Source organism: Humiphilus diazotrophicus, assembly GCF_059726315.1.
Map to the genome: position 1 here is coordinate 6,498,670 of NZ_AP040870.1, position 115,343 is coordinate 6,614,012.

Genomic DNA, 115,343 nt, shown 5'->3' on the forward strand with positions numbered 1-115,343 from the left:
CCATTGCGGGTGCACCACCTTAACTAGCTTCGCTCGTGAAGGCGGGCACCCGATATCTCTGTAGTTCGGAGTTTCTTCATTTACCGAGCTTGTAAGTGAAAAAATCTTGAACACAATCAGAATCTTAAAGGCGAACTGGCTTTTGCTGTGTGTCAAGCCTGCGCCGGAGCAGCCGACCCGCGATAGATGAAACGGGAGCCCGGATTTCGATGATTGACCATGGCGCTTTGTTCGAAGGATGGCAAAGGGTGAAGGTTGCGGCAATCACGTTTGCATCTCGATAAGTTACGGATAGAGGGTGGAGTCTCGCGTTCTATCTGTTTGTTTTCTCTCCCGTTAGGGAGCGTACGAGAATAGCCCAGGATGAAGCGAAGCGGAATCCTGGGTTGGTCGATAGGAAAAGAAGGCCCGTCCCGGAGGGCCGGGACGAAGCTCCGTCCCTCGTGAATGGTGATCGTAGTCCCCAGTAAGCCCATTGTCTGTTTTGAAATTCCGTCAGATGGTCTTAAGACGGTTTGTGTCGACAAGACACAATGAAATAGCGAAGACCAATAGGTGTGCGTTACTCGGTACTCGTTTCATAGCTGCGAAGCTGGTCTTCGCCCCGGCCCTCCGGGACGGGTATCTTTCTTATGCGACGTTACCCAGGATTCCGCTTGCTTACGCTTCGCTCCGTCCTGGGCTATTTTCGATTTCTCCCTACGGGAGAAAGTCTGGAGGGTACGGACCGGGCAGATCGGTAACACTTTAAACCGGGGACATAGGTAACACTTTTCGTTCGGACATCGAGAGCATGTAAAAAGCAAGAATGCCCTGGAAAGTGAGCGATGTTTTGGACGAAAGGATCCGATTTGTAGTGGATTACGAGCGCGGTTTTCACACGATGGCGGAGCTGTGTGGGGAGTATGGAATAGCGCGCAAGACTGGCTATATCTGGGTACAACGCTATGCCGAGCAAGGAGTGGAGGGGCTGCAGGACCGTCCTCGTGCACCACGGTGGCACCCGAAGCAAACCCCAGAGGAAATAGAAGAAAAGCTGCTGGTCTTGCGTGGACAGCATCCACGCTGGGGACCTAAAAAGCTGCGTGGTTACCTGGAGCAAAGGCAACCGGAGCTGCCGTGGCCTGCACTGAGCACCATAGGGGAGCTATTAAAGCGAGAAGGACTGACGATCCAGCAACGGCGGCGGCGGCACGCTCCCCCATACACGCAACCGATTCAGGAAGCCATTCAACCAAACCGGGTTTGGTGTGCTGACTTCAAGGGATGGTTCCGTACCGGCGATGGAGATCGGATTGATCCGCTGACCCTAACCGATGCTTGCAGTCGGTATCTGTTGCGTTGTCAAACGGTGGAGCGGACCAACACCAAGTATGTGCGAGCTATTTTTGAGGCAGCATTCCGGGAATACGGATTACCGAGGGTTCTGCACACCGACAATGGAGCGCCCTTCGGCAGTTGTGGACTGGCGGGCCTTACTCAGCTCTCCGTGTATTTGATCAAGCTGGGAATTATGCCAGAGCGAAGTCGCCCGGGACATCCCCAGGACAACGGTAGACATGAACGCATGCATCGCACCTTGAAAGCGGAAACAGCCCGCCCACCGGCAGCCAATCGCAGAGCGCAGCAACGCGCCTTTGATCGTTTTCGACAAGAGTACAACGAAGAACGCCCGCATGAAGCACTCGGGCAAAAGACTCCATCTTCCTGTTATCGGGTTTCGGAGCGAGAATATCCACGCCGCCTGCCTGAACCGGAGTACGACAGTAGCTGGCAAGTACGCCGAGTGAAGAGGCAAGGTGATTTTTCCTGGAAACATCAGCCTGTCTATCTGACTTACTCGTTAGCCGGCGAGGACGTAGGTCTGGAACCGATTGACGATCGTTATTGGCTTGTCCACTTTGGCACACTTCCGATCGGTCGCTTTGACAGCTACGACTTGCGTGTACACGCTCTGCCCCGCACACGACGTACGCTGGCGAAAAACTAAGAGCTATGGAAATGACGAGACAGAGGAAGAGTGGAAAAGCAAAAAACAGCTTTTTCACTCTTCCTCTGCCTCTTGGAAATCTCGCCAAATGCGGGCGAGATTCCCCCAATTCCCACAGCTCCGACGGCGGCTGCTATTATCTTCTCGGAAACAATAATCATCAAAGTCCGGACTTGAATGTGTTACCAATCTGCCCGGTTCAATGTGTTACCTATGTCCCCGTTCGCACAGGAGGCTCTACATTGTTCGAGCTGGTAATTGTAGGAAATCCTGAAGATAGCCAGAATCTCAAAGACGAATTAGCTCTTGTTAGCTGTTAGTTCTGCATCGGAGCAGACGACCGATTTCGATATTTCTTATTAGCGTAGGGCTGGTCTTCAGGCTTGCCGAAAGCTCTCTTTTTTTGTGGGGAGTGGAACATTCTCGGTAACAAGTGCTCGCGCAGCCATGCCTCGCGCTACATTTGTTACCGAAAATGTCTATCTACTCTTATAAGAATTGGCTGCGGATGGCCTGAAGGCCATCCCTGACACACAGCCATAAAACAAGCTGAACCACGGGTATTGCCGATCTGACTTCTCTTATTTTTTCTTCCTCTAAATGTAGAAAGTCCGGTTACCAAGACCGCAAGATTTATTTTCTATTTCGAAGATTCATAAATAATCGGAGCCAGAGGAATTTGCTTTTCCTGAAGTAACAGGCGGATACGTTTTGCAATTTCATCTCGTGTGCTTCTGACGTTTTCTATGCCCTGTCCATTTGGATCGGGAAGGGGCCAATCCTGGCGTTCCAGTCCCGGTACATAAGGACACTCTTCTCCGCATCCCATCGTGATTAGCATTTCAGCTCCGGAGGCTAGCTCTGCTGTGAGCTTTTGTGGCTTTGCCTGTGAGAGATCGATGCCTAACTCCTGCATCGCATCGACGACGACCGGATGCACGGCATTTCCCGGTTGTGTGCCTGCCGAGATTGCGCGCGCATAGTTTGGATCTGCAAGCTGATTGAAAAATGCCGCAGACATCTGCGAACGGCCGGCATTGTGAATGCAGGCAAAGATAAAAGTACGCATATAAATCCTCAATCTCGAAGGTTGCTTCGTCTACTTACATCCGCAACGGCTGGTTGCGTTATTCGTATTATCAGAGGAACAGCATGAATCCGGTACATCCGTAATTGCTTCTGTGGCGGTCAGGAAACGTTCTGCTGTTTCGATGACCTTGCGGTGCGGTGCCGATTTTACAGAGAGCCCTACATTGACCGCAGTTCGAATGTCTTCTTTGGAAACGCCGAGTTTCCGGGCTTTATCAAAGTGAAATTTGAAGCAGGGCTCACAATTGGCAGCCATCGCAGCACTGATGGCTGCAAGCTCGATGACCGGCGGTGTCATGAGTCTTAGGTCCGTATTGGTTGTCGCGGAAGAGGAAGCCGATCGGACGTATATCGGATATCCGGAACAGAGGGAGCCTTCGAACTCCGTTGTCGAGCGGATGCCTTCCGGCACCTGATCTGTCGCGATCCGTACATAGCCGCGCCGTTCGGCCCAAGCTCCAATCGTTTTGGTTCTCAGGAATACAGGCTGCTGGCTTGCTTCCTTCTCCGCTTGTTCCATAAGGAGTCTTGCTACTCCACGGCCCTGCGCGGACGAGGTGACCACAAGAGAGCGCAGCACCACGGCTCCCGAGCCTTCTTCTATGGCGATGTGGCCGAGAATCGTCCCGCCTTCTTCAGCAACCCAGCCCTTGGTACGTTCGAGTCCTTTTGAAGGGAGTTCCACAGTTGCCAGCAATGCCCGGACAGACTCCAGATCTTCCGTCTTTCTTTCTCGTATATTCATCGTGCCTCCATTGAAGTACTTCGCTTTGTTGGCGTGACCTCCGTCTCTCGGGGCGATGAGACTTGACCTCTATTTACAGCAAGAAGAGTTGCAACAGGATTTTTCTGCGCCTGGTTTGAGCGCGTAAACCTTCACGCTCGCAGCGTACTTGTTCACGTCGTAGCGCGACAATAAGTCTTCCAATGCTTTATTGGGGTCAGCTGGTGCAGAGCTGCAGCACGAATTCGAGGCGATAGGGAATTGCGAAGAACTATCCATGGCCGGAGAGCAGCAACTCGACTGATTTTTTACCTTGGAATAGGCATTCAGATCCTTGCCGCTATCAACGATCTCTACGTACTGGAATCCGGCCTTTATCAACTCCGTGCGGTAATCTTCGATATGAATAGCTCCCGCAACACAGCCAACATAAGCTGCAATGCTGGAGGAAACCTCTTCCGGCAGATCCGCCTTAAGAGCGATATCGCTGACGGCAAGTCTACCGCCGGGTTTGAGCACCCGGAAGATTTCGCGGAATACTGCTGGCTTATCCGGCGCAAGATTCAGTACACAGTTGCTAATGATGCAATCGACCGAGTTTTCGGGCAGCGGGATCTTGTCGATTGTCGATAGATGAAATTCGACGTTGGTATATCCGCCTGTCTTGGCGTTAGTCTTCGCCCGCTCGACCATCTCCGGAGTCATATCGATGCCGATAGCGCGGCCCTCGGCTCCGACTTTTTGCGAGGCGAGAAAGACGTCCAGTCCACCGCCTGAACCAAGATCTACGACGACCTCTCCCGGTTTGAGGTGGGCAGTTGCGGTTGGATTTCCGCAGGAGAGTCCCATGTTTGCCTCGGCGGGAATAGAGGTCAACTCCTCGGTTGTGTAGCCAAAGGCCTCTGCAACGGCTCTTACTCCTGCATTGTCATTCGATAACGTACTCTCCGCTACTGCTCCGTATTTCGCTTTTACCGTGTCCAGTAACTGCTCTGTCATGGCGCTTTCCTTTCCAGAACATATTCGTTAAGGCGACTATATGCTTGACTGACACATTCGTCAATGCGAATATATATGCATGGGCGGAAAATCGGGATTTGATCTGGAGCAGTTCTTTCAGGCTCTTGGCGATAAGACCAGGCTTCGATTGCTGAATCTGATGGGGGACCGGGAGATCTGTGTGTGCTATTTCGTAGAGATTCTCGGCAGTCCTCAGCCCAAGATCTCGCGCCATCTTGCGTACCTGCGTCGGGCCGGAATAGTGGAGGCGCGGCGGGAGGGGAAGTGGATGCACTATCGCATCGTCATGCCTCCTCATCCGGGTGCCGCTCAGATTCTTCAGCAGACCTTGGCTACCTTAAAGGAAGAAAAGGCCATGCAGGTCGATCGAAATCGGTTGGAGAAGGCTTGCTGTGCTCCGAAAAAGACGCCGACGCTTGAAAGTGCTCCGACGCCTGTCCAGCTTGAACCCTCCTGCTGCGATTAGCTTCGAAGGCTGTTTGCCTGCCCCCTTTGTACCGCCGGACTCCAGGCCGGCTGTCGTGGAGGGTCTCCAGGCCCTCCACCTGGGAAGACGCATATTACCATCAAGCTTCCTGTTCCAACGCTATTCTCCATGTGTGGGCGAGGACGCCCACACGACAGCCGGCCTGGAGTCCGGCGGTACTCTTGACATTGTTCCGAGCTTTCCATTTGCTCATACGTACGTGATGCTGTATACCCATGGCCAGCATTTCTGGGGAAACTCTCGTAATCATCCTGGTATGACCATCCATATACCTTGTCCCGGATAGTGGCCCTTCCGAGGGCATCCCAGCCAGAGTGCCTCCTCATCTGAGCTAGCCGGATCACCAATATTTCGAACCGAAAGAATTCTGAAACACTTTGGGCAATCCGGGGATAAACCCCCTGATGCGCAGTATCTACGCGGTTAATCGCATGGCATTGAGACGATTGCCGCAATGGATGATAATGGACAGTGGTAGGAAGAGACGCGTGGCTACCGAATTTGGTGTCTCTCAACGTTTCCTCTGTTTGACTCGCCTCAGCGGCATTCTGGCTTGAATGATTACCCAGGACTGGAAACTAGATTATGGAGTTATGGTCGGAGTACGAGGGAAGAACGATTGCAGGAAGCTTCCCGCTGAAAAAACTTTTGCAGCCAGAGGGGCGCAGTGCCTTCTTTTCTACTGTCAATAGCAAAGGCGTCCCTACTGTAATACGACTCATCGAGTCTCATTACGACGAAGAAGAGATTCTTGCCCGCTGGCGTGAGGTGGAAGGGCTAAACCATCCCAATTTGCTGAAGCTGGAACAGTATGGCCAGATTGTTCTGGACGATACGCCCGTCGTTTACGCGGTAATGGAACCGGTAGATGCTAATCTCAGCGAGGTTCTTCACCAGCAGCGGTTGACCTTGCCCGATGCAAAGCAGCTGTTCGAAAGCGGCCTGTCGGCTTTATCCGCACTGCATTCGCATGGATTTATCCATGAACATGTTGAAGCTGCCAACGTTTTTGCTGTCGGCGAAGTTGTAAAGTTGCGTAGCGATTGCATTCGGACGATTCCCCAGGAGCAGGATGGCGCTACTTTGAAACGCCACGATTTCCAGGATCTCTCCGTGCTGCTGCTACAGGCGTTGACTCAGCAAAAGACACTGGAGACTGCTGCTCGCAACCTTCCTTTGCCCGCTCCGTTCGACGAGATTATTCGACACGGTATCAGTGGTGTATGGGGAGAGATGGAGCTTACCGCTGCGTTGAAGGCTGTCGATCGTCCGGTTGAGCCTCCAGCGCCGGCTCCTTCACCTGCGCCCGTGGCCGTTCCGGCGCCGTCGCGTTCTGCGGCTGCTCCAGCGCCTGCCGTTTCCGCCAAGCGTCCTTCGGGCCCGGTTGTGGTGAAACAACAGTCGAAATCGATACCTCAATCGCGGCAGATTCGCCGTCCAGTTGAAGACGAAGGCGACGATCAGAGGCCCATGCCAATTCCTCGGTTTGGGGCTGGGCGTCCCGGAACCGGGATGCTAATTTTGATTGGACTGGCGGTGATCTTCGTCTTGTGGTTTGGCTGGCACCAGATGCATGGCGGATCGCCGGATCAGAACAACTCTTCTCAGGTTTCTTCCAACCCTGCGCCCTCGGGCGACAGTAGTGCTCCTAAGCCTTCAGCGGGAACACCCCATGGCTCCTCCTCGAGGCAGCCCGCGGCTCAGCCTGCTCCGGAATCTGCTCCCGCACCGGCTACTGCGGCACCTTCGGGTACGGGCGACTGGCGTGTGGTGGCTTACACCTACAACATGGAGGAGAACGCCAAGAAGAAGTCTGAAACCATCGCCACGAAACATCCTGAGTTACATCCCCAGGTATTTTCTCCCACAGGACATACTCCTTATCTGGTGACGATTGGTGGCGCGATGAGCCGGGATGAAGCTTACGCTTTAGCTAGTAAGGCTCGGCAGCTTGGCATGCCGCGTGACACGTATGCTCAGAATTACACTTCGGCGGGCCGGTAATACCGGATGATTCATCTTTGAGCAAAAGGTGAATTGATATTAGAGGAACGCTCGGATGCCTCATCTTCACTTCTCTTGTGAAGATGAGGCATCCGTTTTCATACTGCCCGGTTGTATTTACGAAGTTCCCTTCCACCGTATCCCAACAGTGGATGAAAGCTCGTTATTTATCGGTACCCATCGAAAAGAGGACTTTAACTTCCGTATTAACTTCCACGGGATTGCCGTTCAGCAGGTAAGGCTGCCAGCGCCAATTCTTGACCGCGTTTAGAGCGGCTATGTCGTAATCATTGCGCAGGCTTTTCCCTACGTGAATACCAACCGGTGTGCCATCCTTCCCGATGGTTACTACGAGGAGCACCATCCCGTCGATCGTGTCATGATTAGCTTTAGCTTCTGCCGGATATACAGGCGTCTCATGGTGCAGAAGCTTTAACTTGTTGTAGTCGACTTTTATTGCATGAGAGGCTGATTGCTGGTCTTGAGGTGTGTTGACATCCATACGCAGTGCTATTGCCGAAGCACAGGCTGCTAAGACAATGAGTGCGCAGGCTGCCAGGACTACTAAGCGCCGGGCTCCTGCTAGTTCTACTCGCTTTCTGGTCAGGCTCATAATTCTCCTTTCAAAATTGTTGGCATCGAAGATTCCAATGGCGTTGAGAGCTGTGATTGGTTGTTGATCGGACATCATCGTCGCCAATCGTAGTAAAGATCGTGCATAACATTCGCGTCCGGAGACAGCTTCCGCTGCCATTGCATCGCATACAAGCTCCCGGGTTTCGGCTATGCGAGCGCGAGTCATCCAAACAAACGGGTGATAAGTCACCGGGAGAGATACAAGGTTATAAAGCAGATTCTTGGCAAAATCCCGACGGCGGATATGCGCAAATTCGTGTGCCAACAGGGCATCCAGCTCTCCCGTGCCTATCCCTTCCAGAAATCGAAAGGGAAGTATCAGGATTGGAGATCTTACTCCGACAGTAATAGGTCCGGGAGCCGTTGGAGAAACTGCAATGTGTGTGGTGTTCGGCAAACCCTGGCTTAGGTAAGCCCATCTCTGCGCCGGTTCTCCTTCCAGGATCACAGGTTCTGCCTGATTCCTGATTGCGCGCGTCTTTACAAATCCCCACACCAATCGGGTGATGAAATAAAGCAAAACAGCAGAATAAGCAATCAGAAACAGCGTCACGATATAAGGCGGAAAGCGAAAGATATTCGTTTCATGGGTGATGATTGGGCCTACGATGACCCTGACTTGGCCTCCCGTTCCAGTGCTACGCGGAAGCAATAGGGACCACAGGGCTTTCCAAGTTGCTCCGGGGTGAGTCTGGCAAGCGGGAAGAATTACTTCGGCCAGCAACGTTGTAACCCAGACACGATGTACAACTTTGGACCCTGCTTTGTCTGCCAGTTTCGCAGCTATCCATGCGGCAAAGAAGATCAGCGGAGCCTGCCAGAGTGAGTTCAACAGGTATTCCAATGTCCATGCTTCGAGAGCTTTCATGCTTCGCCCCCTTCTTCTTCAAGTTGTTTGCTCAGCTCAAGGATTCGTTTGGCATCAATCTGTTTGTTCTTGATGAGGCTCATGACCAGCTCTTCACTTGATCCATTGAACATTCGATTCACGAGATCTAGTACCGCATAACCGGTAGCCTTGGTTTCACTTACAGCCGCGCCGTATTCGTATGCGCGTCCCGATAGCTTCCGCTTCAGTTTGCCTTTGCGACAGAGGATGTTCAGCATCGTTTGCACAGTCGTATAGGCCAAGTCCTGATCGAGGGCGGCCTGTACGTCGACTACCGTGCTCAAGCCTCGCTTCCAGATGACCTGCATGATTTGCAGCTCCAGCTTCGTTAAGGGCGCCTTTTCTCGCGCTGGCATTGGCGCTACCTCCTAAATTGTTAGGAGCATATGCCGCTCTTGCGGCAGTTGTCAACTAACTTTTTAGGAGGTGATGGCAGGGAAATCGGGGGCCTTAACACGTAGTCCATGGCTCATCGAAAAGATTGCCGAGGATGGAGTACCGCCGGACTCCAGGCCGGCTGTCGTGTGGGGGTCCTCGCCCACATAGGCGATGCAGCATGGGAAAAGGGAGGTGTCGTTCTATTCCCCTCATCCCTGGTGGAGGGCCTGGAGACCCTCCACGACAGCCGGCGAGGACGCCGGCGGTACAAAACAAGCTGAACCACGAGACAGCTCATCTCTCTTACTTCTTCTTCCTCTGAATGTAGAAATCCCAGTTATCGGCCTGGAAGGCCTATAACCCAAACGTTAGCCTAGCCCGTCAGGGCTGGGTAGGAGATATGCAGCGATTTCCGAGCGCTGGAGGCGCGATACTCACTCGATAGTTTGAGATCAGGTGCCGCGCCGCTGGCGCTCGGATATGTTGTTGTCTGTCGACCCAGTCCTGACAGACTGGGCTGATGTTTGGTGTCGGCCCTTTGGGCCTATTTATTTCTGCCGTTCATTCTTAGGTATCTGACAATCTGCCCATAACTCCATCTTGAGCCACAACACTGCTTGCTCAAGAGTTAATAGCAGGATCTAGAGCATTTTTCGAATTAGTGTAGACCATTTATACAGAGACGGAACCAAGCCTGAGCATTATCAGGGGAAATAAGCTTGAGAGCGTCGGCTATAGCTTGCTCAAGGGATTCTCTGGTTCTAGCTTTGGCAGCCCGAAGCAGTTGTTTGAGCTTAGCCCAAGCCTTTTCGATCGGATTCAGATCGGGCGAGTAAGGCGGCAGGTATAGCAATTCTGCTCCAGCGGCCTCGATCAGCCTCCGTACGCCGTTGACCTTATGGGAACTCAAGTTGTCCATTACCACCACATCGCCAGCTGTCAGTGCCGGACAGAGTATGTGTTCGACATAGGCTAGGAATATCTCCGCATCGGTAGCGGCTTCGATGGTCATCGTTGCTACCATGCCACGAAAACTCATTGCTCCCAGGATGGTCATGATTTTCCATTGTCCTCCAGGAGTAGATTCGTGTATACGAGTGCCTCCGAGGCAACGGGCATAACGCCTCGTCATCGAAGTTGTCACACCACTCTCGTCAAGGAAGATCAGCCGTTCCAGACTTGTCGCCTGGATCTTGGCGACAAATTCTTGGCGTCGCTGGCGGTTCGCTTCGGTATCGCGTTCACTGGCATAGAGCGACTTTTTTTCAGCCGTAAACCCAGTTTCCGAAGTAGAAACCAAATCCGCCCCAAGCTCAGTTCCACGCTTGCTTCATTGTGCAACTTTGCTTGCACTTCAGCCAACGTTAAATCCGGCTCCGCTTCCACCCACGCTATTACCTGCTTTTGCTCTTTGGCTCCGACGTGTGGTTTTCTCCCGGGACGATGAACAACTCGCTCGGCTTGACCACTATGCTTCCGCTGGCTGGAAACCTTCTTCGCCCAACCTACACTTACTCCAAATAGCTCTGCCAATTCCTCCAGCGTCCCATTCCCATCATCATAGGCTGCTAGGAACTTACGTCGCAGATCATCTTCGTAGGCTTTCGCCATTGCTTTGCTTGTCGCTGAGTTTCGCCATGCTCAGTCTACACTAATTCGAAAAATGCTCTAGCCATAGCTCGGCTACGAACATACAGGTTATCCCTTTTGAGGTCTTCTACTGAAGAGCTTCGGCAGAGACTTCGATCTCCTGATGATGTGTGCTGTCCGGGATATCTAGAGTGCCTAGCAGGATTGGCTTGTTTGACGTCAGGGTTACAACTTCTTCGAGATTTGCCTGGCGGAAGGTCGGAGATTGAGGTGCCCCGGCGGCTGCCTTTTCAGCAATGCTCGATTGTTCGATCTTAGTATGCAGCCGCGTCCCTTCTATAATTGCCTCAATACTTAAGCCTATATCGGTATACTGGACGTCAAAGTGAGAATTGGAGTCGTAGGACTCAGCCTTCTTAAAAATAGGAACTTTGCTACCCAGCTTCAGCGTAGCGTTCTTGTCGCCCGTTACCATGAGCGTGTAATGCTCTGTTTTGATACGTTTGTTGCCTTCTACGTCGCTCAATGAGTAAGTGACTCGATAGACCTTAAGCGGACGATCGAGATCGGCAATTATCTTTTGCGCTTGCTTGATATCTTCGGGAGAACCTTTTACGGAGAGAGCGTTTTGAGCGGAAATGTAATAGATTCGCGCTTGAGGAAGCATGTTACGGAGATCCGTCATGATTTCGTTCGCCCCAGTCCTTTGCGTCAGGTGGGTGATATAGAAGGTCTGATAGCTGGACTCGACGGTTTTTAGATCGGGAGACGGTGTTTCTGCTCCCACGTTCAAGGGAAGCCCTAGTGAGGTGCAAACAACTCCCGTAAAGATTATCTTTGTCCAGAATTTTGTCGCTGTGTCAGTAGCCAGTTTCATGCACACATCGCCTCTCTCGGGCCTTTTTGAGACAGGCCCTTTCATCAAACAGGACGCTGGAAAGAAATTTTCGCTCAAAATAATCTTTGAATAACTTTGAGTCGATAAGTAGGACAAAGATTCCTTAGCTGGCGATTACTGTAGCAAGTTTGGGTAGCCCCCCGAAACGACGCTCTCTGCCATTGAATTCACTTACAGCCATTTCCAGATCCGAGGCATCGAAATCTGGCCACATCCTGTCTGTAAAGAACAATTCTGCATAGGCTGACTCCCACAACAGAAAATCCGAGAGACGCTTTTCTCCACCAGTACGAATCAGTAAATCGACCTCACTGCTCCTTTCATGGAGCACCATTGCAAGTAAGGGGCATAGCTGGTCTGCCGAAAGAAGATCCGATGGTGAAGCGAAGGTCGAAGCTGTGAGGGCTGCTTGAGCTATAGAGGTGCGGGAAGAGTAGTCGACAGCAACTCGAAGATGGAGACTGCGGCATGCTTCGGTTGTCTTCTCCGCATGAACAATCTCACGCAGCAAGGTAGCTGGAATGCGGTCGCGGCGGCCAATCATTTCGAGCCGGACATCGCTTCGCCTGAGTCGTTCTTTCTCGAGACGGAAGAAGGCCCTCAGCAGCCAGAAGATGCTTTGGACTTCTGTATTCGGACGGTTCCAGTTATCGGAGGAGAATGCATATAGAGTCAAACGGCTAATCCCCAAACTTGGAGCGTGCTCAACAACGCGGCGGACTGCGGCAACTCCGGCGCGGTGGCCAGCGGCACGGGGAAGTCCGCGCTGTGTTGCCCAGCGTCCATTGCCATCCATGATGATGGCAACATGCAGATCTTGTTTTGATCTAGGGTTCAAGAGATTTAACCTCGAAAGCTTCATCGTTTTGGGTCTATCTTTCATGGTGCTCATGTGTGAAAGAACCACTCCATTCCATGAGCCGGAAATGAAGGTGAGGCTGACCCCACCTTCATGAATAAGTTCCAATTCCTATGCCGGATACTTCGGAGTAAGCGGAATCGACGACTCTTCTGCTGTATTGGAGCCCGGAAGCGAGCTGTACCAATCGACCTTTCGAGTGAAGTACATAGTTGCCGTTATTGCCAGGAAGCTGGCAATCGCGCCCACCAGCAAGGCATTGTCTTCGAGTTGCAGCAGCAGATAGATCAAGATGTACAGCAAGGAGAAGATTGCCAAAGCGCGGAATGCCTGAGCCTTACTGCTAAATACCCACCCTGCATTTGCCGAGAGCAGTGCAACGGTAGCAGTTCCGGCAAGTAAGAATCCAAAATCGAAGCCGATTCGTTCCGAAAGAGAGAGCAGCAATAGATAAAAGATGATCTGCGCGATTCCTACCAGGATGTATTGAGCTGGGTGAATGCGCTTGCCCGTCATTACTTCGAAGATGAAGTAAGAGAGAAAGACTAATCCCAAAAACAGAGGTACATACTTCAGAGAGCGATTTACGGATTGATAAGGGTCGGCTACTTCGATAAGAGATACTCCAAGAGCCGTTGCACTTAATCCTGAGATAGCGTCGGCTTGACCTTCTGCGCGCACGCCACGCGCAATAAAGGGAACAGACCATTCGGCAGAGAAGCCGTTGTTACTTATGCTGCGGTTGACCGGCAGAAATCCGCCATCGAATCCCGGATTAGCCCAATCCCCCTGTATCTTGAGCTGAGTAGTCTTACCGTAAGCAAGTATCGCAATCCTTTGAGCTCCGGAAAAGCGCAAGGTGGAGGTCACGTTGAATTGCGTATTGGGCTTGGCCAGGTCCGCGACTTTAGCTCCGAAGAGAGTTAGCTTGGTCAACTGGCTCTGATCTCCGCTGGCATCTCCGTTCATGGTTAGGCTTCCGGATGTTTCTGCAGGAACGAAAGTAGTGTTCTTTCCGTTCGTGGACAGAGTGGCATCGGACAATGCTCCGCGAGCATCCGTGACTCCGACGATAATTTCGGCTCGGTTCCAGTCCAACTCTGCGCCTTGCGGAGCTGAGGAGGGAACGCCGGACAGATCGAAGCTTGCATCCATCTTCAAGTCTGCCTGAAATACAGGAACACGGAAGAGAGAGCGCCGTCGTTCTTCTGTCTTCGTTTGAACGTTGGCCGAAGCGTGTGCCGGAAATACCAGATAGGTGCCGTATTTTGCAGAATCATTTGGATTCGACGAGGGAATCCGGTAGGGGATCGCCAGTGTCGGTCCCAGGAAGCTTTGCTGCCCTCCGACATGGCTGCTGACCTCCTTTACAACATCCCTCGCACGAAGGGTTCTTTCTTCAATCAGACCCTCGACAAAGAATGCCGGGATGCTCATCAACAAGGCCAGTCCGCAAACCACGATGAGCTTCATTCCCATGGATCGTGATCGCGACTTGAAGCTCAGGCCCGTTGCTGTTAACGGTAGTTCGTTCATTTAGCTTCCTCCGTGCTGTAAAGTACTTTGCAATGTAAAGTGAATAGGCAAAAAATTTTATGCCCGTGACGGTGACAAATCTCCGAGCAGGTTTGAAGCGCTCTCGTCCGTGGTCCCCTTTGCGGCGTCACGAACAACTTGTTCGAGTGTAGAAAGGTACTCCAGATACCGCTTTCGTCCTGAAGCAGTAATTCGACAGATGGTGAGCGGACGATTGCGATCATGTCCCTTTACGATCTCAATTATTTCTTCTTTTTCGAGCACACTCAGATGCCGACTTAGGTTGCCATCGGTAAGCGCGCATAGTTGTTTCAGGTCGTTGAAAGTTAGTCCTTTGGGATTGGTAATGAGAGAGGTAAGAATGCTGAGCCGCGCACGTTCATGAATCACACGGTCCAGTCCCTCATAGGCAAAGCGGCCTTCGCTGGATGGGGGATTAGATTTCATCTGCACCCTCCTGCGAAGTGAAAAGGAGAATTCCTGCGATGAGCAGTTGCCCTGTGCCACAGGGAATTCCCATTGCCCAGGGAGAGAGTGCATGGGCGTCTCCCAAGGAAAGACAAACGAGTCCGGTTAGTAAGTACCATGCTCCTGCTGCCAGCATAGGCCGAGGCAGAAATCTGCAGGAAGAAAAGACACCCAGGCTAAAGATGACCTGCCATATTCCGGGAAGTATCCACAGTGAAGAGGGAACACAACGTACCAACACAATGGTGATCAAGGCCACGGCGGCAACGGAGGGAAGAAACTGCTCCACAGCCATGTGGATCATCTCGTCGGCCATTCCGGAATGAATGCGATGAGTGCGGGTATACATCTGTGCGCCGATGAGTATTGCCGACAATACTGCAGTTCCAATCCATATCCCCAAATACGTGGAGATGTGAGCCGCTGGATTATGAACCCACAGGGCTTGTGCCCCGGACGCCAGAACCGCAAAGACCCCTGTGCTGGCCAACGTTGCAGGGCCATAGCCACGAAATTCCGTACTGCGGGCCATCTGCCTGCGGATGCTGCTGATGTCACCAAGCGCTTTGTAGAGGTCGTCCATAAGTTCTTTACTTTGCATTGTAAAGTAAACCTGAAATAAACGCTTGTCAATGCTCTTGGAATGTCCTTTCCTAACTACCGGGTATTACAGCGAATTAGGACTCCATTCTCCCTGTTGAAGTTTGCCGGAAGAATGGAGTCGCAGTGGTAGGCAGAATAGGGTATCCGGGAATGGCTATTTTGTCGCTTCGCTCCATTCTTGTTCGCCGCGACTGATGAGCAGCATCCGGTCTTCGGGAAGGACCCAGTGTTGCTTAATTAGCTCATCGACAGCTCTCTTATATCGATTGAGATAGTCTTCACGATTGCGGTAACGCTCAGCTATCGACTTGCGCGGATCTCCGGTTTTCTGGCGTTCCGCATAGGTCTTTGCAAACGGAAGATAAGAGCCGAGGAACGCAACGCGCTGGTCCGGCGCGCCGATGCTTGGATCGCGAAGATTCCAGCCTGTATAGGTTGCGAGTGGAACTGTAATTTCGGGCAGACGCACTCCATCGCGCTCATTGCCGTCCGCGTCTACTTGTGGCACGAGCACAGGGAAAGGCCGTCCTACTTCAGGAGGTTGAATGCTAAGCACCCCTTTATGCCAATTTGGCCCAAAGTCCAGACGGTAGGCTTCGCTTGCTTCGTGTGGCACATTCACTCCGGGAATTTTGGGGAACTTGAATTCTTGCAGCGGCACTAGCGTGTTATCGGCAAGCTTCGGATAGCTGCTGGGAGGCGGTGGCGTATTCTTGCGAACCCAGGCGTCCAGATTCGCGATCATCGCACGCCAGAAGTATCTTGAGGGCAGTGGCGACTGTCGTTCCTGTCCAAGTAGATCTCCCTTGCCTTTGACTGGAGGAAAGGGCCCCGTCGAGTGCTGAAGTCCGGTGAAGTGATAGATCCTGACATTCTCCGATAGAGTCGCATCGTGTTTGCCGTCTGCGCTGACGTGAGTCAGTGCTCCTGCGCGCCCCCAATATTCGTAGGAGGTATTTGAGAAGAAGATCTTTGGCACGACCTTCTCGGCAATGGCATGATCGAGCAGTCCTTTTGTTTCTCCTGTGACAGGGTCTTTCTCCGGCAGATCGGTAAAGGGAAAGATGTCGGTTGGAAAGAAGATTGAGGAGGTAGGCTGCGCATCCCGCGATGGTTGGGCAAAGCGATAGTTGAAGCTTCCTCTGCCTGCGCCTGCGACATGGGCGAGAATGCCATCCAGTGCGATTCTTCCTTCTTCATCGGCATTAAAGCCGTCGTAGAGAAGATTGCGGAGAAAGCGTCCGTCCTGTGAGATGCCTTGTCCGTAAACGCGCTTGACCGGAGTAATGCTGTCGGGAGCATGTTTGGAATAGGACGCAAAATCGCGGATCGCCGCAAAGGCTCCTCCGGCAATAACCGGATCTTCGACGACATAGACATACTCATAGATCTTGCCGGGCTGAAAGCCTCCGTTCAGGTAGAGGAATCGGTCGCTGGGAGTAAGTTTGCCGTCAACCATGTGAGCAAACTGCCATTCGCTGCGCGGGATAACTTTACGTTGTCCATCGCGGGAGCTGCGTACGGTAAGGATGTTGCGAGAATCGTTTGGTGCCGCAACGGGATACTCTCTGCCTCCGATACCTCCCGTAATCAGGTGGCCTAGCGGGATCTCCTGTATTACCTTCGACGGCATCAGATCGCCGCGTAAGAGGCCCGTAATCGTCTTCCCATTTGCTTTTGCGATAGGTGCAGTGAAGTGCAGAGCGTTTGCGCTATTGGCATCCCATTGCCAGCCGAGAGTCACAACGGTAAAGCCATTGCGCAGAAGCCAGGCATCTCCCGGATTATTGGCGATGTCCCAATCTCCGCCATCGATCAGCGGAATAATGCTGGAGTGGCCGCGATTCGGTACTTCGAGGATCATCGAGCCGTTGCCCTTGCTGGCAACTTTGGGGCGGATAGCGATGAAGTCCGATACGAACTCAACCTCTCCATTCTTTAGATTGACAGCGTTTTCCAGGTCGGCGATGTGCCGGTTGTGAGGATTGGAAACCGGAAGCAAGAAGAAGACTTTTCCCGTGATGCGCTCATAGCTTCCCGCCGATCCAAATACTTTTCCCCTGAGAACGTCCACGCGAGAACCTATTTCAACACGGGCAACACGAGCGTTAAGAGGAAGGGTCGAGAATAGAAGGAAGGGAAATAGAAGAACTGCGAGAATTCTGAAGCGCATGAGCGCAGCATAACACTCTACCGTTCTGAGAAGAAGATGACCGTTGTGTCACCCCGCCCTCGTTTTATTCACGAAAGTTGCGGTAGAGAGAAACTCGCTTACGGTAGAGCAAACCTGCGAGTGCCGCAATCTTTAAGACGGCGCAAAGCGCTATCAACTAGAGCCTCTACATCCTCAAGTGGAGAGCAGTCTCCACTCTTCCTCGCATTGTTCATATGTTGCAAAGCATCCTGGAGGGATGCTACCAAAGTAGCCCCGGGTGTAGCGTAGCGAAACCCGGGGTAACGTACAAAACAAACATGCCCGCCCCGGAGGCGGCGGGACGAAATTTTGCCCCATCCAGCGAAGTAAGATTCGTTCCGCCCCATCCGGGGCGGAGGTCTTGTTTGCTTTGCTTTCCCCGGGTTTCGCTACGCTACACCCGGGGCTATTGGCTTGGCATCCCTGACGGGACGCCCTTTGAATAAAGCCTGCAAACTTCCAGAATCTATCGGCTACCGATATTGAAACTTTTGTTCATCCCACCTTAACTCGCTTCGCTCGTGAAGATGGGGCACCCGTGCATCTCTTACAGGGGCAGTTCTTCCGGTTACCGATATCGCCGTATCTCCTATGACCTAATACATCCAGTTGCAATCGCGAGTGAAGTCGGAGGTGGTTGAGCGCTGCCATGTTCCTTGGGATTTCTCTACGAGGAAGATGCCTCCGCTTCCGCAAAAGCCGCCACATTTCTTGATAATCGATATCAGGGCTTTTGTATGTGTCTGATTGAATTCGGGAATGCCGAGAAGACGGACATGCTTTATCTGCCTGTATTTTTCGCAGCGTGCGATATCTTGCCCGTGAGTTTCAAGACAGTTTAAAGCCTGCGCTGTCTCTGCTTGCGGAAGCAAGGTATATCCGGAAGAGACCGCAAATTTTTGTTCCCAACGGTGACTCTGTTTGTTGGCTGCTTCAAAGGCCTCAACCATTGCGCGTTCTTCCGGCGTTGAGGGATTAAGACAACTGCCGTTTACCTGCGGAATATCGGTCTCCGAATTTTCTGCGACGACAAGAGATTCCTGCATCGGCGCTCGATAAAGAACGGAATAGATCTCGTAAGCATCGGCTGGAGCTGTTCCTCCTCCAGGCTGATTCAGGGGGTTGGTGGTTGACAGGTCAGGAGTGCTGACACCGTCCTCAGTCTTAGTTTTGCGATGTGTGATGATCCAGGCCCAGAGCAGGACTCCGATAAGGACCGCGAGAGTGATCCAGAGTCTCAGATTCAGGTTTCCGAAGACGCGCATAGGCAACTCCAGGTTGCAACGCCGTAGTTTATTCCTCTTCGGAGATTTGTAAATAGCGATTCTTCGATGTAGCTGAGACAAATCAATATTGGCCTGGAAGGCCAATTAACCAGACGTCAGCCTAGCCCGTTAGGGCTGGGTAGTAGATATGCAGCGATTTCCGAGCGCTGGAGGCGCGGTACTCACTCGATTGGTTCGAGATCAGGTGCCGCGCCGCTGGCGCTCGGAGATGTTATCGTCTGCCTCCCCAGTCCTGACGGACTGGGCTGACATTTGGTACCGGCCCTTTGGGCCTATTCGTTTCTTCCATTCACTTCGGTAGAGTGCTTGGAGTCGGGTCCCCTTGGGACAATTCTGTCTCTTCAATGTCAATAACAGGACCAAGAAACGAGAGCGGCCCTAGAGCCGCTCTCGTTCCCTTGTTGGTTTGGGTTTTCGTTAAAAGATAAGTCGCAATGAAAGTTGCACTTGTCTCGGGAAGTTCTGTTGTGTACTGCCGATTGTGCCGTAACCTGTCCACGCTCCCGGTGCATTGGGATTGGGCACGCTGGTTACGCGCGAGGGGGCAGTCTCCGGGTTGTCGGTACTTGGACCACCGAAGATTGGGGTATTGGTGAAGTTGAATGCTTCGGCTTTGAACTGCAGCTTCAACTTTTCCTGAAGTGCGAATTTCTTTTCTACTGCAAGGGCTGTTTGTTGTGCCCAAGGCTGTCTTACCTTGGTTTGTGTTCCATCGAAGGTATGGATGAAGTACTCGGGTGCATTGGACCAGCAGCTCTGATCGGAATTGTTCAGATAGCTGCCCCAACCCTTCTGGCTTGGAACCGGATTGTATTTCCCGCAGGTGTAGATATCTCCGTTAGGAAGACCAATCGGAGAACCGGAACGGTTTTGGAAAATCCAGTCGAGTTCCCAGTCGTTCACGATTTGTCCCAGCACGCCATGCGCGTCGGAGAGGAGCGCTGCACCTCTGCCGAAGGGCAGACCATAGAGACCGCTGAACGAGAAGGCCCAGGTAGGAGCATCGTTTCCACTGGCCAGATGATAGGAGGGTGTGTCATCAACCAGCCACTGGGCATCGTTGTTCAGGTATCCGGTAGCTGACATCAGTTTTGCCCAGGTGAAAGAGCCCAGGAAGCTAAGCCCTCTGCTAAAGGCGCCGCTCTTGCTCAGGCGTTTTTCCACCTTCGCGATCATGGAGTTGTAGTTGCTATATCCATCGGCATGGGTATATTCGTACAGATCTCCATTGAAGATTGGATAGGGCGTCATCAGCACTTTTGCCGAGACTGTAGGATTCTGACCCAGACCAACGGTGCTGGGCAGGACCCCATAGAACGGATTAGTGACTTGTTGATCGAGATAGCTTGCATCGGCGAGTCCCTTGTAGACATCGCTTCTTTTCAAGCCATTCAATTGACGCGAGGTTCGCAGTCCTGAAGTATGTGCACCTACATACTCCAGGTCCCCGATAATGCCGTACGGCAGTTGTCCCTGGAATCCGAAGGAGTACTGCTGGGTCAAAGGAATCTTCCGATCGCGTTGATCGATTCCCTGGCCGTCTCCTACGAGGGTCAAGGCGCCCAGAGAGCTTCCGGCGGCAGGCGTATATCCGCTTGGGAACGGTGTGCCGCCGCGGTAGTAGGGAGTTGGCGTTACGCTGTTGTCTGCCGAGGCGTTGTAGTCGGTCGATTGATCCCAGGGCGATGCGCCACCAAGCTCGATACCCACTGCGGTGCCGAGTCCCCAACCGCCGCGCATCACCAGTTTGTCAGAGATTGCGTATGTAGCGCCGATCTTGGGTTGAAGCTTCCCAAAGGTGTTCTTGTACGCGGTTAACTTGCTGCTTGCAAATTGCGCTACACCATAAAGCGTGGTGGCCATGGTGGCTCCGTTGGGAAGTGTCCCGCCGGAAGGAAAGGCAATCTGGCTGGTAAGAGAGTTAACGCAGGTCAGGCAGAGTCCGGCGAGCAGATGATTGTTGCGATCTACCGGCGAGGTTTCTGTGTCCCAGCGCAAGCCAAAGTTGAAGGCGAGATTGTGTCTGATCTTCCAATCGTCCTGAATGTAGAGGCCATAGTACTTGTAGGACTCATAGGTTGAGGACTTGTCTTCAACACTGCCACTCTCCGGATATCCCATGATGAAGTCGGCCACGGAAGAGCCGGTAGAGTTGCTGTTATTCGGATACTGCCAGGAGTATTTGCCTGTGAACTTGAATTTCCCGTTAGGCTGTCCAACGCCATTAACGATGTCGTGGAAGAGCATGAAATCAAATCCATAGTGCAAGTTGTGTCGTCCGATTACCTGTGTAATCGATGGGCTGAGAGCGTAGGTCTCAAACATGGTCGGGTCGGCGGTGTTGCCGATGATCGTGCCGAACCTTCCAGTATCGACCTCCGGAGCCCAAGTGCGGCTGGTAGTTGGGATCTGAGGCATGGTCAGGCCAAGATCTGCCGCCGACAACTTCGATAATCCTGCGGCAACTGCTCCGTCGGGATCGACGTTATAGCTTCTGGTAAAGGAGACGCGGACGTCACCAAAAAGATTGGGATTGAAGGTATGAGTAAGGTCGATGACCTGGCTCAGAGTAGAGCGATAGTTGTTGATGTCGCCACGAATCAATGCTCCGGTTAGGCCGCTTGAGTTACGGTACTCATGTCCGGACCACCAGGCAAAGGTTCCGTTGAGCTTGGTAGCGTCACTGATGTTGTAGTCGACACGAACGATCGGCTGGTTATAACGATAGGTGCTCGATCCCCGGTAGCTGTAGTTGTTCGTGTAACCGGATTGCGTTGGTGCAGGGAATAGGCTCAGGAGTTTCAGGTATTGAGGGGAGACCATAGATGCCGGAATCGTATTATTCGGGAACTGGTCTCTCTCATATTTCTGACATGGACTCTGTCCTGCTACTGCACAGTGAACCTGCGACGGGTTGAAGACTCCCTTTACATTTACCGCTTTCAAGTATCCGCTCAGGTTGACGTTCCCGCTTGAGTCGGGATGCATATCCGAGGTTGGTACGTTTCTGACGACGGAAGAGGGCATCACCTCTCGCCACCCCTCAAAGCTGAAGAAGTAAAAGAGATTCTGCCGATGAGGAAATACCGGGCCGCCGACGGTACCACCGAACTGGTGCTCGTTATGGAAGGACTTCTTGGTATTGGTTTGGTTTAGCTGATAAGTGTTTGCATCCAATACTGAGTTACGCCAGTAATCGAAAGCTGTTCCATGGTAATTGCGTGTGCCGCTCTTCAGTATTGTGTTGACGGTACCTCCGGAATAGCGTCCGTATTGCGCATCGTAGGTATTCGTCATGATCTTGAATTCCTCGATCGCATCGATGCTGGGTGCGATGTACCAGGTTCCGGCTCCTCCTCCATTCTGTTGGGAGACGGGGGCGCCGTTCAGTGAGAACTGGTTATAACTGCCACTCTGTCCATTGATGGAGTAGGCGTTGGATTCGTCCCATCCGCGTGTGCCGGAGTAGCCGCTGGAACCGAATTGCGTTTGAGTAAACTGCGTGCCCGGAGTTAGGGATAGCAGCATATATGCTTGGCGTCCGTTCAGTGGAAGGTTCTCTACCTTCTCCGGGTCCATGACCGTACCGCCCGAGGCGTCGGACGTATTCAGCGAGACTGCATTATCTGTGACGGTGACCGTCTCTGCTGCTCCGCCGACCTGCAGTTTGAAGTTGAGGCTGATCTTTGAAGCGATGTCTACATGGATATCGTTCTTTGTTAATTTGCCGAATCCTTGTGCTTCGGTGGTTATTGTGTAGACGCCGGGTTGGACGAATGGGATTACATATAATCCATCGTTTCCCGTAACTACCTGATATTTCTGCTGCGGTCCCGTTGCGGTTACTGTTGCCTTCGGGACAACTGCTCCTGTCTGATCTGTTACCTGCCCGAGGATTGTGCCTCTGTATTCCTGGGCATATGCCGATGAACCTCCTATTAGTAAGACAACGAGAAGAGACAACAATGGAAGGGCTTTGGGAGTCCTTCTCAGCATACGGATAAAGAACCGTCTCATTTCTGCCTCCAGAATTCGACCGCAGTCCGGAATGGAATTGCGTGGTTACCAAGGCATGCGATCGATGGGGAGACGGTAGGGCTGATCGCGATTCCACGTCGTGAACCGTTATGAAAAAAACATGAAATTACGATGAGAAAATAAGTCGTTTGCTTTCAGAATGCTGGAGCCTGCACGCGCAGAGTGCCGAATGATAACGTTCCTACTTTTGAAGCATTGTAGTTGCAGTGATAAATAATCAAAGCACCGTTCCAGATACCAATTTTCATAATGGAGAGGCTCCTATGATTGCTTCAGAGGAGGCGGGTAGTCGCTATCTTTTCGGTGATTGCAAGCTTGATATAAGTGACCGTTGTCTCACTCGTTCTGGGGTAGAACGGTCCTTGCGCTACCAGAGTTTCCAGGTGCTGGTTTATTTCCTTGAACATCCGGGCAGTCCTATTTCAAAAGATGATTTAATTGCCGCCGTTTGGGATGACACCGCCGTTACGGACAATGCTTTGGCGCAGTGCATCGCCGAGATCCGGCGAGAACTCAATGACGATCCTCGAAATCCGCAATTTATCAAGACCATCCCTAAGGTTGGATACCGATTTATTGCCGATGTTAAGGTGATCCGGACTTCAGTACCTCCTTCCTCTGCAGCGACCCCGAATCCAAAGCGCAAAAGAGAAAAGCTTCAGACATCTCTTCGCTCTGTCATAAAAGGAGACAGGTTCCTGGGCGCTGGTAATGGAAACCCTATCTTCTATAGGGACAATCTCGTCAAGATGAGACGATTGTTCTCAAAACCGCGTTGGGGACTATTGGTCGCTGGTTTCCTGCTGTGCGGTCTTCTGTTCTATGGATACCTGCGCGGATTCCATCGCTCGGGAGAAACTCAGGTTGCCGATTCTTCTGTGCCGAGTGTTCCAACCCTTGCCGTCTTTTCTATTGAGAACGATACCGGGCATTCCGAACTGGATTGGTTGAGGGAAGGTGTTGCTGACATGATTTTGACAGATCTTTCTCATACGGGAAAATGGCAGGTGTTAAGCCGGGAAAAGACTCATGCCTTGCTGAAAGATGGCAAATGGTCCAGGACTGCGGGGTTCGGCAAGATGCTGAATGCGGCCCGCTCAATTCATGCGACAGCCTTCCTTTGTGGGAACGTTTCTATCGTTGGCCAGAAAATTCATCTTCGTTTTGAGGCTCACGATGGCAAGGATGGCCATCTGATTTCAAGCGATGAGGTGACGCTGAACGATCCGTCGCAGATTGTAGCCGGAGCCAATTACCTCGCAACCGGTATTGCTCAGCATCTCGGCTTTGCCGAGGACACTAACGTTTCGTTGGCTGATTCCATGACCAGTAATGTTGAGGCCTATCGCTATTATTCGGTTGGCGTAGAAAAGGCTGAGCAGTTTCAGAATACTCAGGCCATCCAGTATTTTAAGAAGGCGATTGAATTCGATCCTCATTTTGCGATGGCCTTTGCCCGGATCGGTTACTCCTATGCTGTGCGAGATTTCCAATATGAGAAGGGGCGTCAGTATCTGGAGCAAGCTATGCGCCTTTCAGGGCATCTGCCTGAGCTGAATCAGCTCTATATCAAGGCCTGGTATGCGATTGCCCGTTCCGATTACTCTTCAGCAGTTCGCCTTTATGAGCAGATTACGCGTCAGGCTCCAGATGAAACAGAGGCCTATTGCCAGATGGGGCGAGTGCTTCGTGGGCAGGAGCGTCTGGAAGAGGCTGCCAATCTACTACGAAGCGCAATCCAGAAACATCCCAACTCTGGAGACCTGTACAACACTCTGGGGATGATCCTCAGTTCTTTGCGGCAGCTTCCTGAAGCTCTCGATACTTATAGGCAGTACACCGTTCTTGAGCCTCAGAATCCGAATTCTCATGACAGCCTGGGAATGGCTTATCAGCAACTGGGACAATATGAAGCTGCCTTGGCCGAATATGGCAAGGCGCTGAGTCTCGATCCCGAGTTCGAGCCTTCCATCTCGCATCTGGGCGATACCTATTATCAGCAAGGACGGTATGGCGACGCCTCACGTGAGTATCGCCGGTATATTCAAGTCTCGCAGGGCAATGATGCGAAGGCCTTGGGTTATGAAGATCTTGCCACTGTCTATTGGACGATAGGAAAGCAGCAGGAAGCACAGGTGGCTGCAACTGCGGCACTTCGCTATAACCGCAACGCAGCCTGGAGCTCTCTGGTGATTGCGCTGGAGAAGCATCAGCCGGAAAATGCAAATCGTCTGGAGAAGACTCTCTTTGCTAATCTGCCGAATTTCGAACGCGGTTCTCAACATAACTATCGGACAGAGTTCTTCTATCGGGGATATATCGAGCTTAAGAAGGGGAATCGGCAGGAAGCAATTCATCTCTTCAAAACTGCTCTTCAGCATTTTCCGCCTTCGTCAGGCATCGATGCATACGAGGATTGCCTGGCCAATGCTTATCTGGAGCTGGGGAATCTGACTGATGCGGTGGCTGAGTATCAACGTGTTCTAAAGATCAATCCAAATTATCCGCTGGTGTACTTCCACCTGGGCGAGGCGTATGAGAAGTTGCACGATAGCCGAAATGCTTCTGCGGCATACAGGCATTTCCTCCAGGCAAATCCTGCTGCGGACCAGGATAATCCTCAGATAGTAGAAGCAAAGCGCAAAACAGGAGTGCGCGAATCGTAGAAGCTTCTCTGTATCTTCCTGCTCATCGGGATCATCTATTCATGAAGAACTATGGCACGGAAGTTTCCGTTTGTGATGACGAAGTTTGGGCAGCTCTGGCGTCTCGTACGCGAGAGCTATGCTCAACCCCTGGCTGGGGAACAGCATCTCCCTCCCGAAGTCGGCGCAAGCGAAACGGCGCTCACCTTTATTGGGCACTCCTCGTTTCTTATTCAGACAGCTGGCCGAGCTATATTGATCGATCCTGTTTTCGCTACTCGTTTGATATTGTTGCGCAGGCAACGTCTGCCCGGTGTCCGGCTTCGAGATCTTCCGGCTATCGATGCCGTCCTGATTACGCACGCTCATATGGACCATCTGAACCGGCCCTCCTTGCGTGCCATCACACGAGCCATGCGCCGCCGTAAGCTTCCTGCGCCGGTTGCCATTGTCCCGAATGGGGTTCAGGATCTGGTCCGCGATCTTGGTTTCTCGCGCATTCATGAGCTGAAGTGGTGGGAGTCGGTTCAAATCTCCGCTCCTACTGCCGCGTCTGCATCAACACGGCACGCTTCCGCGGAGTCGAACGCTGGGGCGCTCAAGATTACCGCTACTCCCGCCCGACATTGGGGTGCGCGAATGTTCAGCGATACTCATCGTGGCTTTGGCGGATATGTACTTGAGAGTCCGGGTGCTCCGGTCATCTATCACTCTGGCGATACCGCATATTTCAATGGCTTTGCCGAGATTGGCCGTCGGCTCAATCCAGAGATAGCTCTTTTGCCCATCGGAGCATATTTCCCGGATAGTTATCGAAGCGTCCACACCAGTCCGGAAGAGGCGCTGCGGGGCTTCCTGGATTTAGGTTCTCAAGTGATGATCCCTATGCACTACAACACTTTCCGGCTGGGACGTGAACCGATGAACGAGCCTTTACCCCGGCTTCTGGCCGCAGCTACTCGTGCCGGAGTCAAGGAACAGGTTCATCCTCTGACCGAAGGCGAAAGCTGGCTGACGGTCGAAGAGGCAGTCTCGGCACGCTGGTAGCACCCCTTCAATCTCCCTGTCGGAGAATGCCGCTTTCACCCCTCCAAAGCCCAATTCAGGACTTCGATATCAATTGAAGTAATACCTGTAAACAGCTGAATAAATTGATGATGCTGGAAAATGCTAATCGGTAGCCTTCACTAGGTGACCGCTATCACTTTGCACCTAATTCTGCGCCACGTACACTCGCGAACGTGGATATCGATATAACTTTATCGAATGGATTGCCCGATGGGGAGGAGACTTCTCCGTCGATCCCACAGGCAAGCCTGCGACGGCTGCCTCAGTATCACCATTACCTGGTTGAGCTTGAGGCCCAGGGGATCAGGCAAGTCTCATGCAGTCTTATTGGTCGGGATTTGAATTGTGTACCGGTGCAAGTTCGTAAGGATCTGCAGTACACGGGCATTATTGGGAAGCCGAAGACCGGCTACTCGGTCACGGAGCTGATCCAGGCGATTGAAACCTTTCTTGGTTGGAACAACGTCAACGAGGCATTTCTGGTTGGGGCTGGGAATCTTGGAACGGCTCTGCTTGGACACGAGCGTTTTTCGAAGTTCGGGCTGAAAATCGTAGCCGCTTTTGACACCAACCCCGACAAGATAGGCCTGAAGATTCATGACAAGCCGGTGTTGCCGCTCGATAAATTGGGTGATCTTGCCCAGCGGATGAGCATTCATCTGGGAATTATCACGGCTCCATCCGAGGTGGCGCAGCTGGTTGCGGATGAGATGGTGAAATCCGGAATCCTGGCTATCTGGAACTTTGCTCCGGTCCGGTTGAAGGTTCCTGATTTCATCTTTGTTCATAACGAAGATCTGTATTCCTCGCTGGCTTCGCTCTCGTGGAAGCTGGCCCGGCGTTTTCGTGTTCCATTGCAACAGGTCGAAGAGCAGGTTCCTGTTGCTGCGGTAATAGAGTGAGGAATGAGTTGGAAGAGCGGATCGGAAGCGATTCGTAGGACAGGAGGAGATGGTGGCAAGCCAAGAACATGCAGACTTCATCGACGAGAAACAAATTGAAGGCATTCTGGCGTCCCGTTCTCATCCGGAGATAAGCCGGGTTCGTGAGCTGCTGGAGAAGGCGAAAGAACTGCGTGGTCTGTCTTCGGAAGAAATCGCTTACTTGTCGTTCATCGAATCGCCTGAGCTGTTAGCCGAGCTCTTTGCGGCAGCTAAGCAGATCAAAGAAGAGATTTACGGAAACCGACTGGTTCTCTTTGCGCCTCTCTATATAAGCAACCGTTGCTCGAATGAGTGTACTTACTGTGCCTTCCGCGCAACGAATACGGAAGTCAATCGTCGTATCCTGACGCAAGAAGAGATTGCGGAAGAGACCCGCATCCTTATCCGCCAGGGACACAAGCGCGTTTTGATTGTTGCCGGAGAGGCTCTGCCGCAGCAGGGCTTTCAATACATCCTCGACAGCATCAAGACTGTATACGATACGCGGATTGGTACGGGTGAGATTCGCAGAGTCAATGTGAATCTTGCGCCGCAGACAACCGAGTGTTTTCGCCAGTTGAAAGAAGCAGGGATAGGTACCTTTCAGCTCTTCCAGGAAACTTATCACCGTCCCACTTATGCAGCGGTTCATCTGCGTGGCCGTAAACGCGATTACGATTGGCGTGCCACGGCCTTCGATCGTGCCATGGAAGCTGGAATCGACGATGTAGGCATCGGCCTTCTCTTCGGACTCTACGATTGGCGCTTTGAAATTCTGGCGATGATGCAGCACATTCGTCATCTTGAGCAGCGCTTCGGTGTCGGTCCGCATACGATCAGCTTCCCGCGTATGGAACCTGCCATCGGTTCTGAGCTTGCCTCGCGGCCGCCACACGCTGTGAGCGATGCCGATTTCCTGAAGATGATCGCTATCATGCGTCTGGCTGTGCCCTATACGGGGATGATTATGTCGACCCGTGAGACGGCAGAGATCCGGCGCTCTACCTTCGAGGTTGGAATTTCGCAGATATCGGCGGGAAGCCGCACCAATCCAGGCGGCTATAAAAATAGTGAGCAGGAGCGTGAAGGCAGCCAGTTCCAATTAGGCGATCACCGCTCTCTGGAAGAGGTCGTGCGCGATATCGTTTCGCTAGGCTTTACCCCGTCTTTCTGCACGGCTTGCTATCGGACGGGACGCACTGGTCAGGACTTTATGGATCTGGCCAAGCCGGGAGAGATTAAGTATCACTGCCATCCCAATGCGCTTTCCACTTTTCTGGAATATCTCTGCGACTATGGCAGCTCTGAGGCGAAGTCTGCAGGTGAAAAGCTTATCTCCATTGAGTTGGAACATATGGACCGGCAGCAGACTGCCTGCACGCTGCCGATGCTGGATCAGGTTCGTGCAGGGCAACGGGACGTCTTTGTTTAGGAAGGGAAGAGAACTGGAATGCAACGGGCTACTTCGAAAGGGCTTCGGTTACATATTGGTTTCTTTGGGCGCCGCAATGTCGGCAAATCGAGTCTGCTGAATGCCATTACCCGGCAGCAGGTCTCGATTGTGTCGGAGGTGGCCGGAACCACAACCGATCCGGTCGAGAAGCCGATGGAGTTGCTTCCTATCGGTCCGGTTCTCTTTGTCGATACTGCGGGAGTCGACGACGTTGGAGCTCTCGGAGCGCAACGTATCCAGAAGACGCGTCAGGCGATTCAGCGTTCCGATGTCGGAGTGCTCGTGACCGAAGCCGGTGTGTGGGGCGAGTTTGAAGAAAAGCTTCTAGGCGAACTACGCGCCCGCGAGATTCCCGTGCTCGTCGCCTTGAACAAGGCCGATCTGCATCGTCCGTCGAAAGAGCAATTGCATCGTTTGGAAGAGCAAAAGCTTCCTTATGCGGAATTGGTAGCCACCACGGGACAAGGCCTCGATACCTTTCGCTCTCAGCTCTGGGAGGTTGGAACGCCGGATTCTTCCGAATCTCCAGTGATCTTGCGTGATCTGGTCGGCCCCAATGAAACAGCAGTACTGGTAATGCCCATCGATAAGGAAGCGCCCAAGGGACGCATCAAGCAGTTGCAGGTGCAGTCGATTCGCGATCTGCTCGATGGTGAAGCCTCCTGCGTTGTCGTCAAGGATGGAGGGCTCAAAAATGCTCTCGACAATCTCAAGAACCCGCCAAAGCTGGTTGTTACCGACGCGCAGGCCTTTGCTCACGTAGCGCAGGTGACGCCGGAGTCGATACCGCTGACGGCCTTCTCTGTGCTCTTCTCCCGGTTGAAGGGCGATTTGGTAGCACAGTCCCGGGCGGCAGTTGCCCTCGATTCTCTGCAACCCGGCGATAAGGTGCTCATCGCTGAGTCCTGTACCCATCATCCTGTTGAAGACGATATCGGACGTGTGAAGATTCCGCGCTGGTTGGAACAACACGTTGGAGGACCGCTTGAGATCACGACCGTTCAAGGCCATGATTTCCCTGAAGATCTATCGCCCTACAAGATCGTGATTCACTGCGGAGCCTGCATGTGGAATCGCCGCTCGATGCTGAGCCGCATTCACGAATGCGAGCGCCAGGGTGTTCCGATCACTAACTATGGATTGGTTATTGCTTACTGCATCGGAATTCTGGAACGTGCGCTTGAGCCATTTCCTGATGCTCTAGCCGCATACAGAGAGGCGCGCGATGAGCCGCAGGATGTTTCGGGCATGTGCAGCTTGTTTCATCTAGCACAGAGCCGTCCAACTGTTGTCGGATAAGCATCCTCATTTCACGGTACTTCCAGCAAGGCGATCAGGATAACGTGTCGGTACTTTCAAAACTCGATCTACTGCAATGGCTAAAGGAGACAGATCCTTCGCGTCTGCAGGAACTATATGAATGGGCCAACACCATTCGTAAAGAGCGTGTAGGTGATGCTGTGCATCTACGCGGACTGATTGAGATCTCGAGTCATTGCCAACGTCAGTGCATGTACTGCGGCCTCAGGCATGGGAATAGCAGCCTTACCCGCTATCGCATGACAGTTGAAGAGATCCACAATTGTGCACGTGAGGCGGTAAAGCTGGGCTATGGAACGGTCGTTATGCAGGCCGGAGAAGACGATGTGCTCACTGCCGAAGGAATCGCAGAAATTGTGCGGTGGATCAAGCGGGAGACGCCGCTTGCCGTTACGCTCAGTCTTGGCGAACGCAAGCCGGAAGAGCTGCGCTTGTGGAGAGAAGCAGGAGCCGACCGCTATCTTCTTCGCTTCGAGACCTCCGATCCTGCGCTCTTTCGCCTGATTCACCCTCAGCGTTATGCCGGTGCGGTGGGTCGTCTGGAACTCCTACAGTTACTCAAGAGTCTTGGCTATGAAGCCGGAGGCGGCGTGATGGTCGGTATTCCTGGCCAGTCGTATGGAAGTTTGGTAGAGGATATTCTGACCTTCCGCAAGCTTGATCTGGATATGATCGGCATCGGTCCATATATAGCCCATGCGACAACCCCGTTAGGAACGGGCGCTCTACGTCCGGAGATCGCTCACGCAGACCAGGCTCCAAGCTGTGAAGAGATGGTCTATAAGATGGTCGCGCTTACCCGGATCGTTTGTCCCGACGCCAATATTCCCAGCACGACGGCACTGGCCACAATCAACAAAGTCGATGGACGGAAACGTGCGCTGATGGTGGGTGCAAACGTGGTTATGCCTAATCTGACTCCGCAGAAGTATCGCCGCTTATACGAGATCTATCCTGCTAAGGCCTGTATCGAAGAGAGCCCGGCGGATTGTAATCAATGTCTGCGTGGTCAGATCCATTCTCTCGGCCGCTTTGTCGGCCACAGCCAAGGCGCAAGAGGCGCACTCGAACTTCCCATGAACGCCGTATCAGATATGTCACCGCAACTCATAGACTTGCGGACAGATGAGGTGAGCTATGCCCTCTGAGAACAACAATGTGGTCGAGATTGTGGTTTGTCTCGGTAGCTCCTGCTTTGCTCGCGGAAACTCCGAGAATCTGGCCATCCTGAAGAAATATACCCAGAACCACGGGGCCAACACTATCTTGCGTCTCACCGGAAGTCTTTGCCAGGACCAATGCAAACTGGGGCCGAATCTGATGATCGACGGCCAGATTCATCATGGTGTTACTGCGGCAAGGCTGCGTGAACTGCTGCAGCAGATAAGCAAGCCGTCACGGGGGGACAATGGAACGGCTTAACGCAATCTACACCAAACGACGCGAATGCCAGGATTGCCATAAATGTATTCGCGAGTGCCCGGTGAAAGCTATCCGCGTACAGGATACTTACGCCAAGGTCGTGCCCGAGCTGTGTATCATGTGCGGGAACTGCGTTCTGGCTTGTCCTATCAGCGCAAAGCAGGTACGCGATGACCTTCCCGCGGCTAAGGCTCTTCTGGAAAGCGGGCGTAAGGTGGTTGTCTCGCTGGCACCGTCCTTTGCGGCACAGTTTCCCGGCGTGCGTCCTGCGCAGTTGATTCATGCACTAAAGAAGCTAGGCTTTTATGCTGTTTCGGAGACGGCGCTGGGAGCGCAGCAGGTTTCGGCCAGCGTCTATTCCTTGATGCGCAGCGATTCGAAACAGATTTGGATCTCTTCGGCTTGTCCCGTTGTAGTCGATCTGATCGGGAAGTACCATCCCGAGTGTCAGCCGCATGTTTCCAGCATTTTGTCTCCACTGTTAACTCACTGCAAGATACTTCGTGCGCACTACGGCAATGACATTGGCATCGTCTTTATCGGTCCCTGTATTGCAAAGAAGATGGAAGCTGAGCAGCATCCCGAACTCCTTGATGTGGTACTTACCTTCGAAGATCTGGATGGCTGGCTGCTGGAAGAGAATATTCATCTCGATCAGTTGGAGGCCACCGCTGCCGACAACTTCGAGCCGGAGGGAGCCGAAGAAGGTGCTCTCTATCCAATTGAAGGCGGCATGGCACCGGGACTCTCGGTCAAAAATCGACTAAGCAGTTTGGAATTCATGTCCTTCTCGGGATTACAGAACATCGAGCAGGCGTTGATCGGTATCTCCGACTGGAAGCCGGATCACAACATCTTCTTTGAGATGACAGCTTGTGCAGGTTCTTGCGTGAACGGACCAAAGGCCAGGCGGAATACCTCGGTTGCAAGACGCCGCTACGACGTTGTTAGTTACGCAAAACCGGCGGAAGTTCTTCCTCGCAACGTGTCCGTTGAGATAGAAAATCAATATGTAACCACGCCTATTGCTCGTAGCCAATACTCTGAATTGCAGGTACGGGATGCGTTGCGCACGGTAGGAAAGTACTCATCCGACGATGAGCTGAACTGCGGCGGTTGCGGATACGATTCTTGCCGTGACTTCGCCAATGCTCTGATCTCCGGTAATGCCGAACGCATGATGTGTGCCACGTACACCCGTAAACTGGCGCAGAAGAAGGCCAATGCACTCTTGCAACGGATGCCTTCAGCCGTGGTCATCGTGAATGAAGATCTAAATATTATCGAGTGCAACTCCAACTTCACGGATCTTTTCACCGGCGATGTGGAGCCCTCGATTAATCTCGAAGGCAGCGCCTTGAGCGAGGCGATTCCTTTTCACTATCTCTTCCGTCGCGTGCTTGAGACCGGCGAAGATATTGTAGGTCACGATATTCGCTATCAACGTAGCATCCTGAATACGAGCATCTTTACGATTGAGCCGCATTCGGTCGTGGGCGGTATCTTTCAAGACATCACAGAGCCGCAGTTTCAGAAGGAGCAGATCATCGGCCGTGCGCGTGAGGTCATCCAGAAGAACCTGAAGACCGTTCAGCAGATTGCCTATCTACTAGGCGAGAATGCCGCCGATTCGGAGATTATTCTCAACTCCATCGTTAGATCATTCACTCCGGAAGAAGTCGATGAGAATGAAGCAGGGGAGCAGTAGCAGTGCCTGGTCAGGTAGAGAGCTTTATTGAAGTCGATTCCTGCCAGCGGGCGAAAAACGGCCAGCTGATATCCGGAGATATCTTTATCTCGGAGAAGGTACAGCATGAAGGACGCATTGTTTCGGTTCTCTCCGATGGCCTGGGCAGTGGTGTAAAGGCCAGTGTCCTTGCCACGATGACGGCTACTATGGCGCTCAAATTTACCGCCAGTGCTATGGACATTCGACGCTCTGCCGAAATTATTATGGATACGCTGCCTATCTGCAGCGTTCGCAAGGTTAGTTATTCGACCTTTACCATTGTCGATATCGACAATGCTGGCGCGACGCGCATCATCGAACATGGCAATCCTCCCTATCTGTTGATTCGTCCGAACGGTGAACTTTCGGTTCCAAAGACCGACGTGCGCCCGGCACGTTGGCAGGATAGAGTAATCAGCTTTTCTAACTTCGAGGTGCAGCGCGAGGATCGGATTATTTTCTTTTCCGATGGTGTAACGCAGGCCGGAATGGGTGAGTATCGTACTCCCTTAGGCTGGGGCGTAGAGAATGTCGAGAAGTTTGCCCGATTGCAGATTGCCCGCGATCCTCATGTCTCTGCTCGTGAACTTGCACGTCTGCTGGTGGCAAAGGCCGAAGAAGTGGATGGACTGACGGCAAAAGACGATATCACCTGCGGCGTAGTTTACTTCCGCAGTCCGCGTCAGTTGTTAGTGCTGACAGGTGCTCCCTTTAATTTTGCACATGATCGCGATCTCGCAAATCTGGCCGAGCGTACTCCCGGACGTAAGGTTGTCTGTGGCGGTACAACGGCGAACATCATCTCCAGGTTATTGAATCGTCCTATTAAGATCGATGTAAGTCAGCCTCTCGATCCTAAGATTCCTCCATCTGCCAGGATGGAAGGTTTTGAGCTGGTAACCGAGGGTACGTTAACTCTGGGTGAGGTAGCCCGCCTGCTCGAAGAAGGTTTCGCGCCGGAAGATATGCGTCCGAATCCGGCTGTGAGGCTGGCAAAGATGTTGCTAGACAGCGATATTGTAAAATTTGCTGTCGGCACCAGGATTAACGAAGCTCACCAGGATCCCAATATTCCAGTAGAGCTAGATCTGCGTAGGAATATAGTAAAGCGCATCGCCCATCTGTTAGAGAGTAAGTACATGAAGCGGGCACTTATTCAGTACGTGTAAGTGTAATTGTACCGCCGGACTCCAGGCCGGCTGTCGTGTGGGCGTCCTCGCCCACACAGGCGATGCAGCGATTGAATAGGAAATTTCGCATTGATATCCGGCTTCCCGGGTGGAGGGCCTGGAGACCCTCCACGACCGCCGGCCTGGAGACCGGCGGTACAAGATGGTACGAACCGGGTAAGTGGGTAACACCTGCAGTGGAAGAGACAAAATAGCTATGGAAATGATGGGAGTATGCAAAGGGAGGAAAAGAAAACCCCTTTCCCTCCCTTCACACACTCCCTTGGGAATCTCGCCTAAACCTGGCGAAACTCCCCATTTCCACAGCTGCTGCGGCTGTTTTGCTTTGACTTTTATCTCGATGTTAATCTTCAACCTTGGATTGAAAATGTTACTCACATCCCCGGTCTGATCTGTTACTTATTTCCCCGTTCGTACAGTGGGCGTCCTCGCCCACACAGTAAACCCAAGGCCAATTCATCAATCCGGCCCGCTCAGGATTACTTAACACGTACCGAATAGCGCGATCCAATTCGCCTCCATCTCGTATCAGGCGATCATAGTATTCTCTTTCCCAGAAAGTTCCCGTGCGGCCGAGAATACGATTTGCCATTCTGGATGTATAAGATTTCCAGCCTCCCAGGATCTCCGCCAATCCCTGCCCAGGTAGTAAGCGAAAGATCACATGTACATGGTTTGGCATAATGCACCAAGCTATCAGCCGATAGCACTTGCCATCTCTGAATTCCAGTGCCTTCGCCACCAGCTCTGCAACCTGAGGATCTCGCAGATAACAAGCGCCAATGCCGTTGTCGAGATATTCCTCCATTTTCTTTGGACTATATTCGGCAACCAAGGTCTCCTGCCGTGGCGACAGCTTTATCCCCGATTTTTTCATTTCTTCCAGGATTCGCTGGCGCTCTGCGATCTTTGCCAGTGCTTCTGAGGGGAGAGAGTCGTAGAGCCTAAAGGTGACAAAGTAGAGACCTGCTTCTCTTTCCCAATGTGGAAGCCGTCCGCGTTCTCGAATTCGCACTTCTCCGAAACTGGGCTGCGATGCTCCTTGCATTGCGGCTTTTATCTTTTCCGGGATGGACTGGTGTACCTTTGCCATAGCGACTATTTTAGCGTTGTGTGGGCGGGGACGCCCACACAACAGCCGGACTGGAGTCCGGCGGTACAGGGTGCTTGTGAATTAGAATGGGCGTTGGAGAGCGATCTGGAAGATGCCCAAGCAACCTCAGAATTTGAACATACGCGTTACTCAGGCGGCAGAGGCTGCGTTACTTCGTCAGAAATCTGTAAGTGTGATTGATGTCTTTTGTGGGATGCGGTTGTTGCTTCCCACCCATGTGGATTCCTGGAAGAGAGGTCAGATCGGCGTCCTTGAGCAGATGATTCAAGGCAGTCCGGCCAAGATCGCTTCTACTATAGAGATATTTCATCGTTGGGCACAGGATAAGGGACTCAAGCCAAGTGAAGCGCAATATGTGCGCCAGGGACGCTCCGAAGCCATCCCTCTGCAATTCACTCATTGTGGAGAGCCTCAGATCGAAAAGATATTCCGCATACACTACCTCTCGCCGGAGCTTTCGGAGACAAGACAACAGAAGCTTAAGGAGAAATTAAACGCAGCGCCCCAGCCTGTTGTTTTCGAGCTCGTGCAAAATGCGCAATGCTCGGAGTGCGGAATAGATCTTGCCAAAGGAGATTTCCTCTTTAAGGATGCAGATCAACCTTTATGCATGGCCTGTGCGGGCTTTGGCGATTTCGAATTCCTCCCGGCGGGCAATGTAGCTCTTACAAGGAGAGCAACCAAATATAGTAAGAGTGCTCCTGTGGTTGTTCGCTTCAGCCGTGCACGGAAGAGGTACGAGAGACAAGGCATTCTGGCTGAAGTGGAAGCTATCGTAAAAGCAGAGAAGGAATGCCTGGCGGATGCCGATCAGCGTGCAGTTGCAAGGGCGAAGGGAGCCGAGCAGCGTCGCAAACAGGATCGGCAACTAGTCCTGCGAATGAAAGAGAAAATAAGCGTCTTATTCCCAAGCTGCCCAGCGGAGGAAGTTGCTATTGTTGCAGAACATACAGCGGTAAGAGGTAGTGGCCGCGTAGGGCGCTCCGAGGCCGGAAGATCGCTGGACGATAACGCACTAACGGCGGCCGTAATTGCCTCGATCCGTCATCGTCATACAAATTACGACAATTTGCTGGAACGAGGTGTTCCTCGGGCGCTTGCCCGGCAGCAGATTGCCGACAGAATCGATAGCATCCTGGCATCCTGGAGAAAATAGAAGTTTTGCAGCAGTTGCTGTGACATGACTTTCTTCGACCAGCCTGCACGCAGACTGGTCGTTCTCGTCGGTCTGTAATGCAGGGCTTGCGTTCTCGGGCGGGTGATGCGAGGCTCGGCATTCATAAATCCTTGACATATCGCCGGACCTATGACAAAAGTAGTTAATCCCTGCTGGGTTTTTCATTCCCAGCGCGGCTGAGGGCGTTGTCTGTCATCTTTGCCTCAGCTGAGTTGTGCCTTCGGGCCTTCATCATCAGAGTCCAATTCAGTTCAAGCATCAGGCTGTTCCCTTAATCTTTTCTTTCTTCTTTCGAGGATCTTTCCTCGAGCAATGATGTGTACACTGTCGGGCTGAGCCCACGGAGGTCTATTTGTCTTTCCGCGGTCGTGTCTTTGCAGGTATCGTTTCGATTGTGCTCGTCTGTACTCTGCTTGCTGTTCCAGCGCGTGCACTTCCTCCTGCTGTCCACCATCCCCTTGATTCTCTTACTCCCGATGAATACTGGAAGATTTATAACACCCTTCTTGCTGCCGGAAAGATTGCCGAAAAGACAGTTTTCTCCAGCATCGTGCTTCATGAGCCGGTAAAGGCCGATGTCCTGGCGTGGAAGCCGGGAGATCCTATCGTGCGCAAGGCCGATGTCATCTTGCTTACCGGGGGCAAGACCTACGGCGCGGTCGTCGACATCTCTGCCAGCAAGCTTGATTCCTACACTGAGTTCAAAGACGCGCAAGCGCCTGTCAGTGAAGCCGAGATGCACGGCTTTGACGATGAACTGAAGAAGGACTCCCGAATCGCCGAAGCCCTGAAGAAACGCGGCATATCCGATCTGCGGCTCGTCACCTGTTATGTGATTCCGGCCGGGTATGTCGGCTTAAGGGAGCAGACCGAAGGCCGGCGCATCGGATGGGGCGGCTGTACTTATTCGGCAAATGCCAAGTACACCTGGGATCGTGAGATTCCCGGAATCTTTTTCGTAGTGGATATGAATGAGAAGAAAGTCGTCCGCTTCTCCGATTACGGCATTGTTCCGATACCACCAACGACCAGTATCTATGATTCCGATGGCGGGCCTGCTCTGCCTGGCACAAAGCCTTTCCTGATAGCACAGCCCGATGGCCCTAGTTTCACGATCAAGGATGGCGAAGTTACCTGGCAAAATTGGCAGTTTCGTTTCCGACTCGATCCGCGTGTAGGTCCGATTCTCAATCTTGTGACGCTGAAGGATGGCGATACGCGACGCCCGGTGATGTACGAAGGTGCTCTCTCCGAAATGTATGTTCCTTATCAGGACCCTGAAGAAACGTGGAATTCGCATGTGTTTATCGACGCCGGAGAGTACTTCACCAACACCGGTTCGGGAGGAATTATCAAGCCTCTCCAAGCCGGAGTCGATTGTCCAGCTTACGCCACTTTTTTTAGCGGTACCTTCTTTCATGAGAATGGAACTCCGTACATTCGTCCTCAACTTGCCTGCCTCTTCGAACGCGTGAGCGGCGATCCGGCCTGGAGACACTGGGATGAAGAAACTTATGCGGTTGCAGGACGGCCTTCTCGCGAATTAGTTTTTCGGACTATTGCAACCGTGGGGAACTACGACTATCTCTTCGATTGGCGTTTTGAACAGAGTGGATCGATCGAGGTTGGAGTAGGTGCAACCGGCATTCTCGAAGTGAAAGCCGTAACAGATAAGCGGGCTGACGGACCGCTCTCTTCCGGGCTTGCAGCCAAGACTCCGGAAGGGAAGGAAGTTCAGTTCGGACAGCTGATTGCTCCAGGCTTGGATGGCGTCGATCACGATCACTACTTCAGCTATCGTCTCGATCTCGATGTTGATGGTCAGAAGAATTCGTTAATGGTTGACAGGCTTGTTCCTTACAAGCTGCCGGATTCTTCGCCGGGACGTCACTGGATCTGGGCCATGCAGCCGGAGATGGCCAAGACAGAGAGCGATGCCAAGCTCAATGTCTCCATCGATCATCCGGCGATGTGGCGCATTGCGAACGAGAATGTGAAGAACTCGCTAGGTCAATTCACCAGTTTCGAGATCATGCCCGGTGCAACGGGGATCAGCTTGCTTCCGCCTACGGAGTGGCCGCAGAAGCGGGCTGGTTTTTCAGAGCACAACTTATGGGTCACGCCTTACGATCCGGATGAGCGTTACGCCTCCGGGGTGTATGTAATGGGCAGTAAAGGAGACGATAGCCTTCCTGCCTGGACTAAGAAAAATCGCAATATCATGAACACGGACATCGTTGCCTGGTACACAGTAGGTTTTCATCACGTGCCAAGGCCTGAGGACTGGCCGCAGATGCCGGTGATGTGGCATACCTTCACTCTGGCTCCCTTCCAGTTCCTGCCCAAGAATCCGACGATGGATCTTCCGCTCGTTCCGTAATACCAGCACGAGAACGCTTCAGGGCTCTGTATTTTCAACTTCTCAAACAGTCCGCCAACGCAAGCTCTGCGTGGCGGGCCGCAGGATTCGTGTACCCGTAAAAGGGCAAGGATAGTTGCAGCTCTAGAGCATTTTTCGCAAAGGAGTAGACCAAGTCACAACAGCTTATGCGGCTTTCCGCTAAAGAAAGCCGCTCTTCGCTGTCGTCAGCGAGTCTATACATATGCGAAAAATGCTCTAACAACCTTCAGACGAGGTGGTCTTATGTGTAGCTTCCCCTATGCAACGATTTGCCGCTCTGTCGTGATGCGTGTTTTCGCTATTATTGTTTTGTCGCTTACCGCTTCCGGTGTCTTGTCGGCGCAATCCACTTTTGGCTCAATTCTCGGAACCGTTCACGATCCCACGGGAGCGGTTGTGCCCGGGGCACTGGTTACAATTGCCAATGTTGGCACAGGCGTGAAACGTACTGCTGTCTCGGATGAAAGCGGCAATTATAGTTTCATCAACGTAGAGGTAGGCACCTATTCGCTCGTCATTGCTGCCAGCGGATTTGAAAAGAACTCGGTTTCCGCTGTTCAGATTGCTGCTCGTGAGACGCGACGCATCGACGCCACGCTAAAGACGGGAACAGAGACCCAGGTTGTGGAAGTAACAGGTTTGGCTACCAATGTAATTACTACTGAGGTTTCCAATCTGGCAGTCACGAAGATGGGCGACGAGCTCGTCAGTCTTCCCGTAGCTATCTACTCCCGTTCTACGGGCTCTACCAGTCCGATCTCTACGTTGACAACCGAAGCTGGTGTTCAGACCGACGATAACGGCGGCCTCACCGTGATGGGGACTACGCCCGCACTTCTGAGTGTCACGCTCGATGGTATCTCAAGTGTTAGCGTTGAGAACTCCGGTCCCGTGAATGAGATGTTTCCTTCCTTCAATTCCATCGAGGAGATTCGCGTCTCCGAATCGAACAACAACGCCGAATTTTCCGGAGTTGCGGACATTACTACCGTTTCAAAGGCGGGGACGAACAAGTTCCATGGTGGACTCTTTATGAATCATGAGAATGCCGCTTTGAATGCAGGGAATCCCTTTGCGCTTTCGAAGCCGAAGCTCATCATGAATAATTTTGGAGGAACTTTTTCCGGTCCGCTAACGGTTCCACATATCTACAGCGGTCATGATCGTACGTTCTTCTTTGCCAGCTATGAGGGGCTTCGCTTACCTAGGGAGACGCCTCTTGTTATCTCGGTTCCTTCGGACAGTATGCGGAATGGCAATCTGACCGACTACCTTGCATCGCAAGGTGTTTCCTCCGTCTACCAGCCGGATGGGGTCACACCGATCGATCCGGGCGCTGTGCCGGTCAGCCCAATTGCCGCCAATGTGATGAAGTATCTCTATCCGGCGCCGAACACCGGGGTTTCGAGTTCCTATGCGAATAACTATGCGACGAACTTCCGTGCACCCATCTCGACGAATCAGGGTGATATCAGGATGGACCACACTCTGACTTCGAAGCAATCTCTCTTTGCGCGATTCTCCTATAAGAATCGTCAGGTGGTGAGCGCCCCGGATACATCGTGTACTTTCAGTTTCTGCCAGACGGCAGGCAGCCCCATGCAGGGCGGATGGAACATGCCTGAGATCGATGAAGGGCTGACCCTTGCTTATAACTATCTCATTACTCCGACCATCATCAATGAGTTCCGTGGCGGTTATAATGCGCAGCACACTTCGACCACGCAGGAATACAGCACTGCCGACCTACAGTCGAACGTGGGGATTTCGGCGATTCCTCAACCGGATCTGCAGTGGCCCGAGGCTCCGCAGGTGCTTATCAATGGTCTGATGGCTAGCGGAGGCGGAAATCCCACTTATCAGCGTGGGCAGATTGTGCAGTTGCTTGATAATGTCACCTGGACAAGGCACAACCACACCTTCAAGTTCGGTGTCGATTTCAAGCGGCTTACAGACCACGACGATAATGTCTTCGGGAATTATCGCCAGGGGTGGTATGTCTTCGATGGTGGTTCCGCTGTCGGTACGGCAATCGGCGATCCCTTTACTGCCTTCTTGCTCGGATATCCCGATTACACCGAAGTTGGAACGGTGAATAAGCCCGGCATGCAGGGGCTTGGCCATTCCTATGCATTCTTCGGTCAGGACGATTGGAAGGTCACGCCCCGGCTTACTCTGAATGTGGGCTTGCGCTATGAACTACATCCTCCGCTGAAGGAGGTGAACTACAACACTGCCGATTTTCTACCGAACTACACCTCTACGGTAAATGGACAGCAGGTAACGGGTGCTGTCATTGTTCCTAACGCGAAGGCACTTTCCTTCGAGTCGGCAGATTTTGCCGATGCTATTTCTCCCACTCCTGTGCTAACAGCGTCGCAGGCGCATATTCCGTCGGCAATGCGCTATACGGACCGCACGGACTGGGGACCACGGCTCGGCTTTGCCTGGCGTGTACGAGGGAATGACAGGACCGTCCTGCGTGGAGGCTGGGGACGTTTTCTGGAAACACCGCTAGGTTTCTCTCTCGTTTCCGGGTGGGCCGTGCATGCCAGTTATGTAGGTGTCTTCAATCAGGCTTATCAGGATGATGGTGTGACTCCGCAGCTTTCTTTTGCGAATCCTTTCCCGCAACAATCGCAGGGGAGCAGGACCGGTACGGCGGGATTCTATTATGCCTTTCCGGTTCACTACAAAGATCCTTCGGTACAGCAGTGGAATCTGACACTGGAGCAGGATCTTGGACGCAACATCGGTCTACGTCTCTCGTACACGGCCAGTCATGGAAAGGACCTTGAAACCATGGTGGATCTGAATCAGGTTCATGCCAATACTGCGGGCTACTACAACACCTCGCCCGAGGGAGTTAGAGATCCGAGTGCAAATGCCTGCATTACAGACGACGGAAGTCTGGTTGCCGATCACCGCCCATATCCATGCTGGACTGTGATTCAAAGCGTAGCCAATGCGGCGGAGAGCAACTATTCCAGCGCAACGCTTGAGATATCGCGTCGTAGCGGGAAGGGGATTACCTTCGATGCGAGCTACGTCTTTACGCGCGATCTGTCCAATGCTGGAGGAGCAACTCCAACGCAATTTGCCGTTTCCGGCGGCAGTTATCTGACGGATCGTTTTCATCCGGGCCTGGATTATGGCAACGTCATCTATGACCGGCGCCATCGTTTCCTCGTAACTTATCTCTACGAGTTGCCCCTTGGACGCGGACGACGCTGGTTGAATACAGCAGGGCTTCTGGACACCGTCGTCGGGGGCTGGCAACTCGGTGGCGTTACGATTCTACAGAGTGGAGCATTCTTGACACCTTATGAGGCGACGAACGATCCTGCCGGAACGAATATTCTTACGACAGTAGGTATCACGCGGGCAGATAGAGTCATCGGGCAGCGAGTGTATCCTCGCAGCAGAAGCGCCGCACAATGGCTTAATCCCGGAGCCTTCGCGATTCCCGGAGAGAATCGCGGATACTTCGGAACTGCAGGTGTTGGAAGTGTCGTTGGTCCAGGAACCAATAATTTCTCCTTGTCGTTGTTGAAGGATTTCGTCCTGAAGGAAGGTGCTCATTTCGAGGTCGGAATCGAAGGCGCTAACATCTTCAATCATCGCAATTACGAACCACCGAATATGCAGGTGGATGCTGCGGAGTTTGGTTCCATTACTGCACTGCAAACGGCGGAAGGAGCAGGCCCGCGCAGCATGGAACTGACCGCAAGGCTTCGTTTCTAGTTCCCATGCGTTCATAGCCTGCGGTAGAGAGGAAACAGGTGTACCCCGTGTTTGCGGGGGAGGTAGCGGAGTTGTGAACAATCGCGGAGATGCTTTACGAAAAAGATCGGAGACATGGTTTACACCTCGTGTGTGAGTTGGGTGTGTCAGAACATATTCGTCGAGGTGAGTGAACAATAGCGGAGGCACCGGTTGGCATAAGGGCCACGTCTTCTCACATAACACTGAACTGGACAAGTTCAACAGTTCCATTGCTCTCAAGTCAATTGGGAAATTGTAAAGCCCCCGGACGGAGCCTATTCAGGCTCTTCGTCCTTGCGGGTGCAAGATCGGAGAGTGTGCGAAATCGCTCTAAAATGTCCGTTTTCGAAGGTGAAATACCGCTGTCGGCATTCGCTTTTGGTGGAGGAGGTACATAGGTCCAGTTCGTATTGGACAATCAACAGCCTGCTCTCAGGCTTGAAAAAGAGTATGGGGACGTAGGTTCGTCCATCCTTTGTCAAAGGGCTCGGCTCCGCCGCATCGAACATGCTGACATCCCTGACTTCACCACCGGTTCGAAGGTTATTCAAGGTGTAGTAGCGGCAGCACGTTCCACAGGAGTGAGCAGCGAGATAGTATTCTCCGGCAAAGTTCACTTGGGGTTGAGCTGCTGGCTTGCCAGATTCGTCCTGCCAAAGTCCGTCTGAGTTCTTATGGAACTCCCGTGGGATCTTTATGTGTCCGCGATAGACCTCGACCGAGAATTGATCGAAATGTATTGCGTTACGCTGTTGTGCCCTGCACTGGCTGGCAAGGCCCACGAGCAGCGCCATCGTCCACAGAGCATGAATTGCGGTATTCACGTGCATTGCCACGAGTATAAATCGGGTAGTTAAGTGGAAGCTTCCATGCTTGTGAAGCAGGGATACTCTAGTGTCTCTTGTCCTCGATAGAATGCTTGACCTTCACCTGTCCATTTCCGGACAGGTGATTTTGTTTGTGGACAGGAAGCAGGAGATGGCTCTTCGTCTAAGTCCTTTTTCTTGAATCTCCATATGTGCCGTGGAACTGGCAGACGAGATGCTGCGTATCCTTTCTTTGTAGGTCGAAAATCCCAGGCACAAAATTGAGAGGTCGAGGATGCTGGCAGATTTGCGTGAGGCATTGCGGCAACTGCGAAAGGCACCAGGGTTTGTAGCTACAGCGGTTATTACGTTATCTCTTGGAATCGGCGCTACCACGGCAATTTTCTCTTTAGTCCATCAAGTGATGCTGAAATCTCTTCCCGTAACAAAGCCGGAAGAGTTATGGCGTATCGGGGACAAGATCCTTTGTTGTAACTGGGGTGGTTACGTACAGGGAGATGACGGTGATTTCTCACTCTTCTCCTGGGAGATGTATAAACACTTCCGCTCGAATACGCCTGAATTTTCTGAGCTGACAGCACTCCAGGCCGGGAATGCTCCGCTAGGAGTCAGACGTGCTGGTTCCCTGGCTCCGGCGGAGACTCGGAACGGACAGTATGTTTCGGGAAACTTCTTTCGTACCTTTGGCATAAATCCATGGATTGGACGCCTATTCACCGACGCGGACGATCAGGAGGGTGCTCTTCCGGTCGCGGTAATGAGTTATCGCATCTGGCAGGAGAAATATGGTTCCGATCCTTCTGTCGTTGGAGCCAGTTATCAGATCAATGGGAATGCCTTTACCGTGATCGGTGTAGCGGCCCCCGGCTTCTACGGAGCTAAATTATCTGGATGGGGAATGCCCGATTTCTGGATTCCCTTAACAAAAGAGCTACTTATCGATGGAGAGACTGGTCGGTTGAGGCGGCCGGATGGGAACTTCCTCGATCTGATTGGTAGAGTTCGCCCCGGTACCAATCCAAAGACACTTGAAGCGAAGTTGCGCGTAGAGCTGCATGATTGGCTGGCCAGCCACGTTCAGGATATGCAGCCGGGTGAGAAAGAGCTTTGGCAGCAGGAGACACTTCATCTGACCCCTGGCGGTGCTGGCGTTGCCGACATGAGAAATCAGTACAAGGATGGACTCAAGTTACTGTTGGTGGCGGCCGGATGTGTGCTGCTCGTAGCTTGCGCTAATCTTGCGAATCTGATGTTGGCGCGAGGTCTGAAGAATCGGATGCAGACCTCGGTGTGTGTTGCCTTAGGTGCTTCCCGTCGTCGCTTGGTGCGTAAAGCTCTTGTGGAGTCGGTCACGATTTCTATCTTCGGAGGTGTGCTGGGAATCGGAGTGGCATATGTAGCCACGAACTTGATTCTTCATTTGGCCTTCCAGGGTAGCGGAATGCCGAATTACGTTCCTATCGATGCCTCTCCGTCCTGGCCTGTGCTGCTCTTTACCTTTGCGGTTTCGGTCTTGACCGGTGCTCTGTTTGGCATTGCTCCGGCATGGGTTACTTCGCATGCAGACCCGATTGAAGCTTTGCGTGGAGCGAATCGCGCGGTAGGGGGCCATCGCTCCTGGGCGCAGAAGTCGCTGGTGATTGCGCAAGCTGCGATGTCGCTCATGTTGTTAAGTGTGGCTGTGTTGCTGGGGCAGAGTTTGCGGAATCTGGAGCATCAGAATTTTGGCTTCGAGACCGAGGGACGTTATCTAGCTTATATCGATCCAAAGCTCGGCAATTACAAGCCTCAATATCTGGAGACTTTGTTTCGTCAAATTGAGGACCGGTTGCGACAGATTCCGGGCGTGAAGATGGTGGCTTCAGGGCTCTATGCGCCAATGTCCGGCGATAGCTGGAATGATAGCATCCGCGTTGAAGGCAGACCTGAACCGGGGGCAAAAGAAGATACTTCTGCAGGCTGGGCTCGGGTTACACCTGGATTCTTTGAAAGCCTGGGCGTCAAAACTTTGCTCGGCCGTACGATAACCGAGCAGGATACAGCCACGACACGGAGAGTCGCCGTTGTCAATGAGGCTTTTGCGAAGAGATTCTTCAAAGACCAGAATCCAGTTGGGCAGCACTTCGGGATGGGCAAGATAAAGTATGCCTCGACCTTTGAAATTGTAGGCGTTGTGAATGATATGCGGTATGTCCGGTGGGGTTACAAAGATCCCATCAGGCCTATGTTCTGGGTGCCGCAATCACAGACGGTGCAATACGACGACTCTGCATTTGTGACTGGTGAAACGTGGTCGCACTATCTGGATAACATCGTGATCTGGGCTCCGGGAAATCCTCCTGCAATGGAAGAACAGGTCCGGAAGGCGTTGATCAGCGTCGATCCGAATCTGGTGCTGTACGAGGTGGCTCCTTACCGCCGAATCTTGAGCGATGCTTTCCAGCAAGAGAACATGATCGCTACCTTAACCACGCTCTTCGGATTGTTGGGACTGATTCTGGCTGCGGTCGGGCTCTATGGCGTTACGGCTTACACGGTCGAACAGAGAACGAGTGAGATAGGTGTAAGGATGGCTTTGGGTGCGGATCGCATGCAGGTGGTGCAGATGGTGCTGCATGGAGCGTTTTCGCAGGTCGGCATCGGACTTCTACTTGGAATCCCGGCTACACTTGGAGCCGGTAAGCTGATCTCCGATCAACTGTTCGGTGTGCGGCCATGGAGTCCGATGATTCTTTCCGTGGCTGCCTTATTGCTGGCCTTGGCTGCGCTGCTGGCGTCAGTTATTCCGGCTCGGCGTGCAGCATCTGTTGAGCCGATGCTGGCACTACGAAACGAGTGATGTCGGTTGGATAGAGGTATTTCCTCTTAGGGCAGAGAAGAGGTCCGGGTGCCCCATTTTCACGCTGCGAAACGAAGTGCAGCAGCAGTTAAAGTGGGAGTAACGGAGATGTCGTTCTCGGTAACCGGGCGAGGTTTTAGGTTTAGCTCTGTCCGGTTACCGATATAAAAGCTTCTGGGTGGCACCACCTTAACTTGCTTTGCTCGTGAAGATAGGCACCCACGCTCGTTATAGAGGTAATTCCTCTGGATACCGATACTGCAACATTAGTTTCCCAGCCGGAAATCTGTAATGCTTTGCGGAACTATAGAAAGATCTTCGAAGGTGGCTGATGTGCCGTCCCCGATAGGAGACTGTGTGCTGATACCTAGCCAGATCGATTCAGGGTAGTCATTCTTGAAGAGTCGAATCAACTGCCACGTCTTCTTGTCGAGCGAATAATAGAAGCCGACGGTCTTCGTGTCCGAAGAGATCTTCATATAGACACCCTTCGCGGTGATCACGTCGTGATTGTTGTCGTCAGATGTTCCGATGGTACGTACACTGACCATCCTGGTCTTGTGGCGCTCATCCATCTCCATCGCCATCTTTAACCAGAGATCTTCCTTTACGTAGATATAGAGCGTTCCGGCGTCATAGGTTTTCAGAAACGTCGGTGTGATCTTGGCCGTAAGGGTGAAGGGCTTCTTGTTATCAACTTCGGTCAACAGAAGAGGGGCACTGTTGTTTGACAGCTTTCCATCCGGATCGCGGAAATTGTCCCGCTTGGCTTCACTCGTGAGAGTCAACTTGCCATCTGCAACCTTGGTATGCGTGGCGGCTCCATTCAGCGAGCGAGTAAAGGTGATTCCAGGCAGCTTGATATTGCACTCTTCCGTCTTCGTGTCTTCAGGAAATGCTTGGCGGGCGGCGATGGACATCATCAGCAGCGATAGTGCGAAGAGTTGTTTCTTCATGACAGATTCTAGTTCTTACCTTTCCGGATGAAGCCAGAATTGACTCCTCCGAACTTCATCCGTAAAGGTAACAAAGGCAGGGCAAAAGTGGAAAGGCCAGAGATTTATTTTTTCGCTTTGCTAAAACACTTAAGTAAAGGCTAGGAAGATGTCCGTCCTCACCTGTCAGATCCCAGCTCCACGGGTATCCGCCTATTCATAATGCAAGATACCGGCCAGGTCCAGGCGCAAGATACGGGCGGCAGGCAGTAGCATGGATAACGAGATAATTAGCGTCAGTGCCACGACGGCAGCTAAATAACTGAGCAGATCCAGATTGCTTATTCCGTAGAGGGCAACTCTCAGGACTTTTGAGCCGAGTGCAGAGATGCCTGTTCCCACCCCCAAGCCCAGAACCACGGGCCAGCAGAACTGTTGCAGGATCGTTTTCAATACCGAAAGCTGTTTCGCCCCGAGTGCAAGACGAATCGCAATCTCTTTGGTGCGCTGCGTAACAACGAATGCTACTAAGCCAACAATACCGATAGCGGCAAGCGCGACAGCTACGGCTCCGACCAGGCTCACGATGGCCGCAGCTATTTCAATACGAGCTACATTTTCCCGGTAAAGCATCTTGAGCTGCCGGATCTCGGGAAAGAGAGAAGCGTCCAGATTCTCGCTGATTGCCCTGATGGCTGGCGCAAGTGAGCCTGGCTCTCCGTTTGAACGGACGATGACTACCATGTCCGACATATCTTCTGTTTGCACTGGCCAGTATTGTTCCGTGGCGTCGTCGTCGCTTAGTGCATTGATGTGGGCATCGCCGACAATGCCGATGACGGTGTTCTTATTGGCTGCGTCTCCCACGGTCTGGCCAAGTGGATTCTGTTGCGGCCACTGCTGGCGGGCAAAAGAGGCACTCACGATCACCGAATGTTTTTCTCCCGGAGTGAAGGTGCGGCCTGCCAGCAGGGGAATTCCCATTGCGTGGAAGAAATCGGGGGCTACCCAGTTGGGGTATATTGTTACGTTCCGTCCGCCGATCTCCCGGTTTTCGCGCGATACAACATGTCCAAGCGGTGGAAGTTTTACGAGCGATACCGCTGTCACGCCCGGCAGTGCCCGCAATCTATTCTGTATCTGATCGAGATATTGCCGTGCTGCAGCTTGTGTATAGCCGTGCCTGCCAAGGTTCGGATCGACCGAGACCAGCTGTTCGTATCCAAAGCCGGGATCGGTATAGAGCGCGTGCTCCGTGGCGCGTAGCAGCAGGGCTGCGACTACGAGCAGGATTGTGCTGGCTGTAATTTGCGCGCCGACGAGTGTTTGCCTTGCAATCGTCTTCTGTTGCCGCTGGCGAGTGATTTGCAGTGCAGGTGTGAGGCCGAAGCAGATCGTTGCCACTATCGATATAACAGTGGTGAAAGCGAGTACTCGCCAATCCGGCATTGCGCTCAACCATTTGGGAGCATCTGCCTTCACCAAGGTTACATGGAGTACTACGTATGCAAGTACCAATCCTGCTGCAGAACCAAGCGCCGACAAAAGCAGGCTTTCCGTGCAGAGCTGCCGGAAGATTCGCCAGCGACCCGCACCGATAGCAATGCGGATTCCGATCTCCTGTTGACGTGCTACGGCACGGGTCAACATCAGTCCTCCCAGATTCGCGCAGGAAACGACAAGAATCAGGAGCGTGAGCACCGCAATCATGGCGGCTACGCGATACATCTCCGGTTGCATTACCTGCAAGTGTCCGCCAGGGGAGCTTTGAATGTATTCATCCTCCCATACCGCTTCGGGGTGTTGACGGCGTAAAGAATCGGTTAAGGCGCGGAGTTCCTGTTCTGCTGCCTTTGCACTTACACCTGGTGCCAGCTTGCCCCACATGCGAAGGCTGGAATTGGTCCAGTCCTTGAGAACCGTACTGTTCTCTATGAAGTATGGTTGCTGAGCAATTGGCATCCAGAGATTCGGATTCTGGCCTCCCAAAGTGGCAAAGTCAAAAGTTGTTACCCCAACGATGACTGCAGGCTTCTTGTTTAGTTTAACGACGCGCCCAATGACGGTGGGATCGCTGCCAAAACGTCGTTGCCACAAGCCATAACTCAACACGACAACCGGAGGCGCATTGGGACTCGAATCCTGCTGCGGCTCAAGTAGTCGACCATAGGCTGCATGCGATCCTAATTCGGTGAAGTAATTGGGTGTGACAAAAGAGGCGCTGGTCGGTTGCACATCGTTGTCCACCTGCATGGGAGGAATTCCAAGCACAGCCATTGCTGCAGTAAGGCTCTTCGCATTGTCGCGATAGAAGGCGAAGGAGGGGTACGCCATCTCGCTTGTGTATCTTGTCGGAGAGCGCCGTTCCAGGCGTACGAGCCGATCGGCATCGGGTACAGGCAACGGCTTCAGAGCGACCATATTGAACAGGCTGAAGGCAGAGGCATTGACGCCGATACCGATGGAGAGTACCAGCACTGCAACCAGCGTGAAGCCGGGGGACCGCAGCAAAATGCGCGCACCATAGCGCAAATCCTGAAGCAGACGGTCAAGCCACGTCCATCCCCAAGCTTCGTACGATTGCTCACGGAGTCGCAGCATGTTTCCGAAGTTGTTCCGGCCCGCATGAGCTGCCATTTCGCGATGGAACTCCATATCGTTCTGGAGTTCCGCATCGAGACGGCGCTTGTGGAGCAAGTAGTGGATGCGACGAAGAAACTCTCCCATATGCGATCCTCCTCGAAACGAATAACAACGTGGCCCTATGCGGTGCGAAGAACTTCCTGAATTGCCTGCGTGAGACGGTCATAACTGGACACTTCACTCTTCAACTGTGCCCGGCCCTTTGGCGTCAGGCGATAGAAGCGTACCTTACGATTCGTCTCCGAGATGCCCCACTCCGCTTCGACCCAGCCCTTCAGCAGCATCTTTTGCAGAGTCGGGTAGAGTTGCCCTTCTTCGACAGCCAGCACCTCACTTGAAAGCAGGTAAATCCGTTGCGCGATGGCATACCCATGCAATGCATCGGACTGAAGAACTCTCAGGATAAGCATGGGCAGTGCACCGGCCGGGCTTACAGCCGTATCCGTATTCGCCATAGGCATAACGGTATTATGCCTATGGGAATTATGTCAACACGTTTTCAACGACTATTCGGAGGTGGAACCTGGCCTCAGCCGTGCCCTTCCCAACCTAATTGCCGAGACTGACCGAAGGTTCTGAGGTGAGGGTTCCTTTGGAGGAAAGTCGCCAAAACCTTTTGCGCTCTGGTCTACAACATCGTGGGAAAAGTTCTATTGTGGAATGAAAAGAGAGAAGGTTGTGCCGCGGCGGTGAGCTGACTGGCTGGTCCGGAAACGTAGAGAGCCGTCGTGCTTTTTTACAATTCCCATGCTTACCCAAAGGCCAAGACCTGTTCCTGTGTCTTCCTTAGTCGTAAAGAAGGGCTCAAACAAATGCTGTCGAGCTAAGCGAGAGATGCCTTCTCCGGAGTCTTGGATGCTTATTCGAACTCCAGGTTTCCGATGTATTGCATCGGCAGCGGCATGAATGTGAATCGTAAGACGGCGCTCATCGTCGAGTTTGCTCATAGCGTCGATGGCGTTCGTGATCAGGTTAGCAAAGACCTGACGGATTTCACTTGGGAGACATCGAATAGGAGGATGGTCTCGATAAGATCTTTCCGTTTTGATATTGAGCGTGCGCAAGCGGCCCTCGTGTAATATCAGAACCGATTCCATCAGTTCCTTAACATCTGTTTCCACGGGCTCGGAAACCTGACGATGGAAACGCAAGGTTTCAGCCGTAATATGGGTGACTCGTGCAAGCTCCTTTTGTGCCTTGTCGAGATATTCGATTACCGCTGTATCGTGTGCGGTGCCCCTGGCTAGATATACGAGGTTAACGACAGCCTCCAGGGGATTATTGATCTCATGAGCGATGGAACTGGCCAGTCGTCCCACAACTGCCAGCTTTTCGCTTTGTCGAAGAGTTGCTTCCGAGCTCCGTCTTGGCAGCACATCCTGAAAGAGAACTGCAATATGATTGTTTTCTGGTTCGCCCAGGCGAAATGCGAAGACCTCGTAATGTCTTCCGAGCTGAGCTGCCGGATGATCAAAGCGTGCAGGCTGTCCTGTCTTTGCTACGTTGCCATATGTTTCAAACCAGAATTCTTCGTGTTGGGGAGCTATAGAACGCATTCGCCTGCCAACGGCATTTTCGATTCCGGTCTGTCTGACAAACGCGGGATTTGTTTCAAGGAAGATGTAATCGATAGCGTTGCCGCGATCGTCGAAGAGCACCTCGATGATGCAATAACCTGAGTCGATGGACTCGAAAAGTGCGCGGTATTTTGCCTCACTTTCGCGGAGAGCTGCCTCCGTATGTTTCCGTTGCGAAATGTCTGTTACGATGCCAAACCATTCTGCTATCTCTCCTTGATCATCGAACAGGGGACTGGCGCGAGAGTATATCCAGCGGATCTGGCCATCCAGGTCCCGGATCCGGTGTTCCAATTCGAAGATTCTCTTTTCCTGAATGGCCTGCTGAATATGTCCTAGAACAAACTGCTGATCTTCAGGCAAAAGATACTGTTTCGGCCATGATTCAAAATTGGCTCCCACCCGCAAAAATGATCCCCGGCCTTGAAACTGAAGTAGTTGTGTCCAATCCGCGTTCATCCGGTATACCACTTCGGATGTTGCATCGAGCAGGTTTTTGAGATTGGTTTCTAATACGCTCGATGGTGAGCGGGAGGTCTTGCCAAAACGTTGAATCGAAGGTTTCAAGGGTTGCTCGCCAGGAGAAAAAGTGGCATTTAAATCCTTCTTCTTTGATGCAAGTTGATTAAGGCACGAATGGAATTACAGAAATTACTGTGGGAAGCGTTGCCTTTCGCATTGCGGGGAATGAATGAGAGTGCGAGGTCCAAAACCGCTTGCATCCGCAATTGACTGTACGAGTTGCAGAATCAGCGGCAGACGCAGAGCTATCCCGATAACTGCCCATCCCAGGTTCAAGTGTTCAAGAGTGCGGGCAAAAGCGCGTACTCCCTCGACGTGAGCAGAGTGATCTTCCGGGACGTATCGCATGCGGCGTATGGAACCCGTAGGTAGGCTTTCGGCGTCGAGAATCTCCAGGCCTATGGTGCCTCTTGCTTCGATCCATCTACGCAATTGGCTACAGGGCTTGCATGTTGCTGCAATGTATAGCTGTGCTGGAGTGTCTGCGTGATATGGCTTCCAGCGGGGGAACCAATTTTTGACCTCCATACGATACTCCCGCCAGGCTGCTCCGAATCGATTATTCAGGTTCTCTGCTTCATCCCACTTAGCAATGCCGATGCTGTAAACAATTGCAGTCACTGGAGCGAGCAACAGCCATCCCTCTCTGAGGAGGAGTCCCCAACCGAGTAATAGCAGAGAGCAGGAAAGCTGCATCGGGTTTGCGCAATATCGATAGATTCCGCTTGTGACTAGATATCTAGGCGGATCATAGGGAATTGGTGTACCCGATCCTCTCTCCACAAATTCCATGACAGCGCCGAGAGCGGGCAGGGAGAGCACGGCAAGCAGTTGAAGAACAATTTGCCTCTTCCAGCTTGGCATCGAGAGTAACTCCTGCCAGCCATGTCCCGGATAGATTGCAAAGACAAGCTCCGGCAAGAAATAGAGGAAGAGAACTGCGGCAATGACCACCTGAAGACCGGCACGGGCTTTCAAATATCTGTTCGTAACAGTCCATCGAGCAATGCATAGAGCGGGTAGCAGCACGATCAGTATGGCAACACCTTCACCAATCAGCCATCGCGGACTCAGTTGGACAACAGGATTGCACAGAGGCATTGCCGCCAGATCGAGCACGGCCATCCATGCGGCGCATAACCCGACAGGCAGTCTTTGAAAGGTCAGCTGGGGTAGGATTCCCCATAGAATTGTCCATCCGAAATAAAGCTCAAGTGGCATTGCCGAGAAGGTAAAGTCGTAATCGTTGTAGCTCCACCATCCGAACTGTATGTTCAGCTTCTGAAGAACTAGCAGGGCAGGTGCGGTCCACAGAATACTGAGCAGGCATGCGGCAAAGACCCTCGGCCGCCCTCGCCGCAACAGACCGGCAATTAGAGCCAGTATCAAAGGGAAGTAGAGAATGCCGAGGCGAATCCACTCAGACTCTGTCATTGCACCCTTCCCGTTGGTGTGGCATTCGCTTCAATAAGGTACTTCGCTGCTGATGAGACGGCTATGCGCTCCAACGGCGTGAAATACCATGCCGGATCTAACTGCCTTTCATAATGGATTTGCCAGGTAAGGCGAGTGTGGGTGCTATCGATGGCTGACCACTCTACTTCGGAACTTTCCCAACGCAACCATTGTGTCAACTTACTGCTGTCGCTTACGGTAACAAAGCGAAGGTGTCCAGTGCTGCTCTCTGTCACTTGCATGACGAGATCTCCCGGAGGGTCTCCTTCCGCCCCTGCAAAGTGAATCGTGCGTATTGCTCCTTCGAAAAGTCCTTGTCCATAGGCAGCCAGCGGGCGGGGGAAGCCGATGCGAAGTATCGAGGGCAGCGGTGTTTCGATGTGCGGGCTGTTTGCCAGTGTAGCCTCAACAGCAGCAGCCGGAGCACTAATGATCGCAGTAGCGGATACAGATTGTGTTCGAGTCAGGCTGAGCTGTGGCGCAACGCCTTCGAGGCACATTGGCAGCAGAATCAAGGAGAGGCATCCCAGTGTAGTTTTCCGGTGGCGGCGCATGGAGTCTACGGTTGCTCCGATGATGATTCCTACCAGATAGAACAATGGAGCAGCGACAAGAATGCACAGATAGCCTTCTCCAACCACGGGAGCGATGATCAGCAGTCCAAGCGTGATGCCCTTAACGATGCCGCCTGTTACTGTTCGTGCTTTGGGCGTAAAGGCAAGAAGGATAGCCAACACAGCAGGAATACCCAGGAACATTGCTGCGCTGTGTCCTAGATGTTGATGCATCAGTAGTCGATACAGAATCGCTCCACAGGTGAGAGCAAGGATGATGACGATGACCTGCCACTGCCCGGGCTCTATCTCACGATGAGATTTAGGTGAACTTTCACTTTGCGGCAATTCGTGGGAATGATCGGGATCGCCCATTGTGTGCCTCCTTTGGCTGGCTATTAACTACCCACAAGTTGAATTATGTAAGTACGAGATAGGGCTTCCAGGATCCGACGCAGCACTTCGCCCCGGCGGGACGAATCGACAATAGCCCAGCGCGGAGTCCGCATTGCGGACGGGAGCGCTGGGGTAGCTTATCCCCCGATCCCGCCGCCCCGTATGGTGGCGGCATGAATCCTTCACAAATCTTAAATAAGGAGATTAAGATTCATTCCGCCACCGCCGGGGCGGATAAATTGAATAAGGGATACCAACCCCGTGTTCCGCCACGCTCCACATGGGGCTATTTTTCGTGCGCTCCGGGAGCGCTATTGTTCGATGACTGTCAACGGTTCCTGCAATGCTTTAAAACCATATTGGTAATCCCACATGCCTCATACCATTTGTGGGTAATTGTCAGATTGGCTGAGGGGAATCAGCTTCCGGGTAACAGTTGGGCCTCCTGCAGAATTCTTAGGATGCGGTTGCGGATAGGTTTCAGCATGGGCAGCTTCGCCAATGCCAGGAATCTTAGCGTGAGATCCAGTGTGCCGTCCGCCACCTTCCGCGTGCGTTGCTGCGACGGCGAGTCGTCGTAAAGAAAGAGAATCAGAAGCCCCATTTGTAGTGCCCACAATGCCACGGGCAGTAACTGCTGCAGGTCTTTCGGCAACTTTTCTCCGGCAATCGCTTGCGAGAAGACAGCCACGCTGCGCCGCCGTATTTCAGCTGTACCTTTCCCCAGGCAGGAAAGCGGATGCTGCGGTTCTCCGGTATAGCGGAAAACGATGCCAAGTAAATTCTTGTCCCCCCTTACCTGATCGAATTTGCTATGCATTGCCAGCCGGAGGCGCGAGCGTAGGTCGCTCTTCTGCCTAAATGCGTCGTTGCAGATTTGTTCCTGCTCCGATTGGATGGCTTCGTAATACTCCTGAATGATGGCTTCCTTGCTCGGGAAGTAGTAATAGGCTGCACTCTTCGCAATTTCAGCTCGATCTGCAATCTGTTGCATTGTGGTTGCGTCGAATCCGTTTTCACGAAAGAGTGTTAGAGCACACTCGAGGATATGCCGTCGTGTCTGCTCTCCCTTTTCTGTTGGAGGGTCATTTTTGACCATGGTCAAAATATTGGTTGAGAAGGTGCGTTCTGTCAAATGAATTTTGAACGCGGTCTATTTTTTTGTTTTGTAGCCTTCGTTATAGCCGAGGGTCGTACCGTTGATACCTCTGCTGTGAGGACAGGCTTTTCTTTGTAAGTAGAGATATTCAAACAGGCATCAATTGTTTATGCTTGCTCGAATCATCTTCCCTTGAGAGGAATCTATGCAGGATGGGTTGCTCAAGATCTTTACTCAAGTCCAGACAGCCTCAGGGTTGTCTTTCCAAATATTGAAGGCTACCGGCGTTCTGGATGTTCCGGAGATAGAAGATGTTGTAGTCGATCTCCATCTGGGCGCACCGGCAAAGATGGCCTGCCGCCGAGGTGAAAAGCGGTTCATCGGGACTTCGTTGCGGGGACATGTCGGAGTTATTCCCGCCAATCTTGCTTGCCGGTGGGAGATGTTTGACGACAACGATTTAGCCCTGGTGCTGAATGTTCCTCAGAAGCTCATAGCTGCGGTTGCAAGCGAGTTTGAAGCAGATCCCGCCAGGATTGAGATTCGCAACCGTTTCCAAATCAGAGACAGCCAGTTAGAGATGCTCAGCCTGGCTGTGAAAAGTGAGCTAGAGTTGGGATGTCCCTCAGGGCGGCTTTATCTCGAAGGCTTGGGCATGGCGATGGCCTCCCGGCTTCTGACGCACCATAGCTCACTTACAAAACACACCAGCATCCAGGAAAGTCTTACAGACAGACGGCTAAAGCAGGTTCTTTCCTTCATCGAAGAAAATCTCTCTCAGGATCTTTCGCTTGAGCAGATTGCGGCCGTTGCCCACGTCAGTCCCTCGCACCTCAAGACCGTATTCAGAAAATCCATGGGCGTTCCGGTATATAAGTACGTCATCCAGCGGAGGGTCGAATTCGCCAAGTCACTCTTGTTACAGGAGAACCTGTCGGTGGCAGAGGTTGCCTCTGCTGCTGGCTTTGCGCACCAGAGCCATTTGGCGCGGCATATGCGTCGAATGTTGGGTGCTCCGCCCACTGTTATGAAGAGGATTCTGAGCGAGACTGCAGTCAAACTCTAAATTTTGCTGTCCGATTGTGCTGCAAGCATCCGAACGTGCGCGCATCGGGAAGCGCCCCGTGATCATATGCGGTCATGAACCGTAGAGATTTTCTAGGACTGACTTCGATGGCGGCCGGGGCCCTGGCCTTTTCTGGAATCGCCGGTGCACAAGCGACGGCAGGTTCCGGCACCGCGACGAATGCGGCAAAGCCGAGACTGCCCATTATCGATGTACATATGCACTGCTATCCGGCGGATGCGCAGCTTCCGTCTCTGCCTGACCCTGTAACCGGCAAGCTTACTGGGTTGAAAGACGGTGAAGCACACCTGCAAGCGTGCCTGGCAGAGATGAGCCGTTTGAATATCGTGAAGGGTGTCGTAAGCGGTGGAAGCGGAGATCGGCTCGGGGCCGCCCTCCATTGGCACGATGTAGCTCCCAACCGGTTTATTGCAGCGGCGGGTGTGCGGGGCTCAGAGGACACACCCTTGCCCGAGATCGGAGCATTGCGCAAGGCCTTCCAGGAGAAGCGTCTGCGTGTGTTGGGTGAAGTGACGGCCCAGTACGCTGGCCTTAGTCTGGCAGACCCTCCGTACGAGCCATATCTCGCTCTTGCCGAAGAGCTCGATATCCCGGTAGCTCTTCATACGGGCATGGGACCGGCAGGGACCTCATACGACCCATGCTGTCGCGGCTTCCGCGCGAGACTCGGAAATCCTGAACTGATCGAGGAGGTGCTAAATCGGCATCCGAAGCTCCGGATCAACCTCATGCACGCAAGCTGGCCCTATCTTGAGGAGACTCTTGCGCTGATGACGATCTATCCGCAGGTCAGTGTGGATCTGGGTGCTCTTGGCTGGGGGCTCCCACGAGCCGAATTCAACGCATATCTCGGCGCTTTGATGCGGGCGGGCTTCGGGAAACGCGTGATGTTTGGCTCCGACCATATGTACTGGCCCGGGCTTATCGGCAGGTCTGTCGAGGCGGTCGATTCGGCCCCCTTCCTGACATCCTCAGAAAAGAGGGACATCTTCCATGACAACGCCGTTCGCTTCTATCGGCTGGAGCAGGTGTGATAGCAGGGAAGTCTGTTCCAACTCGCCATGCTTCCCTCGAGACAACCTGGATGTCGGCTTTACTTTGGCCGTGCACCCTCTGTGCATCTACCCGGGGATGAGAGTGCATAACCCGCAGTTGCGATTTTGACAGGGCTGCTTGGATTCCAATGTTTCTTGTTAGGCATTGTGTCAGGGCCAGCTTGCCTTCCGCTGCATTCGTTACCGAGAGGACGGAATCAACGGAGGAAGGTGGCGGTAAAGAAACCGCCACCACAGCCGGTTCGGAGACCGGCGGTACCACCCCCTTCGGCAGGCTGTTCCCCTTTGCCCTTAATTCCGCTTCGATGGCATCAGATCCTTCCCTTTACAGGCTGGGTCTGGTTCTGATGGAGCGGAAAACAGCAGGTATCCGTTGGGGACTTCGCGGACATGGAAGTATCTCGACGGAAGGATCCTCGATTCGCCACCCGGTTTGCCGGGAACAAACTTCTCCAGAGTGGAATTGATCTGAACCTGAAAGACGCCCTGTGAGTCGCAGGCCCTTACGGGGCCGTAGCTGTTTGAGACAAATTCCCCCTCGACCTTGTGGGGAGGCTTGAGTTGATCGTGAATCGATTGCAGTGCTGCAGCGGAATCCGGTTCCGTAAATAGCTGCGATTCTGACCATGGGGCGGATAACCACTCCTCGATAAAGCCCCGCGCGTTAGCTGCGAGAGGCTTTATCCGCGTGACGTCCTTGTTGTTGTCTATGCGGTAGTGAAAGATGACGCGACGTTCGAACGCATCCACATCAATGCACGGGGCATTCACTCTGACTTCAAAGGTATTCTCTGAGGATTTTAGCCGCGGCTCGAAGTCCCCTCGGGAGTAGCTACGCTCTGTGTGCCAAAGCACCTTGGGCGATTTCGGGTCCGAGGAGGGTAAAAGCACGTCAATCTTGAGAGCGCTGAAACGGGAGGTGCACCAGGGGGTGCCGTGCGCTACTACTAATGCTTGTTTCGCATCCTTTCCCGTAGATGCGGGAGTAAGTGTCTGTAGGAAGAAATCTCCAAAGGCATCGGAGATTTCCTTCAGCGGTGGAGCCTGCCAGCGCATCGTCTGCTTCCATGCTCCGTTTTCAAAGGCGTAGACGAGGAGCATATGGTCATCTCCGCATTCAATGCCGAAAGAGAATTCGATTTCAAGGAGAGCTGGGAGATTGGGAGGACGGACTACGCTTACCCCCAGATTCCCTCCATAGGGACCGATGCCTTCCTTCTCGGTGGATTCGGGCTGATTGGTATTGAGTGCTGCGGCAATCTTTTTCTCAAGTCCGGAGGCATCAGTAGTGGCTTCCGCGCAGGCAAGGGCCGCATCCGCAGCGTCGCTGAGCGCGTCTTTTAGCTGCACTAGCTGGTCTCTGGCGGTGGGTGGAACCATGGTGTCCATCTCTTCGGTGTGTGTGCGTTCTAGTTCCTTGCGAATGGAATGCACTCGCTCTGCAGAGGAAGAAAGAGCCGAAGCCTTGGAGCAGGGAACTTGAGCGCCGCAGGGTACGGCAATAGACATTAGCAGAATCCATTGGAGGAGCTTCATCGGCGTGATTATATCCTGACGTAAGTTCGCGGATATTCCCAGGAAGAATAGAAATCGCAAAGAGCTTCTGCATGTTGAAGAGCAATCGATTCGAGTTGAGCGAGTAGCTATTGATCGAGCATTTCCCGAAAAGATGTAGATCGAAGCAATAGAAGTTGGCGCGGCTTTCCGCCAAAGAAAGCCGCTATTCCCCTTACTTGGAAAGTTCACAGTATTTCGGGAAATGCTTTAGAACCCGGAGTCCTGCGTTCCTCAGGCGGTTTCTCTCCCGGAGGGAGCCGTCGACAATAGCCCAAGGTGAAGCGTAGCGGAACCCTGGGTGAACTAGCATAAGAAATGTTTAGCCGCGTAGGGGCGACCGATCTTTTGCCCTCTATATATCGTGCAATTGCTTTTCGATACGTATCCCTAGTTGTGCCAATCTTGAAACCAATAATCTTGCAGCTTCCCTATGTAGAAAGGCACGACAAAGTAACAAAGAACGATCGGCCAGTCTTCGCACCGGCCCTTCGGGACGGGCATTTCCTTGTACAAATTAACCCAGGATTCCGCTTGCTTACGCTTCGCTCCATCCTGGGCTAGTTTCGATTCCTCCTTCCGGGAGGAAAATACACAAATCTCAGATCCCATCCTCTAGGGACGGGATCTCTGGAATTTCTACATTTAGAGGATGAAGAATTAAGAAAAACGAGGGCAATACCCGTGGTTCAGCTTATTTGCGGGCTTTGTGTCATTCCCGCACCGGAGCAGCAGACCCGCGATAAATGAAACGGGAGGTCGGATTTTGATGATTCTTATGAGGGGTTGCGAATGTGTTTTGCAGCATTGCATCGGCGCTTAACAGTAAGGGAACAATACCTCCCGGAGGGAGCGAACGAAAATAGCCCCGTGTGGAGCGTAGCGGAACGCGGGGTTCGCAATCCCATTCGATAGATCCGCCCCGGCAGGGGCGGAACGAATCCTAATCTCCTCACCTAAGATTTGTGGAGGATTTCGTGCCGCCACCATACGGGGCGGCGAGACGTGAGGGGGCTAACCCAGCGCTCCCGTCCGCAAAGCGGACTCCGCGCTGGGCTATTGTTGATTCGCCCCGCTGGGGCGAAGTGCTGGAGCTTCTATCTTTCCATGCTAGTAATTGCAGACAATTTTGAATATAACCAGAAGCTCAAAGACGAATTGGCCTTTGCCCTGTGTCAGTCCTGCACCGGGATAGCTGACCCGCGATAAATGAAACGGGAGGTCGGATTTTGATGTTTCTTATTAGGGCTGGCCTTCAGGCCAGCCGAAAACCCTTTTTTGAGAAAGGAAACATCTTCGGTAACATATGTGACGGAAAGAACAAAAGCCATGAACCTATACCAGTTCGCGCGTTTGGGTCATTGCTTCCACGTGCGAGGATACTCTCAAACGGTACCTTGCATCTATTCGGCCTGCCCAATTTCCCGCTGCATTCGTTACTGAGAATGTCAAGCCACTCTTAAAAAATGGCTTGCGGCTAGCTTGAAGGCCAGCCCTGACACAACGCCACATCAGTAGTCTAGAGCACAGACATTTCCCGATTCGGCGCTGTTGCTGGATTATTGAAACAACTTTAAGTCCATATCTACATCGAGCGCAGGACCGGTGTGGGATCGTTGGAGGCTGCACGCAGAGCTGGCAGGAAGGATGCGGCGAGTACGGCTGCGATCATAAAAAGAATGCTTATTGCGTAGATCACCGGATCTGTTGGGCTGACGTCGAACAGGAAGGCGTGGATTACACGCGAAAGAGCCAGGGCTCCGAGCAATCCAAAACCGCAGCCGATCAAAGCTATTCTTGCCCCATAAGCCAGCACCAGGGATGCGATGCGTGTGCGCTGAGCGCCCATGGCCATGCGAATGGCAATCTCCTTGGTCCGCTGCGTAACCGAGAAGGCCACGACTGCATAGATTCCAGTGATTGCAAGCAGAAGAGCGGTCAGGGCAAAGATTCCAATGAGGCTCGTATTGAAGCGTCGTGGAGCATCGACGTTTGATACGGCATCCGTCATTGGGCGAACCTCCCGGAGAGCCAGTTGCGGATCGATAGAAGCGACGGCTGCATGCAGACTGTGAACCATCTGCTCCGGTGGCAGCGAGGAGCGCACGGCGATATATCCGTTATTGGGGCGGCTCGTTTGAGCTGAGGCTTTCGCACCATAGAGAATCGACGGTTGCTGCATCGGCAGATACCACTCGTCTTTATTGGGTTCGTCACGAGGGCCGAGTTTCGTGTCGGCAACAACACCTACCACCGTGGCCCAGGGCAAGCCCTTTGCCGGATTGCCAACGTGCATCCGTTTGCCGATTGGGCTCTGCCCTGGCCACGAGTGGCGGGCCATCGATTGATTCACGATGATAACGAGGGGTGCGTTGGAGGAATCTTGTTCGGTGAAGTATCGTCCTTCGACGAGCGGAATGCCCAATGCCCGGAAGTAGGCGCCATACACGTTAGCAAAGGCGGCGAACTTAAGTTTCCATTTTGCGATGGGTTCGCCTTCCACCGTGTAGGCTGCCATGGCGTAGCCTCCCGTGGAGGGTAAAGCTGCGGTCAAGCCGGAGGCCGTAACTCCCGGTTCTTTTGCAAGACGATCCATCAGCATGCGATTGAAGTTGTCAACCGAGGCGTCCGAGGGATATTGCTCCAGTGGAAGCCGGTAGCTGCCGACAAGAACGTGCTCGGGATGGAAGCCGAGATCGACTGCCATCATCTTCTTGTAGCTAACCATAAAGGCAAGTGCAACAGAGAAGAGTACAAATGCCATCGCGATTTCAAAAACCACAAGACTGGAACGCAACCGGGTGTAACTCGCGACGGTAGTCCCGGTGTTTGAACTGTCTTTAAGTCCGCCAAGCAGATTTGTCCGCAAGGCAGCAAATGCCGGAATCAGGCTGCACAGAGCTCCGGTTGCAATCGCAAGCAGAAGCGAAAAGGCGATAACCGATGCATTGATCGAGATCGACCCAATACGAGGTAGCGATTCGGGCAAAAGGCGAACTCCGATTCGAACAGCAGCTGCGGAAAGTCCCAGGCCGAAGACTCCTCCCGCGAGACTGAGCATCAGTCCTTCCATGAGAGCTTCCCGAACTACGACGCCTGAGTGTGCCCCCAAAGCGAGGCGAACGGCAAATTCACGGCGTCGGCGAATGGCTCTGACAAGAAGCAGCATCGCGACATTGACGCAGGCAATCAACAGAACGATAGAAACCGATAGAAAGAGCGTACGAAGTATCGGGCGGGCATCCGAGACGGCAGCTTCTCTCAGTAATTGGACATCCCCTCGAATGTGGATGGCTTTCATTGTCGAAGGAAAACCAGCCATGATCTGCTGCGCAACGCGGTTGGTATCTTGTGCCGCTTGTGAAAGGTTCACGCCATTCTTTAGCCGTGCAACTGCCTGATATCCCCAGTGTCCTGCAGCTTCAGGCGTAAGCTCATCGGGTGTAAGGCTCATTGGAACCCAGACCTGAGCCTTATCGAGCCGTCCGGCGATTAGTGGAAACTCGAATTCACGTGGCATCACGCCGATGATGGTGTATATCTTCCGGTCGAGAACAATGGACTGCCCGATGATGGCAGGATCGCGATGATAGCGTTCTGTCCATAGCGAGTATCCGATGACGGCTACCGGGCGGTGATCGTCATCTTCCTGCTGTGTAAAGAGTCGGCCCAGCAGGGGACGGGCCCCGAGTGTTGGGAAAACGCCTGCGGTGAGACGGGCTCCTCGAACTGCTTCCGGTGTTACCCCTCCCGATAGCTCGTAGGCCATCGGAATAAAGCCGCCGAACGAAGAAAAGGCGCTGGTTGCTTTTGAGTAGGTGGAGATTTCGGGAGCCGTAATTCCGATTCCCTCGCTGCCACCCACATGCTCTCCCACGATGACGAGACGATCGGGATCGTTGAAGGGAAGGGGGCGCAGGAGGATTCCTTCGATCAGGGAGAAGATGGTTGTTGTGGCTCCAATAGCCAATCCCAGGGTGAGCACGACCGTGAGAGTGAAGCCGGGCGCTTTCCGTAACTGGCGAGAGCCGTAACGGATGCTTCTGATCACTTCATCCAGCCATAAGAGCGAGCGTTCATTGCGGTGAAGCTGCTTTGCCTGCTCTACGCCTCCGCAGGCGCGCCTGGCGGCAGTGCGGGCTTCCTCTTGCGTCATCCCTTTTGCCCGGAAGCCTTCTTCGAGCAGTGCGAGATGCGCGGCAATTTCGCGCTGCATCTCGGCTTCGAGATGGCCATTCCTGAAAAAGCTGAGAAGTTTTGCAGCTAACCGCCGAAGACTCGCCATTACTGTGGCTCCTCTGCCAGTACGCGTTCTACCAAACCGGACATCCTCTTCCAGCGTTGTGTTTCCTGGCTCAACGCTTTCATTCCAGCCTTGGTGATCGTGTAAAACTTGGCTTCCCGATTGTTCTCGGTCTGTCCCCAGGAGCCTTTGATCCATCCATGTTGTTCGAGACGAACCAAGGCAGGGTAGAGGGTCCCCTGGTTCAGGTTGAGCAGCTTGTCTGAGATCTGCTCAAGCCTGCTTGCAATCTGGTAGGCATGCCGCGGGCCCATGGTGGAAAGGGTCTGCAGCACAATGAGGTCCAATGTCCCCTGAAGTAGTTGAATCTGCTCTGTATCTTTACTAGACATTCAAGTGCACCAATATGTACCGATGATCAACTTCGATCACTTGGTTGTCAAGTGAAGTTGACGATGGAGTCCTGCCCTGGAGTTTCTACATTTGTCCTTGGGGGATGGCAAAGAGGAGCAACCTGGGAAGGGGGTGGCGGTCAGAAACCGCCACCACAGCCGGTTCGGAGACCGGCGGTACCATACTGTGTCTGGGCTGTAGCTTGATAGAACGTGCTGTGAAGGCACGAACGGGCAACTCCAGAGGCATGACTGAAACCACACCATGATCCATGGTCAATACCAGTTCCAAAATGCAGAGACATCGGATTTATTCAAGGATGTAAAACGCTGTGGATAGACAGATAATCGGATGTTATGAATTATAGTCAAGTCGAGTAACTGTTTTCCCGCTATCTGGAATAATTCGCAAAATGTGTTGACAAGTTGTGAGATTGTGGCACAATTTATCGGTAGTTTACGACAGGGCCTGAATTGCTGAGTATCTTTACAGGACCACACGCAGTTAGTTCTAATCCTTATCATTCTTCCTCCTTTCCTCTCTCTGCTGCAGTAACTTGCGATTCAAACACATTGCAATGAGCTAGACCGTTTCAACAAATATTGTGTTCGACAACGGAAGCTGGGGGCGGGTTTTTCTTGACGGGAAAGCTGCGCCGAAATCTGGCTGTCGGATACACCGTTTGTGAGACGGCACAGTTGTTCATTTCTATGGAGTTAGAGAAATGGTCACAACAAACCACGCAAAGGGGAGCAGCATGTCGCTTATATCCAAGTCTTTTCGTAGTTATCTAACAACAACGTTGCTTATTCTTCTGGCCGGTGTATCGGTTTCATTTGCACAATCTTACGAGCGGATCGAGATCCCGAAATCCACTCTTGCCCGGTCGTCGCAGCTTAATCCCGATCGAGCTCCGGGCCTATCGGGCCATATCGCGCATACCAATATCATTCTTCACATTCATCCGGATTCCACTACGCCCGGTGTCAATTGGGAGACTCCGGCTTCTATAGCCTGCATTTACCGTATGGTGACGCAGGTTTCGGGATGCCCCATTTCCGGGACAACCCTGGTCCCGACTGGAGGAACCGGTGCTATCGCGATTGTCGATGCGTATCACTATCCCACGGCTGCCAGCGACCTCGCCGTCTTTTCGTCGCAATTTGGCTTGCCTGCCGCGGATCTGTCCGTGGTGTATGCCAGCGGTTCTCAGCCTCCGCAGGACTCCACGGGAGGTTGGGAACTGGAAGCTGCACTGGATGTTCAGTGGGTACATGCCATGGCGCCGCATGCCAAGCTATATCTTGTAGAAGCTGCATCCAGCAGCCTGGCAAATCTGCTGACTGCGGAGACGGTGGCGGCGAATCTGGTTTCGTCGTATGGAGGGGGGCAGGTAAGTAATAGCTGGGGTGCCAATGAATTCAGCTCCGAGAGCTCTTACGATTCCTACTTCGTGAAGTCGAATGTATCCTTCTTTGTCTCTACTGGAGATTCGGCCTTCAGTAAGGACTGGCCTGCTATGTCGCCGAATGTGATAGCGGCGGGTGGAACGACCATTCAAAGAAACTCCTCGGGAGCGTTTACGGGAGAGATCTACTGGGATAATTCCACCGGTGGTGGTGGCGGCGGAATCAGCAGCTATGAGAGCCGTCCCTCCTATCAAAGCATAATCAGCAGTATTGTAGGGACGCATCGTGGAGTTCCAGACGTCTCTGCCGTAGCCGATCCTGCGACTGGGGTGGCGGTCTACGATACAACTCCGTATGAGGGGACAGTGCTGCGCTGGCTGGAAATTGGCGGAACAAGTGCTTCAGCTCCAATTTTGGCCGGGAGGGCGAATGTTGCGGGATTATCGACGAGCTCCAACGCGCTGCTCACCAATGTCTATAGCCTCTATTCCAATGCAACAACCTATGCTGCGAACTTCCGCGACATTACACAAGCACAGAGCTCCTGCAAGGTCGGTTGGGATATCTGCACTGGTGTAGGCAGTCCACTGGGCAATGCCTGGCACTAGAGCCGTTTTTACAGATACTGTTTCCGGGCTAGTGTAAGCCGAAGAGTTACCAAGCGTGGCCGCTCCCATCCTCCCTGTTCTGTTGCCATTGAACAAATGGGGTAGAGAGAGCGGCCACGCTTTGCATTTTGGGGTTACATTTCTCGTTTGGCACGGTCACGGATACCTAATCCTCTGCCCCCCTACTCCGAAGCGCCCTTGGCTTCCATCCCGCGAGGCCACTTTCCTTCTGAAGCCGCCTCTTCGCGATCTTTACATTTTGTTACAAAACGATCTGCAGAGCGTTCCGTCCAATAAGAAAGTTCCCGAGTCCGTGATAAGGAATGAGGACGAGTTTAGGGATTGAGGACGTTTGACCGCTAATCTACTTGAGGGCTGTGACAATTCCAATTTTAGGTAGTCACTTTGGCTGGCAGCCACAGAGCGCCGGACCTGAGCATCCGATTCTCTCCGCATAGCAGAAACGCCGCGGAGTTCTGAGAATCTATGTTTTCACCATGGTCCTTGTTCCCTTGAGGTTCAGGACTGACAGGAGAGCTCTGTCCCTAAATGGCTTGAGCTAAACATGATCCGGCTTCGCTCCTAATCCCCAACTGCCTTCAACGCCGATTCGCATTCGAGTTCTCACCTCCTCCGCTGCAAAGGAAGACTATGACGAGGATATTTTCAAGCTCATTGAATAAGAGGCTCCTGCTCTGTGGCTGGATGGCACTTCTTCTGCTGTCAACCGGAATTCTTGGCGCACAGACAGCGACTCCCCGAATTACCGAGGCGATAAACGATTCCGCACGCGTTACTCTGAAGGGCAATGTGCCCGCAATCCTCCGTTCCGCCAGTGATCAGGGGACGGCAGCCGAGTTCACTACTCTGTCTCATCTTCGTTTGGTGCTCAAACGCAGTGCCGAACAGGAAGCCAGCCTCAAACAATTCCTGTCAGAGCTTCAGCAGAAGTCCTCGCCGAACTATCACAAATGGCTGACTCCGGAAGAATTCGGAAAGCTTTATGGGCCGACCGATTCCGATATTGCCGCGATCACGGGCTGGCTTGAGGCGCAAGGATTGACGGTGGAGCGTGTTTCGAAGGGACGTACCAACATTGAATTCTCCGGAACCGTAAGCACTATTCAACGTGCCTTCAGAACCTCTATTCATTCGTACTCGCTCAACAGCCAGCAGTTTTATTCGAATGCTACGGCGCCAACTATTCCTTCGGCCTTATCGGAGGTTGTATCCGGTGTAGCTCATATGAATACCTTCAGGGCCAAACCTTACTATCAGCTCGGTAGGCCCGGCCAATTCGATCCTGAAAGTAAAAGCTTCAAGCCTGTCAGCTCTAGCCTCTCTTCCTCTGCGAGGGCACAGCTCACCTATTCTTCAAGCAGCGATGGCTATTACATGTACATGGTACCGGGCGACGCGGCTACCATTTACAACACTCCGAATACCACTTTTAACGCAAACTACAGTTCCGGCACCAGCTATACGGGCTCCGGGGTAACTATCGGAACTGCAGGAGATGCTTATCTTTCTACTACGACTCCGATTGCCAATTATCGGAGCCTCTTTCTAGGGGAAACGAGTCCGTCGGCTCCCACCGTTACCAACGTCGATAGCAATAAAGACACCACGGATGTTGACGAAACCTATCTCGATATCGAAGTAGCCGGTGCGTTGGCTCCTGGGGCTTCCATCCATTATTACCAGTCTTCCGATCTCTACTCCGCCATCGAGCAGGCGATCAACGACAATGTCGTCGATATTTTTAGTCTTAGTTATGGACAATGCGAGCTCGGATATACGACGAGCGACAATCAAACGATTGAAGGATGGTGGAAGCAAGCCGCTGCGCAGGGAATCGCGGTTACAGTCTCCAGCGGTGACAATGGTTCGGCCGCCTGTGACGATCCCAACAAACAGACGACGGCTACCTATGGACTCCAGGTGAATGGACTCGGGTCTACCCCTTACAATATCTCGGTTGGAGGAACCGACTTCAAACTGACACAGAGCAATTTCTCTACTTACGTCAGTACGAGCAATAGCTCTTCAACCTACTACCGCACGGCCAAAAGCTATATCCCTGAAGCTACCTGGAACGATTCCACCTCGAACAACACAACCATAAGTGCAAACAAAACTTATTCAGGCAGTAGCGCCAACATCTGGGCGGCGAGTGGCGGCAAGAGTAACTGCGCACAAAACACCAATACTTCGACTGCTACCGGTACTTGTACCGCCGGTTGGCCGAAGCCCTCATGGCAAGCGGGAACGGGAGTACCCAGCGATGGTGTTCGAGACCTGCCGGATATTTCCCTGATGTCAGGTGCCGGGTCAACCTATTACGCCTCATGGCTGGTCTGCACAAACGACACCAGTGGCAGCACCACCGCAAACTGTGGAACCAGCAGTGGAAGCAGCTCGTTCAGCTTTTACGGAATGGGCGGAACATCGGCTGCTGCTCCTGCCTTTGCAGGGATTCTTGCCCTGGTTCAACAGAGCCAGGGTGGCGGACGGCTCGGACAGGCAGCCGCCAATCTTTACAACATCTATAACAACAGCTCAAGTGCCGGCAGTATCTTCCATGACATTACGACAGGGAACATTTCGGTGCCTTGCAGCTCGTCTTCGTCCTATGGAAACTGCTCGAAGAACTCCGCGGGGTATTATTTCCTGACCGGCTATGAAACCACCACGGGTTACGACATGGCTACCGGACTTGGTTCTGTCGATGTCGTTCAGCTCATCAATCATTGGACTTCGGGTACCGGATCGGCTGCGGCGACCATTACGGTTACGCCTTCCAGTAGCACAATTACTACTGCCAACGCGCTGAATGTGACGGTAGCTCTCAGCGGTACGTCGGGCACGCCTTCCGGATCGGTCGTTCTTTCGAGTGGGAGCTACGCCTCTTCTGCAACGGACCTTAACTCCGGCACTGTCACCATTACGATTCCTGCCGGGTCGCTCTCCGTCGGAACCGACACCATTACCGCCACCTATTCAGGCGACGGTGTGTATTCTGCCGCTACGGGAACAACTTCCGTTACCGTAAGTACGGCAAGCTTGACCGCTACAACGACTTCACTAAGTGCAAGCTCAGCTTCGATCACGTATGGATCGAGCATTACTCTTGCGGCTACGGTCTCTCCATCGGCAGCAACGGGGACGGTAACTTTCTACAATGGCTCGTCGTCCTTGGGTTCGGCGTCACTTAGCTCGGGGACTGCAAGCCTCTCAACCTCGTCGCTTCCGGCTGGGACAAATACGCTTACCGCAACTTATTCTGGCGACTCCTCCTATGCGTCTTCCAGCTCGTCTTCGGTAACGGTAACCGTGAACTCTTCATCCAGTTCCAGCGGTAGCTTCTCTCTTAGTGCAACGAATGTTACTGTGAGCCAAGGGAGTACGGGTACATCTACTGTTACCGTCACGCCTTCGAATGGTTATACCGGAACAGTGGATATTACCGTATCTACCTCAAGTACATCCTTGAGTACTTATGGATGTTATGACATCACGAATCCCTCCGTGACGGGTACAAGTGCTGTTACGGCTACACTATATATTCATACGTCCAGCTCAGTTTGCAATTCAACTTCAGCTGTAAAGGGAGGCGTGCGTAAGACCTTTGTCCAGAAGGGCACGAATACTATCTCTTCTGCGAATTCAAGATTGTGGTATGGCACTCTTCCAATCGGAGCGGCGGCAATTGCAGGGTTATTCCTTCCCGGTTTTCGTAGGCGTAGAGCAAAGATTCTGGGCCTCTTGGGCTGTCTGTTGCTTATTTCGTTCTTTGGGATTGCAACAGGCTGCGGTAGCAACTCCAGCTCCAGTTCGAGTTCCGGCATGGTGTCGAAGGGCAGCTATAGCGTTACTGTGAACGGAGTCGATTCCTCCTCTTCCAGTATCACAGCTTCGACTACCTTGACTCTGACGGTGAACTAGATACACGCTGCGGCTCTGGCATTGTGAAGTGAAATTTCTCTATCTTTGCGGCTCCGAAGCGGGCTGTGAAGATAGAGAAAGCACTTCAAGTTGTGCGAAAGAATTCTTGGATCTATTGAGCAATTCTCGCATTGCTAAAAACCCGATCCAAGTGGTGGAAAGCTGCCAGAGCCTTTGTGTTTCGGTGTGCGTCTGTGCAAGAAACGCTCTACCTGTTGCGATATTTTTGAGCGGAACAAATAAGAGGGAATTTGCGTAATCTTATTTGTTATGAGTTTCAGCACAGATTCAGCGGATACACGGAGCGGCTTCCCGTTTGGTCGCCTTTTTGAGTTCAAACGCCAAATCGAGAAGTTTGACTCCCGTCTAAGAAAGGTGTTTCTTCCGTGGGCACTTCGGCATCCACGGCATATTCCGGCATTGATTCGTCTGGTCCGGTCAACGGGACAGTCCCGGAGCAAGAGGGCTCGTCTATTGGCGGACGGATTACGTGTACCGCCGTTCCTTGTGCTTAGCGTCACATCGAGCTGTAATTTGCGGTGCTCAGGTTGCTATGCTGGTGCGGTCGGAACGGTAGGCTCGACTCCGAAGAAGACCGGGCTCAAGCTCGACGATTGGCGGGACATTGTCGATGAAGCTGTCGGCCTTGGTGTAATTGGATTTGTGATTGCCGGTGGAGAGCCCTTTCTCCTGCCCGATCTTGTAACGCTCTTCCGCGATTATCCAGACCGTCTTTTCCTGGTCTTTACGAATGGGACCGCTCTGCGCCCGAAGGATTATGCAGTCTTGCGCCGTTGTACTAACACGATCATTGTGGTGAGTCTGGAAGGGGATCGCGCCCTTACCGATCTGCGTCGCGGAGAAGGAGTCTTCGAAAGGGCCTTAGGCTCGTTGGATCGCTTACGTGCTGCCGGTGTTTTGACCGGAATTGCTGTAACAGTTGGAGCGGGGAATATTGACTATTGGGCTGAGTCCGCCAATATCGATGAGTTGATCGGGCACAGTGGTCCGCTGGCCTTCTTTATTGAGGAGATTCCGACTGCCAATTGCCAGGCTGGAGGCAGACTTACCTTGGAGCAGAGAGCCCGCTTTCGGGAGACGATCGTCGCCTATCGCAATAGGAAGACAGGAGGTGCCTACATTATTCATTCGCCTGACGATGAAGAGGCTCACGGAGGCTGTGTCTCTGCCGGACGTGGCTTTGCTCATGTAAATCCCGGCGGAGATGTTACTGCATGTCCTGTTTCGGCGTTGGCGACGCACAATCTTAAGAGCTCGACTTTGCGTTCAGCCTTGGCTAGTCCGCTGTTTTCGATGATCAGAGAGAACGGACATCTTCTCGAGACAGCAGGTCATCCGTGCGGGCTCTTTGCTCATGCTGAGGAACTGAAAGAAATGGCAGCCGGGCTTGGCGCTTATCCTACCGATCAATCTGCGGCTGAGGATGAAAGTCGGAGGAAGCTGGTCTCGATTCGATAGCAGGGGGGGAAGCGGCTTAGGCAGCTTCCCTTGAAAGAAAGCTGCACCGGAGTGGATTGTTGAAGATTTCGCAGCGACAACCGGGCGCGGCACACAAAAACATTTGCACAGGGAGAAGAGGAGACACTGCGGAGATCTTCTTTTGTGAAGAGCTGGCTGGAGGTCTTCTCCCTTTATCTCCCGTAGGTAAACCGGTCGCACAGATCGGAAGAGTTGTTCATTGCCTCAGGGGTAAAGACAGGGGCCTTGGCTCCCGAGAAGAAGGCTACATGCAGTGAGCGGCCTTCTACATAGGTGACCATCCACTGTGTCTCTTCGCTTCCGCAGATCGTATTTTTGTGCAGGAATTTTTTCTCTCCCGGGATGCTCAGCCGGTACAGGCTGCCATTTCCCGGAACATTGGGTTCGGTATCGAATACCGCTCGCGCTTCTGCTTGTGTCAGGGCACGGATTTTGGCAATGACAAAGGCAGAAAAGCTAATGGTCAACTTTTCGTCGGAGATGATGATGTCTCCCGTAACCGACTGAGCCGTCGAGCTGGAGGCGCGCCACAGCCCCTTTTCTTGCGCCAGGGCCGAAAGCCCGAAAAGCAGTGCCGAGCCGAAAATTGCGCAAAGCAGTCTTTTTTGCTTCATTCATTCAGCATGACATCCAAAGCAGCTTTCGGGCAACTCTCGATTTTGGGCGGGGAATATAAGCTCGAAGATACTATTCGAGCAGGAGGGTGGTGATTCAGCTTCCCCCTCCTGCTCAATAGTTGGGTAAAGAGGTTAACTCTTCCATAGCATATAACATGGTTTACTTTCTGGCTTTACCTAGAAGGTTCAGAAATGGATTTTTTTTGATGCAGGGCAAATTCTTCTATCTTCTTTAAGAAGTATTTAATGAATAGCTATCTGTAATTTCATAACTTGAAAGAATTGGAATAACTTCGATCAGTTCAGAGTTAGCGATTTTTACCGGGAAGATAGTGCACATTTGATCACGCCAGGCGAGATGTAAGGGCAAGTACCATTTTCGCGTCCTGTAGCCTGCGCGTTACGGTGTCTCTGCCGGAGCAATGGTGGAGAGAATTTGCGGTCTGATTCCGGTTATTCTTGAAGTATGGTGCAGATCCCGCTCATTGAAGGCCGCCGTGTTTTTGGTTCCGATCCTCAGACCTATGCCTGGGCTCGACCGGAGTATCCCGAATCTTTATATACGAAACTTGTCGAGAGATGTGGGTTGAGGAAGGGAACCGCTGTATTCGAAGTCGGATCGGGGCCCGGACTGGCCACACAAAAACTTCTCGCTCTTGGTGCATGCCCTCTCTATGCTGTGGAGCCGGATCCTCGCTTGGCTGCTTACCTGAAGGAAAGTATTCAAGGGAGTTCGTTGCATGTGGAGCAGTCTGCTTTTGAGGAGGTTCGGCTCGTTGAAGAGAGCTTTGATCTCGGAGTTGCTGCAACGTCCTTTCATTGGCTGGAGCAGGCGACGGCATTGGCAAAGGCGAGACGTCTATTGCGCACGGGCGGGTGGTGGGCGATGTGGTGGACTCAATGTGGAGACCGGCAGGCGGGAGATGCTTTCTACGATGCGACTACGCATCTGTTCGCGGGAACTCCGGATAGTCCCTCAAAGGGTAGTAAGGGCGGGGTCTCCTTTTCGCTCGATTACGAGGGCCGGATTGCAGATCTGACGAAGGCTGGCTTTACGGAATCCTCTGCGGAGACGTGGAAATGGGCGCAACGATATGACACGGCGCGGCTGGTTGCCCTGTATAGCACCTTCTCGACCATTAAAGTTCTCGATGTGAACCTCCGGGAACGGCTGCTCGGCGAACTTGCAGAGATCATTGAGCATCGGTTTGGAGGAGTTGTCGATTACAGATTCATCACGACCCTCTATACGGCAAAGAAGCCTTAAGGTATCACCAGAATCTTAAAAGGGAATTGGCTTTTGCTGTGTGTCAGTCCCGCACCGGAGATTCCGACCCACGATGGATGAAACGAGAGCCAGCAGCGTATAGAGTGGAATTGCGCAGAGGCACAGAGGTCGTCAATTCCCTGGTGCAGAACAGCCCGTGTGTCAGTCGGACCCGGAACCCTAGAGCACCCCGTATTGTCGCCTAAAGTGTTGCACCAGACCTTAGAGCACGCTTATTAGAGTTTCTAACAACGGGGTTCCAAGCCAAGCGCAGAGGAGTGACGATGGAAGTTCTCTACTCGCATTGTGCTGGACTGGATGTGCATAAAGAGACGGTGGTGGCCTGCGTTCGCCATATGAGCCAAGGCAAGGTTAAGACCATAGTCCGCACTTTCAAGACGATCACGCAGGAGTTGATGGCGTTATCGGATTGGCTAGCCGGGGAAGGTGTTACGCATATCGCCATGGAGGCGACTGGGGTCTATTGGAAGCCGGTCTGGCACATACTGGCCGATGGCGAGTTTCAATTGACACTGGCCAATGCGGCACAGGTGAAAAATGTGCCCGGTCGCAAGACCGACGTCAACGATGCCATGTGGTTGGCCGATCTGATAGCGCACGGTCTGATCAAAGCCAGCTTTGTTCCCGATGAACCAACCCAACAAATGCGCGACCTGCTACGCACGCGTAAGCAGCTCGTACGGGAGCGAGCTGGTCACATCCAGCGCATCCAAAAGACGCTGGAAGACGCCAACATCAAGCTAGATAGCGTAGTGACAGACATTGTGGGGCTCAGCGGCCGACGCATTTTGGAAGCGCTCATCGCTGGTCAAACCGCACCACAAGCTTTGGCTGCGTTAGCTCACTGGCGCATTCACGCTTCGGCAGAGGAGTTGGAGGCGTCGCTACGCGGTCGGCTTACCCGGCATCACCGCTTTCTGCTCAAACTACATCTGGATCAGATCGATGCCTTGACGGCTAGCATTGCCAGCCTCGACGAGGAGGTGAACACTAACGTGGAACCCTTTCGCGCCGCCGTCGAACTGCTGAACTCTATTCCCGGCTTTAGTCCCCTCGCGGCTCAGGTGCTGGTCTCTGAGATCGGCATCGATATGACTCGCTTTGAGACCTCCGGTCACTTGATCTCGTGGGCAGGACTATGTCCCCGCAACGACCAAAGCGCTGGTAAACGCCGTTCTACACGCTTGAAGAAAGGGGCACCCTGGCTGAAAACGACTCTGGTGCAGTGCGCCTGGGCAGCCAGCCGCACCAAAGGAAGTTATTTCCAGGCCCAGTACCACCGTTTGCGAGCACGACGGGGTTCGAAAAAAGCCGTCTGTGCGGTAGCTGCTTCTTTACTCACTACCGCCTATCACATGCTCAAGAATGGCACCGTCTATCAGGACCTAGGTGCTGACCATTTCGATCCTCACAATAAACAAAGACACGCCTTGCGTTTACTCAAGCGGCTCGAAAATCTCGGCTTCGCTGTCCAGATTCAACCCATCCTCGCTTGATATACAAGAGATGTTTCTTATTAGGGATGGCCTTCAGGCCATCCGGAAACAGTCTTCGTTGAGAGAGAAGAAACATTTTCGGTAACGTATGCACCGGGAAGAAAAAAGGCACTAAACCAATATCAGTTTGAGTGTCTTGGTCATTGCTTCCACGAGCGAAGATCCTCTCAAACAGTACCTTGCAACCATTCGGCCTGCTCAATTCCCGCAGCATTCGTTACCGAGAATGTCTATCCATACTTATAAGAATTGCTGCGGCTGGCCTGAAGGCCAGCCCTGACACAACGCTACAAAACAAGCTGAATCACGGGTATTGCTATCTCACTTTCCTTCCACCCGCTTCACAGGTGATTCCTCTTTGCCATGCCTCAAATGTAGAAACTGCAGGGGGGTGCTCTAAAACAGCTCCAACTCTCCGGCCTGGACGCGGCTGGAGCGAATCCCGGCAGCTTGCCGTTCTTCCTCCATCGTGTAGCGCTTCAGCAGATCATCGATATAGTGCTGGTCCTGAGCCGGAAGACCGGTGCAGTATTTCGAGAATTTCTCCTGCATGGATTCCAACGCATCGATAATATGGGAAAGTCTCTGGTTTGTCCGATCTTGAAATTGCAGTCCCTGAACTGCGGTCGAGATGTCTCCCGCTAACTGCGAACTCTCCTTACTCATATCTGTCAGTGCCTGATGTAACTCGGTGTGTACCGATTTGAGATCCTGCAGTACCTGAGTAATATGGTCACGATGTTCTTCAACAAGCTTCTTATTCTGTGTAGCCATCTGTTGCAGATCGGCGCGGGTGGAAGAGGAGAGACTCCTTAATTGATCGGAGAGACCTTGTACGGAAGAGATCACTTCCCGCGAGCGGATGGCTTGATCGGAAACTTCCTGCGCGACGATAGCGAATCCCTTGCCATGTACTCCCGCATGAGCCGCTTCGATCTGCGCGTTGAGCGCAAGCATCTTGTTCCCCTCGGCAATCTCGTCGAGTTTTTTTAGTGACTCGATTATCTTTTCTGTAGATCTATCGATTTCTTGTACGCGATGTATTGATCGATCCGATAGCTCGTTTGTCTGGGTCAGCGATTGGAGAAAGTGCTCCATAGTTTCGCTGCACTGCTCCATCAAGGCATAAAAGCTATGGTTGCCTTTTTGTGCCTTGGAGGTTTCGAATAGTGAGGCTGCACGGGAAACGCTGTCGCGCGCGCGTGCGGCGATGCTTTGAAAGCTGGAGCACACCGAGACTACCGAGTTCTCAACCTGCGAGGCCGTCTCTTTGAGTTGAGTACTCAGGATGCGAAAGATAGGCAGATGAGCAGAAACTTCTTCAGGTAAGGACCGGCGTAATCCCTGCGGTTTCGTGTGCGTGTCGGTTACTAGTTGAGACGATACTGATACTGAAGACGCCATAGAGGCGTGTTTGGCATGTGGCCTTTTGACCAAGCCGAGCCACTGACTCACTGTCTCGTTCATCCTAATTCGTGCCTTGTCTGCATCTGCATTTGGAATTCGATTGAAGATCCCATTCCGTCAATTGAAATAATCGGAGATACCTATATTAAGGACGGCTCCGAAGTGTCAAAGGTGTAGGCTGGTTTCACCAATCAAGAAAACTAGATGAAGAATTCTTCATTAACTTTTATATCGGCAGCAAATCCAAATTATTAATGGTTAATGCTTTGCGGAAGCAAACCGATAAATGTCATTAGAAGAATTACATATTTGGTAGGGGGAGCTGACAGAGTTCGCGGCCATTGTAAAGTGGTTTGTCTGTAGGGAATGACTGCATAACCAGTCTAACTTCCGAATAATGTGATTTAGCGCACTGTCCGGAAAGTTATTTTGAATATGCAAGTGTTTGTTTCCATGCACACCGCCTAGCGGCTGCGACGTTAGCATGTCCGTAACAATGAATCCTAGTTCAGTAGAGGATGTTGCGTCCTGCATACTTGAGGGATCGCTTGATGTTTATCAGGCTGAGAATCTCAAAGAGTCGCTTGTCGAGTACCTCCATAAAACTGCCAAGGTTACTATTGATCTTACTAATGTAACGGCGATGGACTTAACAGCCGTTCAATTGCTGCATGCGGCAAGATTGTCTGCGCAAAAGGCAGCGAAGCCCTTTCGAATAATTTCTCCCTCTCCTGCGGTTGTGCAATCGTGCACGGCTCTAGGTTTTTCCGTCGAAAAATTCCTGAATCAAGAGGCCGAAACAGTATGAGCAAGACCATCCTCACTGCGGATGATTCCGTCAGTATGAGACAAATGATCTCCTTCACATTAAAAGAGGCAGGGTACGACGTAGTCGAGGCCGCAGACGGGCAGGAGGCATTAAAGAAGATGTCTTCTACTTCTGTGCAACTGGTGATTACCGACCTTAACATGCCCAACATGGATGGCGTCGAGCTCATTCGGCAGTTAAGAGGAATTCCTCAATATAAGTTTCTGCCGATCGTCATGCTTACTACAGAATCCTTGGATGCCAAGAAACAGGAAGCGAAGGCAGCTGGAGCGAGTGGGTGGATTGTCAAACCCTTTCGCCCGGAGCAACTCGTTGCAGTCACAAAGAAGTTCTTAGGATAAAGAGGCCGGAAGATAGCTGGTTGTAACGTTGCGGAGGTGTGCTTACGCAGCGTAGGGGGAGTCTCTTGTCTTTTTTGCGGCTCTATGTTGGATAGGACAGGCGAGTTATCAATATATAAGTGCTTGTCTGCTGGAAGTCTGTTGTGAGGTAGAGAGAAATGGCACAAGCGGATCCGGTTAATACCTTTCTGGAGGAAGCCGAAGAGCTTCTCGATAAAGTCGAAGAAGTCGTTCTCGATCTTGAAGCGGGAGATTTGGACGACGATGCAATTCATGAGCTCTTTCGCGCCTTCCACACTATTAAGGGTTCCGGGGCAATGTTTGGTTTCGAGAATGTGGCGAACTTTACGCACCATGTCGAAACTGTTCTGGATGAGGTTCGAAACGGGGAAGCCAGTCTTACTCCCGATCTTCTAAAACTGGTACTAGCGGCAAAAGATCACATCAAAGCTCTTCTCGATGCTTCTGTTCACGGACGTCCGCTACCTATGGAAACCGGAAAGCAGATTATTGCCGAGCTGAATGCTTTGAGTTCCCGCTCCCAAGCAAAAGAGAAGGCAAGCGAAACATCCGATTCGAGCGGTCAATCGGACAACACCGGCGGACCGAAGCATTTCAAGATCACATTCCGTCCGAATCCCTCCATACTTGCCTCCGGGACCAATCCGATTCTTCTGTTGAATGAGCTGAAGTCAATGGGGGAGTGCGAGATTGTAGCTCACACCGATAGGGTTCCTCCCCTGGAGGAGATTGTTCCTACCGATTGTTATCTGTGGTGGGAGATCGATCTTTGCGGAGAGTGCGATCGCAATGCTATTGAAGATGTCTTTATCTTTGTCTCCGACGATAGCGAAATCACTATAGAAGAGAAGGACTCTTCCTCTGCTTCGCCGTGCTCCGCGAAGGGGTCCGAAGCCGTTGCGAAAGAAGGTTCCGGCGAAAAAACGGCGGCAACTGTCGTTCATAGTTCCAACGATGTCACACAACATAAGGTAGAGGGCAAGAACTCCGCTGTCCGGGTAGGCTCCGATAAGCTGGACCGGCTGGTGAACCTCGTCGGAGAGCTGGTCATGAATCAGTCGCGGCTACAGCAGGCCGCGTCCCGCTTCGATGCTCCGGATCTTTCGGCTCCCGTGGAAGAGATTGAGCGCCTGGTCTCGGAACTTCGCGAGAATGTTCTGGGCATCCGCATGATGCCTATCGGGACAACCTTCCGCAGGTTCAAGCGCCTGGTTCATGATCTCTCCGCCGAATTGGGCAAGGAGATCAATCTGGTGATCGAGGGTGCCGAGACGGAGCTGGATAAGACCGTGATCGACAATCTCGGCGAACCCCTTGTCCACCTGGTAAGGAATAGTCTCGATCACGGCATTGAGCCTGCCGAAGAACGTGTGAAGGCCGGGAAGCCTGCTTGCGGTATGTTACATCTGCGGGCCGAGCATACCGGATCGAACGTTGTTGTCTCCATTGAAGACGATGGGCGTGGCCTGAATACCAAAGCGATTCTCGATAAGGCTATTGAGAAGGGGCTGGTCCCGGCGGATGCCAATCTCTCCGATAAAGAGATCTTCAACCTGATCTTCCTCCCCGGATTTTCAACCTCGGAACAGATCACCAAGATATCCGGCCGAGGGGTTGGGATGGATGTGGTCAAGCGTCAGATCACACTGTTGCGGGGAAGTATCAGCATCGATAGTAAAGCGGGTGTGGGCACCAGATTTTCTCTGACGTTGCCGCTCACGCTGGCCATTATCGATGGACTGCTGGTCGAATCGGCAGGAGATCAATTCATCATTCCGATGTCGGCGGTTACGGAAAATGTCGAGCTGCTCAAGACGGAGCGCTCGAAGAATAATGGCCGCAACGTTATTTCCGTTCGGGGGAGTCTGGTTCCATATATACGGTTACGCGAAGCCTTTGAACTCGGTGGAGATCTTCCGGATATCGAGCGAATCGTAATCGTACGTCATCACGATTCCTTTGTCGGCCTGGTGGTGGATCGTGTGGTGGGCAATCACCAGACGGTCATTCAGTCATTAGGCCGGTTCTATCAAAACATTACCGTTGTTTCCGGTGCGACGATCATGGGCGATGGCAGGGTTGCGCTCATTCTGGACGTCACTGGAATTGTCAATTTTGCGGATGAATTGTGTCACGCCTCCTAATCATTGTTGAGGCACGAAGAAAGGCGTAAGGGCATCATGAAGAATTGGAAGATTGGCGTCAGAATTGGTGCTGGTTTTGGGATCGTTATTCTGATCGCTGTCAGCTTGGGATGGTTTGCCTATCAGCAGTTCGGCGTCGTCAATAAGAGTGCGGTGCGGATTGCGGACGATTCTTTGCCCGGCGTTTATCTCATCGGACAGATTCAGAATAACGCCAACGAGAACTTTTCCTTGATTCTTCAGCATGTGATCTCGCAAAGTCAGAGCGATATGGCGAGTATTTCTGAGAAGATGAAGTCAGTTACCGCTCAGAATAACAAGATCTACCATGAGTATGAAAAGTACATCAAAACAGATCGTGATCGCGAGCTTTACGAAGATCTAAAGACCAAACGGGCAGCCTACCATGAAGGGGCCAAGCACGTTCTGGAACTCAGTACTCAGCTCCGTAATAAAGAGGCAGAAGAATATGTCAATAGCCAGCTCAAGCCTCTTTACCAGCAATATATGGATGCGGCTTCGGCCGAGGTGGCCTTCAACAAGAATGGCGGCGACGAGGCCGGGAAAGACATCCTCTCGGCTGTAGATAAAGCAAAGAGTGGAGTTCTCACCGGCATTGCCATTGCGTTGATTGTTGCCATCCTGATCTCTCTCTTTGTAACGCGTAGTATCACTTTGCCTCTTGCCAAAGCTGTCGGTCTGGTTGAGAAGGTTTCGGAAGGCGACTTAAGCAATCGGGTAGATAACGATTCGAGAGACGAATTAGGCCGGATGATCGAAGCCATGAACAAGATGGTGGAGAATCTGCAGCACTCGGCCGAAGCAGCTTCCAAAATCTCAGAGGGCGATCTTACCGTAAATGTAGAGCTGCTTTCCGATAGAGACGTCTTGGGCAAGGCCTTCCAGCAGATGCTGAAGAATCTGCGGACCACTGTGAGCGATATCGCCTCCGCCGCTGAAAACGTTGCCTCCGGCAGTGAGCAGATGAGCGCGACAGCTCAGGAGCTCTCGCAAGGTGCCTCCGAGCAGTCGGCAGCCGCGGAAGAAAGTACCTCCGCTATGGAGGAGATGGCTTCCAGCATTCAGCAGAACGCGGATAACTCTCACCAGACGGAGAGCATTGCTTCGAAAGCTGCGACCGATGCTAAAGCCGGTGGCGAGGCTGTTTCCCAGACTGTACAGGCGATGCGTCAGGTTGCCGAAAAAATCGGACTCATTGAGGAGATTGCCCGCAAGACGGATTTGCTTGCTCTCAATGCGGCAGTGGAGGCGGCTCGTGCAGGGGAACATGGCAAGGGCTTTGCTGTTGTTGCCTCCGAGGTTCGCAAGCTGGCAGAACGTAGTGGAATAGCTGCAACAGAGATTAGCAAGCTGACGCAAGAAGGAGTCTTGGTAGCGGAGACAGCGGGTGAGTTACTGACAAAGCTGGTGCCCGATATCCGCAAGACCGCCGAGCTGGTTCAGGAGATTGCAGCAGCCAGCGGAGAACAGAGCACGGGCGCGGCCCAGGTGAATCAGTCGATCCAGCAACTCGATCAGGTGATTCAGCAAAACGCGGCAGCTTCCGAGGAGATGGCTTCGACAGCAGAAGAGCTCTCCAGCCAAGCCGAGATATTGCAATCCACCGTGGCCTTCTTCCATGTCGATGGAGATGAGAAACGGTCTGAGATTGCGCGGAAGAAAGTGGCAGCTGCACGCATTCGTAAGCCTGTAGCGCGGGAGAAAGCTCCAGTAGCTGCTTCTCGCGGCCAGGAGACGGCCCTGGTCGTTCAGAAGACGAATGGGAAGTATATCGACCTGGGACAGAACCGCGGCGCTGACGATCATCGCGACGACGACTTCACGAACTACTAAGGAGAGGCTATGGCAGCGGTCGAGGCATTGATTCAAGAAGCAGCGCAGTATATGACCTTTAAGCTTGGAGATGAGCTATTTGCCATCAACGTCTCACAGGTTCGCGAGGTTTTGGAATTAGCACAAGTTACGAAGGTCCCGACGGCTCCTCCTTATATGCGAGGCGTCGTCAATGTTCGCGGTAAGTCGATTCCCGTTGTCGACCTTCGTTTGAAGTTTGGCTTGTCTCAAACCCAGGAGACAGTTCATACCCGCATCGTGGTTATGGAGCTGGAACTCGATGGGGAACAAGCCATTGTCGGTGGCATTGCAGATAGTGTTCACGAGGTAATTGAGCTGGATCCCTCCCAAATCAATCCTCCACCGAGTATCGCTATGCGTTGGCGTACGGAATTGATTCGAGGCATGGGGCGTCGTGGAGACGACTTCATCATCATCCTCGATATCAATGCTGTCTTTACTCTGGATGATTTAACTGCTGTGGAGGAAGCGGGAGCTTCTTCTATGGAATCATAGGCGCTGTGTAATCGAGCTGTTCGGGCCACGTATCCGAGAGGCAACATGAAAAATTGGAAGATTGGTACTAGGATTCGCCTTGGATTTGGAGCGGTTGTATTTATTGCCGTTGCGTTGGGGGTTTTTGCTTTTACACGTTTAACCGCGCTGGATAGCAGCGCAAATCGTGTTACGGAAGATTCGCTTCCTGGGATGTATCTGATAGGTCAGATACAGAACAATACTAACCTGAACTACTCTTCTCTCCTGCGTCATGTCATAGCTCAAAGCAAGGCTGAAAAAGATCGTGTTCACGCCGAGATGCAGGTTGCCTCCCAAAAGAACAGCAAAGCGATGGCCGATTACGAGAAGACCATCAGCCAGGACAAAGATCGGGAACTCTTCGAAAATCTGAAGACCGCAAGAGCAGCCTATCTTGCCGGTGCCACCGAGGTTCTTGAGCTGAGCGCTCAGATGAAAGATAAAGAAGCTCTGGATCTGGTGAACCTTAAGCTGAATTCTCTTCACGATCAGTATCTGGCCGCTGCCGAGGCCGAAGTGTCCTTTAACAAGGAAGCAGCTGACGAAGCCGGAAAGATGATTCATGTGGCCGCCGGCAGTGCCAAGAACGGCTTAATCATCGGACTCGTTATTGCCTTCCTCGTGGCTTTGACAATCTCCTTCGTTGTAGAGGTAGGCATTACCCGTCCACTGGCCGTTGTCGTAGATCTTGTGGCCAGGGTATCGGAGGGCGACCTAACCGATACGATCGATCTGCACTCGAAGGATGAACTCGGACAGTTGATTGCCGCGATGAACAAGATGGTCGCCAATCTTCGCAAGACCGTCGTCAACATTTTGTCGGCCTCAGAGAATGTGGCTTCGGGCAGCGAGCAGATGAATGCTACCGCTCATCAGCTTTCGCAAGGCGCATCCGAGCAGTCAGCCTCTGCAGAAGAGAGCACCGCCGCAATGGAAGAAATGACGGCAAGTATCCAGCAGAATGCCGAGAACTCCAAGCAGACGGACAAGATCGCCTCTTTGGCGGCAGAGGATGCGCAAGCCGGTGGTGTTGCTGTGCAGAAGACTGTCCATGCAATGAAGGAAGTAGCCGAGAAGATCGGCATTATTGAAGAGATAGCTCGCAAGACAGATTTGCTGGCACTGAATGCCGCAGTAGAGGCAGCCAGAGCCGGTGAGCATGGAAAGGGCTTTGCCGTTGTAGCTTCCGAAGTCAGGAAACTTGCCGAGCGCAGTCAGATTGCCGCGGCAGAGATAAGCCAGCTTACGAACGAAGGCGTCCAGGTTGCCGATTCCGCCGGTCAATTGCTGATTAAGCTCGTGCCCGACATTCGCAAGACCGCCGAGTTTGTTCGGGAGATAGCTGCTGCCAGCAAGGAGCAGAGCACCGGGGTTTCGCAAGTGAACGAGTCGATCCAGCAATTGGATCAGGTCATTCAACAGAATGCCGCAGCTTCGGAGGAGATGGCTGCGACTGCGGAAGAGCTTGCCAGCCAGGCCGAGATACTACAGACCACGGTTGCTTTCTTTCAGATCAAGCAGGGCGAATGTCCAGATACTTTAGTCCCAGTGAGAAAAGCAACTCCGAAACGCACGGAGATGGCTGTAAGGAAGGGGGCTACTACCACTGCAACCTCCCGTTCCATGATTAGCCGCGCAGGGAGCCTGATTGAGCTTGGGCAGAACGAGAATAAAGCCGATCGTAAAGATGGGGACTTTGTTCGTTACTAGACATAAGGATACGAAGAAGAAGGAGTCAGCGGAGGAAGGTGGCGGTCAGAAACCGCCACCCCCTTCGCAGGTCTATAGGAAGAGAAATTGTTCTAGGTGACGCAGATGATGATGACAGAGTTCGTGGAAGAATGTGCAAAGGTAGCGGATCACCATTATGATCACGACGATCCGCTTAGCCTTTCGTCCGAGAGCTTTGACCGCTTTGCCGAGTTCATTACCCGGGAACTAGGCATCAAGATGCCTCCAACCAAGATAACCATGCTCAAGAGCCGCCTGATGCGCAGGCTCCGCGAACTGAAGCTTGGCTCTCTGGAGGAGTATCGGAAGTATCTCTTCGAGTCGATCCATGGTGAAGAGGAGCGGATACATTTCATCAATGCAGTTACGACCAACAAGACAGATTTCTTTCGGGAACCGAAACACTTCGAATATCTGGTGAATGTGGTCCTTCCTGCTTTTCTTGCGCAAGAAGAATCTTCTCGCCCAAGGGTCTTCAAGGCCTGGTGTGCCGGTTGTTCCTCCGGAGAAGAGCCTTATACGCTGGCAATGGTTCTCGCAGAATTTGCAAAGCAGCATAAGGATTTCGATTTCCAGGTTCTGGCGACGGATATCTCAACCAAGATGCTACAGCAGGCGAAGGATGGCATCTATAGCGCATCGCGGATCGAGCCTGTCCCGGAGAATATGCGTAAGCACTATCTCATGCGGAGTAAAGACCCATCGCAGGACATCGTACGCATCTCTCCTGAGCTAAGGCAGAAGGTCAGTTTTTACCGGCTGAATTTTATGGACATTGAGTACCCGGTAAAGGACATGTTCGAGCTGATCTTCTTCCGCAACGTGATGATCTATTTCAATCGTCAGACGCAGGAGAAGGTGATCAATCGGCTCTGCCGCAATCTGAGCTCGAACGGATATCTCTTTGTAGGGCACTCCGAATCGCTGGCAGGTTTAAGGACTCCGGTTGTAAATGCAGGTTCCGCAGTCTTCCGGAAGTTGTGACAGGTATTTTTGTTCCTGGTTTCTTTGCTTATCCCCCATGTCTCTGCATAAGAAAATTCGTGTACTGATCGTTGACGATTCTGCCTCCGTTCGTCAGATGCTGAAGGCGGTTCTGGAGCAGGATTCCTCTATCGAAGTAATAGCAACCGCTTCGGATCCCTATGTTGCCGTCGAGCGCATCAAGAAAGAGGTGCCCGACGTTATTACGCTCGATGTCGAAATGCCTCGAATGGATGGGCTGAGCTTTCTCAAAAAGATCATGTCTCAGCATCCTATTCCCGTTGTCATCTGCTCGACGCTGACTGAGCATGGCTCGGACACGGCACTTGCGGCACTGGAAGCGGGCGCGGTAAACATCATTACCAAGCCAAAGCTCGGTACCAAGGAGTTTTTCCAGGAATCCGCTGTCCTTATTTGCGATGCGGTGAAGGCCGCCTCCATGGCATCGTTGAAGAGACGGAAGCCGGAAGTTCCGCCAATCAATGTCCGCCCCAAGCTGACGGCAGATGCGGTTCTGGCTCGGCCCACAACGCACGATTCCATGATTCAGACCACTGAGAAGGTGGTAGTCATTGGGGCTTCCACTGGTGGAACGGAGGCTTTGCGCGAATTCCTGGAAGTTCTACCCTCCGATGCTCCGGGAATGGTCATTGTGCAACACATGCCTGAGAACTTTACGGCTCGTTTTGCTTCGCGTCTCGATGCAATCTGCAGAGTCCGAGTTAAGGAGGCGGAGAACAATGACTCCGTACTTAGGGGACAAGCTTTAATTGCTCCCGGGAATTGTCACTTGTTATTGAAGAGAAGCGGTGCCCGCTATTATGTCGAGGTGAAAGAGGGACCGTTGGTGAATCGTCATCGTCCCTCGGTCGATGTGCTCTTTCGTTCTGCTGCGAGATATGCGGGAAGGAACGCTGTAGGCGTTCTTATGACGGGGATGGGGGACGACGGTGCGCGAGGAATGGAAGAGCTGAAAGCAGCAGGAGCTAAGAATATTGCTCAGGATAAAGACTCCTGCGTGGTCTTTGGCATGCCTGCAGAAGCTATCAAGCGAGGCTGCGTGGATAAGGTTCTCCCGCTGTCTTTAATTGCCGATGAGGTTCTTCGCTTGTGTCGGTAAGTTTCTTTCTCCCGTTAGGGAGCATGCGAGAATAGCCCAGGATGGAGCGAAGCGGAATCCTGGGTCATTCGCAAAAACAAGATACCCCGTCCTGTAGGGGCGGGGCGAGCAAAATATGACGGCCAGAGAGATCATCATCGTAAACGGGATTTCCACGCGGAGTTTGTGGGCTTCTCGAGAAACACCACATAGATTGCGATGCCCGATTCGGGTGGGACTGAGCTTCGACCCTGCCCTACGGGACGGGTCCCATTTCATACCGGCCAACCCAGGATTACGCTCGCTTACGCTTCGCTTCATCCTGGGCTATGCTCGCATGCTCCCTAACGGGAGAAATATGTACAAACTATCAGAGAATAGATGGGATCTACACCCGTAGATCTTCCCTCACGCAAGCTTTTAGCTAGTGTCATGAGTCATTAATTCGTCGCATATACGGAGTTGCTGGGTACAGAGAAAACAATCAATCCGGCTCTCGAAAATATGTGATGGATTAATGACTCACTACACTAGTCGTTATCCTTCTTCTTACGCAGATGATCTTTGGACTTTTCCAACTCCTTACGGATCTCTTCGGCGTTGTCCATGTCGCGTAGAGCGGCTGCTTCTTTCTTGGTTTTTGGTCTTGCGCTGCGGGCCTTCTCCGGGACAAAGAGTCGAGGATCGGCATCGACTGCCTTAAAAGCTGCTGTACGAGGTTGCGGGAGGAAGACTCCGCCAATATCTCCTGCCAGGGCATCTTCCAGATTCATAAAGCCGATGCCGAGCAGCTGATCGATGGTTCGGGTGATCGATCCCATGTCGATATGCGTGTGTGAAACGGTTCCTTCCTTAACCCATGGACTCGCAACCAGCAGGATGCTGCGATGCGCGTCAACGTGATCGACGCCTCCCTGGGCATCATCTTCCGTCACAAAGACAGCCGAGTCCTTCCATATCGAAGTCGTGGAGAGGAACTGAATAATACGCCCCGTAGCCAGATCGTTATCGGCGACATAGGAGGTCGAGTACGGATAACCATCGTCAGGCCGTGGACTGGTAGTGTGATCGTTAGGCAGCCGGATAGCGATAAGTCCGGGCACAGTTCCGGCAACTAACCGGCGACGGAAGTCGCGTTCGAATTCAGCTACGCGAACCTGATCGGGGATACCGAGATTGAAGGTTGGGTAATGCCGGTCCGTAGCTTCAAAGACGGGCTTGGGCAAGGGCGAATTCATGAAGAGGCGCTGGCCTTCGGGCTCGGCTCCGTCCATCTCGTTGTTGCCTTCAATCTCCAGTCCTTCTCCGTAATTGAGAACGCCCTTTCCGCTGAAGGCAATGTGTTCCCAGAGTGAGCCGAATTGAGGCTCGTCTTCAGGCATCGGGGCGTCGGAACCGCCGAACATAGTCCTCCGTCCGGGCTCCTCGGCGCCGGGGAAGGATTGTCTTCTGCCGCCATAACCCGAGGTTACTGCGGTATTGAAGAAGGGCGTAGGCCGGATTCCCATAATCCAACGGTGTCCGTCGGCTGAAACTTCCGAATCGACATAGAAGTTATCGCTGATGGCAAACTTCGCAGCCAGGGCATGTAGATTTGGAGTGACCTTCAGGTGTGTGGCGGACTTGTCGTTCTCCACCCAGCCATCCATTCCATAGCGGGCCAGAGAGGGATCGCCATTGGCTCCGGCTACATCGCCGAGTACCTCGTCATAAGTGCGGTTTTCGCGAATGATGAGAAAGCAGTGCTTCAGCTTAGGTGCCGACGATTGCCCGGTAATGGCAGCGGAATTTGTATCTATGACAGTTTTGATCGATACCGCGTCGGCAGGCAGATCCTTCAAGGTGATGATGCTCAGGCTCCCCAGTTCCAGAGAGCCAATGTAGCTGGGAGCCTTGGGATCGTGTCCTGCTCCGGCATTCGGGCCCGTTCCTTTGCCCTTTGAGTTTACGACATAGAGCAACCGCCCATCGGGTGAGAGCCCAAGGGCCGAAGGATTCCAGCCCACGGGGAGATGCGAAAGAACCTTCATAGACACGCCGTCGATAATGGCCGCAGCGTTGATGCCCGACTCTGCGACGTAGACTCTGGTGCCGTGCACGAAAATGCCGCTTGGCATCACACCACGCAAGGGACGTCCGAGCCGGTCTTCAAAGCGCTTTCCGGCGAAGGGAGTCAGCTTTGCTTCGCCCAGAATCCGGCTTCCATCGGCGCTGACTTTTACTACTGAGTCCTGATGCGCCAGTGTCACGTAGACAGCATCCTGCGAGGCTGCAACTCCGGTAGGAGCGGCTCCGCCAATGGCGTCCTCACGCGATTCGCCGATGTGGTGCCCCAGACGCAGACGTGCGCTCAGTATAGGATGCTCGCGGTCATGTACGTCATAGGTCCAAACCGAACTGCCCTTGAGCGAGTTTTCATCTCCGAGGCCGGGTATCTTTTTCCCTTCAACTAAAGCCCCGTTGCGAGCTTGCACGGAAGGATATCCGGAAGGCGGAAAGTGAAGGCCTGTACCGAGGGGATCTTTTACATCGGCTCCGGGAATCAATGTGTATTCGAAGAGACCTGTGTTGGTTACATAAAGCCTCTGGCCATCGGGAGAGAGTGCCAGTTCGTAAGGGAAGCGGCCGCTGGGAATAGAGGCAAGGCGCTCCATCTTCACGGCATCTACAATCACAACGCGCCAGTTGCCCTGGTCCAAGGCATAAAGAGTTTTTCCGTCTGCGGAGACGGTGAGGGTTGCCGCAAAACTTGCTTTGAAGGTCTTTGTTGCTTGCTTCGACGCAAAATCGGCGATGGGGCCATCTAGAGAGACCTCTCCCGCAGGCTTCCAATCGCTGGTGCGATAGGCACGAATCTTTCCGGAATCTCCGGTTGCTACATAAAGAAGAGAGCCGTCGGGCGAATAGGCAAGCCCGGCATGCACTTCGATGGCCGCGTCATTTTCCCGTCCCGCAGGCTTTTGTTGTACGGCAGGATTTGCCTCTCCGGGCTGATCGATGATGTTCAGCGCAAAAGGGAAGCCGACAGAAGGAATGGCGACCTGACGGCCATCTCCTCGTATTGCCAGGGCGAAGGGATAAGGCGCAACCGGAACCCAATTCCCTGTAGGCTTGATGGTCCGTCCGTTGGGCAGAACCGCCGTGATGCCTGTTTGAGCTAACCCGTGAATGGTTGTGAGCGGGACGGAGGCGCAAAGCAGCAAGAGCAAGGTACGAGAAAGATTCATAGCATCCTGAAGGCAGCAGAATGATGCGTCCACGGCATTTTGGGGTGGACAAATCGTTTATACGAATTCTAGAGCATTTCCCGCATAGGTATAGGCTTGCCGACGATAGAGAGGAGCAGCTTCCTTTCCACCCCAGCAAACCAAAATAGGTTTACCGGGGACCCCGGTCTTTAACGGAAAGCTGCGTAAGCTTCTGTGTCCTAGTCTACATATTGGAGGGAAAAGCTCCAGTCAAAGATGGCGCAGAATTTACCAGGTTGGACCAATTGTTTCTTTGTTGATGGTTGATAACCTTTGAATAAGAGCATTCCCTCGCGAAGAAAGTTGTACAAGCAATGCTTTCATATTCCTGCAACAATTGGCGCAGCCGGAAGTTTGAGCGGAATCCCCTGTCTGGAGCCGGGGATTCCGTGCTCCGTTACACAACGTGGACTTCAAAGACGCATCGCTTACCCCCGCGCAGTACCGATTCTTTGAGCGTTACTTTAACCTTTTTGCCCAGCAGGTTTTCGTAGGCATACTGCTGCCATCCGAGGGAGCAGTCACAGACTTTGGGCGAGGTTGTCTTGGTATCGACCAAAGGACAGTAGCACTCGGGGCGCTCCTTGCCAATTACTGTAATGACTCCTTTTTCGCGGTCGTAGGAGACCTCTTCTCCCGCCCTCCTCTTGAATTCAGGAATAAACTCGTCGATCTTGCCGCGATATTCCTGTAGTAGCGGCAAACGGCTGGCGCAGTACGAGCCCAGCTGACGCAGGATTTCGGAAAGCTCTTCGGGGCTGCACTTGTCGGAGAGGATGCCGATCAGCTTGGCGTAGCGCTCCTTCACGAAGGCCTGCTGCCAGTCTTCCTGAGGTTTTGTTTCAGCGGCAAGTGCCTTTACCGGAACGAATGCCTCTGCAGCGGCGCACGAACAGAATGCTCCGGCACAAGTTTTGAAGAATTCCTTTCTATTCATCAAGAGCCTTTCTTATGAGGGAGTCGAATACAGCTTCAATGCAAGTCGGATCTATTGAGTGGCAGCATTCTATCCGTTTTCACAAATATTGTGTCCTAGAGCATTTGGTTTTCGTCTGGCGATCAAAGAGGCTGTAGAGGGTGGCCGTTCTTTTCTTCTTAGGTCGATAACAGGGACATTGGTAAGTGGCCGGCATGGAGATAGTTATCGATCCCACTGAATATTGCTGAATCCAGAAGCTTTGTTCCTGAAGATCACAGCAGAAGGTGATTTTGTGTGTTTTTAGCTGTCCGGCAGGTTTGAGAAGTTGAGGAAAGAACTCGGCTGTCAGGCGGGAAAGGTGCATAATGGGAGCCCCGGAAGCAGAGGAGGGGGCATGCTCGAGTTTCTGTCAGTTCGTATGGAGATTCCCGAGGAAGCCAACATCGTGCTTGGCCAATCGCACTTCATCAAGACAGTGGAGGACATCTACGAAGCGGTAGTGACGACAGCACCATTGGCCAAATTCGGCTTGGCATTCAATGAGGCTTCAGGAGAGTGTCTTGTCCGCAAAGAGGGAAATGACGAGGCTCTGATAGAAGCCGCTATTCGTAATGCTCAGGCGCTGGCTGCTGGACATGTTTTCGTTCTGATGATTCGGAACGCGTATCCCATTAATCTGTTGAACGCAATCCGCAGTGTTCCGGAGGTGTGTTCGATTTTTTGCGCGACGGCTAATCCTGTCGAGGTCGTAGTAGCGAAAAGTGAGCAGGGAAGAGGCGTACTGGGTGTGATCGACGGAAGTTCTCCCAAGGGTGTCGAGGGAGAATCCGATATAGCCTGGCGTCACGATCTGCTCCGCAAGATCGGCTACAAGCGATAGCGCTGAGTTCGAAGATCGATAAAGGTGAGGTGTGGCTGGCGCGTGCGCTCACGGTGATAACGCCCATTTCGATCACGTACGAGAAATGCGGCGCAAGGAGGAGGTAGCTATGGCACTCGCAAGTTTGACGGAGTATCTCGACGATCAGAATATCAAGTATGTCATCATCTCCCACTCTCTTGCCTATACGGCGCAGGGCATAGCGGGATTAGTTCACATCCCAGGCAGGGAACTGGCAAAGACCGTCATGGTCAAGCTCGATGGTGACCTGGTGATGACGGTTCTTCCAGCCGTGTTCCATGTGGATTTGATGTTGCTCAAGAAGACCATCAATGCAAGGTCTGTTGCTCTCGCCATGGAAGAAGAGTTTAAAGATAAGTTCCCACAGTGCGAGACCGGAGCGATGCCACCCTTCGGAAATCTCTATGGCTTCGATGTTTTTGTCGATGACAGTCTGACGAAGGATAAGGACATCGCGTTCAATGCGGGGTCGCATCGCGAACTGATCCGGATGTCGTTTGCCGATTACGAGAGATTGGTCAGGCCCAAGATATTGCGTTTCGCCGCAAGGCGTACCGCAGAAGTTGCATAAAAGGCCGGATGTGGCTGGAGTACTACGGTTGGCATAGGGTGAGCGGACTTCTACTCGTCCTATGCCAATTACATTTGGAACCCAAAAGTATCAGGTCATGACTTCAGCTTTTTGTACCGCCGGACTCCAGGCCGGCTGTAGTGGAGGGTCTCCAGGCCCTCCACCTGGGAAGATGGAGTATTCCCAAGACATTTCCTTGTTCAATGTTGCATCGCCTGTGTGGGCGAGGACGCCCAACACGACAGCCGGCCTGGAGTCCGGCGGTACTCCACCTGGGCAATTGTATTGGCATCCTACCGGGACGCCCTTTGCGTGACGGAGGCAAACTCTCATGACCTATTGAAGCCTCGATTGTTGCAGAGATCTTCTCTGCTAGCTATCTCGGAAATGTAGATTCGATTCGCCCCGCTGGGCGAATCGTCTGGGGAGAGCAAATCAGTTGGACAGCTTCCATTTTGTTCGGGTGTAGGCGATGCGGAATCCCTGCCGTTCCGCATTCCGCTGCGAAGCGCTGCCCGGTTCGGCCACCATCATGAGAAGATCGCATCCGTGGTCGTGAGCATAGCGGATGCGAGCTTGAAGCAATGCTGTCTGCAAGCCTCGCCCGCGCAGCTCTGGAACTGTTGCGGAGCCGCCAAGCAATGCCACGCCGTCGTGAATGCTGAGGACTCCCGCGGCACCGGGCTTTCCGTCAAGCTCTGCCAGAAAGCTTATGCTGTGTTCCCGTGCTGCCGATATGATTCCGAAGTCGAGGAGAAAACTCTGCAACTCAGGATGCTCGTGTCCCCAGCCCCGAGCGCTTACTTCGCTCCACCGCCGTGCTTCGTCCTGAGCTGTGCTTCGAACCGTAACTCCGCTAAGACGTGCAACCGGAACCTGCTCGGCAGACATGTATAGAACGTTGCTTATTTCAACGGGACGGTACTGGCGGGAGCAGAGAAGATCGGTTGTCGAGATTCCGGCAAAGGGACTTACTTCGTGATACACCGGAGCGCCACGGTCCATGAAGAATCGCTCCAGGGCATCCAGCGATGCGCTATTTAGCTCTTCGAAGAGTCCGAGGCCAAAGGTTTGCGTGATGGGTGAGTCTACACCGTCGAAGGCCGCATATGCGCCGGCACATTCCATCCAGTCGGCTCTGCTATCGGGATAGAGACGGTGCCTCGCCTCAGTAAACTGAACGCAAGCATACCCTTCTGCGCGCTCCAGGCGCTTCGACAACGTGATATCGGAGAGAGTCATTGGTTTCCATTATGTCTGGATGCAATCTGGGAAGCAATGATGCAGGTTTATTTCGAAATCTGAAAGAGATGCGGGAGAGGCCACATCACTGAATGTGGTTGCGTATTCGCGTAATATGATCTGCAAATTTATTGTTCCTTCTTCTTCTGATAGAAAGGCAGTTCCATGATCGTTCGGCCGGAAGCTGAGTGTGATTACAAGGCCATTCGTAAAATTAATGTTGTAGCCTTTGCCGATCATCCCTACAGTGAGCACACTGAGCATTTGATCGTCGAGGCCTTGAGAGCCGACGGAGCATTGACGGTTTCTCTCGTAGCTGAATTCGAAGGAGAGGTGGTAGGGCATATTGCCTTCTCGCCTGTCACGATCGATGGGCAGTATCTGAATTGGTATGCATTGGGGCCTCTTGCCGTATTGCCGGAGATGCAGCGGAAGGGAATCGGCTCTCGTCTGGTCAAGGAAGGGCTGCGCGCAATTCGCGCCTTAGGTGCTAAAGGCTGCGTGCTGGTCGGAGATCCCGCATACTACAAGCGCTTCGGCTTCACTCATAATCCGGCACTGACCTTCCATGGTGTTCCGGAACAATTCTTTCTCTGCCTCCCGCTGAAAGAGCAGGTGCCTCCAGGCAAGGTGGAGCATCATGCGGCCTTCTCCGTGGGACTTTGATTCGGCTTCGCGAGGATGCGAAGTGCAGCTGCTATCCGGACGCCCCACCTCCACGCTGCGAAGCGAAGTTGAGCAGCGTAGAGGTGGAAGGCGCTGAGACGTCAGTATCGGTAGCCGAGTGATACTTTCAAGCGATACTTTAAAGTTCAGCTATGTTCGACTACCGGGTATCGCGATGTTCCGCAGCAACTCAATTCGAGACGACCGGGTTGTTGCTGTCGTTATGGATGTCATGGTCTGCCTTCCCGGATGACGAGCCCTTTACTCCGAAGATGCGTTCTCCGTTGAGCAGTGCCGTGGCTGAGGAGGCCGATAGCGGACGTCCGAGCAGGAAGCCTTGAGCATGATCGCAACCCGATTCGCTGAGGATCTGGGCTTGTGTCAGTGTTTCGACACCCTCGGCGGTTACGGTCAGGTCGAGAGTTCTTCCCAGTGCCACAATCGTGTTCACGATCGCTGCTGCCTTGGGATCGACTTCCATCTCTTCTACAAATGAGCGGTCGATCTTTACCCGGTCAAAGGGGAACTTCCACAGATACTTCAAGCTGGAGTATCCGGTCCCAAAATCGTCGAGGGCAATGGAGACACCCAGTTCTTTCAGACGGTCGAGCTGATCGAGCACAGCATCCGTATTCTCGATCCAGAGGCTCTCGGTAATCTCCAGTTCCAGGCGCTCGGGGCGCAGGCCGGAGCTGTTCAGAGCTTCTTTGACAGTTTCGACAATATCGCTCTGGCGGAACTGAACAGGCGAGAGATTGACTGAAATCTTCAGCGGATTCTGCCAGTCCGCAGCTGTTTGGCAGGCCGTCTTGAGAACCCAGGCGCCGATTCGAGGCATCAATCCGGACTCTTCTGCAACAGGAATAAATTCTTCCGGAGGCCGTTGCGGCTGGCCTTCGGGCCAGCGGATAAGCGCTTCGAAGCCCAGGATTGTTCCATCGCGAAAACTGAAGATAGGTTGATAGGCCAGGCGAAAAGTCTCAGTTTCCAGAGCCCGCAACAGATCGATCTCCATGCGGCGTCTGTCGCGAATGGTCGCTTCCATTCCCGGATGGAAATAGCAAGCGGTCTTACGGCCCGCAGCCTTTGCTTTGTAGAGCGCGGCATCGGCGGCGGAGAGCAGTCGCTCCCATTCCGTTGCGTCCTCGGGCGCGACGGCCACACCGATGCTCGATCCGCAGGTAATCTGCATTCCACAAATTTCGTAAGGCTCGGCAAAGGCGGCGAGCAGGCGGTCGGCTAAGGCCTTTGCTCCGGCTGGTTGATGGGCTCCTACCTGCAGGATAACGAACTCGTCTCCCCCTAGACGGGCAACAGTATCTTCTTCACGGATTGTCGAGGAAATCCGCCGCGCGAATTTCTTCAGCAGCTCATCTCCGGCGGCATGTCCGTAACCGTCGTTGATATCTTTGAAGTGATCGAGATCGAGCATGAGCACGGCTACCTGCGTTTCCGTGCGTTTGCTCAGTGCCAGTGCTGCCTTGGCAATTTCGTTGATGCGTTTGCGATTGGCTACTCCGGTCAGCGTGTCATGCTCGGCAAGGAACTGCGCCTCTTCTTGAGCGGCGCGATGGGCCAGCATCTTGCGATAGACATAGGCAGCAGGGACGCCACCGGCTAACAAGACTGCAATCGCAATGATGAATTCGACAAAGAGGAAGGACTTCTCATAGATAACCCGGTGCGCGGTCTGGTCCAGGTAGATTTCCATGATCCCGATAACAGCGCCATTCTTGCGAACGGGAATATAGGAGCACGCATAATGTCTCGGGTTATATGGAAGCTCGCCACGGTCAAGAGTAGTACAGGTCTCTCCATTCAGGACTGCTTGCGCGCCTTTCACTCCGCAGCGCTCAGCCATAGTTTTGGGAGTCCTGGGAGGCATCCTTCCAAAGAAGAATACCTCGTGGCCTGTACGATCCCATATGCGGAGCTTGTAGACATCGCCCACAAGCACGGCCTGCTCAAGAATCCGCCGAGTATTTTCGGAGGCAGGTTTGCCGTTGATGATTTCAGGAATGTCGTGGACAACGAGTGGCAAGGTTGTAGCCCAGTCCGATGCAGTGGATTCTGCGTCGGTGCGAAGCATGCGTGCCGAGACAGACTGATTCATGCCGATGCCAACGATGGCAAGAAAGATGATGCCGGTAATCAGTGCCGCGATCTTGCCGCGGTCCGTAGTAAGAAATCTAAATGCGCGATATTTCACAGTAGCCCCGATGCCGGTTTCTGCATGGGAGCGATGCAGAACTCGTCTTGCTAATTTTATCGGCGTTTGTAGTTGCATTCTTCAAAAATGGGGTGTCCAGGATACATTTCAAATGTGAATACGTGCATAAATGGAACTAATCCGCAGAATCTCTGGATTGTGATCGAAAAGTTTGTCCATTAGGTAACCATATCTGGTTACATTCTTGAGCCACGCCTCCCACGGACTGGTCATATCTGGTTATCACAATGGGCAAATGACACGGAAGGGTCATTACTATTGTGCAGTGGCCCGGAAGCGCTTCGGTTTCCGGAAAGAGCGGTTTCCACTAGCAGATTTGCTAGCGTGGGCTAGTTTAGCATCACGGCTGTAGATAGTGAAAACAGCAGGAAAGACGGTCACCCAAGCCCTGTTACACAGAATCTTTTCAAGAACCCGGGCAGGGCTCTACCCACTGTTGCCCTCTCCGGTTTTCCTCTTCAAGATCGCGCTTACATTAAATGCAACTTATACTGTGCCGTTTTGAGCCAAAGATATATCGTCACAGAGTAATGTTCATGTCGTGATTACTCTGGCGAATTAGCTTTTGTGATGGTGATGCCCAGCCGGGCGAAAGGTGCAAGAGTCTTTTGCCTGGTACTGGCGGCAACAATCATCCCCGTAATTTCTGAAACAGGTGCGATTACGTATGGCGAAACGGCATTAATTTTTTCTGGGGAAGCAAGCACGATTGTCTCTGCCGCGCTCTCGCTTAGAGCTTTCTTGATGTGCGCTTCTTCGAAGTCTCCGGTAGTAAGCCCGGTCTCCGGATGGATTCCCGTTACTCCCATGAAATATATATCTGCGTGAATGCGTCGAATGCCTTCAATGGCAGGTGCTCCGACCGCCACGACCGAGTGCTTGAAGAGCCTGCCCCCAATCGTGATCACTTCGATATTTCGATGTTCAACGAGTTCGACGGCAATCGTCGGGCTGTGCGTTACAACCGTGGCCTTGAGTTCCGGGGGGAAGCTCCTCGCAATCTGAACCGCAGTAGTGCCGCCGTCGAGAATGACGACCTGTGAAGGCTGGACCATTGCGGCTGCGGCTCGTCCAATCATCTTCTTCTCGTCCGTGGCTACATTGAGCCGAGAGGCGAAGTCGCCCATTGCAGGAGAGGCGGGCAGTGCTCCGCCGTGAACCCGTTGTAGCAGGCCCTCGGCGGCCAGTTCGCGCAAGTCCCGGCGAATGGTGTCTTCTGAGAGCCCCAGCTCCTGGCTCAACTCCTTGGCCACAACCTGTCCTGTTTGCCGGAGGACGTCGAGAATGTGTTGTTTGCGTTGACTTGTCAGCACGCTTTTTACTATCGCACATCTGCCGGAACATTTGCACGAAAATACACGAACTTGCACATAGATGCACGTTTTGGTATTTTCTTCTCAGGAGGCTGAATGTTCCCCACGAAACCTCTATTGATCCTGATTGCCGGGCCTTTCCGCTCCGGTACTAACAACAATCCTCTCCTGATAGCTGAAAATCTTGAGAGGCTTGAAGCTTATTCTCTGCCTGTTTACAACGCTGGACATATTCCTATGATTGGCGAGTGGGTCTCGCTACCGCTTATCCGGGAGGAAGGCTCTACCTCTCTGACCGATGCAATTTCGGAGAGGTATCTTTACCCGGCTGCAAGACGCCTTCTGGAGCGTTGCGATGCGGTGTTGCGCGTCCCGGGCGAGTCGGCGGGAGCGGACGAGGATGTCCGCTTTGCGCGTGAGCGTGGATTGCCAGTCTACTACCGGGTTGAGGATATTCCTGTTCTTGTTTCTCAAAGTTGTGAGGTCTAAATGCCAGAGATCGCAGAGCGTATTCGTGTCCATTCGACTGAGGTGTTATCGGATGATTGGTATCTCCTCAAGAAAACAACCTTCGACTTCCTGCGAAACGACGGCACCTGGCAACGCCAGTCTCGAGAGACGTACGATCGCGGGAACGGTGCGACGATTCTTCTTTACAACCTCGCCAAGAAGACAGTTATTTTGACCAGGCAGTTTCGTTATCCGGCCTTTGTGAATGGCTGTAACGATCTTCTGATTGAGACTCCCGCAGGCCTTCTCGACAGTCATTCTCCGGCAGAGGCCATTCGCAAGGAGACGAGGGAGGAGACCGGTTACGTTGTTCATGATGTGAAGAAGGTCTTCGAAGCCTTTATGAGTCCCGGATCGGTGACGGAGAAGCTCTATTTCTTTGTCGCTGAATATGACGAGGCAGCGAAATCCAAAGATGGCGGCGGCCTGCATCATGAGGGAGAGGATATCGAAACTCTCGAAATCGGTCTGGATGAGGCTCTCAAAAAAATCGCAAGCGGAGAGATTCAGGACGGCAAGACCATCATGCTTCTGCAATATGCAAAGCTGAATCTCTTTCCTCCTGAATCGCAGCAGTAGTCGCAATCGAGAGGTCGCCGTTCTGAGGAGCGTCACTAGCGCGACCAAACGGGCAAACGTGAAAGTTGCGGTAACCGTTTCTGCCTTTCGATACGACTACTACCTTGCGGGCACTTGCCGTTTTCATCCTTCAAAATGTAGCTGCTGACAGCTCTTCAGGGAAGAGCCCTGGAGTTTCTACATTTACCGACCTAGAATTGCAGGAAATCTTTGAACATAACCAGAATCGCCAAAAGCGAAGCGGCGTGGGTCGTGTGTCAGGGCTGAACTTCAGTCCAGGCGCGGAAATTCTCTTAATAATGGATAGACATTCTCGGTAACGAATGCAGCGGGAAATTGAGCATGCCGAATAGTTGCAAGATACTGTTTGAGAGGATCTTCCCTCGTCGAAGTAATGACCAAAACGCTCAAACTGGTATAGCTTTAATGCCATTGTTCTTCCCGTTGCATAGGTTACCGAAAATGTTTCTTCTCTCTTAACGAAGACTGTTTTCGGATGGCCTGAAGGCCATCCCTAATAAGAAACATCTCTTGTATATTCAAGCGAGGATGGGTTGAATCTGGACAGCGAAGCCGAGATTTTCGAGCCGCTTGAGTAAACGCAAGGCGTGTCTTTGTTTATTGTGAGGATCGAAATGGTCAGCACCTAGGTCCTGATAGACGGTGCCATTCTTGAGCATGTGATAGGCGGTAGTGAGTAAAGAAGCAGCTACCGCACAGACGGCTTTTTTCGAACCCCGTCGTGCTCGCAAACGGTGGTACTGGGCCTGGAAATAACTTCCTTTGGTGCGGCTGGCTGCCCAGGCGCACTGCACCAGAGTCGTTTTCAGCCAGGGTGCCCCTTTCTTCAAGCGCGTAGAACGGCGTTTACCAGCGCTTTGGTCGTTGCGGGGACATAGTCCTGCCCACGAGATCAAGTGACCGGAGGTCTCAAAGCGAGTCATATCGATGCCGATCTCAGAGACCAGCACCTGAGCCGCGAGGGGACTAAAGCCGGGAATAGAGTTCAGCAGTTCGACGGCGGCGCGAAAGGGTTCCACGTTAGTGTTCACCTCCTCGTCGAGGCTGGCGATGCTAGCCGTCAAGGCATCGATCTGATCCAGATGTAGTTTGAGCAGAAAGCGGTGATGCCGGGTAAGCCGACCGCGTAGCGACGCCTCCAACTCCTCTGCCGAAGCGTGAATGCGCCAGTGAGCTAACGCCGCCAAAGCTTGTGGTGCGGTTTGACCGGCGATGAGCGCTTCCAAAATGCGTCGGCCGCTGAGCCCCACAATGTCTGTCACTACGCTATCTAGCTTGATGTTGGCGTCTTCCAGCGTCTTTTGGATGCGCTGGATGTGACCAGCTCGCTCCCGTACGATCTGCTTACGCGTGCGTAGCAGGTCGCGCATTTGTTGGGTTGGTTCATCGGGAACAAAGCTGGCTTTGATCAGACCGTGCGCTATCAGATCGGCCAACCACATCGCATCGTTGACGTCGGTCTTGCGACCGGGCACATTTTTCACCTGTGCCGCATTGGCCAGTGTCAATTGAAACTCGCCATCGGCCAGTATGTGCCAGACCGGCTTCCAATAGACCCCAGTCGCCTCCATGGCGATATGCGTAACACCTTCCCCGGCTAGCCAATCCGATAACGCCATCAACTCCTGCGTGATCGTCTTGAAAGTGCGGACTATGGTCTTAACCTTGCCTTGGCTCATATGGCGAACGCAGGCCACCACCGTCTCTTTATGCACATCCAGTCCAGCACAATGCGAGTAGAGAACTTCCATCGTCACTCCTCTGCGCTTGGCTTGGAACCCCGTTGTTAGAAACTCTAATAAGCGTGCTCTAAGGTCTGGTGCAACACTTTAGGCGACAATACGGGGTGCTCTAGGGTTCCGGGTCCGACTGACACACGGGCTGTTCTGCACCAGGGAATTGACGACCTCTGTGCCTCTGCGCAATTCCACTCTATACGCTGCTGGCTCTCGTTTCATCCATCGTGGGTCGGAATCACCGGTGCGGGACTGACACAAAGCCTGACCAATGGCGGCAACGACCGAAATTGCTGTTATGTTTCGTTGTTTTATTGATATCCCTCGCGAGAAATGTAGAAAGTCCAGGGCTCTTCAGGGAAAATTCGTAAACTTCGGAATCTTCATTGTAGTTTCTCCTTGACATCGAATACTAAGCTGTCTTAATAATTAGCTGTCTTAGTATGAAGAAGCCCGATGCATTGCAAGGTTCACTTGATCTGCTGGTGTTGAAGATCCTCTCACGCCGGCCTGAGTTGCATGGTTACGCCATCATGACGGCCATCCGGCAGATTTCTGGAGAGGTGCTGAATGCGGAAGAGGGTTCGCTCTATCCTGCTTTACACCGCATGGAGGAGGCCGGGTGGATTCGGGCCGAATGGGTCACCAAGGAAAACGGACGAAGGACACGGGCGTATCGGTTGACTGTAGCCGGTAAAAAGCAACTCGCTGCCGAAGAGACGCGTTGGCAGGTTGTGAGTTCGGCAATTAATCGCGTGCTTCTGGAAGCCTAGGGTTCTTAAACATGAGGTGTTGCGATGGCATGGTGGCGAAGGCTTACAAATACCTTTCGTGGAAATAAGCTGAATAGCGAATTGGATGAGGAGTTCGAGTCGCATATCGCCGAGGCCATTGCCGAAGGACGCGATCCCGAGGAAGCGCGCCGAGCTTTCGGTTCCATGCTGCGGCAACGCGAGGCGAGCCGCCAATTCCGCGTATCGGGATGGTTGGACGACCTCCGCGCCGATGTGATTTTCGGATTGCGGCAGCTTCGACGTAATCGTGCGACCTCTACCGTTGCAGTGATCTCTCTTGCCTTGGCAATGGGAGCCTGCGTTTCCGCCTTCCGCCTCATTGACGCACTGCTGTTACGTCCGCTGCCCATCGCAACTTCCGGGCGACTCTTCGTCATATCTCGAACAGCGGTAGATTCGGACGGCAAAGTGCTCCACTTCGATAGTTTGGCCTATCCGGATTTCGCGCTGATGCGAGATGCCGCCAAGAGCGATGCAGAGTTGATTGCCGCGTCATACACCAACCGCATGGATCTGACTTATACCTCGGACGACGACATGGAGAAGGCCTATATCCAGTACGTTTCCGGGTCGATGTTCGGCAGTTTCGGGCTGCAACCTTCGTTAGGGAGACTCTTGACGGAAGCCGATGACCGAATCCCTGGAGCTCATCCCTATGCTGTGCTCTCTTATGACTACTGGACGCGGCGGTTTGGGCGAGATCCGAAAGTGATTGGACAAACATTTCGTCTTGGAGCTCAGTCTTTTGAGATCGTCGGCGTGGGACCAAAGCCGTTTACCGGAACAGAACCGGGCATTGTAACGGAAATATTCCTGCCCACAATGATGCACCGCTGGGTTACCCGTCCCGATGCTAATTGGCACCGAGTCCTTGCCATCGTTCCCTCGGGAGTGGCAACCGAAACGTTGCGAGCAAAACTGGAAGCCATCAATCGTAACTTCGAGACCGCGAGGTTTAAAGGGTTCAGCGGAGCACCGAAGCAGTTCTTCGACATTGTTGCCAAGCAAAAGCTATTCCTCGAACCGGCGAACGCTGGCGTCTCCGTGATGCAGAAGGACTATCGTCAAGCACTGATCTGGCTGGCTATCTTGGTCGGACTTGTACTGCTCATTGCCTGTCTCAATGTAGCCAATCTCATGACGGCGCTGGCAGCGTCGCGAGCGCGCGAGATGGCTCTACGTGTGTCCATTGGCGCTGGCCGGTGGCGCCTGGTGCAACTGGTGCTGGTTGAAAGCATGTTGCTCGCTCTGGCGGCGGCGTTGCTGGGAGCCGTGTTTGCAGGGTGGTCCGCGCCTTGGGTCACGAAAATGATCGGCACTCCGGATTATCCTGCCCGCTTCAACATGCCGGCGGACTGGAGAGTGCTTGGTTTTGGTCTGGCTCTGAGTGTGATCGTGATGCTCTTGTTTGGCCTGACACCGGCTCTGCGGGCATCACAGGTTAAGCCCGTCAATGCGCTCAAAGGAGGCGACGATCCACACGCGCGAAGGCGCATGATGCATGCGATGGTAGCAGTCCAGGTATCCTTCTGCTTTGTGGTGGTGTTTGTCGGTGGGCTCTTCGTTACTACATTTCATCGCTTATCGGATAGACCTCTGGGCTTTGAACCTGCACGGTTACTGCTTCTTGAAACAGAGGCTCCGCATGGACGCACACCGGAGGCCTGGGGACAGATGGCGGAGATTTTGCGCAACGAACCCGGCGTGCAGGATGCGTCTGTGTCCAGTTGGCCTCTGGTGTCGTCAGGCGGGTGGTCTGGTTCGATTTCAGTCGAGGGCGGTGCTCCCAGCACGGAATGGGGTTACTTTCTCTCTATCTCTCCCGAGTGGCTTGGAACCATGAAAATGCAGTTACTGTCTGGAAGAGGCTTCAGGCAGAATGACACCTTTCCCGGATCTGCCATTGTTAATGAGACATTTGTTAAGCAGTTCCTCAAGACGTCGAATCCAATCGGGATGACCTTCGAGAAAGTTAGCTTTGAAGGTTCGCGCCAGCGGTGTCAGGTGGTGGGAGTTGTCGCCGATGCTCCCTATCGGCGTGTTCGTGAGGCGATCTTGCCTGTTGCATTTGTGCCCTTTCGCGAGACCGATGACAAAGCCATCGTACAACCGCAATATAGCGGAACCTTCGTTGTTCGGACCAAAGGGGATAAGCCGCTTGCGCTGGCGACCGAACTCCGCCGGAAGGTGTCGCAATCCGGAGCAGGCTTTCGCGTAAGCAACGCAGAGACTCAACAGGAATTGCTCGATGTGCAGACCGTTCGAGAGCGGTTGCTGGCGGTACTTGGGCTCTTCTTTGCGGGTATTGCGTTGTTGCTGGCTGGCATTGGAATGTATGGGGTGTTGAATTATTCCATGTTGCAGCGGCGGCATGAGCTTGGAATTCGAATGGCTCTGGGCGCGGATCGCAATCACGTTACTCGCCTCATCACGTTCGAGGTTCTGCGCATTGTATTGCTGGGGACCCTTGCGGGATCGGCAGCAGGCATCGGCTCGGCACGTTACATCGAATCACTCCTCTACCAGGTAAAGGTATCTGAATTCTCTGCGATTGCAATGCCGATCCTGGCGATGCTCGGCATTGCTCTCCTTGCGATACAGCCGGTTGTTGTGCGGGCTCTGCGGCTCGATCCCGCAGAGATTCTTCGGTCTGAATAAAACGTCTAGAGCATTTCCCGTATCCCCAAGTTGTTCCAAATTCCCAACGGAGAAAGGGCACAGCGAAGCAATGGAGGGCAATCAGTTGGTCTTCGCCCCGGCCCTCTGGGACGGGCATCTTTCTTGTGTGAATTAGCCCAGGATTCCGCTCGCTTACGCTTCGCTCCGTCCTGGGCTAATTTCGCTTTCTCCCTACCGGGAGAAAGCCTGGTCGCGGTAGGGATGCGAATTACTTCGCACCCCCCGCACAGATCCGGACGTGAGGATTTCCCTCATCCGGCTCCTGCCTTAGGTCCTAACGCGCACACGACACGAAGGATAAGGGTGACAGATACGGACTGGCGGTAGCCAGCGATGGATGAGCCGCTGCATTCGTTCCCAGATCACGTAGCCGAGTTGGCTGCGCCGACATAACATCCGGTGCCAGTATCGACTAACTTGATTGCGAAAGACCTGCAGCGATGGACTGTTAGTAGGCACTCCGTAATAGTGCATGTGCCCTCTAACTACCGCCTGCAACCATCGCCCTACCGTTTCCATCGGATCATGCATGCGTCTCCGTAGTTCCTCTTTGATGGCCCGCAGCTTCGCACGCATGCGCTTTCGGTTTGTCTGCCGCAACACCGTAAACTTTCCTTTCCTGGTCTTTCCGCAGATATGCGTGAAGCCCAGATAATTGAACGTCTCCGGCTTCCCTTCGCCGCTTTGTTCCCGATTTCTGGCCGCATAACGTCCAAACTCCAGCAACCGCGTTTTGCCCGGGTGCAGTTCTAGATTGAACTTCTTCATCCGTTCTTCCAGTTCTTTCCGGAACCGCTCGGCCTCCATCTTCTCCTCGAATCCTACGACTATGTCGTCGGCGAATCGCACCACCATCATTTCTTCGCGTGCGATCTTCCTCCGCCACACCTGGATCCAAAGGTCAAAGACGTAGTGCAGGTAGACATTTGCCAGCAATGGCGATGCACTGCCTCCTTGTGGCGTCCCCCGCTCACTCACCGTCAGCTTTCCGTCTTCCAGCACGCCTGCGTTTAACCATTTCTGGATTAGTCGCACCACGCGCCGGTCTCCTATCCGGTGCTCGATAAACTGGACCAGCCAGTTCTTCGACACACTGTCGAAAAAGGCTCGTATGTCCAGATCTAACACCCAGTTCACTGGTTTCTCCATGATCCCTACATAGAGCTGATCCAACGCTTGGTGTTGGCTTCGCCCTGCTCGGAATCCATACGAGAACTCTGCAAAGTCCTGTTCGTAGATCGCATTCATCACCTCTACAACGGCTCGTTGGACTATCTTGTCCTCCAGCGCTGTCACCCCGAGCGCTCGTTGTCGCCCGTCGGCTTTCGGGATATACGTTCTCCGTACTGGCTTCGCTCGATACGCTCCTCGCTGCAGTCTATGGGACAAGTCCTGGAGCTTTTCTCCCAAGTTCTCGCCGTAGTGCTGCCACGTCTCCCCATCCACGCCGGGTGAGGCCTCTTTCTTCAGTTGTAAATAGGCCCACTCCAGCATCTCCAGCTTATAGACGTAGTGGAACAGCGCCGTAAATCTGGTCTCTTTGTCCTTTCTTGCCGCTTGCCGTACCCGCTCCAGCTCTCTTTGCACGTTTCCCCGGCTCTGCGTCCGGTACGTGTTTTGCTGTTGCGGATTGCCCTTGGCCAGATCCCGTCCCTCCATCCCCTCCGCTGCCGGTTTCCCGTCTTTGTTCGGAGACTTCCCTGGTACCTTGGATCTGTCCGACTTCCCGTGTTCGTTCATCATCTGCTTCTGTCCTTGGACTTCCAGATACGGCCCGTGTTGCTTCTCTCGGGCGAACCCGGGATCTCCCGGTTCCCGTGCTTAGCGCGTCCATACGTGCCAGGGTCTTCGACCTCGCGGGACTCTTCCGTGCCTCGCTTAGCGGCACCTCAGATGTTGCCTTCCGAACAAACTCAATTCGTCGGCGTCCCGAAGTTGAATGTAATTTCGCGGCTCTATTGCCCGGCCCGCATTTTCCCCTGTCCAACGCTTCAGCCAGTCCCTCTCGGGCCTCGCCGCATGACTTGGGGCCAGTGTGGTTTGCTACTCCTTCACTGCGTGACTCTTTCATTCACTACGCTATGCCGGTCTCCCGGCGCTTTCGAGTTTCTACATTTTTTGACCTGGTAATTGCAGGCAATCCTGAAGATAACCAGAATTCCAAAGACGAATTGGCTTTTGTTGTGTGTCAGGGTTGGCCTTCAGACCAGCCGAAAATAGTACCAGCAACAACCTCCTACATCTATCCGATCTCGAGCAATACAGGAAGTTACAAAGGTAAGAGCATGTAATCACATCACATAACATGCATATTGGGATATTTACTTAACTGCGAGATGAACGGAAAGTCATTTTCACCAGTTATCACGTGTAGATAGGACAGTGTCCTTTCGTAACTTGACCGGGCAGCTATTCACTGACAGCTTATGACCACTTATGTTCTTGAGCTGTGTCCGTTCGCAGTACCTCGGACAACGGATGAGAGCATCCCTGACTTCGAAAGCGGGCGAGAGATGGCACTCGAAGTAAAACGCCATGTTATCAGTATCATATTCGATTGAGTTAGGAGACTTTTATGCGCAAGAACGTCTTAAGTTGGAGCATGGCAATCCCGGCACTTTCTCTAGTCGCTATGAGTTCCCTCATGGTTGCCTATGGACAGACACCCAAATCCCCTAAAACCTACGACTCCCCCATTGGTGGACCGCGTATTCTGGAAGAAGGACAACCGCCTGCCATCGTGCATCCAACAGTAGAAGCTGCAAAGCACTACCATGAGATCCAAGCCCAAGCTCAGTTGTCAGAAAACATTGCGGCTGTTAGCACCGCCAACGATCTGATTTACAACGGAGGCACTGGTGGCATCGGCGTAGAGACAGCGCCTAAGGTTTATCTTGTCTTCTGGGGCTCCCAATGGTCAAGCGACCCCAGTAGTGAGGCCACGCGACTCGAAACATTCTTGAATGGAGTCGGCGGCAGTTCTTGGTTCAACTCCGTTACCCAGTACTGCCAGGGCGTACCCAGCGGCACGGTTTTTTGTAGTGGAGCTGGAACAGCGGCAGGCAATCCCGCTGCTATTTTGATCAGCACCTGGTTTGACAACAGCGCTGCAGCGCCCACCCACCCCACGCAATCGCAACTTGCAGCAGAAGCCGTTAGGGCTGCCTCTCACTTTGGAAACACCACATCCTCAAGCAACGCCAGTACGCAGTACGTGATTGCAACTTCACATGGAAACAATTCCAGCGGTTTTGGAACGCAGTACTGTGCTTATCACAGCTGGACCAGTTCGAGCTCCGGAAATATTGCTTATACCAACCTGCCATATATCACCGATGCGGGCGCAAGTTGCGGAGCCAACTTCAATGGGCTCGGAGCAAATGCAGGCATCACCATCGTCGAGGGACATGAGCTGGCCGAAACAGCTAGCGACCAGTTCCCCAGTTCCGGTTGGACCGACTCTTCCGGAGCCGAGAACGGAGACAAGTGCGCATGGATCGCTTCCGGACAGGGGGCCTCAACCAACGTCACCTTCTCCAGCGGAACCTTCCCGGTACAGTCTCTCTGGAGCAATGCTTTCGGTGGCGGAGCCGGAGGATGCGTCCTATCCTTCTAGGCTGGCCCCTAAGGAACGGGCCTGGCTTGATTGGTAATCTTAGGTACTACTGCTGAATTGCTCGCTATTCGTTCGAGAGTTTTGCTTGCGGAAATTCATCCTCACCATCATGAGAATGAATTTCCGGCTTTCGTTTCCTGGCGAGCGAGAGACGACAATGTCTGAAGGGAGGCACAGCGGAATCCTGGATTAGCCTTCAGTCGTCTCCTGAAGTTTGCTCGCTGTATATTTCTTGAAGGCGCGGACGAGTATCTTGTGTGCCCTACATAAACGCGATTTTGCAGCTCCGGTCGAGATGCCAAGATTGTTGGCGGTGATTTCGATAGGGGCATCGTTGAGATCGCGCGATTCCAGGATGAATCGATATCTCGGACGAATTCTGCGGATCTCTTTTCTCAGTAGCTCATGAAGTTCGTCCTTGATGTACAGCTGTTCCGGTGTGGGGCGCTGATCCCGCAAAATCAAAACAGGACGGCGATCCTCACCCTTCAGCTCTTCATCGATGGGAATCCATTGGACGTGCTTGTTCTTTCGCTTAAGGGCAAGGGCGATGTTGATCGCGATGGAGGTAAGCCAAGTCGAAAAGCGGGCTTCCTGCCGGAACCTATCGATGTTCAGAAAGGCCCGTAACATCGTGTCCTGAACCAAATCCTCTGCTTCTTCCTCTGAGTCGGCATAACGGCACATAACTCTGTAGATCATTTCCCGATGCCGTGACAAGAGTTCTTCCATGGCGGAGGAATCGCCTTGTTGCGCCAGCATTACGAGATGATCGTCTTTGAAGTCCTTTACGTGGTTTCCTTCTTTCATCGCCAGCGTATTCTGCATCGTTCCTTCCTCGTGTTCGATCCAGCTTGCGAGTTCGGTTCCTACTTCCTGGAGTTATCGTTTCGTTCTACCCAGGCCTTGTACCATTCTTGAAAGACGCGATTTTCTTCTTCCGCTGTTGGAGTATCTTCGTTGGCAAGCTTCTCTTCCTGACTGGTGTCTGAGGAGGAAGCATCCTTCGGCGGTTTTGACCTAGCTGTCATCTCCCTTTCTCCAGAGGCACCTCGACAGGTGCCGCTATCTCTGTCCACTTAACCCAACCCAGATCGAGCACAACAAAGGAATACAAGGTGGGCACCAGAATGAGCGTGACTACGGTTGAAAGAAGCAGTCCGCCAATCTGCGCGTAACAGAGTGGCTCCCAGAGAGGGCCGCCATGCATGGCCAGCGGAATCAGGGCAAAGGCCGTAGCTCCGACGGTAATCAGCACGGGACGCAAGCGGATGAGTCCGGCATCGAGAAGCGCCTCAATAAAGGAGTCCCCGGCTTCATGGCGCTCTTCGATGTAGTCGAAGAGAACTATGATGTGACTCACAATCACCCCAATCAGACTGGCAACACCTAGAAAGGCCATGAAGCCGAAGGATTGGTGCATGATGGTCAGCGCTGCATAGGCTCCCACCGCTCCAAAGGGAATAGCCGCAAAGACAATCAGCGGTTTCACTACATTGCGGAACTGGAAGACAAGCGCGAAATAGATGCCAAGGATCGATATACAGAGAGCTACGGCGAGGTCGGCGAAGCCGCTGTTCTGCTCCTTATACTCTCCTGCATAGATGAAGGAGTATCCAGCGGGAAGACTCTTCTCCAGCTCCTTCAACTGTGGTGCGGCGGCCTTCAGTACCTCGGAGGCATGAGCTCCTTCGACAGGGAAGCAGGATACGGTGATGGCGCGCGAGCGATTGAAGTGATGAATGACTCCCGGTTCCGTGGTTATGCCGGTTGTAGCTATCGTCTGCAAGGGAATACGTAATCCGTTCTGTTGCGAATAGACATATTGGCCCTCGATGTCGGAGACTGAGCTGCGATCGGCGAGCCGCTGCCGGAGTACGATAGGCAGTGTCTTGTCTCCGTCGTAGAGTGTGCCGACCGGCATCCCTGAAGTATTCATGATGGATGAGCGCGCAATCTCCTGGTTGCCGATGCCTATCATTGCCGCTTTATCCTGATCGGTCTGGAGACTTAGCAGCGTCCGATCCTTTCCCCAGTCGTCGCGGATACGGGTAGCAGAAGGAACAGAACGGAGGATAGCTTTCATATGTTCGGCAATGAGGCGTAGCTGTTCCTTGTCGGGACCGAGGATACGTATTGAGACAGGTGCAGCGATTGGGGGGCCGGTGACGAGCTGTTGGACGTCGACTCTGGCTCCCGGGACACGTTTCAAGACCTCCGCCTGAACGGCCTGCACAAGCGGGGTTGTGTCGTGCTTATCGTTGGTTTCGATCATGATCTCCGCATAGTTCTCCTGCGGAGCTTCGGGCGACATGGAATCCCAGAAGCGCGGGCCGCCTCCGCCCACAAAGGTGGTGAGCGACTTCAAGACAGGTTCCTTCTTTGACTCGCGATGAGGATTCGACTGATACTTTGCGGCGACTTCCTGTATCACCTCTTCGACCTGCCTGCTCACGGCAAGCGTGTCTCCGGAGTTAGCCCCTTCCGGTAACCAGATATCTGCGTAAGAAAGGTACTGCAGATCGTAGGGGAAGAAGGACGAGGGCAGGCGAAGAGCCATCACGGCACCGGCTAGAAGCAGCAGCAGGGAACTGGAGAGAACCAGCTTTCTGTGTTGAATGCTCCAGTGCCCAAGTTTGTAGTAGAAACCGGCAAACCCCGATTGTTTTGCCGTTGCAAATCCCGATTCCGGTTGTTGCTGTGCTTTGCGTAACAGTATCTGTCCTAGAAGCGGAACAAAGGTCATCGAGACGATACGCGACGCCACCAGCGAGCAGGTAATGACGATAGGCAGCGAATAGAGGAACTTCCCCGTATCTCCACCGAGAAGAAGGAAGGGAAGATAGGCCAGGATATTCGTGATAGTGGCGAAGAGAATAGCGCGGGCAAGTTTAGTTGGTCCAAGCCAGGCAGCGAAGCTGCTTGTATGTCCGGATGCAAGCTCACGTTTAATGGCGTCTCCGGCAACGACGGGATCGTCCACCAGGAGTCCGAGGGCGATGATAAGACTGGCGATTGAGACCTGCTGAAGATCGAGCCCGGCGGCAGCCATCATTCCTGCCGCCATTGCCAACGTGATTGGGATTGAGATGGCCATCAAGACTGCGGAACGCCAATCCCAGAAGCCGATAAACGAAACGACGATAACGAGAGCGATGGCCTCCCAAAGCGAACTCATGAAGAGATCGATATTTTCTTTTACCTGCCGGGGCTGGTCGGAGGTGCGCGCAAGAATCAGGTCCGACGGTACGAGGTTCTTAACGCGGGCAAGGTCTTCATCGACGGCTTTGGAGAAGTTTTGAATCTGACGGCCAGAGCGCATCTGCATGGAGATGGTGATGGCGCGGCCCTTTTGCCAATGCCCCGAGGCATCGCGATAGGAGAGGAAATTTAGAAAGCTTGGAGGTGCTTCGTACCCACGGCTTACATTGGCAACATCGCGCAGATATGCCGGAGCATGTCCTTCGCCCTGGGGGAGGGGGAGATTTTGGAGATCGCGTACCTCATGTAGCTGCTTCCCGGAATGAATATCGACCTGTTGTTGTCCAGGACGAATCTGCCCGCCAGCAGTTATGGCACTGCGATTCTGGATAAGTTTGTAGAGATCGAAGGGGCTTAAGTTGAAGGAGGCCAGTCGGTTAGGATCGAAATCAAGTAGCACCTGTTCGCTCAGGATGCCTGTGCGATCGACTTTCGTAACCTCCTCGACCTTCTGCAGACTTCTGGCGATCTGGTCGGTGAAGTTATCGAGGTCGTGATAGGTGTATTTGCTTGCTCCGGCCTGCTTCAGCATCTTTGCTGTGTCGGCAGGATTGCGAACAATGGCTGCTGGCCAGACGTCCGGGTGCAATTCGTCGGCATGGACCTTCTGTTCGGAGAAGGCTTTGATGGCCTGATGGATTTCGTTGTCGTTCTTCTGTGAAGAACCGTTGAGAAGAATAACTCCCGGCTCGATATCTACCTGAGAGGAGACTAGAACCTGTTTCTGCTGTAAGTCTGCTGCCAGCAGCCGGACAAGTCCCAAGAGGTCTGTTGTGTCCAGCTCGTTGGGGTAGCAGATAACGATGGAAACAGGTGTTCCTTCTCCGGTTTTGTTCCGTTGCGCCTGTTCGATCAGCGGCTGGATCTGGCTCGCTCTGAGCTCGATTTCGGCATCGGAGACTGGCGGGCTGGCGACTGTCAACAGCAGGGCGGAAGTATCACCGAAGTCTTTGATGTATTGGATGGGGCCAGCGCCTTCGGGCAGATCCGAGATTTGAGCAAGCTTGATTCCGATATCGTCAAACTGCTTGGAGGCATCGTCGATGTGGAACTCATCGAGTTCGAAGGTTACGACGGATTTGCCCGGACGCGAGGAGGAGCGAATCTCCGTCACCATCTCGTTCTGTCCGAGTACGGCTTCGACCTTCTTTGTGACCAGCTCTTCTACCTGTTGTGCCTTACTTCCCGGCCAGGCCGTTACCACCATGGCTTCGCGTACCGGTGTCTTTGGGTCCTTGCGTTTCGGCATCTTGAGATAGCCGTAAACGCCCCAGGCCAGAGTGAGAGCCATAAGCAGCCAGGCGATGGCATGTTTCTCGACAAAGAATCGCGAGGTGTTGTGCGTCGATTGAATGTGTTCCTGGTCGCTGCGGTGAGCCATTAGTTTGTACCCACTTCTGTTGCTATTACCGTTTCGCCGTCGACAAGGTCGCTATTGCCTTGAAGAATGACACGGCTCCCGGGGAGAAGGCCTGCACTGATGACAATGCTGTTGCCGTGGACCGGACCCAGTTGTACTTCAGTCTTTCTTGCTACTACGCGATTGCCTTCCGTCCTGGCGACAAAGACTCCGTACTTATTACCGTCTGCAGTGGTATGGGTAAGAGCAGAGAGCGGAATCGAGATCGTCTCCGAAGACGTACCTGTCGAAGTGGACGAAAGGGTTACGCTGGCAATCATGCCGGGATGAAGCAGATGCCCTGGGTTGTCCATCGTGATATCGATGCGGAAGGTCGAGGATCTGGGATCGGCTGCGGGCGAGATAGCTGTAACAACTCCGGAGAAGTCCTTCGGAGCGAGAGCATCGACAATTACCGGCAACCGCGTGCCGAGATGAACCTTTGTCAGATTGGTATCCGGAACTTCGAAGGAGATCTTTACGCGGCTGATATCGGCCAGAGTAAAAGCCGGAGCACCGGCAGCGACCAGTCCTCCGTTCTCAATGGCTCGTGTGAGAACAACACCGTCGAAAGGTGCTCGAACTGTTAGATCCGATAGCTGTACCTGCGCCTGTCGCTGTTGTGCCGCTACGCCCTTCACCTTCGATTGATTGGCGGCAAACATGGCTTTTGCACTCTCAAGCTGAGCCTGCAAAGTCTGGTAATGCGTTCTGGCCGTGTCCAGATCGACCTTTGTGAGCGCTGCTTGCGCGTAGAGCCGCTGTGCTCGCTTCCAGTCATCCTCTGCGTGGCGTGCTTGTGCTGAAGCCTCTGCAATCTGGCTGGCAGCCGAATCGGCGGAGGCCTTAGCCGCGCTTACAGATGCTGTGGCCTCGGCGACGGCAGCACGATTCTCTGCGGTGCGCAGTCTTGCCAGCGCAGCACCTCGAACAATTGTGTCTCCGGTGTCGAGTGGATGAAGATGTCCATCGGCTCCGCGCCGTTCGGCAATCCACTCTACATATCCGGGAGTCTTGAAAGACAAGTCAACCTTTGTCTGTGGCGCGATGGTCGCTACATACTTTGCTTCCGAGGCTTGGGCCGAGGCCGATTGCTGCCCCGCTGTTATGGTCGTAACAGTTCGCGGAGCAGTCGCCGGTGCCGGATCTTGTTTGCATCCGGCAAAGAAGCTAATACCGAAGATGAATAGATAGACAAATAACCGGCTCACTGATCTTCTCCCATTACCTTTGCCAATTCTGTGTATGTTGTCAGCAGATTGTTACGAGCGAGAAGAAGCTCCTGCTGGGTGTGCTTATGCTCGTTCTCTGCTTTGAGGACATCGCTGAGCAGAATCTTGTGCTCGGCGTAGTTCTTTTCGGCCACTCGGAGCGACTCTGCGGTGCTTTTGACACCTGCCTCAAGCGCAAGATGAAGATCGCTGGCCGCTCTTGCATTGCGCAGTGCAGCCTTGACTTCATTGATGGCCTTGTCGCGCGCCTCTTCAGCCTTGATCTGTGCCTGATCGACTGCGGCTTGTTTCTGCTTCAGCTCATAAGCCTTGCGGCCCCAGTCGAAGGGCTCCCACTTAAGCTCCAGTCCGATTTCGCCAAATCCACCATGAAGAGGGAACGAGGAGACAGGAACCGCTATATAGGAGGCGACAAGGTTGATCTCCGGTATGTATTCGGCTTTCTTCGCACGGCGGCTTAGCTCGTTCTGCTTGACTTCAAGAGCTGCAATGCGAAGGTCGGGACGGAAGGAGAGTGCTTTCTTCAAAGCGTCTTCTTCGGAAGGAAGCAGAAAGTCGGCTTCAGGATTGAGGCTGAGGTTTATCTCTGTCTCCGGTGGAAGACCGAGGAGCGTCTTCAGCTCGTCTTCATCCTTGGCGAGGGTGTTGGACGCACTCGTCTTTTCGTAGCGGGCACGCAGCAATTTTGCTTGTATTCCTAATAGCTCAGCAGGTAAGGCTGCCTTTTCCGATATGTAGACCTGAGTAATCCTCTCAAGCTCTGTGTGGAGCTTGAGTTCGGTCTCTGCCGCCTCGACTGCCGACTGATCCGCCAGGACGCGAAGGTAAACACTGCGCACCTGCTGGTGTATCTCCTGTGCGGCGGAGCGCAGCTGTTCCTCGCTGATTGCGTGTGCCACTTTGGACTGTTTGAGCTCCAAACCCAGCGCATATTGCTGGGATAGCGGCTGCTTGATCTCCGCAGCCCCATATGCAGTTGGTGTGCGCGATCCATAGAGCCTGTAGTTTTGCTCGGGAATCGGATTTCCGCCGGAACTTCCCAAATCACCTGCTCCGATTCGCAGATACGGACGTGTCAGAGCTTCTCCCGCCTCGGCAAAAGTGGAGAGAGCAGGTAACCGATGAGTAGCGGTTGCCTTTACGTCTGCTGCCGTCCTGGTTACTTCCAGCCTGGCTATCCGGAGCGAGCGGTTGTGCTCGGTGGCGAGTTGAAGCGCTTGGTCGAGCGAGAGCGATAGGGGTTCGGAATGAGCAAAGACCGGAAGAATACAGAACAGTACCAGCGCGGCCAGGAGGCGTCCGGCACCCATATTCCCCGGCCAGGAAGCCCGGATCGAGTTGTTTCTGGCGGTCACAGATTCAATGTAGCTCTGATCTCAAATACAAGTCAATATTAAAATACAGTTGTGTATTTGAAATTGATAACGTATCGCAATTTCTGTACTATCTAGTTTGCCTGGGAATGGAACAGCTTTCCGAGTGATGGAAGTCTCAAAAAGAGGATGACAAATGTCACTGTCGAGCGCAGTTGCGAGCCCCCTGCAATCGCGGCTTCTTAGAAGACATTTGTTTTGTCACCAGCGTTGCGCCTCGTCGGTCTGCGAGACGCATTTTTCTTGAAAGGGTACAGATGAAATTTCTTAAACGTTTCGTGTTGGCAGCATTTCTGGTCGCCGCGCTTTTGTCGCAGGCGTCTACAGCTATGTCTGCAAGCTCGGATCTTCAGTCGCCGGTTGGGCTATGGCGAACAATGGACGATGCGACCGGGAAACCCACGGGAGTCGTCCGGGTTTATCTGCAAGACGGCAAGTACTTCGGAAAGCTCGAACAGAGCTTTACTCCGGGGGATGATGCTCGCGCCTGCGAGAAATGCAAAGACGAGCGCAATGGACAGCCCCTTATCGGACTGCTGATCCTCCGCAACATGATTCCTCAAGGCAACGGGTATGAGGGCGGAGACATTCTCGATCCAGCCAACGGAGCGGTTTACAAGTGCAAATTGCGTCTGGAAGACAGCGGGAAGAAGCTGCTTGTCCGTGGATACATTGGCTTCTCTTTAATGGGACGTACCCAGGTATGGGAGAGGTTGAAATGAGCGCCAAGAGGGTTCCTCTCCGTTTCCTCTCTCTTCTATTATTGGTGGGCTTACCTGTGTTTGCGCAGGAACTTCCCGATGCTCCCAAGCCAGCCGGTACCCAGGAGTCTTCTCCAGGCGGCACCGGCGGGAAAGAGCCGCCACTGCAGACACCGGCCGTCCCTTATGAGACTCGTTCACCCCTGGTAACCGATCATCTGCCGCCTCAGACCGTTGGGGCTAAGTTCAAGATGGCGACCTTGAATAGCTTTAACTATCCTGCCTTTCTGGCTACGGGGCTGGTGGCGGGTTTGAATCAGGCTCAGGACTACTATCCGGAGTTCCATCAGGGAGCGGAGGGCTTTGGACGTTACTATTGGCATGGATTCGTGGACCAGGTAGTGGGAAACTACACTGTCGGACTTATTCTTCCCGTTGTCCTACATCAGGACACTCGCTATTATCGC

At 53.0% G+C, this 115,343-nt stretch carries 82 protein-coding genes (1 of these 82 running past the window's edge); 42 read left to right on the plus strand and 40 right to left on the minus strand.

The window, feature by feature from the left end; all coding sequences use genetic code 11:
- Positions 1 to 808 precede the first annotated feature (808 nt).
- Positions 809 to 1,990 carry an IS481 family transposase gene (locus AC6I7T_RS26360; RefSeq protein WP_497790780.1) on the plus strand — a complete coding sequence of 394 codons (1,182 nt, stop codon included), beginning with the start codon at positions 809 to 811 and terminating at the stop codon, positions 1,988 to 1,990.
- A gap of 640 nt (positions 1,991 to 2,630) precedes the next feature.
- Here the strand turns inward: AC6I7T_RS26360 and AC6I7T_RS26365 are convergent.
- The 3 genes from AC6I7T_RS26365 to arsM all read right to left on the minus strand — a co-directional run bounded on the left by AC6I7T_RS26365 (position 2,631) and on the right by arsM (position 4,802).
- Positions 2,631 to 3,059: an arsenate-mycothiol transferase ArsC gene (locus tag AC6I7T_RS26365; protein WP_497790781.1), complete on the minus strand. Its 429-nt coding sequence runs from the start codon at positions 3,057 to 3,059 to the stop codon at positions 2,631 to 2,633.
- Positions 3,060 to 3,089: 30 nt separating this feature from the next.
- Entirely contained in the window at positions 3,090 to 3,824 is a 735-nt protein-coding gene (locus AC6I7T_RS26370; protein ID WP_497790782.1) for a GNAT family N-acetyltransferase, read from the minus strand.
- Between the two features lie 69 nt (positions 3,825 to 3,893).
- On the minus strand, positions 3,894 to 4,802 hold the full coding sequence (gene arsM / locus AC6I7T_RS26375) for an arsenite methyltransferase (RefSeq protein ID WP_497790783.1): 909 nt from the start codon (positions 4,800 to 4,802) through the stop codon (positions 3,894 to 3,896).
- Between the two features lie 79 nt (positions 4,803 to 4,881).
- On the opposite strand from arsM, the gene AC6I7T_RS26380 reads away from it, so the two are divergent.
- Positions 4,882 to 5,289, plus strand: coding sequence for an ArsR/SmtB family transcription factor (locus tag AC6I7T_RS26380; protein WP_497790784.1), 408 nt, complete (start codon positions 4,882 to 4,884; stop codon positions 5,287 to 5,289).
- A 606-nt stretch (positions 5,290 to 5,895) separates the two neighbouring features.
- Positions 5,896 to 7,314, plus strand: a complete 1,419-nt coding sequence (locus AC6I7T_RS26385; protein WP_497790785.1) for an SPOR domain-containing protein — start codon at positions 5,896 to 5,898, stop codon at positions 7,312 to 7,314.
- A 163-nt stretch (positions 7,315 to 7,477) separates the two neighbouring features.
- Here the strand turns inward: AC6I7T_RS26385 and AC6I7T_RS26390 are convergent, their stop codons facing one another.
- From AC6I7T_RS26390 to AC6I7T_RS26440, 11 genes are all read right to left on the minus strand, one after another.
- Positions 7,478 to 8,818, minus strand: coding sequence for a M56 family metallopeptidase (locus tag AC6I7T_RS26390; protein ID WP_497790786.1), 1,341 nt, complete (start codon positions 8,816 to 8,818; stop codon positions 7,478 to 7,480).
- The gene (locus AC6I7T_RS26395; RefSeq protein ID WP_497790787.1) at positions 8,815 to 9,195 is read right to left on the minus strand and encodes a BlaI/MecI/CopY family transcriptional regulator; all 381 of its coding nucleotides are present in this window, start codon (positions 9,193 to 9,195) and stop codon (positions 8,815 to 8,817) included. The genes AC6I7T_RS26390 and AC6I7T_RS26395 overlap by 4 nt, the downstream gene beginning before the upstream one ends.
- A 680-nt stretch (positions 9,196 to 9,875) precedes the next feature.
- Positions 9,876 to 10,517 (minus strand): IS630 family transposase, encoded by a 642-nt coding sequence (locus tag AC6I7T_RS26400; RefSeq protein ID WP_497788089.1) that lies wholly within the window; start codon positions 10,515 to 10,517, stop codon positions 9,876 to 9,878.
- Between the two features lie 417 nt (positions 10,518 to 10,934).
- Positions 10,935 to 11,684 (minus strand): secretin N-terminal domain-containing protein, encoded by a 750-nt coding sequence (locus AC6I7T_RS26405; RefSeq protein WP_497790788.1) that lies wholly within the window; start codon positions 11,682 to 11,684, stop codon positions 10,935 to 10,937.
- Between the two features lie 124 nt (positions 11,685 to 11,808).
- Positions 11,809 to 12,597, minus strand: coding sequence for a di-trans,poly-cis-decaprenylcistransferase (locus AC6I7T_RS26410; RefSeq protein WP_497790789.1), 789 nt, complete (start codon positions 12,595 to 12,597; stop codon positions 11,809 to 11,811).
- Between the two features lie 78 nt (positions 12,598 to 12,675).
- Complete coding sequence (creD, locus tag AC6I7T_RS26415) at positions 12,676 to 14,100, minus strand: cell envelope integrity protein CreD (protein ID WP_497790790.1); 1,425 nt, start codon at positions 14,098 to 14,100, stop codon at positions 12,676 to 12,678.
- 57 nt (positions 14,101 to 14,157) lie between these two features.
- Positions 14,158 to 14,547: a transcriptional regulator gene (locus tag AC6I7T_RS26420; RefSeq protein WP_497790791.1), complete on the minus strand. Its 390-nt coding sequence runs from the start codon at positions 14,545 to 14,547 to the stop codon at positions 14,158 to 14,160.
- Entirely contained in the window at positions 14,537 to 15,151 is a 615-nt protein-coding gene (locus tag AC6I7T_RS26425) for a hypothetical protein (RefSeq protein ID WP_497790792.1), read from the minus strand. The genes AC6I7T_RS26420 and AC6I7T_RS26425 overlap by 11 nt, the downstream gene beginning before the upstream one ends.
- 174 nt (positions 15,152 to 15,325) lie before the next feature.
- Positions 15,326 to 17,344, minus strand: a complete 2,019-nt coding sequence (locus AC6I7T_RS26430; protein WP_497790793.1) for an alpha/beta hydrolase domain-containing protein — start codon at positions 17,342 to 17,344, stop codon at positions 15,326 to 15,328.
- A 617-nt stretch (positions 17,345 to 17,961) separates the two neighbouring features.
- The gene (locus tag AC6I7T_RS26435; RefSeq protein ID WP_497790794.1) at positions 17,962 to 18,630 is read right to left on the minus strand and encodes a hypothetical protein; all 669 of its coding nucleotides are present in this window, start codon (positions 18,628 to 18,630) and stop codon (positions 17,962 to 17,964) included.
- Between the two features lie 438 nt (positions 18,631 to 19,068).
- Positions 19,069 to 22,668 (minus strand): TonB-dependent receptor, encoded by a 3,600-nt coding sequence (locus tag AC6I7T_RS26440; RefSeq protein ID WP_497790795.1) that lies wholly within the window; start codon positions 22,666 to 22,668, stop codon positions 19,069 to 19,071.
- A 284-nt stretch (positions 22,669 to 22,952) separates the two neighbouring features.
- On the opposite strand from AC6I7T_RS26440, the gene AC6I7T_RS26445 reads away from it, so the two are divergent.
- The 9 genes from AC6I7T_RS26445 to AC6I7T_RS26485 all read left to right on the plus strand — a co-directional run bounded on the left by AC6I7T_RS26445 (position 22,953) and on the right by AC6I7T_RS26485 (position 34,418).
- Positions 22,953 to 25,355: a tetratricopeptide repeat protein gene (locus AC6I7T_RS26445; RefSeq protein ID WP_497790796.1), complete on the plus strand. Its 2,403-nt coding sequence runs from the start codon at positions 22,953 to 22,955 to the stop codon at positions 25,353 to 25,355.
- 51 nt (positions 25,356 to 25,406) lie between these two features.
- Positions 25,407 to 26,381 (plus strand): MBL fold metallo-hydrolase, encoded by a 975-nt coding sequence (locus AC6I7T_RS26450; RefSeq protein WP_497790797.1) that lies wholly within the window; start codon positions 25,407 to 25,409, stop codon positions 26,379 to 26,381.
- Positions 26,382 to 26,575: 194 nt separating this feature from the next.
- Positions 26,576 to 27,304 carry a redox-sensing transcriptional repressor Rex gene (locus AC6I7T_RS26455; protein WP_497790798.1) on the plus strand — a complete coding sequence of 243 codons (729 nt, stop codon included), beginning with the start codon at positions 26,576 to 26,578 and terminating at the stop codon, positions 27,302 to 27,304.
- A gap of 49 nt (positions 27,305 to 27,353) precedes the next feature.
- Positions 27,354 to 28,757, plus strand: a complete 1,404-nt coding sequence (gene hydG, locus AC6I7T_RS26460) for a [FeFe] hydrogenase H-cluster radical SAM maturase HydG (RefSeq protein WP_497790799.1) — start codon at positions 27,354 to 27,356, stop codon at positions 28,755 to 28,757.
- A gap of 18 nt (positions 28,758 to 28,775) precedes the next feature.
- Positions 28,776 to 30,077, plus strand: coding sequence for a [FeFe] hydrogenase H-cluster maturation GTPase HydF (gene hydF, locus AC6I7T_RS26465; RefSeq protein ID WP_497790800.1), 1,302 nt, complete (start codon positions 28,776 to 28,778; stop codon positions 30,075 to 30,077).
- 44 nt (positions 30,078 to 30,121) lie between these two features.
- Positions 30,122 to 31,246: a [FeFe] hydrogenase H-cluster radical SAM maturase HydE gene (gene hydE, locus AC6I7T_RS26470; protein ID WP_497790801.1), complete on the plus strand. Its 1,125-nt coding sequence runs from the start codon at positions 30,122 to 30,124 to the stop codon at positions 31,244 to 31,246.
- On the plus strand, positions 31,236 to 31,520 hold the full coding sequence (locus AC6I7T_RS26475; protein WP_497790802.1) for a (2Fe-2S) ferredoxin domain-containing protein: 285 nt from the start codon (positions 31,236 to 31,238) through the stop codon (positions 31,518 to 31,520). The genes hydE and AC6I7T_RS26475 overlap by 11 nt, the downstream gene beginning before the upstream one ends.
- On the plus strand, positions 31,507 to 33,228 hold the full coding sequence (locus AC6I7T_RS26480; RefSeq protein ID WP_497790803.1) for a [Fe-Fe] hydrogenase large subunit C-terminal domain-containing protein: 1,722 nt from the start codon (positions 31,507 to 31,509) through the stop codon (positions 33,226 to 33,228). The genes AC6I7T_RS26475 and AC6I7T_RS26480 overlap by 14 nt, the downstream gene beginning before the upstream one ends.
- A gap of 2 nt (positions 33,229 to 33,230) precedes the next feature.
- Complete coding sequence (locus AC6I7T_RS26485; RefSeq protein ID WP_497790805.1) at positions 33,231 to 34,418, plus strand: SpoIIE family protein phosphatase; 1,188 nt, start codon at positions 33,231 to 33,233, stop codon at positions 34,416 to 34,418.
- 391 nt (positions 34,419 to 34,809) lie between these two features.
- Here AC6I7T_RS26485 and AC6I7T_RS26490 read toward each other — a convergent pair whose 3' ends face one another.
- Complete coding sequence (locus AC6I7T_RS26490; RefSeq protein WP_497790806.1) at positions 34,810 to 35,532, minus strand: transposase; 723 nt, start codon at positions 35,530 to 35,532, stop codon at positions 34,810 to 34,812.
- 112 nt (positions 35,533 to 35,644) lie between these two features.
- On the opposite strand from AC6I7T_RS26490, the gene AC6I7T_RS26495 reads away from it, so the two are divergent.
- The 3 genes from AC6I7T_RS26495 (at position 35,645) to AC6I7T_RS26505 (ending at position 42,875) form a co-directional block, all read left to right on the plus strand.
- Positions 35,645 to 36,709, plus strand: a complete 1,065-nt coding sequence (locus AC6I7T_RS26495; RefSeq protein ID WP_497790807.1) for a DUF2293 domain-containing protein — start codon at positions 35,645 to 35,647, stop codon at positions 36,707 to 36,709.
- 373 nt (positions 36,710 to 37,082) lie between these two features.
- On the plus strand, positions 37,083 to 39,110 hold the full coding sequence (locus AC6I7T_RS26500) for a copper amine oxidase (RefSeq protein WP_497790808.1): 2,028 nt from the start codon (positions 37,083 to 37,085) through the stop codon (positions 39,108 to 39,110).
- Between the two features lie 264 nt (positions 39,111 to 39,374).
- Positions 39,375 to 42,875, plus strand: a complete 3,501-nt coding sequence (locus tag AC6I7T_RS26505; RefSeq protein ID WP_497790809.1) for a TonB-dependent receptor — start codon at positions 39,375 to 39,377, stop codon at positions 42,873 to 42,875.
- Positions 42,876 to 43,171: 296 nt separating this feature from the next.
- Here the strand turns inward: AC6I7T_RS26505 and AC6I7T_RS26510 are convergent, their stop codons facing one another.
- Positions 43,172 to 43,720, minus strand: a complete 549-nt coding sequence (locus AC6I7T_RS26510; protein WP_497790810.1) for a hypothetical protein — start codon at positions 43,718 to 43,720, stop codon at positions 43,172 to 43,174.
- A 277-nt stretch (positions 43,721 to 43,997) separates the two neighbouring features.
- On the opposite strand from AC6I7T_RS26510, the gene AC6I7T_RS26515 reads away from it, so the two are divergent.
- Positions 43,998 to 46,562 (plus strand): ABC transporter permease, encoded by a 2,565-nt coding sequence (locus tag AC6I7T_RS26515; protein WP_497790811.1) that lies wholly within the window; start codon positions 43,998 to 44,000, stop codon positions 46,560 to 46,562.
- Between the two features lie 266 nt (positions 46,563 to 46,828).
- Here AC6I7T_RS26515 and AC6I7T_RS26520 read toward each other — a convergent pair whose 3' ends face one another.
- From AC6I7T_RS26520 to AC6I7T_RS26550, 7 genes are all read right to left on the minus strand, one after another.
- Positions 46,829 to 47,518 (minus strand): DUF1349 domain-containing protein, encoded by a 690-nt coding sequence (locus AC6I7T_RS26520; protein ID WP_497790812.1) that lies wholly within the window; start codon positions 47,516 to 47,518, stop codon positions 46,829 to 46,831.
- Positions 47,519 to 47,710: 192 nt separating this feature from the next.
- On the minus strand, positions 47,711 to 50,224 hold the full coding sequence (locus AC6I7T_RS26525) for an ABC transporter permease (protein WP_497790813.1): 2,514 nt from the start codon (positions 50,222 to 50,224) through the stop codon (positions 47,711 to 47,713).
- A 35-nt stretch (positions 50,225 to 50,259) separates the two neighbouring features.
- Complete coding sequence (locus tag AC6I7T_RS26530; RefSeq protein WP_497790814.1) at positions 50,260 to 50,601, minus strand: PadR family transcriptional regulator; 342 nt, start codon at positions 50,599 to 50,601, stop codon at positions 50,260 to 50,262.
- 189 nt (positions 50,602 to 50,790) lie between these two features.
- A complete protein-coding gene (locus AC6I7T_RS26535; RefSeq protein WP_497790815.1) occupies positions 50,791 to 52,284 on the minus strand; it encodes an ATP-binding protein in 1,494 nt (497 codons plus the stop codon).
- Between the two features lie 84 nt (positions 52,285 to 52,368).
- Positions 52,369 to 53,673: a methyltransferase family protein gene (locus AC6I7T_RS26540; protein WP_497790816.1), complete on the minus strand. Its 1,305-nt coding sequence runs from the start codon at positions 53,671 to 53,673 to the stop codon at positions 52,369 to 52,371.
- Positions 53,670 to 54,623: an SRPBCC family protein gene (locus AC6I7T_RS26545; protein ID WP_497790817.1), complete on the minus strand. Its 954-nt coding sequence runs from the start codon at positions 54,621 to 54,623 to the stop codon at positions 53,670 to 53,672. The genes AC6I7T_RS26540 and AC6I7T_RS26545 overlap by 4 nt, the downstream gene beginning before the upstream one ends.
- Positions 54,624 to 55,062: 439 nt before the next feature.
- A complete protein-coding gene (locus AC6I7T_RS26550) occupies positions 55,063 to 55,779 on the minus strand; it encodes a TetR/AcrR family transcriptional regulator (protein ID WP_497790818.1) in 717 nt (238 codons plus the stop codon).
- Positions 55,780 to 55,948: 169 nt separating this feature from the next.
- Here AC6I7T_RS26550 and AC6I7T_RS26555 point away from each other — a divergent pair, with 169 nt between their 5' ends.
- Together AC6I7T_RS26555 and AC6I7T_RS26560 are read left to right on the plus strand one after the other, a co-directional pair.
- Positions 55,949 to 56,809: a helix-turn-helix domain-containing protein gene (locus AC6I7T_RS26555; RefSeq protein WP_497790819.1), complete on the plus strand. Its 861-nt coding sequence runs from the start codon at positions 55,949 to 55,951 to the stop codon at positions 56,807 to 56,809.
- A 74-nt stretch (positions 56,810 to 56,883) separates the two neighbouring features.
- Positions 56,884 to 57,864 carry an amidohydrolase family protein gene (locus AC6I7T_RS26560; RefSeq protein WP_497790820.1) on the plus strand — a complete coding sequence of 327 codons (981 nt, stop codon included), beginning with the start codon at positions 56,884 to 56,886 and terminating at the stop codon, positions 57,862 to 57,864.
- 312 nt (positions 57,865 to 58,176) lie between these two features.
- Here AC6I7T_RS26560 and AC6I7T_RS26565 read toward each other — a convergent pair whose 3' ends face one another.
- From AC6I7T_RS26565 to AC6I7T_RS26575, 3 genes are all read right to left on the minus strand, one after another.
- Complete coding sequence (locus AC6I7T_RS26565) at positions 58,177 to 59,394, minus strand: hypothetical protein (protein ID WP_497790821.1); 1,218 nt, start codon at positions 59,392 to 59,394, stop codon at positions 58,177 to 58,179.
- A gap of 1,630 nt (positions 59,395 to 61,024) precedes the next feature.
- Entirely contained in the window at positions 61,025 to 63,724 is a 2,700-nt protein-coding gene (locus AC6I7T_RS26570) for an ABC transporter permease (RefSeq protein WP_497790822.1), read from the minus strand.
- Entirely contained in the window at positions 63,724 to 64,074 is a 351-nt protein-coding gene (locus tag AC6I7T_RS26575; protein WP_497790823.1) for a PadR family transcriptional regulator, read from the minus strand. Before AC6I7T_RS26575 ends, AC6I7T_RS26570 begins: the two co-directional genes overlap by 1 nt.
- Before the next feature lie 725 nt (positions 64,075 to 64,799).
- Here AC6I7T_RS26575 and AC6I7T_RS26580 point away from each other — a divergent pair.
- The 3 genes from AC6I7T_RS26580 (at position 64,800) to AC6I7T_RS26590 (ending at position 71,516) form a co-directional block, all read left to right on the plus strand.
- Positions 64,800 to 66,092, plus strand: a complete 1,293-nt coding sequence (locus AC6I7T_RS26580; RefSeq protein ID WP_497790824.1) for a S53 family peptidase — start codon at positions 64,800 to 64,802, stop codon at positions 66,090 to 66,092.
- Positions 66,093 to 66,743: 651 nt separating this feature from the next.
- Positions 66,744 to 70,037 carry a protease pro-enzyme activation domain-containing protein gene (locus AC6I7T_RS26585; RefSeq protein WP_497790825.1) on the plus strand — a complete coding sequence of 1,098 codons (3,294 nt, stop codon included), beginning with the start codon at positions 66,744 to 66,746 and terminating at the stop codon, positions 70,035 to 70,037.
- A gap of 474 nt (positions 70,038 to 70,511) precedes the next feature.
- Positions 70,512 to 71,516 carry a radical SAM/SPASM domain-containing protein gene (locus AC6I7T_RS26590; RefSeq protein WP_497790826.1) on the plus strand — a complete coding sequence of 335 codons (1,005 nt, stop codon included), beginning with the start codon at positions 70,512 to 70,514 and terminating at the stop codon, positions 71,514 to 71,516.
- 173 nt (positions 71,517 to 71,689) lie between these two features.
- Here AC6I7T_RS26590 and AC6I7T_RS26595 read toward each other — a convergent pair whose 3' ends face one another.
- Positions 71,690 to 72,151, minus strand: a complete 462-nt coding sequence (locus AC6I7T_RS26595; RefSeq protein WP_497790827.1) for a hypothetical protein — start codon at positions 72,149 to 72,151, stop codon at positions 71,690 to 71,692.
- A gap of 469 nt (positions 72,152 to 72,620) precedes the next feature.
- On the opposite strand from AC6I7T_RS26595, the gene AC6I7T_RS26600 reads away from it, so the two are divergent.
- Both AC6I7T_RS26600 and AC6I7T_RS26605 read left to right on the plus strand, forming a co-directional pair.
- Positions 72,621 to 73,421 carry a class I SAM-dependent methyltransferase gene (locus AC6I7T_RS26600; RefSeq protein ID WP_497790828.1) on the plus strand — a complete coding sequence of 267 codons (801 nt, stop codon included), beginning with the start codon at positions 72,621 to 72,623 and terminating at the stop codon, positions 73,419 to 73,421.
- A gap of 284 nt (positions 73,422 to 73,705) precedes the next feature.
- The gene (locus tag AC6I7T_RS26605; protein WP_497790829.1) at positions 73,706 to 74,938 is read left to right on the plus strand and encodes an IS110 family RNA-guided transposase; all 1,233 of its coding nucleotides are present in this window, start codon (positions 73,706 to 73,708) and stop codon (positions 74,936 to 74,938) included.
- 396 nt (positions 74,939 to 75,334) lie between these two features.
- Here the strand turns inward: AC6I7T_RS26605 and AC6I7T_RS26610 are convergent, their stop codons facing one another.
- Positions 75,335 to 76,405 (minus strand): methyl-accepting chemotaxis protein, encoded by a 1,071-nt coding sequence (locus AC6I7T_RS26610; protein ID WP_497790830.1) that lies wholly within the window; start codon positions 76,403 to 76,405, stop codon positions 75,335 to 75,337.
- A 436-nt stretch (positions 76,406 to 76,841) separates the two neighbouring features.
- On the opposite strand from AC6I7T_RS26610, the gene AC6I7T_RS26615 reads away from it, so the two are divergent.
- The 8 genes from AC6I7T_RS26615 to AC6I7T_RS26650 all read left to right on the plus strand — a co-directional run bounded on the left by AC6I7T_RS26615 (position 76,842) and on the right by AC6I7T_RS26650 (position 85,906).
- Positions 76,842 to 77,153 carry an STAS domain-containing protein gene (locus AC6I7T_RS26615; protein WP_497790831.1) on the plus strand — a complete coding sequence of 104 codons (312 nt, stop codon included), beginning with the start codon at positions 76,842 to 76,844 and terminating at the stop codon, positions 77,151 to 77,153.
- Positions 77,150 to 77,515 carry a response regulator gene (locus AC6I7T_RS26620; RefSeq protein ID WP_497790832.1) on the plus strand — a complete coding sequence of 122 codons (366 nt, stop codon included), beginning with the start codon at positions 77,150 to 77,152 and terminating at the stop codon, positions 77,513 to 77,515. Before AC6I7T_RS26615 ends, AC6I7T_RS26620 begins: the two co-directional genes overlap by 4 nt.
- 158 nt (positions 77,516 to 77,673) lie before the next feature.
- On the plus strand, positions 77,674 to 79,680 hold the full coding sequence (locus AC6I7T_RS26625; protein ID WP_497790834.1) for a chemotaxis protein CheA: 2,007 nt from the start codon (positions 77,674 to 77,676) through the stop codon (positions 79,678 to 79,680).
- Positions 79,681 to 79,716: 36 nt separating this feature from the next.
- A complete protein-coding gene (locus tag AC6I7T_RS26630; protein ID WP_497790835.1) occupies positions 79,717 to 81,534 on the plus strand; it encodes a methyl-accepting chemotaxis protein in 1,818 nt (605 codons plus the stop codon).
- Positions 81,535 to 81,543: 9 nt separating this feature from the next.
- Positions 81,544 to 82,050: a chemotaxis protein CheW gene (locus AC6I7T_RS26635; protein ID WP_497790836.1), complete on the plus strand. Its 507-nt coding sequence runs from the start codon at positions 81,544 to 81,546 to the stop codon at positions 82,048 to 82,050.
- A gap of 45 nt (positions 82,051 to 82,095) precedes the next feature.
- Entirely contained in the window at positions 82,096 to 83,781 is a 1,686-nt protein-coding gene (locus AC6I7T_RS26640; protein WP_497790837.1) for a methyl-accepting chemotaxis protein, read from the plus strand.
- 105 nt (positions 83,782 to 83,886) lie between these two features.
- Positions 83,887 to 84,786: a CheR family methyltransferase gene (locus tag AC6I7T_RS26645; RefSeq protein WP_497790838.1), complete on the plus strand. Its 900-nt coding sequence runs from the start codon at positions 83,887 to 83,889 to the stop codon at positions 84,784 to 84,786.
- A 37-nt stretch (positions 84,787 to 84,823) separates the two neighbouring features.
- Entirely contained in the window at positions 84,824 to 85,906 is a 1,083-nt protein-coding gene (locus tag AC6I7T_RS26650) for a protein-glutamate methylesterase/protein-glutamine glutaminase (protein ID WP_497790839.1), read from the plus strand.
- 509 nt (positions 85,907 to 86,415) lie between these two features.
- On the opposite strand, the gene AC6I7T_RS26655 is transcribed toward AC6I7T_RS26650, so the two are convergent.
- Positions 86,416 to 89,112 (minus strand): bifunctional YncE family protein/alkaline phosphatase family protein, encoded by a 2,697-nt coding sequence (locus AC6I7T_RS26655; protein ID WP_497790840.1) that lies wholly within the window; start codon positions 89,110 to 89,112, stop codon positions 86,416 to 86,418.
- 418 nt (positions 89,113 to 89,530) lie between these two features.
- Positions 89,531 to 90,070: a hypothetical protein gene (locus AC6I7T_RS26660; RefSeq protein WP_497790841.1), complete on the minus strand. Its 540-nt coding sequence runs from the start codon at positions 90,068 to 90,070 to the stop codon at positions 89,531 to 89,533.
- Positions 90,071 to 90,446: 376 nt separating this feature from the next.
- On the opposite strand from AC6I7T_RS26660, the gene AC6I7T_RS26665 reads away from it, so the two are divergent.
- A complete protein-coding gene (locus AC6I7T_RS26665; protein WP_497790842.1) occupies positions 90,447 to 90,932 on the plus strand; it encodes an adenosine-specific kinase in 486 nt (161 codons plus the stop codon).
- A 109-nt stretch (positions 90,933 to 91,041) separates the two neighbouring features.
- Positions 91,042 to 91,524: an aminoacyl-tRNA deacylase gene (locus tag AC6I7T_RS26670; RefSeq protein ID WP_497790843.1), complete on the plus strand. Its 483-nt coding sequence runs from the start codon at positions 91,042 to 91,044 to the stop codon at positions 91,522 to 91,524.
- Between the two features lie 435 nt (positions 91,525 to 91,959).
- On the opposite strand, the gene AC6I7T_RS26675 is transcribed toward AC6I7T_RS26670, so the two are convergent.
- Positions 91,960 to 92,766, minus strand: a complete 807-nt coding sequence (locus AC6I7T_RS26675; RefSeq protein ID WP_497790844.1) for a GNAT family N-acetyltransferase — start codon at positions 92,764 to 92,766, stop codon at positions 91,960 to 91,962.
- A 165-nt stretch (positions 92,767 to 92,931) separates the two neighbouring features.
- On the opposite strand from AC6I7T_RS26675, the gene AC6I7T_RS26680 reads away from it, so the two are divergent.
- Positions 92,932 to 93,432, plus strand: a complete 501-nt coding sequence (locus tag AC6I7T_RS26680) for a GNAT family N-acetyltransferase (protein WP_497790845.1) — start codon at positions 92,932 to 92,934, stop codon at positions 93,430 to 93,432.
- A gap of 190 nt (positions 93,433 to 93,622) precedes the next feature.
- On the opposite strand, the gene AC6I7T_RS26685 is transcribed toward AC6I7T_RS26680, so the two are convergent.
- Entirely contained in the window at positions 93,623 to 95,719 is a 2,097-nt protein-coding gene (locus tag AC6I7T_RS26685) for a putative bifunctional diguanylate cyclase/phosphodiesterase (RefSeq protein ID WP_497790846.1), read from the minus strand.
- A gap of 488 nt (positions 95,720 to 96,207) precedes the next feature.
- Complete coding sequence (locus tag AC6I7T_RS26690; protein ID WP_497790847.1) at positions 96,208 to 96,975, minus strand: DeoR/GlpR family DNA-binding transcription regulator; 768 nt, start codon at positions 96,973 to 96,975, stop codon at positions 96,208 to 96,210.
- Between the two features lie 96 nt (positions 96,976 to 97,071).
- Here AC6I7T_RS26690 and AC6I7T_RS26695 point away from each other — a divergent pair, with 96 nt between their 5' ends.
- Both AC6I7T_RS26695 and AC6I7T_RS26700 read left to right on the plus strand, forming a co-directional pair.
- A complete protein-coding gene (locus AC6I7T_RS26695; RefSeq protein ID WP_497790848.1) occupies positions 97,072 to 97,464 on the plus strand; it encodes a DUF4406 domain-containing protein in 393 nt (130 codons plus the stop codon).
- Positions 97,465 to 98,064, plus strand: coding sequence for an NUDIX domain-containing protein (locus AC6I7T_RS26700; protein ID WP_497790849.1), 600 nt, complete (start codon positions 97,465 to 97,467; stop codon positions 98,062 to 98,064).
- A 539-nt stretch (positions 98,065 to 98,603) separates the two neighbouring features.
- Here AC6I7T_RS26700 and AC6I7T_RS26705 read toward each other — a convergent pair.
- Positions 98,604 to 99,836, minus strand: coding sequence for an IS110 family RNA-guided transposase (locus tag AC6I7T_RS26705; RefSeq protein ID WP_497789221.1), 1,233 nt, complete (start codon positions 99,834 to 99,836; stop codon positions 98,604 to 98,606).
- Between the two features lie 428 nt (positions 99,837 to 100,264).
- On the opposite strand from AC6I7T_RS26705, the gene AC6I7T_RS26710 reads away from it, so the two are divergent.
- Entirely contained in the window at positions 100,265 to 100,594 is a 330-nt protein-coding gene (locus AC6I7T_RS26710) for a PadR family transcriptional regulator (RefSeq protein WP_497790850.1), read from the plus strand.
- 24 nt (positions 100,595 to 100,618) lie between these two features.
- The gene (locus tag AC6I7T_RS26715) at positions 100,619 to 103,273 is read left to right on the plus strand and encodes an ADOP family duplicated permease (RefSeq protein ID WP_497790852.1); all 2,655 of its coding nucleotides are present in this window, start codon (positions 100,619 to 100,621) and stop codon (positions 103,271 to 103,273) included.
- 288 nt (positions 103,274 to 103,561) lie between these two features.
- Here AC6I7T_RS26715 and ltrA read toward each other — a convergent pair whose 3' ends face one another.
- On the minus strand, positions 103,562 to 105,037 hold the full coding sequence (gene ltrA, locus AC6I7T_RS26720; RefSeq protein WP_497790853.1) for a group II intron reverse transcriptase/maturase: 1,476 nt from the start codon (positions 105,035 to 105,037) through the stop codon (positions 103,562 to 103,564).
- Between the two features lie 74 nt (positions 105,038 to 105,111).
- Between ltrA and AC6I7T_RS26725 the strand changes: the two genes are divergently transcribed.
- Both AC6I7T_RS26725 and AC6I7T_RS26730 read left to right on the plus strand, forming a co-directional pair.
- Entirely contained in the window at positions 105,112 to 105,585 is a 474-nt protein-coding gene (locus AC6I7T_RS26725) for a hypothetical protein (protein WP_497790854.1), read from the plus strand.
- 284 nt (positions 105,586 to 105,869) lie between these two features.
- On the plus strand, positions 105,870 to 106,910 hold the full coding sequence (locus AC6I7T_RS26730) for a hypothetical protein (RefSeq protein ID WP_497790855.1): 1,041 nt from the start codon (positions 105,870 to 105,872) through the stop codon (positions 106,908 to 106,910).
- 189 nt (positions 106,911 to 107,099) lie between these two features.
- On the opposite strand, the gene AC6I7T_RS26735 is transcribed toward AC6I7T_RS26730, so the two are convergent.
- From AC6I7T_RS26735 to AC6I7T_RS26755, 5 genes are read right to left on the minus strand one after another with little or no spacing between them, the layout of a single operon-like run.
- The gene (locus AC6I7T_RS26735) at positions 107,100 to 107,738 is read right to left on the minus strand and encodes an RNA polymerase sigma factor (RefSeq protein ID WP_497790856.1); all 639 of its coding nucleotides are present in this window, start codon (positions 107,736 to 107,738) and stop codon (positions 107,100 to 107,102) included.
- Between the two features lie 41 nt (positions 107,739 to 107,779).
- Positions 107,780 to 107,941, minus strand: a complete 162-nt coding sequence (locus tag AC6I7T_RS26740; RefSeq protein ID WP_497790857.1) for a hypothetical protein — start codon at positions 107,939 to 107,941, stop codon at positions 107,780 to 107,782.
- Positions 107,938 to 111,552, minus strand: a complete 3,615-nt coding sequence (locus AC6I7T_RS26745) for an efflux RND transporter permease subunit (RefSeq protein ID WP_497790858.1) — start codon at positions 111,550 to 111,552, stop codon at positions 107,938 to 107,940. Before AC6I7T_RS26745 ends, AC6I7T_RS26740 begins: the two co-directional genes overlap by 4 nt.
- Positions 111,552 to 112,781: an efflux RND transporter periplasmic adaptor subunit gene (locus tag AC6I7T_RS26750; RefSeq protein WP_497790859.1), complete on the minus strand. Its 1,230-nt coding sequence runs from the start codon at positions 112,779 to 112,781 to the stop codon at positions 111,552 to 111,554. The genes AC6I7T_RS26745 and AC6I7T_RS26750 overlap by 1 nt, the downstream gene beginning before the upstream one ends.
- A complete protein-coding gene (locus tag AC6I7T_RS26755; protein ID WP_497790860.1) occupies positions 112,778 to 114,157 on the minus strand; it encodes a TolC family protein in 1,380 nt (459 codons plus the stop codon). The genes AC6I7T_RS26750 and AC6I7T_RS26755 overlap by 4 nt, the downstream gene beginning before the upstream one ends.
- Positions 114,158 to 114,432: 275 nt before the next feature.
- Here AC6I7T_RS26755 and AC6I7T_RS26760 point away from each other — a divergent pair, with 275 nt between their 5' ends.
- Both AC6I7T_RS26760 and AC6I7T_RS26765 read left to right on the plus strand, forming a co-directional pair.
- Positions 114,433 to 114,897, plus strand: coding sequence for a DUF2147 domain-containing protein (locus AC6I7T_RS26760; RefSeq protein ID WP_497790861.1), 465 nt, complete (start codon positions 114,433 to 114,435; stop codon positions 114,895 to 114,897).
- Positions 114,894 to 115,343: the 5' portion of a hypothetical protein gene (locus AC6I7T_RS26765; protein WP_497790862.1), read on the plus strand. The gene runs 300 nt beyond the window's last position; only the first 450 of its 750 coding nucleotides appear in the window; its start codon is at positions 114,894 to 114,896; its stop codon lies off the right edge, out of view. The genes AC6I7T_RS26760 and AC6I7T_RS26765 overlap by 4 nt, the downstream gene beginning before the upstream one ends.

What these genes read in the sequence shown, in the direction of transcription:
- AC6I7T_RS26395 (WP_497790787.1), bottom strand. Translation starts at nt 9,195, where the DNA reads ATGCCAGCGCGAGAAAAGGCGCCCTTAACGAAGCTGGAGCTGCAAATC.
- AC6I7T_RS26525 (WP_497790813.1), bottom strand. Translation starts at nt 50,224, where the DNA reads ATGGGAGAGTTTCTTCGTCGCATCCACTACTTGCTCCACAAGCGCCGT.
- AC6I7T_RS26570 (WP_497790822.1), bottom strand. Translation starts at nt 63,724, where the DNA reads ATGGCGAGTCTTCGGCGGTTAGCTGCAAAACTTCTCAGCTTTTTCAGG.
- AC6I7T_RS26580 (WP_497790824.1), top strand. Translation starts at nt 64,800, where the DNA reads ATGGTCACAACAAACCACGCAAAGGGGAGCAGCATGTCGCTTATATCC.
- AC6I7T_RS26705 (WP_497789221.1), bottom strand. Translation starts at nt 99,836, where the DNA reads ATGGAAGTTCTCTACTCGCATTGTGCTGGACTGGATGTGCATAAAGAG.
- AC6I7T_RS26360 (WP_497790780.1), top strand. Translation starts at nt 809, where the DNA reads ATGCCCTGGAAAGTGAGCGATGTTTTGGACGAAAGGATCCGATTTGTA.
- AC6I7T_RS26635 (WP_497790836.1), top strand. Translation starts at nt 81,544, where the DNA reads ATGGCAGCGGTCGAGGCATTGATTCAAGAAGCAGCGCAGTATATGACC.
- AC6I7T_RS26505 (WP_497790809.1), top strand. Translation starts at nt 39,375, where the DNA reads ATGTGTAGCTTCCCCTATGCAACGATTTGCCGCTCTGTCGTGATGCGT.
- AC6I7T_RS26445 (WP_497790796.1), top strand. Translation starts at nt 22,953, where the DNA reads ATGATTGCTTCAGAGGAGGCGGGTAGTCGCTATCTTTTCGGTGATTGC.
- AC6I7T_RS26410 (WP_497790789.1), bottom strand. Translation starts at nt 12,597, where the DNA reads ATGAGCACCATGAAAGATAGACCCAAAACGATGAAGCTTTCGAGGTTA.
- hydF (WP_497790800.1), top strand. Translation starts at nt 28,776, where the DNA reads ATGCAACGGGCTACTTCGAAAGGGCTTCGGTTACATATTGGTTTCTTT.
- AC6I7T_RS26545 (WP_497790817.1), bottom strand. Translation starts at nt 54,623, where the DNA reads ATGGGCGATCCCGATCATTCCCACGAATTGCCGCAAAGTGAAAGTTCA.
- AC6I7T_RS26565 (WP_497790821.1), bottom strand. Translation starts at nt 59,394, where the DNA reads ATGTCTATTGCCGTACCCTGCGGCGCTCAAGTTCCCTGCTCCAAGGCT.
- AC6I7T_RS26645 (WP_497790838.1), top strand. Translation starts at nt 83,887, where the DNA reads ATGATGATGACAGAGTTCGTGGAAGAATGTGCAAAGGTAGCGGATCAC.
- AC6I7T_RS26685 (WP_497790846.1), bottom strand. Translation starts at nt 95,719, where the DNA reads ATGCAACTACAAACGCCGATAAAATTAGCAAGACGAGTTCTGCATCGC.
- AC6I7T_RS26420 (WP_497790791.1), bottom strand. Translation starts at nt 14,547, where the DNA reads ATGAAATCTAATCCCCCATCCAGCGAAGGCCGCTTTGCCTATGAGGGA.
- AC6I7T_RS26380 (WP_497790784.1), top strand. Translation starts at nt 4,882, where the DNA reads ATGGGCGGAAAATCGGGATTTGATCTGGAGCAGTTCTTTCAGGCTCTT.
- AC6I7T_RS26435 (WP_497790794.1), bottom strand. Translation starts at nt 18,630, where the DNA reads ATGCGCGTCTTCGGAAACCTGAATCTGAGACTCTGGATCACTCTCGCG.
- AC6I7T_RS26575 (WP_497790823.1), bottom strand. Translation starts at nt 64,074, where the DNA reads ATGTCTAGTAAAGATACAGAGCAGATTCAACTACTTCAGGGGACATTG.
- AC6I7T_RS26390 (WP_497790786.1), bottom strand. Translation starts at nt 8,818, where the DNA reads ATGAAAGCTCTCGAAGCATGGACATTGGAATACCTGTTGAACTCACTC.
- AC6I7T_RS26430 (WP_497790793.1), bottom strand. Translation starts at nt 17,344, where the DNA reads ATGCGCTTCAGAATTCTCGCAGTTCTTCTATTTCCCTTCCTTCTATTC.
- ltrA (WP_497790853.1), bottom strand. Translation starts at nt 105,037, where the DNA reads ATGATGAACGAACACGGGAAGTCGGACAGATCCAAGGTACCAGGGAAG.
- AC6I7T_RS26440 (WP_497790795.1), bottom strand. Translation starts at nt 22,668, where the DNA reads ATGAGACGGTTCTTTATCCGTATGCTGAGAAGGACTCCCAAAGCCCTT.
- AC6I7T_RS26710 (WP_497790850.1), top strand. Translation starts at nt 100,265, where the DNA reads ATGAAGAAGCCCGATGCATTGCAAGGTTCACTTGATCTGCTGGTGTTG.
- arsM (WP_497790783.1), bottom strand. Translation starts at nt 4,802, where the DNA reads ATGACAGAGCAGTTACTGGACACGGTAAAAGCGAAATACGGAGCAGTA.
- AC6I7T_RS26585 (WP_497790825.1), top strand. Translation starts at nt 66,744, where the DNA reads ATGACGAGGATATTTTCAAGCTCATTGAATAAGAGGCTCCTGCTCTGT.
- AC6I7T_RS26540 (WP_497790816.1), bottom strand. Translation starts at nt 53,673, where the DNA reads ATGACAGAGTCTGAGTGGATTCGCCTCGGCATTCTCTACTTCCCTTTG.
- AC6I7T_RS26760 (WP_497790861.1), top strand. Translation starts at nt 114,433, where the DNA reads ATGAAATTTCTTAAACGTTTCGTGTTGGCAGCATTTCTGGTCGCCGCG.
- AC6I7T_RS26425 (WP_497790792.1), bottom strand. Translation starts at nt 15,151, where the DNA reads ATGGACGACCTCTACAAAGCGCTTGGTGACATCAGCAGCATCCGCAGG.
- AC6I7T_RS26680 (WP_497790845.1), top strand. Translation starts at nt 92,932, where the DNA reads ATGATCGTTCGGCCGGAAGCTGAGTGTGATTACAAGGCCATTCGTAAA.
- AC6I7T_RS26600 (WP_497790828.1), top strand. Translation starts at nt 72,621, where the DNA reads ATGGTGCAGATCCCGCTCATTGAAGGCCGCCGTGTTTTTGGTTCCGAT.
- AC6I7T_RS26515 (WP_497790811.1), top strand. Translation starts at nt 43,998, where the DNA reads ATGCTGGCAGATTTGCGTGAGGCATTGCGGCAACTGCGAAAGGCACCA.
- AC6I7T_RS26615 (WP_497790831.1), top strand. Translation starts at nt 76,842, where the DNA reads ATGAATCCTAGTTCAGTAGAGGATGTTGCGTCCTGCATACTTGAGGGA.
- creD (WP_497790790.1), bottom strand. Translation starts at nt 14,100, where the DNA reads ATGAACGAACTACCGTTAACAGCAACGGGCCTGAGCTTCAAGTCGCGA.
- AC6I7T_RS26480 (WP_497790803.1), top strand. Translation starts at nt 31,507, where the DNA reads ATGGAACGGCTTAACGCAATCTACACCAAACGACGCGAATGCCAGGAT.
- AC6I7T_RS26405 (WP_497790788.1), bottom strand. Translation starts at nt 11,684, where the DNA reads ATGAAACTGGCTACTGACACAGCGACAAAATTCTGGACAAAGATAATC.
- AC6I7T_RS26695 (WP_497790848.1), top strand. Translation starts at nt 97,072, where the DNA reads ATGTTCCCCACGAAACCTCTATTGATCCTGATTGCCGGGCCTTTCCGC.
- AC6I7T_RS26450 (WP_497790797.1), top strand. Translation starts at nt 25,407, where the DNA reads ATGGCACGGAAGTTTCCGTTTGTGATGACGAAGTTTGGGCAGCTCTGG.
- AC6I7T_RS26715 (WP_497790852.1), top strand. Translation starts at nt 100,619, where the DNA reads ATGGCATGGTGGCGAAGGCTTACAAATACCTTTCGTGGAAATAAGCTG.
- AC6I7T_RS26490 (WP_497790806.1), bottom strand. Translation starts at nt 35,532, where the DNA reads ATGGCAAAGGTACACCAGTCCATCCCGGAAAAGATAAAAGCCGCAATG.
- hydG (WP_497790799.1), top strand. Translation starts at nt 27,354, where the DNA reads ATGGTGGCAAGCCAAGAACATGCAGACTTCATCGACGAGAAACAAATT.
- AC6I7T_RS26670 (WP_497790843.1), top strand. Translation starts at nt 91,042, where the DNA reads ATGGCACTCGCAAGTTTGACGGAGTATCTCGACGATCAGAATATCAAG.
- AC6I7T_RS26660 (WP_497790841.1), bottom strand. Translation starts at nt 90,070, where the DNA reads ATGAATAGAAAGGAATTCTTCAAAACTTGTGCCGGAGCATTCTGTTCG.
- AC6I7T_RS26665 (WP_497790842.1), top strand. Translation starts at nt 90,447, where the DNA reads ATGCTCGAGTTTCTGTCAGTTCGTATGGAGATTCCCGAGGAAGCCAAC.
- AC6I7T_RS26560 (WP_497790820.1), top strand. Translation starts at nt 56,884, where the DNA reads ATGAACCGTAGAGATTTTCTAGGACTGACTTCGATGGCGGCCGGGGCC.
- AC6I7T_RS26495 (WP_497790807.1), top strand. Translation starts at nt 35,645, where the DNA reads ATGCCCAAGCAACCTCAGAATTTGAACATACGCGTTACTCAGGCGGCA.
- AC6I7T_RS26520 (WP_497790812.1), bottom strand. Translation starts at nt 47,518, where the DNA reads ATGAAGAAACAACTCTTCGCACTATCGCTGCTGATGATGTCCATCGCC.
- AC6I7T_RS26385 (WP_497790785.1), top strand. Translation starts at nt 5,896, where the DNA reads ATGGAGTTATGGTCGGAGTACGAGGGAAGAACGATTGCAGGAAGCTTC.
- AC6I7T_RS26370 (WP_497790782.1), bottom strand. Translation starts at nt 3,824, where the DNA reads ATGAATATACGAGAAAGAAAGACGGAAGATCTGGAGTCTGTCCGGGCA.
- AC6I7T_RS26655 (WP_497790840.1), bottom strand. Translation starts at nt 89,112, where the DNA reads ATGAATCTTTCTCGTACCTTGCTCTTGCTGCTTTGCGCCTCCGTCCCG.
- AC6I7T_RS26735 (WP_497790856.1), bottom strand. Translation starts at nt 107,738, where the DNA reads ATGCAGAATACGCTGGCGATGAAAGAAGGAAACCACGTAAAGGACTTC.
- AC6I7T_RS26745 (WP_497790858.1), bottom strand. Translation starts at nt 111,552, where the DNA reads ATGGCTCACCGCAGCGACCAGGAACACATTCAATCGACGCACAACACC.
- AC6I7T_RS26630 (WP_497790835.1), top strand. Translation starts at nt 79,717, where the DNA reads ATGAAGAATTGGAAGATTGGCGTCAGAATTGGTGCTGGTTTTGGGATC.
- AC6I7T_RS26650 (WP_497790839.1), top strand. Translation starts at nt 84,824, where the DNA reads ATGTCTCTGCATAAGAAAATTCGTGTACTGATCGTTGACGATTCTGCC.
- AC6I7T_RS26740 (WP_497790857.1), bottom strand. Translation starts at nt 107,941, where the DNA reads ATGACAGCTAGGTCAAAACCGCCGAAGGATGCTTCCTCCTCAGACACC.
- AC6I7T_RS26475 (WP_497790802.1), top strand. Translation starts at nt 31,236, where the DNA reads ATGCCCTCTGAGAACAACAATGTGGTCGAGATTGTGGTTTGTCTCGGT.
- AC6I7T_RS26365 (WP_497790781.1), bottom strand. Translation starts at nt 3,059, where the DNA reads ATGCGTACTTTTATCTTTGCCTGCATTCACAATGCCGGCCGTTCGCAG.
- AC6I7T_RS26605 (WP_497790829.1), top strand. Translation starts at nt 73,706, where the DNA reads ATGGAAGTTCTCTACTCGCATTGTGCTGGACTGGATGTGCATAAAGAG.
- AC6I7T_RS26675 (WP_497790844.1), bottom strand. Translation starts at nt 92,766, where the DNA reads ATGACTCTCTCCGATATCACGTTGTCGAAGCGCCTGGAGCGCGCAGAA.
- AC6I7T_RS26620 (WP_497790832.1), top strand. Translation starts at nt 77,150, where the DNA reads ATGAGCAAGACCATCCTCACTGCGGATGATTCCGTCAGTATGAGACAA.
- AC6I7T_RS26555 (WP_497790819.1), top strand. Translation starts at nt 55,949, where the DNA reads ATGCAGGATGGGTTGCTCAAGATCTTTACTCAAGTCCAGACAGCCTCA.
- AC6I7T_RS26700 (WP_497790849.1), top strand. Translation starts at nt 97,465, where the DNA reads ATGCCAGAGATCGCAGAGCGTATTCGTGTCCATTCGACTGAGGTGTTA.
- AC6I7T_RS26730 (WP_497790855.1), top strand. Translation starts at nt 105,870, where the DNA reads ATGCGCAAGAACGTCTTAAGTTGGAGCATGGCAATCCCGGCACTTTCT.
- AC6I7T_RS26595 (WP_497790827.1), bottom strand. Translation starts at nt 72,151, where the DNA reads ATGAAGCAAAAAAGACTGCTTTGCGCAATTTTCGGCTCGGCACTGCTT.
- AC6I7T_RS26640 (WP_497790837.1), top strand. Translation starts at nt 82,096, where the DNA reads ATGAAAAATTGGAAGATTGGTACTAGGATTCGCCTTGGATTTGGAGCG.
- AC6I7T_RS26530 (WP_497790814.1), bottom strand. Translation starts at nt 50,601, where the DNA reads ATGCCTATGGCGAATACGGATACGGCTGTAAGCCCGGCCGGTGCACTG.
- AC6I7T_RS26625 (WP_497790834.1), top strand. Translation starts at nt 77,674, where the DNA reads ATGGCACAAGCGGATCCGGTTAATACCTTTCTGGAGGAAGCCGAAGAG.
- AC6I7T_RS26610 (WP_497790830.1), bottom strand. Translation starts at nt 76,405, where the DNA reads ATGAACGAGACAGTGAGTCAGTGGCTCGGCTTGGTCAAAAGGCCACAT.